This is a genomic window from Kitasatospora sp. NE20-6 (genome assembly GCF_045862635.1).
Genome location: NZ_BPRL01000022.1, coordinates 1 through 113,479, shown reverse-complemented (window position 1 = coordinate 113,479; position 113,479 = coordinate 1). Strand labels below are relative to the sequence as shown.

Annotated in this window: 105 protein-coding genes and 6 pseudogenes; 62 read left to right on the top strand and 49 right to left on the bottom strand. The window is 72.4% G+C overall.

Annotation, left to right across the window (positions count from 1 at the left end):
- Positions 1-150 precede the first annotated feature (150 nt).
- Both SNE206_RS19290 and SNE206_RS19285 read right to left on the bottom strand, forming a co-directional pair.
- A complete protein-coding gene (locus SNE206_RS19290) occupies positions 151-372 on the bottom strand; it encodes a helix-turn-helix domain-containing protein (protein ID WP_407914652.1) in 222 nt (73 codons plus the stop codon).
- Positions 372-863 carry a DUF2975 domain-containing protein gene (locus SNE206_RS19285; protein WP_407914651.1) on the bottom strand — a complete coding sequence of 164 codons (492 nt, stop codon included), beginning with the start codon at positions 861-863 and terminating at the stop codon, positions 372-374. The genes SNE206_RS19290 and SNE206_RS19285 overlap by 1 nt, the downstream gene beginning before the upstream one ends.
- Before the next feature lie 292 nt (positions 864-1,155).
- Between SNE206_RS19285 and SNE206_RS19280 the strand changes: the two are divergent.
- Positions 1,156-1,806, top strand: a pseudogene (locus tag SNE206_RS19280) (carbohydrate binding domain-containing protein); the annotation flags it as partial.
- 90 nt (positions 1,807-1,896) lie between these two features.
- Positions 1,897-3,000, top strand: a complete 1,104-nt coding sequence (locus SNE206_RS19275; RefSeq protein WP_407914684.1) for a chitinase — start codon at positions 1,897-1,899, stop codon at positions 2,998-3,000.
- 281 nt (positions 3,001-3,281) lie between these two features.
- On the opposite strand, the gene SNE206_RS19270 is transcribed toward SNE206_RS19275, so the two are convergent.
- Positions 3,282-4,115, bottom strand: a complete 834-nt coding sequence (locus tag SNE206_RS19270) for a PIG-L family deacetylase (RefSeq protein WP_407914650.1) — start codon at positions 4,113-4,115, stop codon at positions 3,282-3,284.
- A 169-nt stretch (positions 4,116-4,284) separates the two neighbouring features.
- Here SNE206_RS19270 and SNE206_RS19265 point away from each other — a divergent pair.
- The 4 genes and pseudogenes from SNE206_RS19265 to SNE206_RS19250 form a co-directional block, all read left to right on the top strand.
- Positions 4,285-4,830: pseudogene (locus tag SNE206_RS19265) on the top strand (hypothetical protein); the annotation flags it as partial.
- 100 nt (positions 4,831-4,930) lie between these two features.
- Positions 4,931-5,386: pseudogene (locus SNE206_RS19260) on the top strand (SRPBCC family protein); the annotation flags it as partial.
- 277 nt (positions 5,387-5,663) lie between these two features.
- A pseudogene (locus SNE206_RS19255) lies at positions 5,664-6,145 on the top strand (TIGR03557 family F420-dependent LLM class oxidoreductase); the annotation flags it as partial.
- Between the two features lie 874 nt (positions 6,146-7,019).
- On the top strand, positions 7,020-7,571 hold the full coding sequence (locus tag SNE206_RS19250; RefSeq protein WP_407914649.1) for a hypothetical protein: 552 nt from the start codon (positions 7,020-7,022) through the stop codon (positions 7,569-7,571).
- A 180-nt stretch (positions 7,572-7,751) separates the two neighbouring features.
- On the opposite strand, the pseudogene SNE206_RS19245 reads toward SNE206_RS19250, so the two are convergent.
- Together SNE206_RS19245 and sigJ are read right to left on the bottom strand one after the other, a co-directional pair.
- Positions 7,752-8,123 (bottom strand): annotated as a pseudogene (locus tag SNE206_RS19245) (nitroreductase family deazaflavin-dependent oxidoreductase); the annotation flags it as partial.
- Positions 8,124-8,321: 198 nt separating this feature from the next.
- A pseudogene (gene sigJ, locus SNE206_RS19240) lies at positions 8,322-9,254 on the bottom strand (RNA polymerase sigma factor SigJ); the annotation flags it as partial.
- Between the two features lie 150 nt (positions 9,255-9,404).
- Here sigJ and SNE206_RS19235 point away from each other — a divergent pair.
- The 3 genes from SNE206_RS19235 to SNE206_RS19225 all read left to right on the top strand — a co-directional run bounded on the left by SNE206_RS19235 (position 9,405) and on the right by SNE206_RS19225 (position 11,389).
- Positions 9,405-10,517, top strand: a complete 1,113-nt coding sequence (locus tag SNE206_RS19235) for an LUD domain-containing protein (RefSeq protein WP_407914648.1) — start codon at positions 9,405-9,407, stop codon at positions 10,515-10,517.
- A gap of 137 nt (positions 10,518-10,654) precedes the next feature.
- Complete coding sequence (locus SNE206_RS19230; protein WP_407914647.1) at positions 10,655-11,065, top strand: VOC family protein; 411 nt, start codon at positions 10,655-10,657, stop codon at positions 11,063-11,065.
- 117 nt (positions 11,066-11,182) lie between these two features.
- Complete coding sequence (locus SNE206_RS19225; RefSeq protein WP_407914646.1) at positions 11,183-11,389, top strand: hypothetical protein; 207 nt, start codon at positions 11,183-11,185, stop codon at positions 11,387-11,389.
- 72 nt (positions 11,390-11,461) lie between these two features.
- Here the strand turns inward: SNE206_RS19225 and SNE206_RS19220 are convergent, their stop codons facing one another.
- Both SNE206_RS19220 and SNE206_RS19215 read right to left on the bottom strand, forming a co-directional pair.
- Positions 11,462-11,761, bottom strand: coding sequence for a DUF4193 domain-containing protein (locus SNE206_RS19220; protein WP_407914645.1), 300 nt, complete (start codon positions 11,759-11,761; stop codon positions 11,462-11,464).
- 236 nt (positions 11,762-11,997) lie between these two features.
- Entirely contained in the window at positions 11,998-12,951 is a 954-nt protein-coding gene (locus SNE206_RS19215) for an NmrA/HSCARG family protein (RefSeq protein WP_407914644.1), read from the bottom strand.
- A 545-nt stretch (positions 12,952-13,496) separates the two neighbouring features.
- Here SNE206_RS19215 and SNE206_RS19210 point away from each other — a divergent pair.
- Together SNE206_RS19210 and SNE206_RS19205 are read left to right on the top strand one after the other, a co-directional pair.
- Positions 13,497-14,240 (top strand): MEDS domain-containing protein, encoded by a 744-nt coding sequence (locus SNE206_RS19210; protein ID WP_407914643.1) that lies wholly within the window; start codon positions 13,497-13,499, stop codon positions 14,238-14,240.
- Positions 14,237-15,205, top strand: coding sequence for an anti-sigma factor RsbA family regulatory protein (locus SNE206_RS19205; RefSeq protein ID WP_407914642.1), 969 nt, complete (start codon positions 14,237-14,239; stop codon positions 15,203-15,205). Before SNE206_RS19210 ends, SNE206_RS19205 begins: the two co-directional genes overlap by 4 nt.
- Positions 15,206-15,368: 163 nt before the next feature.
- Here the strand turns inward: SNE206_RS19205 and SNE206_RS19200 are convergent, their stop codons facing one another.
- The 3 genes from SNE206_RS19200 to SNE206_RS19190 form a co-directional block, all read right to left on the bottom strand.
- Complete coding sequence (locus SNE206_RS19200; protein ID WP_407914641.1) at positions 15,369-16,460, bottom strand: YihY/virulence factor BrkB family protein; 1,092 nt, start codon at positions 16,458-16,460, stop codon at positions 15,369-15,371.
- A 131-nt stretch (positions 16,461-16,591) separates the two neighbouring features.
- Entirely contained in the window at positions 16,592-17,773 is a 1,182-nt protein-coding gene (locus SNE206_RS19195; protein ID WP_407914640.1) for an AI-2E family transporter, read from the bottom strand.
- A 263-nt stretch (positions 17,774-18,036) separates the two neighbouring features.
- A complete protein-coding gene (locus SNE206_RS19190) occupies positions 18,037-18,207 on the bottom strand; it encodes a hydrophobic protein (RefSeq protein ID WP_407914639.1) in 171 nt (56 codons plus the stop codon).
- A 217-nt stretch (positions 18,208-18,424) separates the two neighbouring features.
- Here SNE206_RS19190 and SNE206_RS19185 point away from each other — a divergent pair, with 217 nt between their 5' ends.
- Together SNE206_RS19185 and SNE206_RS19180 are read left to right on the top strand one after the other, a co-directional pair.
- On the top strand, positions 18,425-18,760 hold the full coding sequence (locus SNE206_RS19185) for a PRC-barrel domain containing protein (RefSeq protein WP_407914638.1): 336 nt from the start codon (positions 18,425-18,427) through the stop codon (positions 18,758-18,760).
- A 540-nt stretch (positions 18,761-19,300) separates the two neighbouring features.
- Positions 19,301-19,441 (top strand): hypothetical protein, encoded by a 141-nt coding sequence (locus SNE206_RS19180; protein WP_407914637.1) that lies wholly within the window; start codon positions 19,301-19,303, stop codon positions 19,439-19,441.
- Between the two features lie 437 nt (positions 19,442-19,878).
- Here the strand turns inward: SNE206_RS19180 and SNE206_RS19175 are convergent, their stop codons facing one another.
- Positions 19,879-20,421, bottom strand: a complete 543-nt coding sequence (locus SNE206_RS19175; protein ID WP_407914636.1) for an EF-hand domain-containing protein — start codon at positions 20,419-20,421, stop codon at positions 19,879-19,881.
- 245 nt (positions 20,422-20,666) lie between these two features.
- On the opposite strand from SNE206_RS19175, the gene SNE206_RS19170 reads away from it, so the two are divergent.
- From SNE206_RS19170 to SNE206_RS19160, 3 genes are all read left to right on the top strand, one after another.
- Positions 20,667-20,843: a hypothetical protein gene (locus SNE206_RS19170; protein ID WP_407914635.1), complete on the top strand. Its 177-nt coding sequence runs from the start codon at positions 20,667-20,669 to the stop codon at positions 20,841-20,843.
- Positions 20,844-20,978: 135 nt separating this feature from the next.
- Complete coding sequence (locus tag SNE206_RS19165) at positions 20,979-21,623, top strand: HemK2/MTQ2 family protein methyltransferase (RefSeq protein WP_407914634.1); 645 nt, start codon at positions 20,979-20,981, stop codon at positions 21,621-21,623.
- The gene (locus SNE206_RS19160; protein ID WP_407914633.1) at positions 21,580-21,945 is read left to right on the top strand and encodes a CDGSH iron-sulfur domain-containing protein; all 366 of its coding nucleotides are present in this window, start codon (positions 21,580-21,582) and stop codon (positions 21,943-21,945) included. Before SNE206_RS19165 ends, SNE206_RS19160 begins: the two co-directional genes overlap by 44 nt.
- Here SNE206_RS19160 and SNE206_RS19155 read toward each other — a convergent pair.
- Positions 21,910-22,911 (bottom strand): iron-containing redox enzyme family protein, encoded by a 1,002-nt coding sequence (locus SNE206_RS19155; RefSeq protein ID WP_407914632.1) that lies wholly within the window; start codon positions 22,909-22,911, stop codon positions 21,910-21,912. The two genes, SNE206_RS19160 and SNE206_RS19155, sit on opposite strands and share 36 nt — an antisense overlap.
- 210 nt (positions 22,912-23,121) lie before the next feature.
- Between SNE206_RS19155 and SNE206_RS19150 the strand changes: the two genes are divergently transcribed.
- Both SNE206_RS19150 and SNE206_RS19145 read left to right on the top strand, forming a co-directional pair.
- Positions 23,122-23,397: a DUF4235 domain-containing protein gene (locus tag SNE206_RS19150; protein WP_407914631.1), complete on the top strand. Its 276-nt coding sequence runs from the start codon at positions 23,122-23,124 to the stop codon at positions 23,395-23,397.
- Positions 23,398-23,788: 391 nt separating this feature from the next.
- Positions 23,789-24,214, top strand: coding sequence for an ATP-binding protein (locus tag SNE206_RS19145; RefSeq protein WP_407914630.1), 426 nt, complete (start codon positions 23,789-23,791; stop codon positions 24,212-24,214).
- A 203-nt stretch (positions 24,215-24,417) separates the two neighbouring features.
- Here the strand turns inward: SNE206_RS19145 and SNE206_RS19140 are convergent, their stop codons facing one another.
- A complete protein-coding gene (locus SNE206_RS19140; RefSeq protein WP_407914629.1) occupies positions 24,418-24,573 on the bottom strand; it encodes a DUF6131 family protein in 156 nt (51 codons plus the stop codon).
- Between the two features lie 239 nt (positions 24,574-24,812).
- Here SNE206_RS19140 and SNE206_RS19135 point away from each other — a divergent pair, with 239 nt between their 5' ends.
- Positions 24,813-25,436, top strand: coding sequence for a histidine phosphatase family protein (locus SNE206_RS19135; protein WP_407914628.1), 624 nt, complete (start codon positions 24,813-24,815; stop codon positions 25,434-25,436).
- A 93-nt stretch (positions 25,437-25,529) separates the two neighbouring features.
- On the opposite strand, the gene SNE206_RS19130 is transcribed toward SNE206_RS19135, so the two are convergent.
- Entirely contained in the window at positions 25,530-26,699 is a 1,170-nt protein-coding gene (locus SNE206_RS19130; protein WP_407914627.1) for a glutamate--cysteine ligase, read from the bottom strand.
- 551 nt (positions 26,700-27,250) lie between these two features.
- On the opposite strand from SNE206_RS19130, the gene SNE206_RS19125 reads away from it, so the two are divergent.
- Both SNE206_RS19125 and SNE206_RS19120 read left to right on the top strand, forming a co-directional pair.
- Positions 27,251-27,808, top strand: a complete 558-nt coding sequence (locus SNE206_RS19125; protein ID WP_407914626.1) for a hypothetical protein — start codon at positions 27,251-27,253, stop codon at positions 27,806-27,808.
- Between the two features lie 236 nt (positions 27,809-28,044).
- Entirely contained in the window at positions 28,045-28,167 is a 123-nt protein-coding gene (locus SNE206_RS19120; RefSeq protein ID WP_407914625.1) for a hypothetical protein, read from the top strand.
- 46 nt (positions 28,168-28,213) lie between these two features.
- Here SNE206_RS19120 and SNE206_RS19115 read toward each other — a convergent pair whose 3' ends face one another.
- Positions 28,214-29,152 (bottom strand): GlxA family transcriptional regulator, encoded by a 939-nt coding sequence (locus SNE206_RS19115; RefSeq protein ID WP_407914624.1) that lies wholly within the window; start codon positions 29,150-29,152, stop codon positions 28,214-28,216.
- A 208-nt stretch (positions 29,153-29,360) separates the two neighbouring features.
- On the opposite strand from SNE206_RS19115, the gene SNE206_RS19110 reads away from it, so the two are divergent.
- Both SNE206_RS19110 and SNE206_RS19105 read left to right on the top strand, forming a co-directional pair.
- Positions 29,361-30,050 (top strand): DJ-1/PfpI family protein, encoded by a 690-nt coding sequence (locus SNE206_RS19110; protein ID WP_407914623.1) that lies wholly within the window; start codon positions 29,361-29,363, stop codon positions 30,048-30,050.
- 89 nt (positions 30,051-30,139) lie between these two features.
- The gene (locus SNE206_RS19105) at positions 30,140-30,457 is read left to right on the top strand and encodes a hypothetical protein (protein ID WP_407914622.1); all 318 of its coding nucleotides are present in this window, start codon (positions 30,140-30,142) and stop codon (positions 30,455-30,457) included.
- A gap of 90 nt (positions 30,458-30,547) precedes the next feature.
- On the opposite strand, the gene SNE206_RS19100 is transcribed toward SNE206_RS19105, so the two are convergent.
- Positions 30,548-31,054 (bottom strand): DUF5709 domain-containing protein, encoded by a 507-nt coding sequence (locus SNE206_RS19100; protein WP_407914621.1) that lies wholly within the window; start codon positions 31,052-31,054, stop codon positions 30,548-30,550.
- 191 nt (positions 31,055-31,245) lie between these two features.
- Here SNE206_RS19100 and SNE206_RS19095 point away from each other — a divergent pair, with 191 nt between their 5' ends.
- A complete protein-coding gene (locus SNE206_RS19095; RefSeq protein WP_407914620.1) occupies positions 31,246-31,704 on the top strand; it encodes a hypothetical protein in 459 nt (152 codons plus the stop codon).
- A 66-nt stretch (positions 31,705-31,770) separates the two neighbouring features.
- On the opposite strand, the gene SNE206_RS19090 is transcribed toward SNE206_RS19095, so the two are convergent.
- Positions 31,771-32,865 carry an SRPBCC family protein gene (locus tag SNE206_RS19090; protein WP_407914619.1) on the bottom strand — a complete coding sequence of 365 codons (1,095 nt, stop codon included), beginning with the start codon at positions 32,863-32,865 and terminating at the stop codon, positions 31,771-31,773.
- Positions 32,866-32,868: 3 nt separating this feature from the next.
- Positions 32,869-33,735, bottom strand: coding sequence for a histone protein (locus SNE206_RS19085; RefSeq protein WP_407914618.1), 867 nt, complete (start codon positions 33,733-33,735; stop codon positions 32,869-32,871).
- Between the two features lie 510 nt (positions 33,736-34,245).
- Between SNE206_RS19085 and SNE206_RS19080 the strand changes: the two genes are divergently transcribed.
- The 14 genes from SNE206_RS19080 (at position 34,246) to SNE206_RS19015 (ending at position 43,589) form a co-directional block, all read left to right on the top strand.
- Positions 34,246-34,608, top strand: coding sequence for a gas vesicle protein (locus SNE206_RS19080; RefSeq protein ID WP_407914617.1), 363 nt, complete (start codon positions 34,246-34,248; stop codon positions 34,606-34,608).
- Between the two features lie 89 nt (positions 34,609-34,697).
- Entirely contained in the window at positions 34,698-35,138 is a 441-nt protein-coding gene (locus tag SNE206_RS19075; RefSeq protein WP_407914616.1) for a gas vesicle structural protein GvpA, read from the top strand.
- Between the two features lies 1 nt (position 35,139).
- Entirely contained in the window at positions 35,140-35,853 is a 714-nt protein-coding gene (locus SNE206_RS19070) for a GvpL/GvpF family gas vesicle protein (protein ID WP_407914615.1), read from the top strand.
- Positions 35,854-35,867: 14 nt separating this feature from the next.
- Entirely contained in the window at positions 35,868-36,119 is a 252-nt protein-coding gene (locus SNE206_RS19065; RefSeq protein ID WP_407914614.1) for a gas vesicle protein GvpG, read from the top strand.
- A gap of 105 nt (positions 36,120-36,224) precedes the next feature.
- Positions 36,225-36,659 carry a gas vesicle protein GvpJ gene (gene gvpJ, locus SNE206_RS19060; protein ID WP_407914613.1) on the top strand — a complete coding sequence of 145 codons (435 nt, stop codon included), beginning with the start codon at positions 36,225-36,227 and terminating at the stop codon, positions 36,657-36,659.
- Positions 36,656-37,489, top strand: coding sequence for a GvpL/GvpF family gas vesicle protein (locus SNE206_RS19055; protein ID WP_407914612.1), 834 nt, complete (start codon positions 36,656-36,658; stop codon positions 37,487-37,489). Before gvpJ ends, SNE206_RS19055 begins: the two co-directional genes overlap by 4 nt.
- Complete coding sequence (locus SNE206_RS19050; RefSeq protein ID WP_407914611.1) at positions 37,486-37,737, top strand: gas vesicle protein; 252 nt, start codon at positions 37,486-37,488, stop codon at positions 37,735-37,737. Before SNE206_RS19055 ends, SNE206_RS19050 begins: the two co-directional genes overlap by 4 nt.
- On the top strand, positions 37,734-38,141 hold the full coding sequence (locus SNE206_RS19045) for a gas vesicle protein K (RefSeq protein ID WP_407914610.1): 408 nt from the start codon (positions 37,734-37,736) through the stop codon (positions 38,139-38,141). Before SNE206_RS19050 ends, SNE206_RS19045 begins: the two co-directional genes overlap by 4 nt.
- Positions 38,142-38,223: 82 nt before the next feature.
- Positions 38,224-38,775 carry an N-acetyltransferase family protein gene (locus tag SNE206_RS19040; RefSeq protein ID WP_407914609.1) on the top strand — a complete coding sequence of 184 codons (552 nt, stop codon included), beginning with the start codon at positions 38,224-38,226 and terminating at the stop codon, positions 38,773-38,775.
- Between the two features lie 215 nt (positions 38,776-38,990).
- Positions 38,991-39,794, top strand: a complete 804-nt coding sequence (locus tag SNE206_RS19035; RefSeq protein ID WP_407914608.1) for an alpha/beta fold hydrolase — start codon at positions 38,991-38,993, stop codon at positions 39,792-39,794.
- Entirely contained in the window at positions 39,794-41,167 is a 1,374-nt protein-coding gene (locus SNE206_RS19030) for a PP2C family protein-serine/threonine phosphatase (protein ID WP_407914607.1), read from the top strand. The genes SNE206_RS19035 and SNE206_RS19030 overlap by 1 nt, the downstream gene beginning before the upstream one ends.
- Complete coding sequence (locus SNE206_RS19025; RefSeq protein ID WP_407914606.1) at positions 41,164-41,520, top strand: STAS domain-containing protein; 357 nt, start codon at positions 41,164-41,166, stop codon at positions 41,518-41,520. Before SNE206_RS19030 ends, SNE206_RS19025 begins: the two co-directional genes overlap by 4 nt.
- A 318-nt stretch (positions 41,521-41,838) precedes the next feature.
- A complete protein-coding gene (locus tag SNE206_RS19020; RefSeq protein ID WP_407914605.1) occupies positions 41,839-42,960 on the top strand; it encodes a hypothetical protein in 1,122 nt (373 codons plus the stop codon).
- A gap of 197 nt (positions 42,961-43,157) precedes the next feature.
- On the top strand, positions 43,158-43,589 hold the full coding sequence (locus SNE206_RS19015; protein ID WP_407914604.1) for a response regulator: 432 nt from the start codon (positions 43,158-43,160) through the stop codon (positions 43,587-43,589).
- Positions 43,590-43,721: 132 nt separating this feature from the next.
- Here the strand turns inward: SNE206_RS19015 and SNE206_RS19010 are convergent, their stop codons facing one another.
- Genes SNE206_RS19010 through SNE206_RS19000 form a run of 3 tightly spaced genes read right to left on the bottom strand, consistent with a single transcriptional unit; the run spans position 43,722 to position 46,510 of the window.
- Positions 43,722-44,780, bottom strand: a complete 1,059-nt coding sequence (locus SNE206_RS19010) for an ABC transporter substrate-binding protein (protein ID WP_407914603.1) — start codon at positions 44,778-44,780, stop codon at positions 43,722-43,724.
- Positions 44,781-44,817: 37 nt separating this feature from the next.
- The gene (locus SNE206_RS19005) at positions 44,818-45,696 is read right to left on the bottom strand and encodes an ABC transporter permease (protein WP_407914602.1); all 879 of its coding nucleotides are present in this window, start codon (positions 45,694-45,696) and stop codon (positions 44,818-44,820) included.
- Positions 45,686-46,510 (bottom strand): ABC transporter ATP-binding protein, encoded by an 825-nt coding sequence (locus SNE206_RS19000; RefSeq protein ID WP_407914601.1) that lies wholly within the window; start codon positions 46,508-46,510, stop codon positions 45,686-45,688. Before SNE206_RS19000 ends, SNE206_RS19005 begins: the two co-directional genes overlap by 11 nt.
- A gap of 259 nt (positions 46,511-46,769) precedes the next feature.
- On the opposite strand from SNE206_RS19000, the gene SNE206_RS18995 reads away from it, so the two are divergent.
- Both SNE206_RS18995 and SNE206_RS18990 read left to right on the top strand, forming a co-directional pair.
- Positions 46,770-48,350, top strand: a complete 1,581-nt coding sequence (locus SNE206_RS18995; protein ID WP_407914600.1) for an ATP-binding protein — start codon at positions 46,770-46,772, stop codon at positions 48,348-48,350.
- The gene (locus SNE206_RS18990) at positions 48,347-49,036 is read left to right on the top strand and encodes a response regulator (protein WP_407914599.1); all 690 of its coding nucleotides are present in this window, start codon (positions 48,347-48,349) and stop codon (positions 49,034-49,036) included. The genes SNE206_RS18995 and SNE206_RS18990 overlap by 4 nt, the downstream gene beginning before the upstream one ends.
- 48 nt (positions 49,037-49,084) lie before the next feature.
- Here SNE206_RS18990 and SNE206_RS18985 read toward each other — a convergent pair whose 3' ends face one another.
- The 19 genes from SNE206_RS18985 to SNE206_RS18895 all read right to left on the bottom strand — a co-directional run bounded on the left by SNE206_RS18985 (position 49,085) and on the right by SNE206_RS18895 (position 69,393).
- The gene (locus tag SNE206_RS18985; protein ID WP_407914598.1) at positions 49,085-50,821 is read right to left on the bottom strand and encodes a glycoside hydrolase family 13 protein; all 1,737 of its coding nucleotides are present in this window, start codon (positions 50,819-50,821) and stop codon (positions 49,085-49,087) included.
- Between the two features lie 135 nt (positions 50,822-50,956).
- The gene (locus tag SNE206_RS18980; protein ID WP_407914683.1) at positions 50,957-51,706 is read right to left on the bottom strand and encodes a sulfite exporter TauE/SafE family protein; all 750 of its coding nucleotides are present in this window, start codon (positions 51,704-51,706) and stop codon (positions 50,957-50,959) included.
- 16 nt (positions 51,707-51,722) lie between these two features.
- The gene (locus tag SNE206_RS18975; RefSeq protein WP_407914597.1) at positions 51,723-52,262 is read right to left on the bottom strand and encodes a flavin reductase family protein; all 540 of its coding nucleotides are present in this window, start codon (positions 52,260-52,262) and stop codon (positions 51,723-51,725) included.
- Positions 52,259-53,320: a MupA/Atu3671 family FMN-dependent luciferase-like monooxygenase gene (locus tag SNE206_RS18970; protein WP_407914596.1), complete on the bottom strand. Its 1,062-nt coding sequence runs from the start codon at positions 53,318-53,320 to the stop codon at positions 52,259-52,261. The genes SNE206_RS18975 and SNE206_RS18970 overlap by 4 nt, the downstream gene beginning before the upstream one ends.
- Positions 53,321-53,337: 17 nt before the next feature.
- Positions 53,338-55,191 carry an asparagine synthase (glutamine-hydrolyzing) gene (gene asnB / locus SNE206_RS18965; RefSeq protein WP_407914595.1) on the bottom strand — a complete coding sequence of 618 codons (1,854 nt, stop codon included), beginning with the start codon at positions 55,189-55,191 and terminating at the stop codon, positions 53,338-53,340.
- Positions 55,192-55,232: 41 nt separating this feature from the next.
- Positions 55,233-55,481 (bottom strand): acyl carrier protein, encoded by a 249-nt coding sequence (locus tag SNE206_RS18960; protein WP_407914594.1) that lies wholly within the window; start codon positions 55,479-55,481, stop codon positions 55,233-55,235.
- 28 nt (positions 55,482-55,509) lie between these two features.
- Complete coding sequence (locus SNE206_RS18955) at positions 55,510-56,565, bottom strand: alpha/beta hydrolase family protein (protein ID WP_407914593.1); 1,056 nt, start codon at positions 56,563-56,565, stop codon at positions 55,510-55,512.
- Positions 56,566-56,578: 13 nt separating this feature from the next.
- Positions 56,579-57,592, bottom strand: a complete 1,014-nt coding sequence (locus SNE206_RS18950) for a 3-oxoacyl-ACP synthase III family protein (protein WP_407914592.1) — start codon at positions 57,590-57,592, stop codon at positions 56,579-56,581.
- Positions 57,589-58,983, bottom strand: coding sequence for an MATE family efflux transporter (locus SNE206_RS18945; RefSeq protein ID WP_407914591.1), 1,395 nt, complete (start codon positions 58,981-58,983; stop codon positions 57,589-57,591). Before SNE206_RS18945 ends, SNE206_RS18950 begins: the two co-directional genes overlap by 4 nt.
- Positions 58,980-60,071 carry a glycine oxidase ThiO gene (gene thiO, locus SNE206_RS18940; RefSeq protein ID WP_407914590.1) on the bottom strand — a complete coding sequence of 364 codons (1,092 nt, stop codon included), beginning with the start codon at positions 60,069-60,071 and terminating at the stop codon, positions 58,980-58,982. Before thiO ends, SNE206_RS18945 begins: the two co-directional genes overlap by 4 nt.
- The gene (aroF, locus tag SNE206_RS18935) at positions 60,068-61,111 is read right to left on the bottom strand and encodes a 3-deoxy-7-phosphoheptulonate synthase (RefSeq protein WP_407914589.1); all 1,044 of its coding nucleotides are present in this window, start codon (positions 61,109-61,111) and stop codon (positions 60,068-60,070) included. The genes thiO and aroF overlap by 4 nt, the downstream gene beginning before the upstream one ends.
- 48 nt (positions 61,112-61,159) lie before the next feature.
- The gene (locus SNE206_RS18930) at positions 61,160-61,852 is read right to left on the bottom strand and encodes an SDR family NAD(P)-dependent oxidoreductase (protein WP_407914588.1); all 693 of its coding nucleotides are present in this window, start codon (positions 61,850-61,852) and stop codon (positions 61,160-61,162) included.
- A complete protein-coding gene (locus tag SNE206_RS18925) occupies positions 61,849-63,183 on the bottom strand; it encodes an aldehyde dehydrogenase family protein (RefSeq protein ID WP_407914587.1) in 1,335 nt (444 codons plus the stop codon). The genes SNE206_RS18930 and SNE206_RS18925 overlap by 4 nt, the downstream gene beginning before the upstream one ends.
- Positions 63,183-64,238 (bottom strand): phenazine biosynthesis protein, encoded by a 1,056-nt coding sequence (locus SNE206_RS18920; RefSeq protein WP_407914586.1) that lies wholly within the window; start codon positions 64,236-64,238, stop codon positions 63,183-63,185. The genes SNE206_RS18925 and SNE206_RS18920 overlap by 1 nt, the downstream gene beginning before the upstream one ends.
- Positions 64,235-64,816 (bottom strand): anthranilate synthase component II, encoded by a 582-nt coding sequence (locus tag SNE206_RS18915; protein WP_407914585.1) that lies wholly within the window; start codon positions 64,814-64,816, stop codon positions 64,235-64,237. Before SNE206_RS18915 ends, SNE206_RS18920 begins: the two co-directional genes overlap by 4 nt.
- The gene (locus SNE206_RS18910; RefSeq protein WP_407914584.1) at positions 64,813-66,204 is read right to left on the bottom strand and encodes an anthranilate synthase component I family protein; all 1,392 of its coding nucleotides are present in this window, start codon (positions 66,202-66,204) and stop codon (positions 64,813-64,815) included. Before SNE206_RS18910 ends, SNE206_RS18915 begins: the two co-directional genes overlap by 4 nt.
- A gap of 1 nt (position 66,205) precedes the next feature.
- On the bottom strand, positions 66,206-66,898 hold the full coding sequence (locus tag SNE206_RS18905) for a cyclase family protein (protein ID WP_407914583.1): 693 nt from the start codon (positions 66,896-66,898) through the stop codon (positions 66,206-66,208).
- Between the two features lie 3 nt (positions 66,899-66,901).
- Positions 66,902-68,158 carry a biotin carboxylase gene (locus SNE206_RS18900; RefSeq protein ID WP_407914582.1) on the bottom strand — a complete coding sequence of 419 codons (1,257 nt, stop codon included), beginning with the start codon at positions 68,156-68,158 and terminating at the stop codon, positions 66,902-66,904.
- Positions 68,155-69,393 (bottom strand): acetyl-CoA carboxylase biotin carboxylase subunit family protein, encoded by a 1,239-nt coding sequence (locus SNE206_RS18895; RefSeq protein WP_407914581.1) that lies wholly within the window; start codon positions 69,391-69,393, stop codon positions 68,155-68,157. Before SNE206_RS18895 ends, SNE206_RS18900 begins: the two co-directional genes overlap by 4 nt.
- Positions 69,394-70,783: 1,390 nt before the next feature.
- Between SNE206_RS18895 and rph the strand changes: the two genes are divergently transcribed.
- Entirely contained in the window at positions 70,784-73,426 is a 2,643-nt protein-coding gene (gene rph, locus SNE206_RS18890) for a rifamycin-inactivating phosphotransferase (protein ID WP_407914580.1), read from the top strand.
- 106 nt (positions 73,427-73,532) lie between these two features.
- Here the strand turns inward: rph and SNE206_RS18885 are convergent, their stop codons facing one another.
- A complete protein-coding gene (locus SNE206_RS18885; RefSeq protein WP_407914579.1) occupies positions 73,533-74,156 on the bottom strand; it encodes a TetR/AcrR family transcriptional regulator in 624 nt (207 codons plus the stop codon).
- Positions 74,157-74,223: 67 nt separating this feature from the next.
- Between SNE206_RS18885 and SNE206_RS18880 the strand changes: the two genes are divergently transcribed.
- Complete coding sequence (locus SNE206_RS18880; RefSeq protein ID WP_407914578.1) at positions 74,224-74,760, top strand: SRPBCC family protein; 537 nt, start codon at positions 74,224-74,226, stop codon at positions 74,758-74,760.
- A gap of 172 nt (positions 74,761-74,932) precedes the next feature.
- Here SNE206_RS18880 and SNE206_RS18875 read toward each other — a convergent pair whose 3' ends face one another.
- Positions 74,933-76,975: a M36 family metallopeptidase gene (locus tag SNE206_RS18875; protein WP_407914577.1), complete on the bottom strand. Its 2,043-nt coding sequence runs from the start codon at positions 76,973-76,975 to the stop codon at positions 74,933-74,935.
- Positions 76,976-76,999: 24 nt separating this feature from the next.
- A complete protein-coding gene (locus SNE206_RS18870) occupies positions 77,000-78,925 on the bottom strand; it encodes a M28 family metallopeptidase (protein WP_407914576.1) in 1,926 nt (641 codons plus the stop codon).
- A gap of 920 nt (positions 78,926-79,845) precedes the next feature.
- On the opposite strand from SNE206_RS18870, the gene SNE206_RS18865 reads away from it, so the two are divergent.
- Together SNE206_RS18865 and SNE206_RS18860 are read left to right on the top strand one after the other, a co-directional pair.
- Complete coding sequence (locus SNE206_RS18865) at positions 79,846-80,508, top strand: hypothetical protein (protein ID WP_407914575.1); 663 nt, start codon at positions 79,846-79,848, stop codon at positions 80,506-80,508.
- Positions 80,505-81,419 carry a hypothetical protein gene (locus SNE206_RS18860; protein WP_407914574.1) on the top strand — a complete coding sequence of 305 codons (915 nt, stop codon included), beginning with the start codon at positions 80,505-80,507 and terminating at the stop codon, positions 81,417-81,419. The genes SNE206_RS18865 and SNE206_RS18860 overlap by 4 nt, the downstream gene beginning before the upstream one ends.
- Before the next feature lie 207 nt (positions 81,420-81,626).
- On the opposite strand, the gene SNE206_RS18855 is transcribed toward SNE206_RS18860, so the two are convergent.
- Both SNE206_RS18855 and SNE206_RS18850 read right to left on the bottom strand, forming a co-directional pair.
- Positions 81,627-82,718 carry an endonuclease/exonuclease/phosphatase family protein gene (locus SNE206_RS18855; RefSeq protein WP_407914573.1) on the bottom strand — a complete coding sequence of 364 codons (1,092 nt, stop codon included), beginning with the start codon at positions 82,716-82,718 and terminating at the stop codon, positions 81,627-81,629.
- 11 nt (positions 82,719-82,729) lie between these two features.
- Positions 82,730-84,268, bottom strand: a complete 1,539-nt coding sequence (locus tag SNE206_RS18850) for a PLP-dependent aminotransferase family protein (RefSeq protein ID WP_407914572.1) — start codon at positions 84,266-84,268, stop codon at positions 82,730-82,732.
- A 57-nt stretch (positions 84,269-84,325) separates the two neighbouring features.
- Here SNE206_RS18850 and SNE206_RS18845 point away from each other — a divergent pair, with 57 nt between their 5' ends.
- The 11 genes from SNE206_RS18845 to SNE206_RS18795 all read left to right on the top strand — a co-directional run bounded on the left by SNE206_RS18845 (position 84,326) and on the right by SNE206_RS18795 (position 97,634).
- Positions 84,326-85,378, top strand: a complete 1,053-nt coding sequence (locus SNE206_RS18845; protein ID WP_407914571.1) for a glycosyltransferase family 2 protein — start codon at positions 84,326-84,328, stop codon at positions 85,376-85,378.
- Positions 85,375-86,310 (top strand): lysylphosphatidylglycerol synthase domain-containing protein, encoded by a 936-nt coding sequence (locus SNE206_RS18840; protein ID WP_407914570.1) that lies wholly within the window; start codon positions 85,375-85,377, stop codon positions 86,308-86,310. Before SNE206_RS18845 ends, SNE206_RS18840 begins: the two co-directional genes overlap by 4 nt.
- Positions 86,288-87,703, top strand: a complete 1,416-nt coding sequence (locus tag SNE206_RS18835; protein WP_407914569.1) for an aspartate aminotransferase family protein — start codon at positions 86,288-86,290, stop codon at positions 87,701-87,703. Before SNE206_RS18840 ends, SNE206_RS18835 begins: the two co-directional genes overlap by 23 nt.
- A complete protein-coding gene (locus SNE206_RS18830) occupies positions 87,700-88,755 on the top strand; it encodes an NAD-dependent epimerase/dehydratase family protein (protein WP_407914568.1) in 1,056 nt (351 codons plus the stop codon). Before SNE206_RS18835 ends, SNE206_RS18830 begins: the two co-directional genes overlap by 4 nt.
- Positions 88,756-88,787: 32 nt before the next feature.
- Positions 88,788-89,819 carry a UbiA prenyltransferase family protein gene (locus SNE206_RS18825; protein WP_407914567.1) on the top strand — a complete coding sequence of 344 codons (1,032 nt, stop codon included), beginning with the start codon at positions 88,788-88,790 and terminating at the stop codon, positions 89,817-89,819.
- Positions 89,816-90,859: a glycosyltransferase family 2 protein gene (locus SNE206_RS18820; RefSeq protein ID WP_407914566.1), complete on the top strand. Its 1,044-nt coding sequence runs from the start codon at positions 89,816-89,818 to the stop codon at positions 90,857-90,859. Before SNE206_RS18825 ends, SNE206_RS18820 begins: the two co-directional genes overlap by 4 nt.
- Positions 90,859-91,899 carry a glycosyltransferase family 2 protein gene (locus tag SNE206_RS18815; protein ID WP_407914565.1) on the top strand — a complete coding sequence of 347 codons (1,041 nt, stop codon included), beginning with the start codon at positions 90,859-90,861 and terminating at the stop codon, positions 91,897-91,899. The genes SNE206_RS18820 and SNE206_RS18815 overlap by 1 nt, the downstream gene beginning before the upstream one ends.
- On the top strand, positions 91,896-92,978 hold the full coding sequence (locus SNE206_RS18810) for an endonuclease/exonuclease/phosphatase family protein (protein WP_407914564.1): 1,083 nt from the start codon (positions 91,896-91,898) through the stop codon (positions 92,976-92,978). The genes SNE206_RS18815 and SNE206_RS18810 overlap by 4 nt, the downstream gene beginning before the upstream one ends.
- Positions 92,975-93,952, top strand: coding sequence for an aldo/keto reductase (locus SNE206_RS18805; protein WP_407914563.1), 978 nt, complete (start codon positions 92,975-92,977; stop codon positions 93,950-93,952). The genes SNE206_RS18810 and SNE206_RS18805 overlap by 4 nt, the downstream gene beginning before the upstream one ends.
- 837 nt (positions 93,953-94,789) lie before the next feature.
- A complete protein-coding gene (locus SNE206_RS18800; RefSeq protein ID WP_407914562.1) occupies positions 94,790-97,027 on the top strand; it encodes an FhaA domain-containing protein in 2,238 nt (745 codons plus the stop codon).
- Between the two features lie 334 nt (positions 97,028-97,361).
- Entirely contained in the window at positions 97,362-97,634 is a 273-nt protein-coding gene (locus SNE206_RS18795; protein ID WP_407914561.1) for a hypothetical protein, read from the top strand.
- A 164-nt stretch (positions 97,635-97,798) separates the two neighbouring features.
- On the opposite strand, the gene SNE206_RS18790 is transcribed toward SNE206_RS18795, so the two are convergent.
- Positions 97,799-100,921, bottom strand: a complete 3,123-nt coding sequence (locus tag SNE206_RS18790; RefSeq protein WP_407914560.1) for a GH92 family glycosyl hydrolase — start codon at positions 100,919-100,921, stop codon at positions 97,799-97,801.
- Positions 100,922-101,213: 292 nt separating this feature from the next.
- Between SNE206_RS18790 and SNE206_RS18785 the strand changes: the two genes are divergently transcribed.
- From SNE206_RS18785 to SNE206_RS18755, 7 genes are all read left to right on the top strand, one after another.
- Complete coding sequence (locus SNE206_RS18785) at positions 101,214-102,086, top strand: ATP-binding cassette domain-containing protein (RefSeq protein ID WP_407914559.1); 873 nt, start codon at positions 101,214-101,216, stop codon at positions 102,084-102,086.
- On the top strand, positions 102,083-103,138 hold the full coding sequence (locus SNE206_RS18780; RefSeq protein ID WP_407914558.1) for an ABC transporter permease: 1,056 nt from the start codon (positions 102,083-102,085) through the stop codon (positions 103,136-103,138). The genes SNE206_RS18785 and SNE206_RS18780 overlap by 4 nt, the downstream gene beginning before the upstream one ends.
- Before the next feature lie 67 nt (positions 103,139-103,205).
- Positions 103,206-104,195, top strand: a complete 990-nt coding sequence (locus SNE206_RS18775) for an ABC transporter substrate-binding protein (protein ID WP_407914557.1) — start codon at positions 103,206-103,208, stop codon at positions 104,193-104,195.
- Positions 104,196-104,430: 235 nt separating this feature from the next.
- The gene (locus SNE206_RS18770; RefSeq protein WP_407914682.1) at positions 104,431-105,693 is read left to right on the top strand and encodes an ABC transporter substrate-binding protein; all 1,263 of its coding nucleotides are present in this window, start codon (positions 104,431-104,433) and stop codon (positions 105,691-105,693) included.
- On the top strand, positions 105,693-106,700 hold the full coding sequence (locus SNE206_RS18765; RefSeq protein WP_407914556.1) for a carbohydrate ABC transporter permease: 1,008 nt from the start codon (positions 105,693-105,695) through the stop codon (positions 106,698-106,700). Before SNE206_RS18770 ends, SNE206_RS18765 begins: the two co-directional genes overlap by 1 nt.
- Entirely contained in the window at positions 106,697-107,614 is a 918-nt protein-coding gene (locus SNE206_RS18760) for a carbohydrate ABC transporter permease (RefSeq protein WP_407914555.1), read from the top strand. Before SNE206_RS18765 ends, SNE206_RS18760 begins: the two co-directional genes overlap by 4 nt.
- Positions 107,615-107,865: 251 nt before the next feature.
- Positions 107,866-108,909 carry a LacI family DNA-binding transcriptional regulator gene (locus SNE206_RS18755; RefSeq protein WP_407914554.1) on the top strand — a complete coding sequence of 348 codons (1,044 nt, stop codon included), beginning with the start codon at positions 107,866-107,868 and terminating at the stop codon, positions 108,907-108,909.
- A 127-nt stretch (positions 108,910-109,036) separates the two neighbouring features.
- Here SNE206_RS18755 and SNE206_RS18750 read toward each other — a convergent pair whose 3' ends face one another.
- From SNE206_RS18750 to SNE206_RS18740, 3 genes are all read right to left on the bottom strand, one after another.
- A complete protein-coding gene (locus SNE206_RS18750; protein WP_407914553.1) occupies positions 109,037-110,167 on the bottom strand; it encodes a ricin-type beta-trefoil lectin domain protein in 1,131 nt (376 codons plus the stop codon).
- A gap of 214 nt (positions 110,168-110,381) precedes the next feature.
- Entirely contained in the window at positions 110,382-112,766 is a 2,385-nt protein-coding gene (locus SNE206_RS18745) for a ricin-type beta-trefoil lectin domain protein (RefSeq protein ID WP_407914552.1), read from the bottom strand.
- A 246-nt stretch (positions 112,767-113,012) separates the two neighbouring features.
- On the bottom strand, positions 113,013-113,479 hold a 467-nt coding region (locus tag SNE206_RS18740; RefSeq protein ID WP_407914551.1), incomplete at its 5' end, for a glycoside hydrolase family 76 protein.

The following is a 113,479-nucleotide window of genomic DNA, read 5'->3' as shown; positions in this document are numbered from 1 at the left end:
TGTCGGTCGCGTTCCCGGAACGGCGCTGCGGGTGATCGGCGGTCCACGTCCGTGCGGTCCGTGTGGTCCGTGCGGTCCACGTCCGTGTGGTCCGCGTGTCGTGTCACGGGCCGGTGGTGCCGGGCGTTTTCGCGTCCGCTCCGGGCGGTGTCATCCGTCCGCGGTGTCCTCGGCCTCCCAGCGCAGCAGGTCGCCCGGCTGGCACCCGAGCACCTCGCAGAGCGCGGCGAGCGTCGCGAAGCGCACCGCCTTGGCGCGGCCGTTCTTGAGTACCGCCAGGTTGGCGGGCGTGATTCCCACCCGGTCCGCGAGCTCGCCCACGGACATCTTCCGCCGGGCCAGCATCACGTCGATGTCGACGGCGATCGGCATCAGATCACCTCGTCCAACTCGGCCTGCATCTGCGTCGCTTCGACGTCGCGCGCGACGGCCTGGGTGAGCAGCATCCGCAGCACGAGCACCATGAGCGCGATCCCCAGGATGGCCACGCCGACCCCGCCCATGATGAGGGTGACGCCCGGGTCGTCCCGCTGGCCCGGCGCGTTGATGGCCGTGACCGCGAACCACACGAGGGCGGCCGACACGATCGCGCCGATCACGACATCCACGTACCGGAAGGCGGCGTGGGAGAACACCGTTCCGCGTCGCACCATCGCGAGCAGCCGCCATACGCAGACCAGGGCGACCTGGACCGACACCATGCCCAGGATCGTGACCACGCGCAGCGGGGTCAGCGGGAGCGACCCGTCCTCCGGGTCGTTCCCGCTGACCAGCGCCCACACCATCGATGCCTGTACGAACACGGTGCCGGCGAGCACCACCGCGAGCACGGCGCGCAGCGCGCGCACTGTCAGTTTTCCCATGATCCATCCTTCAATCGAGTTGCGATGGAAATCTATCGAACTTCGATAGGTCGGGCAAGGGTCGGGATGGGGCGGGTGATGCTGCGGTGCACCTCCGGTTCGGGCGGGTGGGGGGTGGTTCGGCGCTGCCGGCGGTGCGGGAGGGGCGGGGTGCGGTCGGGCGTGCCGACGTCCTGGCGGTGTCCGGCGGCGTCCGCCGGTGGTTCGACCGGGGCCCGTACGCTGGCGATTGGTCCAGACCTATTGACGGGCCTGGCGGCTCCTCCTACGATCCGGTCCGGCACAGCCTCACATGTCCCCACCTCACCCAGAGCCGGGCGTCACGCCCCCACGCGCCGGTCCTGTCCATGGCGCTCGGCGGGAGGAGCACAGCATGTTCCGTCGTAGGTCGCGCACTTCACGTCCGTCGGGCGATGTCCGCCCCTGTCCGGATCCCGGCCGCCTCGAAGGCGACCGGGCCGGGAACGAGCCGCTCCGAGCACCTCGCCCGCAGAGGGTGACGGTGGAACGCGCAGCGCGGGTGAACCGGGCCAGCCGTACCGGGCACGGACCGACCGTCCTGAGGCGCTCGCTCGCCGGGGTGAGCGCCGCCGCCGTCATCGGCGCCGGCATCGCCGTGGCCGGCACCGTCACGGCCGGGGCCGCCACCACCAACCTGGTGGCCAACTCCGGTTTCGAGAGCGGACTCTCCGGCTGGACCTGCTCCGGTGGTTCCGGCGCGGCCGTCAGCAGTCCGGTCCACTCCGGCGCCTCCGCGCTCAGGGCCGCACCGACCGGCCAGGACAACGCCCAGTGCACCCAGACCATCAGCGTGCAGCCCAACTCCCAGTACACGCTGAGCGCGTACGTCCAGGGCAGCTACGTCTACCTGGGCGCCACCGGCACCGGACTCACCAGCGCCCCGTCCACCTGGACGCCGAACAGCCCGTCGTACAGCCAGCTCAGCGTCAGCTTCACCACCGGGGCCAGCACCACCTCGGTGACCGTCTACGTGCACGGCTGGTACGGGCAGCCCACGTACTACGCGGACGACGTGTCGCTCACCGGCCCCGGCGGCAGCAGCCCCTCGCCGACCGCCAGCCCGTCGACGAGTGCGTCGCCGACCGCGAGCCCGTCGACCAGCACGTCGCCGAGCAGCAGCCCGTCGACCAGCGCTTCGCCGAGCACCAGCCCGTCGGGCGGCACCTGTGCCACGAAGCCCAAGCCGTCGGGCAAGGTCCTGCAGGGATACTGGGAGAACTGGGACGGCGCCTCGAACGGCGTCCACCCCGGCATGGGCTGGGTGCCCATCACGGACAGCCGGATCGCCGCGCACGGCTACAACGTCATCAACGCCGCCTTCCCGGTGATCCTCTCGGACGGCACCGTCCTGTGGCAGGACGGCATGGACGCCGGCGTCAAGGTCTCGACCCCCGCCGAGATGTGCCAGGCCAAGGCGGCCGGGGCGACGCTCCTGATGTCGATCGGCGGCGCCGCCGCGGGTATCGACCTGAGCTCCAGCACCGTTGCCGACAAGTTCGTGGCGACCGTCGTCCCGATCCTCAAGCAGTACAACTTCGACGGCATCGACATCGACATCGAGACCGGCCTGTCCGGGAGCGGCAACATCGCCACGCTGTCCGCCTCCCAGTCCAACCTGATCCGCATCATCGACGGCGTGCTCGCGCAGATGCCGGCGGGCTTCGGCCTCACCATGGCTCCCGAAACCGCGTACGTCACCGGTGGAAGCGTCACCTACGGGTCGATCTGGGGCGCCTACCTGCCGATCATCAAGAAGTACGCCGACAACGGCCGTCTGTGGTGGCTGAACATGCAGTACTACAACGGCAGCATGTACGGCTGCTCCGGCGACTCCTACTCCGCCGGCACCGTCCAGGGCTTCACCGCGCAGACCACGTGCCTGAACAACGGCCTGGTCATCCAGGGCACCACCATCAAGGTGCCGTACGACAAGCAGGTTCCCGGCCTGCCGGCCCAGTCCGGCGCGGGCGGCGGCTACATGGCGCCGAGCCTGGTCAGCCAGTCGTGGAACGCCTTCGGTGGTTCGCTGAAGGGGCTCATGACGTGGTCGATCAACTGGGACGGCTCCAAGGGCTGGACCTTCGGCGACAACGTCAAGTCGCTCCAGGGCCGTTGATGTCCCGCTGACGTCCCGCGCCCCGGTGCACCGTTTCCAGCCGGTGCCGGTGCCGGTCGCCGACCGGCACCGGGCCTGGGTCCGGGCCCGGGGCGCGCAGTTCCGCGGCGGTCGTTCCACCGTGCGGGCACGGTGGTCGCTGCCCACCCCCGCCGTGGGGGGGGGGGGGGGGGGGGGCCCGGGCCCCCCCCGCCCCCCCCACGACCGACGGCCCGGGCGGCCCGTCCTGTCGCCCGGCAGCCCGGCAGCCCGGCCGCCCTGGAGCCCTGGCGCCCTGCGATTCAGCGCAGTCCGGCGAAGAGGTCGTTCTCGGGCACGGTGGCGCCGGTGGTGTCCTGGACCCGTACGAAGGTCTCCACGCCCATCAGTTCGGTGAACTTCTCCTTGCCCATCTTCAGGAAGAAGATGTTCTCGCCCTGGCTGGCGTGCGCGGCGAGCGCGTCGAACTTCTGGCCGCCGAACTCGGTGGTGTCCACCCAGGTGCTGATCTCCTCGTCGGGGAGTCCGATCTCGGGCATCGCGGCGGCTTCCGCCGGATCCGGCTCCTCCCAGTCCGCGCCGAACTCCCGCATGACCTCGCCGAACCGCTGCATCATCGAGCGCGGTGCGGTCGTCCAGTACACCTTCGGGGTCAGCCCGGTCATGGCCAGCGCCGCCGTCGTGATGCGGTTCGCCTGGATGTGGTCGGGGTGGCCGTAGAACCCGTTCTCGTCGTAGGTCACGACCACGTCGGGCCGGTAGTGCCGCAGCAGGTCGGCGAGGCGGGCTGCGCCCTCCTCCACGGGCGTCCGCCAGAACGATCCGGGCGCGTCGTTGGCCGGCCAGCCCATCATTCCGGAGTCGGCGTACTCCAGCAGCTCCAGGTGACGGATGTTCAGCACCTCGCAGCTCGCCGTGAGTTCCTGACGGCGCATCGCGACGACAGCCGCCGGATCGTGCCCGGGCTCGCCCGGCTTGACACCTCCCGGTCCGTCACCGCACCTGCCGTCGGTACACGTGACGAGGACCGTGCGAATGCCCTCGGCCGCGTACCGCGCCAGGACACCTCCGGTTCCGGTGGCCTCGTCGTCGGGGTGGGCGTGCACTGCCATCAGCGTCAAGGGCCGTTCAACCATGAAAACCATCCTCCGGTGCGAAATGTGCTCCGGCCTCAGTCTGCGGCAGGCGGCGAGGCGATCGCTCGCAATATCGGGGTGATCGGGCACACGGTGGCCGAGGGAATACACGGGTGGTCCGGCGAATCCTGCGGAGTGGGGCGACCTGCCTCCTCCGCCTCCTCCTCCCCGCGCAGCTCGGACGGCGTGCCTGCGGCCCGCCCCGGGTTTCGGCGCGGGCGTGGCGAAGGCCCTGCTCGGCACCCGCCCGTCGTACGAGCTGATGCGGGACTGCGACACCCTGCTGGTGATCGGCTCCGGTTTCCCGTACTCGCAGTTCCTGCCGGAGTTCGGGCAGGCGCGTGCCGTGCAGGTCGACGCCGACCCGTCGATGGTGGGCCTCCGGTACCCGTTCGAGGTCGATGTCGTCGGTGATGCCGGGGAGACGCTGAAGCGGCTGATCCCGCTGCTGCACCGCAAGGACGACCGTGCCCGGCGGGACACGGTGGAGGAGAACACCGCCCGCTGGCGGCAGGCCCTGGCCTCCGACCGCCCGTACGTCGTCGACCTCCGCACCGACCCGGCCGTACCGCCGATCCCGCCGCACGCCTCGCCCGACCGGATCGCCGCGGCCGCCTCCGCCGTCGTGCACGGCGACAGCGACCGCGGCTCGATGCTGAAGCAGGGCTTCAAGGCGGAGATCCAGGAGTTCCTGCCCGGCGGGGGCGACGGGTGACAGCGGACGGGCCCGGCCGGGCCGGTTGGATGTCGCGCCCGGAGGGCAGACGCGCGGATGGCAACGACTGCAGGACCTGTCGACGCGGAAGGAGACCGTGGTGAGCAAGGTGAAGGAGTCCATCGATGTGGATGTCCCGCTGCACAACGTCTACGACCAGTGGACGCAGTTCGAGGACTTCCCGCGCTTCATGGACGGTGTGGAGGAGGTCCGCCAGACGGACGACCGGCACTGCCACTGGACGACGAAGGTCGCCGGTGCCCGCCGCGAGTTCGACACCGAGATCGTCGACCAGCTCCCCGACGAGCGGATCGCCTGGCGCACGGTGGGAGGAGACCTCCGGCAGATGGGTGTCGTGACGTTCCAGCGCCTGGACGACGACCACACCCGGGTGAGCCTGGCCATGGAATTCGAGCCGCACGGCCTGGCCGAGAAGGCCGGCAGCATGCTCGGCGTCCCCGACCGGCAGGTCAAGGGAGACCTCAGGCGGTTCAAGGGCTTCATCGAGGAGCGCGGCCGGTCGACCGGCGCGTGGCGCGGTCGGCTGACACCGGGCGGCGGCCCCGCCGACGGTGTCGGCGGCAGCCCCGCGGGCCCCGCGGGCGCGCCGGTGCGTGAGCAGCCGCAGGCCCGGATGACCGGGGAGGGGGCGCCGCCCCCGCCCGCGGACCCGGACGACATGCAGCACGGCTGATCCCGCCCGATCCCGTCCGGACGGCCGGGCGGGCGGCGCCGTAGGACGGGCGCCGCCCGCCGGGCCCCGGCCCGCTACCACCTGCCGGACCCGCCACCCCACCGACCCGCCCCCCCCATCGCCCGGGAGGGACACCGGCATGGCCGCGTTCGGCTACTTCTCTCCTGAGAGGAGTTCACCCCCGCCCAGCTGCTCGACCAGGCCCGGCGTGCCGCGGACGCCGGATTCACCCGCCTGGCGATCTCCGACCACTACCACCCCTGGAACGGCGCGCAGGGCAGCAGCCCCTTCGTCCGGTCGGTGATCGGCGCGCTGTCCCAGAGCGTCGACCTGCCCGTGACCACCCTCGTGACACGTCCGACCGTGCGGTTGCACCCGGCCGTCACCGCGCAGGCCGCCGCAACCTCCGGCGTGCTGCTGAACGGCCGCTTCACGCTGGGCGTCGGCACCGGCGAGGCCCTCAACGAGCATGTGCACGGCGATCGCTGGCCCTCCTCCGCCGAGCGGGCCGACATGCTGGAGGAGGCCGTGGAGGTGATACGTGACCTCTTCACGGGTGAAGAGGTCTCCCACCGCGGCCGCCACTGCACCGTGGACAACGCCCGCCTCTGCACGACGCCGACGACCTCACCGGCCTCCCCACGGTCCGGCCCATTGGGCGGAACCCGCCGGGGGCGTGTTCCCGGCCGTCGCGGACAGAAGCGGGAAGACCGGACACCACGACAGGGAGGCAGCACGGTGAAGGACACCGACCCGGAGTTCGACCGCGAGCGCGCCCACAGGAAGTCCCGCGACCTGTCGGACCTCAAGGACGAGACCGACGAGAAGAACGACGAACACATCGAGCGGGTGCGGCGTGACCAGGCCGGTGCCGGTGATCCCGACACCGACCGGCAGGGCGGCAGCCGGTCGCCGGAGTCGGAACCGGGACCGGAACCGGGACCGGAACCGGGACCGGGACCGGGACCGGATAACGACTGATCCGTCGGAGCGGGCTGCCACCCCGGGTCCGCCGGGCTCCTCGAACCCCCACGGGGTGACCACCTGCTGGGCCCGGCGCAGCCGGTCGGACGGGAACCGGGCCCACCCGCCCGGGCGCTGCCGGCCCGGCCCGGTCGGTGCCGGCGCTGGTGCCGGTGCCGTGCGCCGCTCCGGTGCAGGGCTGCCGCGGCGTCCGCACGCCAGGCCCGTACGCCCCCGGCCGGAGGCGGGTGTGCGAGGACAGCTCCCGCAGGGCGAGCGACAGCCTGAGGACGTCCTGGGCCATCCGGTCCAGCTGCTCCCGTGCCCGGAGCCGGGCCGACTCGCCCGTCTGTGGCATTTGTGTGACGCGTGACCGCCGCCCTCCCGGGTAGGCGCGTCCCGTCGGGCGCTCGCTCCCCGGCCGGGGAGCCCGGTGACCGCGTACGCCGTACGGGCCACGCGGTCGTGCGCCCGTGGCCCGTCCGATCACCCCGTCGCCGACGCGGCAGGCGCAGCCCACGGAGAACGCGTGATGTCTTCCCACACCCTGACCCAGCCCCTGAACATCTACCTCAACGACCACCTCACCGGCGCGTTCGGCGGCGCTGCTCTCGCCCGCCGCATGGCGGACACCCACGCCGACGACAGCCGCGCGGCCGAGTTGCGCACCCTGGCCCGGCAGGTGGAGGAGGACCGCGACGCCCTGGTGCGGATCATGAAGCGCCTCGCCGTGCCAGTGCACCGCTACCGCACCTGGATCGGCCTTGGCGCCGAGCGGATCGGGCGGCTCAAGCCCAACGGGACGCTCGTCCACCGCTCGCCCCTGTCCGACCTGGTCGAGCTGGAGGCGATGCGTACCGGGGTCGAGGGCAAGGCCGCGCTGTGGAGAGCCATGCGCGCCGTCGCCGAGCGGGATCCGCGCCTGGACATGGCGGAGCTGGACCGGCTGGCCCGGCGTGCCGACGACCAGGCACGCATCCTGACCGGCTGGCACCGTGAGGTCAGCGCCGAGGTGCTCACCCCGGACGGTGCGGGGTCCGGTGCGGGGTCCGGCCGCCGTGCCGACTCCGTGCCGGGCCGGTGACCGTCCGGCCGTCCCCGGGCGGGTGCTCGCCGGACCCGATCCGGTGGGCACCGCTCCCCCGGGGCCGCAGCGTCAGCAGGCGACGAGCCGGCCCGCAGCCCGCCGTAGCCCGTCCCGCGGCCGGTAGCCCGCCGCCGGTAGCCCGTGGGCCGGTAGCTCGCGGCCCGCGGAACGTTCTGGTCAGCGAGCGGTGGGCGTCAGTGCGACAACGGGGATGCGCCGTCCGGCCCGCTCCTGGAATCCGGCGAAGTAGGGCGTGTGCTCCAGCTGCCGGACCCACAGGCGTTCACGCTCCGCGCCCTCGACCTCGGCCGCCGTCACCCCGTACGTCTCGGTGCCCACCTCGACTCCGGCGGCCGGGTCGGCCAGCAGGTTGTGGTACCAGGCGGGGTGATTCTCCCTGCCGCCGTTGGCGGCGAAGACCACGAGCCGCTCTCCGTCCCGTAGGTAGGTCATGGGCATCGTTCGTGGTTGCCCGCTGCGGGCACCGGTGGTGGTCAGCAGCAGGAGGGGCACCTCCTCGAAGTCACCGCCGACGACTCCGCCGGCGGACCGGAACTCGTCGATCACCAGCTGATTGCGCTGCAGACGTTCCGACATGGCTGTCAGTCCCTTCTGGTCCCCGGGGTCTCGTCGCCCTGACGGTCGGGTGTGGTCGAAGTCCGGCGTGACGAACTGTCGGTCGCCGGGATTCTCTGCGACCGACCAAAGCCCGTCGGGGCCGGAGGTGTGTTGGATCGCTCCTCGGCCGATCCGCCAGGGCCGGAGCTTCTCGGGGTTTCGCACCGCCCAGATGGACCTGATCCGGTCGCCCGCGATCTCGAACGCGAACACGGTCACGATGCTGCCGTCCTGCCGCGCCGCCAAACCGGGCAGGCCGTTGACCGTGCACTCCAGGAACGTCGTGCGATCGCCCGCCACCCGCGCGATCTCGGCGTAGGCACGTGCGATCTGCTCACCGCCCACGATCGGGTGCAGGTGGGTGACGGCCAGCCCGCCGCCGTCGGCGGTCGCGGTGGCGTCGGGGTCGAGCAGGCCGATCAGGGCGTCGATGTCCTTCGCCTCCCACGCCGCTCTGAACCGCCTGACGATGCCGGCCTGCCCGGCACCCGGGCCAGCCGGGACCTGCGCCGTGCGGATGCGACGGCGGGCGGACGAGGCCAGTTGGCGGCACGCCGCCGGAGTGCGGCCGACGATCCCGGCGACCTCGCCGAAGGGGTAGCGGAAGACGTCGTGCAGCACGAACGCGACGCGCTCGGCCGGGGTCATCGAATCGAGGACGACCAGGAAGGCCATCGTCACCGACTCGTCGAGGGTGACCCGATCGGCAGGGTCGGTCACGCCGGCCCCGGAGCGTCCGGCGATCCACTCCGTGGGCTCGGGCAGCGGTTCCGGGATCCAGTCGCCCACGTACGTCTCCCGCCTGGCCCGTGCCGAGCCGAGCAGGTTCAGGCAGATGCGGCCGGCGACCGTCACCGACCAGGCGCCGGGTGACGCGATGGCCTGCTGCTCCCGTGCGGACATGGCGCACCAGCGGGCGCAGGTCTCCTGCACGACGTCCTCGGCGTCGGCGAGGGATCCCAGGAGCCGATAGGCGAGGTTGATCAGCATGCGCCGCTCACTCATGATCGCGCCGAGGCCCGGACCGCCCCGATCGTCACCGGGTTCGGCTCTGGTGGTCATGGTCCCCACGTCTCCCTCGCTCGCTTCCGTACCTCTACCCGGTACGACAGGACAGCGCACCGGAATGTGAGGCCGACGCGCCGCCTCACATTCCGGTGCGCTGCGTGGTCGTACCGGTGAGGACGACGACACGAGGGAGAGGGAACTCCGATGAACGACTTCCAGGCCATCGCGGACCGCGTGGAGATCGAGGCGCTGCGCGGCGAGTTCACCGACGCGGCGATGATGCGCGACCGGCCCCGGCTGGCGTCGCTGTTCACACCGGACGGTGTCCTGCGGATGCCGAACATCCCCGTCGAGCAGGTCGGCCGCGAGGAGATACGTGCCGGCGGCGAGCGGCTGCAGAGCCAGTGGGACTTCTTCGTCCAGACCACGCACCCCGGCACGATCCGGCTCGACGGCGACACCGCGACCGGCCGCGCCTACATCCAGGAACTCGCGCGCGCCCTCGACGGACGCCAGGGCCTGAACTACGCCGTCTACCACGACCGCTACCGGCGCACCGCGGAGGGCTGGAGGTTCGCCGAGCGGGTGTACGAGGTCAGGTACCTCGACACCTCCCCACTGACGGGCACGGCGCCCCGCACTGAGCAGGGCTCCGCGACAGGCCCGGCGGCTGTCACGGCGGTTGTCACGGCCACCACGGCTCCCGCCGCATCCTTCACCGCCCCGGCACCGGCCGAGCGGCTGGAGCGGACGGCCGCCGCACTGCGTGCCAACGGCTTCGCCACCGAGATCCTCGACGACGCCGCGGCCGCGCGCGCCCGCATCAGGGACCTGCTCCCCGAGGGCGCCTGCGTGCTCACCGGAGCCAGCGAGACCCTCCGCCTGTCCGGCATCGACGAGGACATCAACACCGGCGACCGGTACGACGCCGTCAGGCCGCGCGTCCTCGCCATCGACCGTGCCACCGGCGCCGACGAGATCCGACGGCTGCTCGCCGGCCCCGAGTACGTCGTCAACAGCGTCGCCGCGGTCACCGAGACCGGCACGCTCGTCCTCGCCTCGGGCAGCGGCAGCCAGCTCCCCGCCAACGCGGGCGGCGCCGCCCACGCGATCTGGATCGTCGGCGCCCAGAAGGTGGTGCCCGACCTGGAAACGGCACTGCGCCGCGTCGAGGAACACGCCCTCCCGCTGGAGAACATCCGCGCCCAGGCCGTGTACGGCAGGCCCAGCGCCGTCAACCGCCTGCTCGTCCTCAACGCCGAACCCCACCCGGGACGCGGCACCGTGCTGCTCCTCCGGGAGGCCGTCGGATACTGACGGCTCGCCTGGAGGGCTTGTTGGCAAGCGTGCTGACTGCAAGTCAGGGTCGAGTCGGTGGCCAGGGGATGTCAGTGCCGTGTGTGAGCATCTGCGCGACCGAAGCCGTCGTTCTCGTCGTGGAAGGAAGCGCCGCCATGGTCGCTTGGCCCGGAGCCATCCAAGCCGTCACCCTGTTCGTGGAGGATCTCGGGAAGGCGAGGGAGTTCTATCGGGACGTGTTCGAACTCCCCGTCCACTTCGAGGACGAGAACTCGGCCGTCTTCCTGTTCGGCGGGACCATGGTCAACCTGCTGGCGGTCACGTCCGCCCCCGGGCTCGTGGCTCCCGCCCCCGTCGCCTCCCCGGACCAGGGCGTGCGCGCGCAGTTCACGCTGGGGGTCGCGGACGTGGACCAGGTGTGCCGGCGCCTGGCCGACCGAGGCGTCGGTCTGCTCAACGGACCCGTGGACCGGCCCTGGGGAGTCCGCACGGCGAGCTTCCGCGATCCGGGCGGCCACATCTGGGAGATCGCCGCTCCCGACGCACCGGGCCGCGCCGACGCGTAGGACCGTCGGCGGGAGGGAGCGGGCCCCTCCGGGGCTGCGGTCCGCATGCCACCGGCGGAAACGGGCACACGCCCAGGGGGGGGCACAGCCCGCGACGCCGGCGGAAGCGGAGAGACGATGAGCGCCAGGCCCGAAATCGAACCGATGCTGCGCGGCATCACCGAAGCCGTCCACGACCACGACGACCACGTCCTGCGCCGTCTCCTGGGCCGCCTCGCCGAACAGGCCACCACCGACGACCTCTACGCCCTGCGCGACGCACTGCCCCGGCTGCGCCGGGCCACCGGGCCGTCCCCCTCGTGGCCCGACCGCGTCTCGAAGTGACGGGGCGGCCCGGCCCGTCGGCCCGCCCCCTCTTCCCGGGGTGCGGAGACGCCGTGATCGGCCACGGCCGTGTCAGGCGCAGTCGTGGCAGATCTGCCGCTTGTCGTCGGTGAGGGCGAGCCTGCTGCGGTGGTGGACGAGGTAGCAGGCGGTGCAGGCGAACTCGTCCTGCTGCTTGGGGAGCACCGCGACGGTGAGTTCCTCGCCGGTCAGGTCCGCGCCGGGCAGCTCCAGGGCGTTGTCGGCCTCAAGCTGGTCGACGACGTCGATGCTGGAGGCCTTCGTGGTGGTACGGGTGGCCTTCAGCGTGCGGAGGCCGTCGTCGAGCTGGTCGTCCTCGCTCGTACGCGGCGCGTCGAAATCGGTGGCCACTGGGGATCCCCTTGCTGAAGTTCGCGGTGGGTGCGGTGACCCGCAACGGGTGTCTTGTACCCGCTGCGGCGGATGTCACCTGCCCGATCAGAGCACAGCTGCGGACAGGGTGCCCGGCAGGCGCGACGGTCCGGAGCCCCGCGGCCGCGCCCCGGCCCGGATTCCCGCCGGTGAGGCGGGGCCGGAGCCGACGACCGCATCCTCCGGGACCGGCAGCCCGCACCGTCGCGGGGCGGTCACGCCCAGGTGGCCCGCAGCTCGTCCCGGTGGGCGGCGAGCCAGGTCGCGAAGGACTGCAGGGCGGGGTCGAGTTCGCGTACGGCGTCGAGGTCCCGGGCTGCGACGAACCCCTCCTCGCAGTCCGCGTAGTACTGGAACATGTTCCCGGCCTCGTCCGCGCCCGGGAAGCCGAGTGCGCGGAAGGCGTCCGGGGTCAGGGGGCGGTAGTGGACCGGGACACCGACGGCCTCGGTGAGGGCCGTCGCCATGTCGGCGAGCCGCAGGTGCTCGCCCGCGATGCTGACGGTGGCACCGATGAGATCGGTGCCGCGTTCCAGGACGGCCAGTGCCGTCCTGCCGATGTCGTCGACCGCGATGCCGGCCAGCCGGCTGTTCCCCATCGGGAAGCTGAGCTGGAGTGCGCCGTCCTCGCCGCGCTGGGGGCCGAAAGCCCCGAGCAGGTTCTCCCAGTAGAAGGTGGCCCGCAGGTAGGTGGTGGGGACGCCTGCGTCGGCGAAGTAGTGGTCGGCCTCCGCCTTCGCGTCGAAGTGCGGCACCTTGTAGGAGCCCTGCAGGGTGGGCATCCGGGGGTCGTCGAGCGGGATGCACGCGCGGGTGTCCTCCAGCGTGGACCAGACCGCGTGCTGCACGCCCGCATGGCCCGCGGCGTCCGCCAGGGCGCGGGCCTGGGCCTTCTCGCGTTCGGCGGACATGTGCTCCCAGAAGTTGGTCACCAGGAAGGCTCCGTACGCGCCGTCGAAAGCGGCTCCGAGACCTGCGGCGTCGTCCGCGTCGGCCCGGACCACCTGAGCGCCGAGCCGCTGGAGTTCGCGCGCACGGTCCGAATCGGGGTGGCGGGTGACGGCGCGGACGGCGAAGGGGCTGCTCCCGTCCGTGAGCACCGCCCGGGCCAGAGCACCGCCCTGCTGCCCGGTCGCCCCGAACACCGTGATGATCTTCTTGTCCTCCACAGGACCTCCTCTGCTCGGTACGGTCGCCTCCAGCGCACAGCAGGTCGGCGCTTCCGGCAAACCGGACGCCGCGACCGCGGCCGCACCGGGCGTCCCGGTTCCGGACCCGGCACGCGCCGGTCGGGCGCCCGGCCGACGCACGCGGGCGGAGCGGTGTCCGCCGGTCGCGCGGGGCACGCGCCGCCGGTCGCGGCCGGAACCCGGCCCCGGCGGATCGGAGGAGTTCGTGCAGGAGCCGGCCGACTGAGCCCGACCCGGCCGTCCCACCGAAGCCACCGACCCGTACGAGCCACCGCCCCGTACGCGCGCCTCGCCAGGTGTCCGGAGCAGGTCGCTCGGAGCAGGTCGCGCGGAGCAGGCCGCTCGCGACGAGCGCGCCGTGCGGGAGGCGTGGAGAGTCGTGGAGAGGCGGCTGCCTCCCAGCCGTTTCGCGCGCGGGCCCGCTCCTGCAGCGGTGGGTCAGCGGTGGGTTGTGGGAACGCAACCGGGATAGAGTGCTAGGCCGAGGGCGGGGCAGAGGAGCTGGGGTGAGGACAGCACACGGTGTGACAACACTCGATCCGGTCGATCTCGGTGACCACGTCTGTTGGATGGTCGAGCCGGGGGAGGACACGAGCGGCCCGGCGCGGTCCTTCGTGGCCGACGGCGAGCTGTTCGGTGACATGGTGCTGGTGCTCGGCGACACGGAGGGGGCGCATCGCGGCCCGGTGTCCTGGGAGTCGCTCCTCAGCGAGGTCAGCCGGGGTACCGAACGCGCTGACCGGGAGGGTTTCCGTGCCCTGCGCGTGCTGGCGGACATGTCCGGTCTGGCCGCCGCCGAGGTCCGCCCCGAGATTCTGGCCCGGCACGAGCTGAGGCTGGATGCCCTCGCTGCCGACCGCGGCGCGATCCTCGTATGCGTGTATGCCCGTGCGGCGCTGACATCGGAAGCCGTCGACCAGGCGGCCGGAGTACATCCGCACCATCTGGGCAGAGGACCGGTCGCTCCGGCGTTCCGGCTCTTCAGTTCGCCGCGGGACCGTTGGAGCGTCAGCGGTGTCGTCGACAGCGAGGGCGCCGAGTCCTTCCGTACCGCCCTCGGCGAGCTCCTGACGCTGGCGCCGGTGCTGCACCTGGAATGCGGAGAGCTGGAATTCATGGACAGTGCCGGGCTGACCGTCTTGGCGCGGGCCGCCAGGGGGTTGCCGAACCGCAGGATCGAGCTCCATCACGCCAACGCGACGCTCCGCCGCAGCTGGTCGCTGCTCGGGTTCGAAAGCCCCGAGATCCCCGTGGAGCTGAAGCAGTGAACCACCCCGACATCGCTTCCGCCCCCGCCCCCTCCGCTGAGACGGGACTGCGCCACGTTCTGTTCCCCTACGCGGACGAGGAGCACTTTCTGACCGGAGCGCTCTCGTTCGTGGAGCACGCCCTGGGCGCGGGCGAGACGGTCGTGGTCGCCGTCTCGGCCCCGCGGGAACAGCTGATGCGCGAGGCGCTGGCCGGCGCGGGCACCTCGGACCGCGTGTCGTTCCTCGGCACCGGCGGGCTGGGCGGCAACCCTGGCCGCCTCATCCCTGCGTGGCAGGCCTGGATCGGGAAGGTCGCCCAGGCGGGCCGGCCGGTCCGCGCCATCAGTGAGAACCGGTGGGCCGACCGCACCACGGCCGAGACCGCCGAGCTGCGCTACCACGAGTGGCTGCTCAACCGGGCGTTCGCCGAGTCCCCGGTCTGGTGGCTGCTCTGCCCCTTCGACACCGCTTCCGTACCGGACGGAACCCTGGAGGCGCTGGGACGCTGCCATCCTCTGGTGCTCGGGTCGGACGGTCCGGTACCAGCAGTCGACTACAGCGAGGAACCCTACGCCTTCGAGGTCCTCGGCGACCCCTGTGACCCGGACGAGGAACTGATCTTCTCGGCCGGGGCGCTCACCTCGGTCCGCGAGCGGGTCACCGCATGCGCCACGCGTCACGGTTTCACGGGCGACCGACTGCGGGACCTGCTGCTCGCCGTCACCGAGGTCGCCGGCAACAGCATCAAGTACGCGGGTGGCGGAACCCTGCGCACCTGGGCGGAGGAAGGCCGGATGGTCTGCGAGTTCCGTGACGGCGGGTACATCCAGGACCCGCTGGCCGGTCGGGTCAGGCCGACGATGGACCAGGTCGGCGGCCGGGGCCTCTGGCTCGTCCAGCAGATGTGCGACCTCGTCCAGATCCGTACCGACGTGAAGAGCGGCACCGTCGTCCGCCTCACGATGAGTGCTGACGGCGGCTGAGGTCGCACCGCCCCCGCCGAGTCCGGGTCCGGGTCCGGGTCCGCCCGGGCGTTCAGGCCTGCGGGAGGTCCCCCGCGAGGTCCCGGGAGGGCCGACCGGCCCACCGCGCAGCTGGGGCACCGGGCCCGATGCGCTGATCGCTTCCCGGTGACGACGGTCTCGTTCAGGGCGCCTCCGTGCGGTTCGGCGGGCGGGGCTCCGCCGGCGGCGCCGTGGCCCCCGGTTCGCCGGTGCCGTCCGGCTCGTCGTCGGGCCAGGTGCGGGTGTCCCTGGGCTGGACGTAGGGTTCCTCGCCCTCGGGGAGGCCGCCCCGGGTGGCGCGTTCGCGGGCGAGTTCGGCGTCGAACTCCAGGCCGAGGAGGATCGCCAGGTTGGAGATCCACAGCCAGACGAGGAAGACGACGACGCCGGCCAGGGTGCCGTAGGTCTTGTTGTAGGAGGCGAAGTTGGCGACGTACAGCGCGAAGCCGGCGGAGGCCGCCATCCACAGCAGGACCGCGAGCAGACTGCCCGGGGAGATCCACCGGAAGCCGCGGCCACGGACGTTGGGGGCCGCCCAGTAGAGCAGGGAGACCATCAGGGTGACGAGGACGACCAGGAGGGGCCACTTGACGACCGACCACACGGTGAGGCCGGTGTCCCCGATGCCCAGGGCGTGCCCGGCGCGGTCGGCGAGCGGGCCGGTGAAGACGACGATCAGTGCGCTCGCCGCCAGGAGCAGCAGGAGGAGCAGCGTCAGTCCCAGGCGCAGCGGTGTGACCTTCCAGACCGGGCGGCCCTCGCGGATGTCGTACACGGCGTTCGCGGAGCGGATGAACGCCGCGACGTAGCCGGAGGCGGACCACAGGGCTGCGGCCAGGCCGACGACCAGCAGGAGGGTGCTCGTGCCGCCGTTGTCCTGGAGCTGTTCGACGGCGTCGTGCAGGATGTCGCGGGCCGGGCCCGGGGTGAGCTCCTGCAGGTTGTTCAGGAGGGCGTCGGTCGCCGACCGGCCGGCGACACCGAGCACGGAGACCAGGACGAGCAGCGCGGGGAAGATCGCCAGCACGCCGTAGTAGGTCAGGGCGGCGGCGCGGTCGGTCAGTTCGTCGTCGAGGAACTCCTGGCCGGTGCGGCGCAGCACCGCCCACCAGGACCGGCGGGGCAGGTCGCTCGGGGCGTCCGGCGCGTTCTTCTCCACCTGCGGGCCGGGGCCGGGCGACGGCGTGTCGTGGTCGTCTCCGAGGGGGTGCTTGCGGGGGGATGGGGAGTTCATGACGGGCGTCTGCCCGTTCGGCCGGGCGAATCACCCGATGCCGGGACTCCGCGGTGCGCGGTCGGCGGGGGGTGCCGCGGGCCTGTGCGCCGCCGGTCCGCCGTGCAGGCCGGGACCGGCTGCCGACGGCCTCAGCGGGCGTCCAGCCGGGGGAAGACGAACTCGTCCAGGGCCAGGCCGACGGCCACCGCGACCGGTACCGCGACGAGGGCGCCGATGATGCCCAGGAGCACCCCGCCGACCAGGACGGCGAGGACCGTGACGAAGGGGTGCACGTCGACTGCGTACTGCATGGTGCGCGGCATGATCAGGTAGTCCTCCAGCACGCGGAACCCGATGTAGAACGCGGCGGTGGCGATGGCGACCGGCCACGAGACGGCCAGAGCCACCAGGCTGACGACGATCCCGGCGATGGTGGATCCGACGACGGGCACCAGGTCCATCAGAGCCACGAACACCCCCAGCGCGGCGGCGTACGGCACTCCGACCACCGCGCACCACACGAAGGTCGCCAGGCCGGCGACGGCCGACGTGAAGAGGTTGCCCAGCATGTAGCGGCCGGTCCGGGCCAGGATCTCCTCGGTGAGTTCCCGGGTCCGGTCCCGTCGGCTGCCGACGACGAACCGGTAGCAGAACTCCTCGGTCGCCGGCAGGCCGGCCATGAAGTACAGCGTCAGGGTGATCACGACGACCAGCGAGGTGACCGTGTCGAGCACGAGTCGGCCTGCGCCCAGCACGCCGCCGACGACGCCCCCGCCCGAGCCGAGCGCCTGCTTCGCCTTGTCGACCACGTGGTAGTGGTCCTCGATCCGTCCGAGGGCGGACTGGTGGTCGTGCACCTGCTGGAGCCAGACCGGCACCGCGTCCGCCAGTACGGTGATCTCCCGGCTCAGCGGTGGGATGACCAGGGCGAGGAAACCCCCGACCAGCGCGCAGAACATGCCGAGCACCACGGCCACCGCCCAGCCCCGGCGCAGTCGGCGACGCATCAGGATCCCCACCACGGGTTCCAGGCTGACCGCGATGAAGGCCGCCAGCACCGTCAGCGTCAGCACCTGCTCCAGCCTCACCAGTTGCCGGAACAGGAACCAGCCCAGCAGCGCACCCAGGGACAGTCGCAGTCCGGCCGAGAACCAGGGCACCACGCCCTCCCGGAGCCCCCGGCCGGGGCGGGCGCTCCGACCGCCCGTGGGGAGGGCCTCGGGCGCGGGCGTGGGCGCGGCAGCCGGAGCCAGGTCGTCCGGGACCAGGAAATAGCGCCTGGCTCCGTCGGACGCCAGGGTGCTCAGTATGCGCAACCTCGACGACTTCATGCCGGATACCGTCCTTCCTCCTCCGGGGCCGCTTCGAGCCGCTGTGCATTCGAGCCGCTGTGCATCTGCCCCGCTTCGGCGGCGGGACGCGGCGACGGTGCCGTGGAGCCGGTCCGGGCCCGGACGCAGGACGCCCCGCACGGTGCCCGGCGCTCTTCGGCGACGGGGGTGCGGGGCGGCGTGCCGGGGGCGCGGCCTGGTGCCGACACCGTGCGGTGCGGTGCGATGGGATGTGGCGCCGGGCGACGCGGTACGGGCTCAGGTCACCAGCGGTACCAGCGGTGACGGCTGCCGGAGGAGTGGGTGCCGCGGGCGACGAATCCGAGCAGCCAGACGGCCAGGACGATGACCGCCACCCACCACAGGGCCTTGAGGGCGAAGCCCGCGCCGAAGAGAACGAGGGCGAGGAGGAGAACGAGTATCAGCGGAAGCACGGTGGATCCCTTCGTCCGGCGACGGTGACGAGACGCCGTGTGCCCCGCCCCTGTGCACCCATGCGTATTCCGTACGGCGTTCCCGTAGGACCCGCGGCCGTTGTCCGTGCGGTGTTCCGGTGGGCCGGCCGGTCGTGGACGGGGACGCATGGAAGTGCAGGACCGGGAGAGTCGACGCATCAGACACCGACAGCGAGGAGGCAATGGTGAGCGGCATGTGGGATTACCGGAACGCAGTCGGCTACACCCCGGGTCTCGACCTGACCGTTACCGGGTCGAGGCCTCCGACGGCCACATCGGCAAGATCGACAAGCACACGGAGGACGTCGACTCCTCCCACGTGGTCGTCGACACCGGCCCGTGGATCTTCGGCAAGCACGTCCTGCTCCCCGCGGGCACGATCCTGCGGGTCGACACCCGCGAGGAGACGGTGTGGGTGAACCGCACCAAGGACGAGATCAAGAACGCCCCGGAGTTCGACCCCGACAAGCACACCGGCGACACCGGCTACCACGAGGAGCTCGGCGGCTACTACGGCGACCCCCGGCTCTGAGTCCGCGCCACCTGCGGGCCGTGACCTGCGGAGAATCGGCCCCGCACCCCTGCGATCTGCCCGGCGGGTGCGGGGCCGACCCGTGCAACGCGTCGGCCCGGTGACGATCACGGGCTCACCCGACGTACGGCGAGGGCCCCGGTCCCGGCGTACGCCTGTGCGTCCTTCGAGGTGTGCGCCGACCCGGGGCGCGGAACGCTCCCGGTTCGCTTCCGCCTCCGGCGGGCAACCGGAGCGCGAGGGCTCTGCCGGGAGCCGGACGGCCCGTTCCACGGTGAAATCCGAAGGTGCGGTGGCGCGTGCCCGACAGCCGGGCGGCTCCGGCCCGGAACGGGCACGCGACACTGCGAGGCAAGGGGACTGCGGCGGCCCCGTCCTGCCTACCCAGGCCCCGCGGAGCGAGCTGCCGCTCGCGGACTTCCGCTTCTCCCAGGACGAGAACCACGACGCGGTCCAGGAGGTCTCCGACGGGGCCGGCATCTCCTCCGACTGGGTGCCCACGCTCATGGACTACCTGTACATCTCGGTGACTACATATCGGTGACCGACTCCACCGCGTTCAGCCCGACCGACACCATGCCGCTGTCCACCCGGGCCAAGGTGCTGATGAGCATCGAGAGCATCGCCGCGCTCCTCACCTCGCTGCTGGTCATCGCCCGCGCCGTCAGCATCCTGCACTGACCCGCCACCCGGCTGCCCGGGGCAGGAACGCTGCGGCGCGGACCCGGTGCTCGTTCGAGGACGAAGCGAAGGGGCGGGCGCCGGATGTCCCGCCGGAAGGGAAGAGCCACGGACGACATCCCGCAGGGCGGCTCGGACGGAGTGCCGGGCCACCACCTCCTTCCCTTTCCCTGCGCCACCGCGAAGTTCACCTCCGCCGGGCTCTCCCGGGGCCTGCGGGCCGAACTCGCCGGCACCGGCGTCGGCGTGACCGCCGTCCTGCCCGACCTCATACGGACCGGCTCCCACACCGCCGCCCGGTTCCACGGCCGCCCGGGGCAGGCGGCCGGCGCTCCGTCGAGGTCCGGCGTGGAGGGTGCGCACCGCGGCACCGCTCGTGACCGCCATGCCGGCCCCTCCCGCGGGGAGCGCGTGCCTGGCGGGCCCGGCCCGGTCGGTCACTGGTGGGGGATCCTCCCGCACATCAGGTTTCCGGGCTCCGACGGGTCGTCGCTGATCCAGAACTGGCACCACAGCGTGGCGAATTCGGGTCGGCTGAGGTGGCCGTCGCCATCGAGGTCGAGGAGGTCGAAGACCCCGTCGGTGTCCACGTGCTGCCCGTGCCAGGTCTCGACGAGGCGGTGGTGCTCGGCGCGGGAGATGCGGCCGTCCCCGTTCCCGTCCACCGCGTCGAAGATGGTGTCGGCGGTCGCCGCGACGGCCTCGCGCATGCCGGGGAGCCGGTCGACGAGGGTGAGGAGCTCGCTCCGGCTGACCCTGCCGTCGTTGTTCGCGTCGGCGACCTCCAGCAGGCCGCTCCACCAGCCCATGAGGACCGTCTCGACACGGGCGCGCAACTCCGTGCCGTGCTCGACTCCCGGCAGACGGCTCCAGCGGTCCACGAGGGCCTCGAAGTCGTCCCTCCGCAGGTAGCCGTCGCCGTCGGCGTCGAACGCGGTGAACATGTTCTGGATCTTGAGCTGCTGAAACACGCTAGCCATGGAGGAGCTTCTCCCAACGCCGAACCCGCACGCCGTTACGCGTGGCCGTCGATCGGTCACGCTAGGTGATGCCTCGCCTCCGTCGACGGGTTCCCGGGAATTCCTGCCGCACCTCGGCGAGTGGGGTACCGTGCCGCGCCCACGGCCTGCGGCATTTCGTCGGACCGCCCGCGGCGGACAGGTGTCGCCTCGCGGACCCGGGGCAGGTGCGGTCTCGTATTCATCGGGAGAGGAAGGCGACCGACATGCTGGGAAAGAACCGCGACCTGTCCACGCTTGCCGACACCGTCGAACCGGTCGACCGGACCTCCGGCGGTGCGGCAGCCGCTCGGGCCCGGGCGGTGGTCGTCGCCCACGCGCGCGAGCGCGACGACTGCCGGCTGCTCCTCGACATGCTCGGGCTCCGCGAGCCCACGCACTGATCGGGGCGTCGGCGCGCGCGGCCCGCGTCCTCGGCCGGGGCAGCGTTCGGCGGTCGGCTCCTTCCGGCTGCGCAGCGGGCCTGACCTGCATGTTTGGTTCCGTGCCGTCGTGGGCACGCGCGGATCATGTGGCTGATGAGACCGCCCGGGGTGTACCCGGCGCAGGGCGACACGGCACTTCTGGTGGAGAGCCTGCTCGCCGAGCGGATCCGCGCCGGTGTGCGCTGTCTGGACCTCGGCACGGGAAGTGGGGCGGTCGCGCTGGCCGCGGCCCGCCTGGGGGCCGAGGTCACCGCGGTGGACGTGTCCCGGCTCGCCCTCGCGACGGCGTGGGTCAACGGACTGCTGGGTCGGCAGCGGCTCCACGTGCGGCACGGCGACCTCACCCGGCCCGTCCGGCGCCAGGAGTTCGATCTGGTGGTGAGCAACCCCCCGTACGTCCCGGCCGAACGTGCCGGGGCGCCGCGACACGGTCGGGGACGTGCCTGGGACGCCGGCCGGGACGGCCGGCTGCTGCTCGACCGGATCTGCCGGGAGGCGCCGAAGCTGCTGAGCCCCGGGGGCGTACTGCTGGTCGTGCAGTCCTCGCTGGCCGACGTCCGCGCCACCGTCGACGCGATGGAGGACGCCGGACTGCGGGCCGGGGTCGTGGCCCGGCGACGGCAGGTCTTCGGCCCGGTGATGACGGCACGCGCCGACTGGTTCGAGCGCCGCGGGCTGATCGGGCCGGGCGTGCGTGAGGAGGAGCTGGCGGTGGTGCGCGGTGTCCGCGGGCGCTGACCGCACCCCGCGCAGGGTGCAACCGGTGGCGCACGGCCCGGTGCTGGTGGAGGGCCCGGTCGAGATCGTCCTCCCTGACGGTACGACCGTGCGGTCCGACCGGCCGGTGGTGGCGCTGTGCGTGTGCCGGCGCAGCCGGCGGTACCCGTTCTGCGACACCAGCCACCGGCGGCACCGGCCGCCGCCGCCCGCGGACGGACCGGACGGACCGGACGGACCGGACGGACCGGACGGACCAGGCTGGCCGGGCGAGCCGGGGCCGGGAGGGCCGGGGGGCGCGGCGGGATCACCGCCCGGCAGTGAGGGCCCCACCGTGCAGTGAGCTCGCGCCGGAGTCCCACGCCTCGGTGAGAAGGCGGGCGAATCTGGTCTCGGTGAGGGTGCTCGCGGCGATGCCGAAGGCGATGTCGGCCGCCAGCTCCGGCTCCGCCTCCACCATCGGGGCGATGACCTGGTGGCGTACGACCTGCTCGTGAACGGCGTCCGCCTCCACGTGCTCGCGGTAGAACAGCGTGCCCGCCGGGCCCGCACCCAGCCGCTCGAAAGCCGCGGCCAGCCGGGCGGCCCCCGGTGGGGAGCCGATCTCGACGGCGGCGAACTGGCCGATCAGGGCGCCGCGCAGTGCGCGGTGCAGACCGAACATCGACATGAGGTTGACCACGGCGAAGGCCGGGCCGGCCGCCGCGTCCACGTAGTGCCCGTACGTCGGGTCGAGGCCGAAGTCCGCCATCATCTCGCCGAAGAGCCGGGCGTGCGCCCGCTCCGGGTGTCCTGCGCCGTACTCGTCGAACTGGACGGCCATCACCGCGGCACGGGGTGCACCGGTCAGGCGGGGGACGACCCACAGCTGCGGGTCCGCCTCCTTGAGGTGGTAGAGCGAGCGGTGCGCCAGGTACTCGCCCGCCTGCTGGCGGGTGCCGGTGGCGAGCAGCCGGTGCGAAGGGCCGTTCCCGGTCCGGGGCTCGGTGAGGAGGCCCTCCAGCAGGGTGTCGAGCGGCTGCACCAGGGCCTCGGCGCGCAACGCGTCCAGGAAGCGGCGCTCCAGCGCGCCGCGCAGGGACAGCAGCGGGGGCGCCCACTCCCAGCCGGGGTCGACGCCCGTGAAGCCGCGGTAGTGCAGCTCGTAGCAGACGTACAGGGCCAGGTGCAGATCCTCGTCCCACGGGTCCGCGCCGGGATCCGGCACGGGCAGCGGTAGCGCTGCCGGGCCGGGCGGTCCCGCGGTCAGCGAGGCGAGGAGGCCCGAGGAGAGGTCACCTCGGGGCGACGGCAGGACGGGCGTGGTCACGTGATCCTCCAGAGCCCGGCACGCGGCCGTGGGCCCGGCCTGGCCGATCGGGGACAGAAGGGCACGCCGCCCGCGGGCGGGGGTCCTTCGTGCGGCGTCTGCCCGGCTCCCCGCGGGCCCACACCACGACCCGGGCGGCCGGTGGTTCGGCGGCTCCCTCCCGGGTAGGCGCAGCCCGCGGACCGGCCGCCGAGCACCCTGGGGGTACCGATGCCGAACACCGCGAAGATCGTCTACAAGCCGGTCGGCCTCGCCACCGGCCTAGCCGGCGGGGCCCTGGCGAGCCTCGCCTTCCGGAAGCTCTGGGACCGCCTCGGCCCGGAGGGCGACGCCCCGCAGCCCCTGGAACGCGACCACACCTGGCGTGAGGTCCTGATCGCAGCCGCGATCCAGGGACTGATCCTTTCGGTCGTACGCGCCGCCGTGCAGCGCGGCGGCGCGGTGGCCTGGCGCAGGGCCACCGGGACCTGGCCCGGCGAGGACTGACGGTCCCAGGACGCCCGGGCGCGACGGACGATCAGCCGGACGGAGAGGTGTCCCAGACGATCCGCTGGACCACGGAGGCCGAGATCCACGTCTCGGCGGCTCCGTGACCGGTACGGACCCGCACCCACCGACCCGTCACGCGGACGTCCCCGCTGACGTGTGCCGCTGCCGTGTCGGCTCCCGCCACCTCCCCGGGGCGGCAGTGCACGACAGCAGGCATCCACCGGTTCTTGGCCATGGTCCCAGCGTCACCTTCCGTCGGCGCGGCCACCACCCGGCAGGGCCGGGCCGACCGGAGGGGGGAGTGACGGCAGGAGCGGTGGGCAGGCGCCGGGATGACGAACCGAAATGACGAACCGAACGTGCTGCGCGATCGCTCCAGGAGCTGTCCATGTGCCCTCTCACCTCATGTGCCGACCCAAGCCACCACCAGCGACTCCGCTTCGGGCGCACCGGCGGGGCGACCCCCGTCGCCGACGGCGTGGACGCCGTGCGCCGGGCCCTCGCCGACTGGCACCTCGACGTTTCCGGGGAGACGGTCGAGGATGCCGCACTCGTCGCCGCGGAACTCCTGGGAAATGCCGTCCGCCATGCGGGCGGGCCCCGGCGGCTCGACCTCGATCACCGGGGCGACCGCCTGACGATCGCGGTGACGGATTCGAGCCGGGCGCGACCGCAGGCACGCCCGCACGAGGCGGACCGGGTCGGGGGCCACGGGCTGTTCATCGTCGACCGGCTCGCCGTGCGCCGGGGGGACGAGCCGGCGGAGCACGGGAAGACGGTGTGGGCGGAGCTCCTGCTGGAGCCCGGTCACTGAACCGCCGGATGCCTCCCGGCGCCGGGTGACGACTCCACGGCAACACCACGGCGACGGCTCCACGGCGACACCACGGCGACGGCTCTACGGCGGCACCACGGCGACGGCTCTACGGCGGCACCGCGCCCGAACGGTGTCCGGGGCGGCGCGCGGCGTTCCGGCCGGCTTGCACGCCGCCGGCGCCGGGGATCACGGGGTCGGGATCACCAGTAGTGCCGACGTCCGCCGACCTCGTGGCCGAGGAGTCCGAGCACCCACAGGATCAGTCCGACCACGAGCAGGATCACACCGATGGTCCAGAGGAAGCCCAGCCCCGTGACGAGGCCGATGACGAGCAGGATCACTCCGAGGACGATCATGAGAGCTCTCCTTCGAACACCCCTGACCTGCTTCTGCCCGGACGTTCGCATGTCAACCGGCGGTCGGCCGCGGACGGCATCCGCGTCGACGCCGGGCGGGACCGGGTGCGGGTGAGACCCGGGGGCCGGGAGACGCGGCAGCCGGTGGCCGTCTCGGACGGCGGGGAACCAGGCCCCGGGAAGACGGCGTCATCCCGGGACCACGCAAGATCGGGATGAGCTTCGAAGGAGTCCGGCAGATGACGGGAACGGCCACCCGGTACCTCTACCTCGTGCGCCACGGCGAGGCGGTGCCGGACGAAACCGGGCTGTCGGAGAACGGCCGCCGACAGGCGACCCTGCTCGGCCGGCGCCTCCGCGACAGCCCCGTCTCGATCGTGCACCACGGCCCGCTCCCCAGGGCGGCCGAGACCGCACGCCTGATCGGCGAGCAGTTGGCCGGTGTTCCCCTGCAGGTCTCGGACGTCGCCGGGGACTACGTTCCGCACCTGCCGGAACGGGACGAACTGCCGTCCGACTGCGCCGATCACCTCCTGGGCTTCATGGAGCAGTTCACCGCCGAGGAACGCGAACGCGGCCCGGTGCTGGCGCGTCAGGCCCTGGAGCGGTTCACCGGCCCGGTGGCCGGCGAGGAGGAACGGCACGAGCTCGTCGTCACGCACAACTTCCTGGTCGGCTGGCTGGTGCGTCATGCCACGGGCGCCCCCGAGTGGCGCTGGCTCGGCCTCAACCACGGCAACGCCGCCCTGACCGTCATCCGCTACGCGCCCGGCCGGCCGTCATCGGTCCTCTTCTACAACGACATGCGGCATCTGCCTGCCGAACTGCGCTGGACCGGATTTCCTCCCGGACCGCAGGTGTGAGTCCGTCCGCCGCACCCGGCCACGCGGCCCCTTCCGGGCAGCAGGGCGTCTGGAGGAGCAGGACGGGAGACGGCCGGTGGGAGACGGCGGGAGTCAGCGGGAGACGGTCAGGTCGGTGACGAGCCGCAGGAGGCCGGTGAGGCCCGTGTCGGTGAACGCCCGGTGCTGGATCTGGGCGCCGTTGCCCTCACGGAGCAGCCGGTGGAGCGCCGCGGTCGCCTGCCGGGTGTCTCCCGCATCCTCCAGTGCTCGTCCCGTGTGGTCCACCAGCAGGCTGACGATGTCGCCGACCCGGCGGAGCCGTCCGGTGAAGGGGTCGTGGAGTTCGTCGGTGAGGCCGTACCGGGCGGCGTGCCAGGCGGCTCCGGCGAGGCTCTCGGGCTGTCGGTCGGGCATCGGGCGGCCCTCCGTCTCCTCCCGGACGGCGGTCGCGATCAGTGCGCGGACCAGGCCGGCGAGCATGACGGCGTCGTCGGCGCGCATCTGCACGTCCATGGCCCGGACCTCGATCGTCGGGTAGCGGGCGGACAGCCGGGCCTGCCAGTAGATCTGGCCCTCGTCGCGGATCATCCGGCTCTCCCGGAGGGCGAGGACGCGCCGGTCGTAGTCGTCCGGGTCGGCGAACTGCGGGGGGATGCCGGTGACCGGCCAGCGGTTGAACACCACCGTGCGCCAGCTGGCGAAGCCGGTCCCGTCCCCCTCCCACACCGGTGAGTTCGCGGCGAGTGCCACCAGGACGGGCAGCCAGGGGCGCAACCGGTTCAGCGCAGCCACCCGCAGCCGCCGGTCGGGCACGCCCACGTGGACGTGCATGCCGTTGACCAGCTGCTCGTCGGTGAGCCGGGGCGCGTCGGCGTGCATCGCGCGGTAGCGCGCGGAGGGGGTCACCGGTACGGGGACGCGGCCCGTCACCGGGGCGGCGCCGCCGGCCGCCAGCCGGCAGCCGGACGCCTCCGCGGCCTCCCCGAGTGCGTGCCGCATGCGCAGGAGGTGCCCCCCGACCTCCTCCAGCGTGCTGCACACCGGTGTCGCGATCTCGACCTGCGCCTGGAGGAGTTCGTGCTGGACCTCCCCGGGGTCCAGGGCGGACTGGAGCCGCGCCGCCCCGAGCACCTGCTCCGCGCGGGCGGCAGGCAGTCCGGTCAGCGGGTCGACGAGCAGGTACTCCTCCTCGACGCCGACGCTGAGCAGGGGGCCTCCCGACTGCCGGCGGCCGGGGGTGGTGACCGGCGCTCCGGCGCCCGGAGGTTCGTCTCGGCTCATGCCGCACGGTTACCCCTCCCGGTGCTCCCGAACCGAGGTCCGCGGCCGTTTCCGCGGGCTTGCCGATGCGGCCGGGTGCCGACCGCGGCGGGGGTGACCGTCGGTGCGGTCCGGGGCAACGCTCGGCGTCCGGTTGCACCCGGTTGCGCTCGATCACGTCCGGCCGCGTCCGGCTCGCTCGGTCACGTCCGGGGGCAGCCGGTTTCACCCCCGCCCGCCAGACCCGGTCTCCCCGTTCGGACGAACGCCGGTCCTCCTTCTCGACGGGGCACCTGCCCTGCTGCGACGCCGCCACGGCCGGCACCGGACCGGTGCCGCCACCGTCCCCGTCCTGTGCAGGGTGCGGCCTGTGCGCCCGTCGTCGGCCGCCAGGGGCCCGGGTCGGCCCTGGCCCGCGGATCCGCATCCCCGCGGCCGGGCGGGCCGCAACCTGCTCGGACCGGCGGCGGACCGATGCGTCCAAGTGGCCGTCACCGGGTGCGGTGCGGATGCTTGCAGCGTGTGGTCGATCGGCCACGAACCGGTTCCTGCTGTTCGAAGGAGTTCTGACTGTGGCCCGTCCCATGTCCACGGACCCGTCCCCACTACCGGACGCCTGCCCCTCACCCCCGGCTGTCACGGACGAGCGACCCGGCGGCCTGGCGGTGGTGGTCCTCGACGCGGCGGCCGCCAGCCGCCCCGCCCACGAGGTCGCGGAACTGCTGCACCTGCTGGCCGGCCACACCTTCCCCGGTGCGGACACCGCCGTGCGGGCCGCGGCGGTCCTGCGACCGGTCGCCGAGGTGGCGGAACTCGTCGCGGCACTGGACGCCGACGGCCCGGCCGTCGACCTGGTGACCACCGAGGCCGTGCTCCGGCGCCCGGTCGGCGAGGTGGTGCAGCTCGCCGGTCTGCTGGCCCGGAGCGCCCCGGATCCGTTGGGCCGCGCACTCGCCCGGGCGGCACTGCTGCGGCCCGTGGCGGAGGTCGCGGAGATGGCCCGTGCGCTTCCCTCCAACGGGCCGCGGCCGGAAACTGCACCGGTCGAGGCGCCCTTCCCCTCCGAGGCCGAGGCGAAGCCCTTCCTCGGCCGTGCGCTGCGCTGGTCGACCGCCGCCGCCAGGGGTTGACCGTGGCGGCCGGGCCACCAGGCCCGGCCGCCCGTCCTCGGCAGGCCCGCCCGCCCGGCCTGCCCGGGCCGCGCCGCCGTCCGGTCGAGGTCCCCGGGTCCGTGACGGCGGCCCGTACGGTCGGGAACACGCGGGCAGGCGACCGACACGACCGAAACGGCCGGCACCACGTCGCGGAGGCCGGGGTGAAGGAGCGCCGCGAGAACCGCTGACCGCCGCCGGCCGGTGCGGTCGAGGTGGCAGCCGGACTCGGCGGCACCGGCCACGGCGCCCTGGTGCACCGCATCACGCAGGTGACCGACGACATCGGCATCGGCATCGGCATCGGCGGGTACACCCTGCTGTCCCTCCCGGTGTGAGCCCTCCCGGTGTGAGTCCGCCCGGCGGGCCGGGGCAGCGGGCGGATCAGCTGAAGGAGCGCCGGTAGGCCTGGGGGCTGACACCGGTGGTGCGTCTGAAGCGGTCACGGAAGGCCGTGGGCGAGCCGAAGCCCACCTGGGCGCCGATGCGTTCGACGGAGTGCCGGGTGGATTCGAGGAGGTGCTGGGCCCGGCGGATGCGGGCGCGGTGCAGCCACTGGAGCGGGGTGGTGCCGGTCTGCTCACGGAACCGCCGGATCAGTGTCCGCGGGCTGACCCCGGCCCGGGCGGCGATGTCGGCGAGGGTGAGCTCGCGGCCCAGGTTGTCGCGGAGCCAGACGAGCAGGGGTTCGAGTTCGGAGCCCTTCGGGGTGGGCGTGTGGTCGTGGACGATGAACTGCGCCTGGCCGCCCTCGCGTTCGAGGGGCACGACGGACAGCCGTGCCGCGTCGGCGGCGACCGCGGAGCCGTAGTCGCGGCGGATCATGTGCAGGCACAGGTCCAGGCCGGCGGCGGCGCCCGCCGAGGTCAGGATCTGCCCGTTGTCGACGTAGAGGACGTCCGGGTCGACCTCGACGGCCGGACGGGCGGCGGCCAGGGCGTCGGCCGCGATCCAGTGCGTGGTGGCGCGCAGACCGTCGAGGAGGCCGGTGGCGGCCAGCGGGAAGGCACCGGAGCAGATGGAGGCGATCCGGGTGCCGTTCGCGGCGGCCGCGTGCAGCGCGTCGTGGACGGCCGTACCGAGCGGCGCCATGGGGTCGGCGGTGCCGGGCACGATGATCGTGTCGGCGCCGGCGAGGCCGTCCAGACCCCAGGGCGCGCGCAGGGTGAACGCGCCCGCGTCGATCTCCGGTCGCTCGGCGCACACGCGGAGCCGGTAGCCGGGGCGGCCGTCGGGGAGACGGGTGCGGGTGAAGACCTCGATCGGGGTGGACAGGTCGAAGGGGATCACCTGGTCGAGGGCGAGGACGGCGACGGTGTGCACGGCAGGAACATACCCGGCCGCGGGGGCGCAGGACCGCCGCCCGGGGGCCGGCGGCCTGCGCAGGCCCAGATCGGAGCCGGTGCCCGAGGGGGTGGCGATATTCCGTCGGAACCTGTCACCGACGCCACTGGGAGGGCGGCCGGCCGGCTCGTAACGTCGGGGGCGAACCGGCCCGAGCCGGAACCGCCGCACCCGGAGGAAGCCCCGCATGCACGCCCAGATCGTCCTCTTCGACGGATTCGATCCGCTCGACGTCATCGCCCCCTACGAGGTGCTGCACGCCGGCGGCGCCGCATCCGGCGGCGGGGTGAGTGTCGAGCTGGTGTCCGCCGAGGGGCCGCGGGAGGTGGTCGGCGGCACCGGCGGACTGGCGCTGCGGGCGACCGCCGCCCTGGACCCCCTGCGCGCGGGACTGGTCCTGGTGCCCGGCGCCTCGGGCCGTGTCGGAGACCCCGGCGGGACACCCGGCGCCGAGGCCGGACCCGGCGGAGGGACGCAGGACGAACTCGTCCCCGTGCTGCTGGGCCGCACCCTGGACACCGGGCTGCCCGCGCTGATGCGGACGGCGATGGACAACCCGGAGGTGACGGTCGGCACCGTGTGCGGGGGATCGCTCGTCCTGGCCATGGCCGGCCTGCTGGAGGGCCGCCATGCCACCACCCACCACCTGGGACTGGACGTGCTCGACGCCACCGGGGCCCACGCGGTCGCCGCGCGCGTCGTCGACGACGGCGACCTCGTCAGCGGCGCCGGAGTCACCTCCGGACTCGACCTGGCGCTGTACCTGCTGGAACGCGAGATCGGCCCCCGGATCGCGCACGCCGTCGAGGGGCTGTTCGCCCACGAGCGCCGCGGCACCGTCTGGCACGCCCGGGGCCCGCAGCCCGCCGCCTTCTGACCGCGGCACCCCACGAACACCCTTTCGACCCGCCCCGTCAACCGTGAACCATGAACCGTGAACCATGAACCGTGAGGAAGAGCATCAGCATGTCCGTCGAAGGCACCTGGGACCTGACCGTCGCGACACCCGTCGGCACGATCGCGGCGGTGGTCGAACTGCGCCGCCAGGACGGTGTCCTGACCGGGGCGGCGCACGGAGCGGGGGAGGAGGTGCCGCTCGCCGACGTCGCCCTCGACGGCGATCTGCTCAGCTGGAAGCAGGCCGTCACCCGGCCGATACGGCTCAACCTGACCTTCACCACGACGGTCGACGGCGACAGCCTGACCGGCACCTCCCGGGCGGGACGGCTGCCCGCCTCCAGGGTCACCGGCCGGCGCCGGACGCAGCCGGGCGAGGACCGCTGACCATGACGAAGATCCTGCCCTCCCCGCACGTCCTGGCCGCTGTCCTGACGACCACCCGCCCCGGCTCCACCGCGGGCGGGGAACGGCGGACTACGCGGACGGCAGGGCGCCGAGGTCCGCGCCGGTGTCCTCGGCGTCCGCGGTGTCCTCGGCGGGGATGACGTGGACGGCCGCCTCCTCCGCGCCGGCCGCCCCGGCGTCGATCCCCACGTCGGTGCCCCACAGCTCCTTCTCCGTGTCACCGTGGGCCCCCTCGTCGGGAGCCACCAGACGGCCCGCCCGCGCGTCCCCGACCTCGCGGTCGCGCGGCTCGCCGGCGCCGCCGGACAGGTCACCGATGCCGTCCCCGGCGTCCTCGCCGACGTCCGGCACCTCCTGGGCGAGCCGCTGGTCGAGCGTCTCACCCTCGTGCTGCTCCGCCGCGGTGGTCCCCGGCCGGTCGACCCCGAGCGGCCGCTCGGGTGGCGAGTGGCCCTCGTCCAGGACGTCGTCGTAGTCGCGTTCGTCCAGCGCGTTCTCCAGGTCGGGCGGGGTCGCGTCCGCGGGTTCCCCGCCGTCCGGCTGGTGGACGTCGTCCCCCGTGTCGCCGCTGCTCATGGTCCGTCCCTCCGTGCAGGTCCACACGGCCCGGAATCTCCGGACGGTACGCGCCTACCCGGTATCGGCCGTCGAACCGTCCGCCGTCGAACCGTCCGTCGCTCGCCGCCCGCGCGGCCCGGGCCGTCCGCCGACTGCCCGGTCCTGCGGATCCCGGCGTGCGATCCGTGGGGGCCGGTCGTTGACGGGGTGTGACTGATGCTGCGGACGAGGGGCCGATGCTGTGGGCGCTGGCGGTGCGGGAGACGGAGGACGGGGGCGTCGTCGCGGAGGTGATCGTCGAGGCCGGCGAGGGCCACTACGGGGCGCTGGCGGTGGACGCGTGGGAGAGCGGGTTCGTCGTGGCGGCGGGGGAGGTGCCGGTGACGACCGGAGCCGTCCAGGTCCGCAGGGGGAGGTTCGAGCGCCTGGTGCTGGTCGGCGGGAGACAGGTGTGGGAGCCGCAGCCCGCGCTCGCGGTGTCGCCGCGCTGGCTGTCGGCCGCCGAGAGAGGTGAGGTGCTGGTGACCATGGTGCTGCCCGGCACCTGGCCGCCGGACCTCGCGGAACTCCCGCCCGACCGGCGGGCAGAAGCCTTCGAGGACCGCCTGGAGATCGCACAGGAGAACGGGACGGTGCTGCAGGGCGTGGTCGGCGTCGATCTGGCATGACGGGCCTGTCTGCCGCGATGGGCGTAGGTCGCCCTCCTCGCGGAGGGGAGGCCCGCGTGCGTGTTCTCAGCGCCGGGTCCTGTCGTCGTCCTCCTCTTCGTCCTGCTCGTCCTCCTCGTCCTCGTACTCCTCCTCGTCCTCGGGCTCGAAGTCCTCCTCCTCGTCCTCGTACTCCTCGTCGCCGTCCTCGGGCTCCTGCCCCTCGTCGTCGTCCTCGTACTCCTGTTCCTCGTCGTCCCCGGGTTCCTCGTCGGCGTCCTCGTCGTCGCTCCCGGCGTCCTCGTAGTCGTCCTCGTAGCCGTCCTCTTCCTCGTCCTGGCCCTCCTGTTCCTGGGCGGCTTCCTCCTCCTCGACGGCTTCGTCATGGGTCTTGACGACCTCGCCGTCGCGGATCTCGCCGCGCCAGCCCTCGGCCTCGTCGTTGGTGAGGGTGACGTAGCGCTGGAAGTTCTTGAAGTCCAGGCGCAGGCGCCGGCCCTGGGCGCGCCAGATGTTGCCGGTCTTCTCGAAGAATCCCGCCGGGTAGTACTCGACGACGAGGACGATGCGGGTGAGGGTCGGAGTGAGTTCGTGGAAGCTCACCGCACCGCGGGTGCTGCCCTTGGCGCCTTCCGACGTCCACACGATGCGCTCGTCCGGGATCTGCTCCTGGACGGTCGCCTTGAAGCTGCGCTTGGACGGTCCGACCTTGACCTTCCAGTCGGTGGTGACCTCGTCGCCCTGGGAGACGCTCTGCACGCCCTTGGCGAAGCCGCTGAAGTCCTCGTACTTCGTCCAGTGGTCGTAGGCGGTGCGCAGGGGCACGCCGACGTCGAGCACCTCGATCATGTTCATCGGCTTCTTGCCGGACTTCCGCCCGGGCTTGCCACCGCCGCCGAACGCCCCCTTGACCTTGTCGACGACGTTGTCCTTGATGCTCTTCGCCTTCTCGCCGAGGAACGCCTTGGCCGGCGAGTCGCCCTGGAGCACGCGGGCGCCGACCTTCGGCAGCACGCCCCCGTTCTCGGCCACCTCTCCGAGCTGACCCGTCAGGTCGGACACCTTGTCGCCGGCCTTCTCGACCAGGTGCTCCATCTGGGCGCCCAGGTAGTGGACGGCTTCCTCACGCAGCTTGTCGAAACCCGAGGTGTCGGGCGACGACTGCTTCTCCTCCGTGGCCATGACCTACCTCCCGCGGGTGGAGCGCGTGGAGGGCTTGCCCGTCGTGGTCTTCTTGGCCGCGCTCTTCTTCGCTGCGGCCTTCTTCGCCGGTGCGGCCGCCTTCGGGCCCGTGGTCTTCTTGGCCGCGCTCTTCGCCGGGGTGTCACGGCTCGTCGAGCGTTTGGCGGGGGGAGCGGTCTTCGCCGGGGCCTTCTTGGCGGCGGTGGACGCCTTCTTGGCGGGGGCCGCGGCCTTCTTCGCCGGCTTGCGTCCGGGGGAGGGCTTGGTGGCGGACCGGGGAGCCGTCCGTGAGGTACGCCCGCCCGACCCTTCACCGCCTGCCGTGCTGCGGCGTCGCGGAGCGCGTTTCCGGCGCGGTTCCTCCTCCGGCTCCTCGTCGGTCTCCTCCTCCCCTTCCTCGGCCTCCTCCTCGGGTTCGCCGTCGTCCGCTTCCTCGCCCTCGCCCTCGCCCTCGCCCTCGTCCTCCGGCTCCTCCGGCTCCTCCTGGTCCTCCGGCTCCTCCCCGGACTCCTCCCACTCCTCCTCGTCCTCGTCCGCCTCCTCGGGCTCGGGCTTGGGCTTGCCGACGTTGAGGGTGCGCTCACGCAGGGAGTCGGCGAGCTCCCCGACGCGCCGGTTGGCCGCGGCGACCACCGCGCGTTTGCCCGCTTCCATCAACTCCCCCTTGACCTGCTCGTTGAGCTCCGCGACCTGGGGCACCTCACCGAGCTTCCGGAGCCCCTCGGTGGCGAGTTGACGCGGATCCAGCCCGAACCGCCGTCCGGCCAGGTAGGTCGCGACGGCGAAGGCGAGCCGTCCCTTCTTCGTGCGCCCGAGTACGTATCCGCCGGCGACCGCGGCCGCCAGGGCGACTTTGGCGGTGTCCTTCATGAGATAGGTCCCTTCGGCATGTGCCCCTTCTCGACGGACGGGCGCCGCACAGAGAGGCACGGGCGGTGCCGTGGCCTGGCCCGCGGAGCACCGGTGCGCCCCGCGTCGGGGAGGGCCCGCCGGGGCCGGGGGACGCAGCGTCACCCGCGCGGAGGGGCAACCCGGTACGTCGCGCCGCGCTCACGCCGTGACGCCTCGTCACGCTCACCCTGCGCGGGTGCTCACGGCGGGCCGGGCCACGGCGAACGAGCAAGACCGGCGGGGCACCGTACTGCGCGCCCGTACCACCAGTCTGGCAGTCAACCCGGCAAGCGCACGTGGGGCGCGGGATCGTGCACGGCAAGCCGGTTCGCGCAAGCAGGACACCTCCACGGCCCGGGCCCGCAGGCCGTGGAACGGCCCGGGACGCCCGGGTGCGCGGCCGATCCCCCGGGGGGAGGATGGGTGGGCAGCACGAAGCACAGTGCCCGTGGGTGCAACCCGCAACTTCTCCGAGCCCGGAGCAGGCAGATGGTCGCAGGCAGAGAGGGCGGCGCCGGACCACGCAGAGCTGCCCCGAAGCGTGCACCCGATGCGGACGGGGCCCCCCGCCGTCCGGCACCGCGCAGGCGACGCGTCTCGGCCCCGGACGCGATGCGCAACGCTGCCGAGCAGCTCGCCCAACTCCTCGGCCGGCAACCGGAGTCCGTGTCGGCGCTGAAGCCGACCGAGGAGGGCTGGCAGGCCGATGTCGAGGTGATGGAACTGGAACGGATACCGGATACGACGAGCGTGCTCGCCAGCTATCGCGTCACGCTCGACGAGGAGGGCGAACTCCTCGCCTACGAGCGGGTCCGCCGCTACAGCCGGGGGCAGATCGACCGTCCGACCTGACTCGTCCGGGTTCCCGGGGGCACGTGCCGTCCCGATGGGCCGGCTTCCCGGCTTCCCGGCGTCCCGGTGGGTCGGCGAAGGGAGGCACCATGACCGTGGTGCCGCAAGGCCAAGCCGGCGTCTCCCGCGGCGGGAGCACCGGAAGTCTCTACGACATCCTCGAACTGATCCTGGACCGCGGCCTGGTGATCGACGTCTTCATCCGGGTCTCCCTGGTCGGCATCGAGATCCTCAAGATCGACATCCGGATCGTCGTCGCCAGCGTCGACACCTACCTGCGGTTCGCCGAGGCATGCAACCGTCTCGACCTGGAAGCCGGTCGCAAGGCTCCGACACAGCTCACCGACATCGTCGGGGAGGTCACCGAGGGCGGGGCGCGGGGCAAGAGCAAGGGCGCGCTCTCGGGCGCCGTGGAAGCGGTGGCCGACACCCTCCACCTGGGCGACCACGGTGACGAGGAGGAGCAGAAGGAGCCCGCTCCCAAGCGCGAACGGCCGACCCGCAGGCCCACCCGGCGCCGGGAGGAATGACGTGCCCGTCTACGTGTACTCCGTCACCGCTGCCGACCACCCCCTGCGCCTGGACGGCCTCGACGGGGTGGGCGCGCCTCCCTCGCCCCTGCGCACCGTCCGCTCAGGGCCCCTGTGCGCGACGGTCAGCGACGCCCCGGCCGACCTGCGGCCCAAACGCCGCGACCTCGCCGCACACCAGGGCGTCCAGGAACGGCTCATGGCCGACGGCACCGTCCTGCCCCTGCAGTTCGGCCTCACCGCCCCCGACGACGACGCGGTGCGGGAGGCCCTCGACCAGCGCCGCGAGGAGTACCTGCAACGGCTCACCGCCCTGGAGGGCTGCGCGGAGTACCACCTGAAGGCGTCCGTCGAGGAGGACTCCCTCCTGCGGGAGATCCTGCGGGATTCCGCCGAGGCCCGGCGGCTCAACGACGACATCACCGGCGGCAACCGCAGCCCCGACCTGCCGCTGGCCCTCGGTGAGATCGTCGCCCAGGAGGTCGGGGCCCGCCACTACGCGCTCGCCACCGGCATCACCGAGGCCCTTCGGCCCCACGCCCGCCAGGACGTGGTCTCCGAGCCGACCGGCCAGGACTTCCTGAACGTCTCCTTCCTCGTCGACCACGAGCACCGGGAGCTCTTCCTCGCCGCGGAGAAGGGCCTCGCCGCCGAACTCGGCGACGACTTCGACCTCCGGCTGCACGGCCCCCTGCCCGCCTACAGCTTCGTGTGAGAGAGGAGGAAGCCGTGGGCCTGCTCACCCAGATCCTCACCCTCCCGCTGGCTCCGGTGCGCGGCACCGTCTGGGTGCTGGAACGCGTCGTGGAGACCGCGGAGAACGAGTACTACGACCCCGGACCCGTCGAACGGGAACTCGCGGCGCTGGAGAAGGCGCTGCTGGCCGGCGAGATCGACGACGAGACGTTCGACCGGCGGGAGGACGAACTCCTCGACCGGCTCGACGAGATCAGGGCCTACCGGCAGCAGTCCGGCACCTGACCGCACGCACCGCAGCACCCGGCTGACCGCACACCGCACGCACCGCACGCATCGCACGCATCGCACGCACCGCAGCACCCGGCCCCGGAAGGAGGCGACGACGCCGTGACCGAACCCGTCGCCGGCCGGCTCGGCTCCTTCCCCTCCCGCTCCGCACCACCGACGGGCCAGTCGTCGGCAAGCCTTGCCGACATCCTCGAACGCGTGCTCGACAAGGGCATCGTCATCGCCGGGGACATCCAGATCAACCTCCTCGACATCGAACTGCTCACCATCAAGCTGCGCCTGCTGATCGCCTCCGTCGACAAGGCCAAGGAGATGGGCATCGACTGGTGGGAGCACGATCCGTCACTCTCCTCCCGGGCGGGGAGCAGCCCGGCGCTGGAGGAGGAGAACCGGCGCCTCCGCGAACAGATCGAAGAACTGCGCGCCGGAGCCGCCCTGCCACCTGCCGAGGACACCGCCGATCCGGTCGAACGGCCTGCCCGGACGAAGCGCACGCCGCCCCGCGCCCGCCCCACCGATCGGGACCGGCCGTGACGGCCCCGCGCCTCGTCTACGCCTACGCCGTGGCGCGGCACACCGACGCGCTGCAGCAGGCCGTCGCCCCGCTCGTCGGGGTGGCCGCCGCACCCGTGGGGCTCGTACGGCCCACCCGCGGCCGCGACCCGGTGGCGGTCACGGGCCCGGTGCCCGCCGGCGACTTCGGCGAGGACGCCCTCCGTGCCCACCTCGAAGAGCTCCCGTGGCTGGAGACGCTCGCCCGCACCCACCACGCGGTGGTCGAAGCGGTCGCCCGGCACACCACCGTCCTGCCGCTGCGCCTGGCCACGGTGTACCTCGACGATGCGCGGGTGCGTTCCGTGCTCGACGACCGCCAGGACACGTTCCTCGCCCGCCTCGCCGAGCTGGCCGGCCGGGTGGAGTGGGGCGTGAAGCTCTACGTCGACGACGCGGCCCTCCAGGCACCGTCCACCCCGGACGACATCAGTCCCGGCCGTGCCTACCTCCTCCGCCGCCGCGCCGAGCAGCACCATCGGCAGGACGCCTACGAGGCGGCCCGGACGGCTGTCGGGCGGGTCGACGCCGCTGCCGGACCGCACGCCGTCGACCGTGTCCGCCACCGCGTGCAGCAGGGGGAGCTCGCCGCGGGGCCCGGCACCAACGTCGCCAACGACGCCTACCTGGTGCCCGAGGAACACGCCGAGGCCTTCCGGGCCGACGTCCTGCGGTCCGCCGAGGGCCTGCCCGGCGTGCGGATCGTCATCACCGGGCCCTGGGCCCCCTACTCCTTCGCCGGGCTTGAGCAGGGCGCGGCGCAGCCGAACGAACAGCACGGCGTGCGCCCGGCCGAGGGGCCCGCGTCATGAGGGCGGCCGACGGTCTCCCGGCCGGCCCCGACGACGGGCCTCTGCCGCAGCGGCAGGTCGCCCTCGTCGACCTGCTGGACCGCCTGCTCGGCAGCGGCGTCGTCCTGACCGGGGACGTCGTCCTGTCCATCGCCGACATCGACCTCGTCCGTGTCTCCCTGCGAGCGCTCGTCGTCTCCGTCACCGAGCAGAACCCCGTCCCCTGGGCGACGGCCGCCGGGCCCGGGCGCGAACCCGGACCGCCATGACCGGCGACGCCCGCCACCCGGACCGCTTCGGCGAGATCGCCGAGGCGGCCGGCCGCGCCTTCCACCTGCTGCCGGCCACCTCAGGGGACACCCGTTCGTCCGCTCTCCCCGCATCCGGGCATCCGCCGCGCAGGATCACCACCTCCCCGGACACCGTCGAACGTGACCTCATGAAGCTGGTCCTCACCGTCGTGGAGCTCCTGCGGCAGCTCATGGAACGGCAGGCGGTCCGCCGGGTCGAGTCCGGCGGCCTCACCGAGGAGCAGGAGGAGAACCTGGGGGTCACCCTCATGACGCTCCACGACCGCATGACCGAACTCTGCACCCGCTACGGCCTGACCCCCCAGGACCTCAACCTCGACCTCGGACCGCTCGGACCACTGCTGCCGCCACCGCCCGACTGACCGGCGGCAGTTCGGGGCGGCGCCCCGTCCGGGCGACGTAGCATGACTGCTGTCCCGGCCGCAGCATGAAGTGAGGCATCCCGTGCACACCGATCCGACGTCCGGGACGGCCCTGCCCGGTGCCTCCGTGCGGCTTCGTCCCGCGACGGGGCGGGACGCCGATTTCCTGGCGGACGTCCTGCTGGAGGCGTTCAACTGGAACGGGGGGCGGTTCACTTCGGCGGAGATGCTGCGGATGCCGCACATCGCGCACTACGTCACCGGCTGGCCCCGGGCGGGCGACTTCGGCGTGGTCGCCGAGGACGACGCGGGCCGGCCGATCGGCGCCGGCTGGGCGCGGACCTTCCCGGCCGACGATCCGGGCTACGGCCACGTCGCCCCCGACGTACCGGAGTTGACTCTCGGTGTGCTCCCCGGGCACCGCGGGCGCGGTGTCGGGAGTGCCCTGCTGGACGCGCTGGTGGAGCTGGCGGCCCGGTCCTCCGTCGGCCTCCTGAGCCTCAGCGTGGAGGACGGCAACCCGGCCGTCCGCCTCTACGCCGCCCGCGGCTTCACCGTGGTCGGACGCGAGGGGGAGTCGGACACGATGCTGCTGCGGCTCGCCGGGGCGCCCTCGGGGCGCCTGGAAGCCTGAGCGGAACCCGTCCTCCCTGTTCTCCCTGTCCGGCCTGTCCGCCCTGTCCTCCCCGAGCGGTTCGACGTCCCGCTCCCGCCTGCCGGGCCCGCCGCTCCCGCCTGCCGTGCCTCCGCCGTGCCTCCGCCGTGCCCCCGCCGTGCCTCCGCCGGTCCGGGAGGCCGTGCCCGAGCATCCTTTCGACAACTCGTCCGCCCTGCGTGGAGACTGTGTGCATGGATGCGTGGAGCAGGCACCGTGTGAGGGTCGCGGGTCGGGGCGAGGGGCCGGTGCTGGTGCTGGCGCACGGGTTCGGGTGTGATCAGAACATGTGGCGGCTGGTGCTGCCGGCGCTGGCGGAGCGGTTCAGGGTGGTGCTGTTCGACCACGTCGGTGCGGGCGGGGGGCAGGCCCCGGGGTGGAGCGAGGAGCGGTACTCCTCGCTCGACGGCTACGTGGACGACGTCCTGGAGATCCTGGCGGAGGAGGACCTGCGGGACGTGGTGTTCGTCGGGCATTCGGTCAGCGCCTCCGTGGGGGTGCTGGCGGCGGTGCGGGAGCCGGAGCGCTTCGCGAAGCTGGTGCTGCTCAACCCCTCCCCGCGGTTCGTCGACGAGGACGGCTACCGCGGCGGGTTCAGCCAGGACGACATCGAGGAGCTGCTGGAGTCGCTGGAGAGCAACTACCTGGGCTGGTCGGCGGCGATGGCCCCGGTCATCATGGGCAACGAGGACCGCCCCGAGCTGGGCCGGGAGCTGACCGGCAGTTTCTGCCGGATGGACCCGAAGATCGCCCGGGTGTTCGCCCGGGCCACGTTCCTGTCCGACAACCGCGCCGACCTGGCGCGCGTCACGGTGCCCACCCTGGTGCTGGACTGTGCGCACGACGCCATCGCGCCGCCCGAGGTCGGCGCGTTCGTCCACGCGCAGATCCCCGGCAGCCGCCGCGTGACGCTGGACGCCACCGGGCACTGCCCCCAGCTCAGCGCGCCCGGGGCCACCGCGGCCGCCATCCGCGCGTTCGCCGGTGAACCGCTGTGATGGTCCGCATCGAGGAGCCGTCGGAGGGCGGCCCCGGCGCGGACGGCCCCGGCGGGACGGCGGCGTTCACGGCGCTGCTGGAGGACAGCGCCGACGACCTGTACGAGAACGCGCCGTGCGGCTACCTGTCCACCCTCATGGACGGCACGCTCGCCAAGATCAACACCACCCTGCTGGACTGGCTCGGCCACACCCGCGAGGACCTGGTCGGGCGCCGCCGCTTCTCCGACCTGCTCACCGTCGGCGGCAGGCTCTACCACGAGACGCACTTCGCGCCCCTGCTCGCGATGCAGGGCGAGATCGGCGGGGTGGCCCTGGAACTGAAGGCCGCCGACGGCACACGCCTGCCCGTCCTGGTCACCTCCACCGTCAAGAAGGCGGACGACGGGCAGCCGCTGCTGATCCGCACCACCCTCTTCGACGCCCGCGACCGCCGTGCCTACGAGACGGAACTCCTGCGCGCCCGGCAGGAGGCCGACACGCTGCGCGAGGCCGCCGAGCAGGCCCGCCGGGAGGCGGAGGAACTCCACCGCGAGGCCGAGCAGGCCCGCGACGAGGCCCAGGCCGCGGCCCGGCTGGTGGAGGTGGAACGCGACCGCCTGCGCGTCCTCACGACGACCCTGCAGCGCACCCTGCTGCCCCCGGCGCTTCCCGCCGTCGCCGGTCTGCAGGTGGCGGCCCGCTACCACGTGGCCTCCGCCGACGAGGTGGGCGGTGACTTCTACGACCTCTTCCCCCTCGCGGACGGCCGGTGGGCGTTCTTCCTCGGCGACGTGTGCGGCAAGGGCGCACTCGCCGCTGCCGTCACCTCCCTGGTGCGCTACACCCTGCGCGCCGCCGCCGTCCACGACAGCGACCCCGCCGCGGTCCTGGGCAGCCTCAACACCCTCATGCAGAACACCTACCACGGCCTGGACGCCCGGTTCTGCACCGTCGTCTACGGCCTCCTCACCCCCGACCCGCACCGCGCCGCCACCCACCGCGGCGGTGGCTTCACGCTGACGCTCGCCAGCGGCGGCCACCCGCCTGCACTGCTCCTGCGCGCGGACGGCACCGCCACGTACGAGACGACCCCCGGCGGCCAGCTGATCGGTGTCGTCCCCGACGTCCACATCGCGACCACCACCTTCCGCCTCGGCCCCGGCGACACGCTCCTGCTCTACACCGACGGCCTCACCGAGGCCCATACGGCGGACGGCGCCCGCTACAGCGACGACGCCCTCCTGGAGCACGCCGCCCACCTCGCCCCCACCACCGCACCCGCACTCCTCGATTCCCTCACCGAGCTGCTCTCCGGCTTCGGCGCCGGTGTCGACGACGACACGGCGCTCGTCGCGCTGGGCGTCCCGATCAGCAGCGAAGGCCTCCGATGACCGATCTCAGCATCGCCGTCGGCACCACCGGATGCGGGGCGGTCATGACGATCGGCGGCGACCTCGACTTCCACAGCGCCCCCCGCGTCCGCGACGCCCTGGCCGTCCTCCACCTCGAACCGGGACAGCTGCTCGTCCTCGACCTCACCGGCCTCACCTTCTGCGACTCCTCCGGCATCAGCATCCTCGTGAGCGCCCGCAACCACACCCACGGCCTCCGCGCCGACACCGTGCTCGCCGCCGTCCCCGCCCACGTCAGCCGCATCCTGCAGACCGTCGGACTGGACCGGATCCTCTCCCAGTACCCCGACGTCCCGGCAGCCACGGCCTCCTGGACCGCACCCGGCACCTGACGGCCCCCACCGGCACCGGCCCCCAGCAGCACCGGCCCCCAGCAGCACCGGCCCTCCCACCGCCGGCACCGGCGCCCGTCGGCGACCGCGCCCGCGGGCGGAAAACAACGGAACCCGGGCGGCGCGACCGGCTACCATCCTGGTGTGGCCGTCGTAGCGATCTCTCGCCGATTTACCGGCCCCCCGGCCCCCGAAGGGCGCCGCAGGGGTCGGATCTCGCCACGTCTCCGGAGCTGAGCCGGCCGATCCCACCGTGCGGCCAGGCCCAGGGGCTGGGGGGTTCTCGAACCCGTCACCGCTCCTGGCCAGGAGGCCGACATGCCTGCCCACCTCTCCACCGAACAGCTCGCCCGTGACCTGTCCGTCCGGGACCTCACCGACCCTGCCGCCGGACCGCACGCCCTGCAGCTCGTCCTCGACCGCGCCGTCGACGCGCTGGCGGAGCGCTGGGGCTGCGAAGTCCGCCTGTACCGCGGTGAGCGCACCGTCACCGTCGAGGACAACTACGACAACCTCGGCTACCCCGCGGACGACGTCACGCGCGAGGCCCGCTACACGCGCTACGTCGACGACCGCAACATGCTGCGCAGCCACTCCAGCGCGCTGGTCCCGGCCGCGCTGCGTGCGCTGGCCGCGGACCCGGTCGACGACGTGCTCCTGGTCTGCCCCGGCCTGGTCCACCGTCGCGACAGCATCGACCGCCTGCACACCGGCACCCCTCACCAGCTCGACCTGTGGCGCATCACCCGCCGCCCGGCCCCGACGACCACCACGGACCTGGACGAGATGGTCACGACACTCGTCGACGGCCTCCTTCCCGGCGCGAGGCACCGCCACGAGGACCGCGTCCACCCGTACACCCTCGCCGGCCGCCAGGTGGACGTCGATCGTGACGGTGACTGGATCGAAGTGGCGGAGTGCGGCCTGGCGCACCCGCAGGTGCTCGGGCGGGCCGGCCTCGACGCCTCGTGGAGCGGCCTCGCGCTCGGCATGGGGCTCGACCGGATGCTGATGCTGCTCAAGGGCATCCCGGACATCCGCATCCTGCGCTCGGCCGAACCCTCCGTCGCCGCCCAGATGACCGACCTGGCTCCCTACCGGCCCGTGTCCGCCATGCCCCCCGTCCGCCGGGACCTCTCCGTGGCCGTCGACCGGGACGACGTGGCCGAGGACCTCGGCGACCGGGTCCGCGACGCCCTCGGGCCGGACGCCGACTGCGTGGAGACCGTCGGGATCCTCGCCGAGACGCCGTGCACCGAACTCCCGCCGCAGGCACTGGAACGGCTCGGAGCCCGCCCGGAGCAGAAGAACGTCCTCCTCACGGTGGTCCTGCGGCACCTGGACCGCACCCTCACCGACCACGACGCCAACCTGCTGCGCGACCGCATCTACGCCGCCGTCCACCAGGGCAGCGCCCACCAGTGGGCCACGGACGGCTGACGGGAACGGGCCGACCCGGTGCGGTGCGGTGCGCCCGGTGCACCGCACCGCACGCGGCGCCGCCGCCCCGGACGGTTCTGCCGGTCGCCTATGATGCGCGCATGCCGGGTACCGCCGCCGTCGCCGCACGGCGGACAGCGGGGCACGGGAAGCACCTCCCGCCTGCGACCGCCCGCGACCGACTCCAGGAGTTCACCATGATCACGCTTGCCCCCGGGCGCCCCTACCGCGTGCTGCTCGTCGAGGACGACGCCGCCGACGCGATGCTCATCGAGGAGGCACTGGAGGAGAAGGCGCAGCGCGACATCGTGCGGGTCGACAACGGCGAGGCCGCCCTGGAGTACCTGCGCGCGGAGGGAGCCCTGATGCCGGACCTCATCGTGCTGGACCTCAACATGCCCCGCATGAACGGCCAGGAGCTGCTGGACATCATCAAGATCGACGAGAGTCTCAAGTCGATCCCCGTGGTCGTGCTCACCACCTCGGCGGCGCCCGACGACGTGAGCGGTGCGTACCGCCGGCACGCCAACGCCTACGTGACCAAGCCCGTCCAGCTCGACGACTTCACCCGGGCCGTCCAGAGCATCGACTCCTTCTACCTGGACACCGCCCTGACCCCGAACGACTGACGGCCCGTCAGGGGCCGTTCCCCGCCGGCGGGGAACGAGCCGGAACGGCTGCGGCGGCTGTACGGCTGCGGCGGCCGGCCCGCCCGCTGTCCGGGAGGGGCCGGCCGCCGCCGGGTCCGGGGCGGGGGGGCGTCAGCCGGTCGCCCTGGTGACGAACTCGGTGGTGTAGGTCTTCGCGAGGTCGATGGTCGATTCCTTGCCCTTCACGTCCGGGTGGAAGGCGCCGAGGACGGCGAGGACGGTCTTCGGGCCGTCCGCGGGCATGACGCCGTCGGTGGTGAACATCGGCAGGGTGGCCTTGATCGACGCCGCGTACAGCTCCGCGCCGCCCTGGGCGTAGTCGGCGGGCATCTTCGCGGCGATCTCCTCGGGGGTGTGGGTGTTCATCCACCCGAGGGTCCTGACGAAGGCGTCGGCGAGCTTCTGGACGGTCTCCTTGTTGCCGTTCACCCAGGAGGTGTTCATGTACAGGGAGGACGACGGGTAGAGGCCGCCGAGTGCCGCCCTGGAGCCTTCGGGGGTGCGCATGTCGTACAGGACGGTGCCGAGGTTCTTCGCCAGGATGTTGGCGACGGTGGGGTCGGTGGTCATGCCGGCGTCGATGGAGCCCTGCTGCATCGCGGCGATGAAGGTCTGCCCCGCGCCGACCGCGACCGGGCTGAACTCGCTGACGTCGACGCCGTTCTTGACGGCCAGGTACTTCGTCAGGAAGTCGGTGGAGGAGCCGATGCTCGTCACGCCGAGCTTCTTGCCCTTGAAGTCGGCCCCGGTCCTGATCGCACCGGCCTGCTCGGCCGACACCACCTCGACCTCGCCGGGCGCCTGCGAGAACTGCACGACGGACTCGACGCTCTTGCCCTTGGCCTGGAGGTCGATGGTGTGGTCGTAGAAGCCGACCGCGCCCTGGACGTCCCCGGCGAGGAGTGCGGTGGTGGCGTTGACGCCGGCCGGCTCGCTCATCAGCTCGACGTTGACGCCGGCCTCGGCGAAGAAGCCGAGGCGCTGGGTCAGCATGGCCGGCATGTAGATGACCTTGTCGAGGCCGCCGACCATGATCTTGACCTTGGGGCCGTCGACCGCAGGGCCGGCCGGGGCGGCGCCGGTGCGGGAGGAGGACGCGGCGTCGTCGGCACAGGCGGCGAGGGGGAGGAGCAGTACGGCGGTGACGGCGGCTGCGGCGGTTCTGCGCATGGGGGATCCTCTTTCGGACAGCAGGGGGTGAGGGGGTTCAGCGGCCGTCGCCGGAGTCGGCGGGCTTCCAGCGGAAGAGCCGTTTCTCGGCGAAGGTGAGCAGCCCCTCGGTGAGGAGGGCGACGACGGCGAGGATGGTCATGGCGGCGTACACGCCCGCGGCGTTGAAGGTGCCCTGGGCGGCGGCGACCATCAGACCGAGGCCCTTGGTGGCGCCGATGTACTCGCCGACGATGGCGCCGATCAGGGCGAAGCCGAAGCTGACGTGCAGGCTGGTGAAGATCCAGGTGGTGGCGGCGGGGATGACGACCTGGAGGGTGACCCTGCGGTTGTCGGCGCCGAGGATCCGGGCGTTGGCGACGAGGTTGCGGTCGACCTCGCGGGCGCCCTGGAAGGCGTTGAAGAACACCGGGAAGAAGACGAGGACGACGGCGGAGGCGACCTTGGAGGCGGGGCCGAGGCCGAACCAGATCAGGAAGATCGGCGCGAGGACGATCCGCGGGATCGCGTTGAGCACCTTGATGTACGGGCCGAGCACGTCGGCGAGGAAGCGGATCCGGCCGAGCGCGATGCCGAGCAGCACGCCGCCGACGACGCCGATCACCCAGCCGGTCAGCGCCTCGTAGAGGGTGTAGCCGATCTGCTCGCCGAGCGAGCCCTGGGCGGTGCCGTGGGCGATCCACTGCCAGATCTGCGCCCAGATCCTCGACGGCTGCGAGAAGTTGAAGGGGTCGACGACGCCGGTGCGGGCGCAGACCTCCCAGAGCCCCAGGAAGGCGACGAGCACGCCGGCCCGGGCCGCGTGGACGGTCGTCCTCCGCCGGCGGGCAGCGCGTTCACGGACCTCGGTGCGGGTGGTGGCAGGCGCTGCGGCAGCCGTGGACGCGGTGGACGCGGCGGTGGTCTCAAGCGGCACGACCCGCTCCTCTCTCACGGGTGATGCGGACCTCTTCGCCGAGCGAGGCCCAGATCTCGCGGTACAGCTCGACGAAGCGCGGCTCCAGACGGACGGCCTCGACGGTGCGCGGACGGGGCAGGTCGACGGTGAAGACCTCCTTGACGGTCGCCGGGCCCGCGGTCATCACCACGACCCGGTCGGCCAGCGCGACGGCCTCGTCGAGGTCGTGGGTGACGAAGACGACGGACGACCCGGTGCCCGCCCACAGCTCCAGCAGCTGGTCGGACATGAGCGCGCGGGTCTGCACGTCGAGCGCGGAGAACGGCTCGTCCATCAGCAGGATCTTCGGGTCGTTGACGAAGGTCTGGGCGAGCGCGACGCGCTTGCGCATGCCGCCGGACAACTGGTGCGGGTAGCGGTCCTCGAAGGCGGAGAGACCGACCCGGCCCAGCCAGTCGCGGGCCCGCTCACGGGCCTCGTCGGCGGGAGCCCCGCGGAACCGCGGGCCCGCCATGACGTTCGACAGCACGGTGCGCCACGGGAAGACGGCATCCTGCTGGAAGACGAAGCCGACGTGCGGGTTGATGCCGTCGACGGATTCACCGTGCACCCGCACGATGCCCTCCGTGGGCTCCTCCAGGCCGCTGACCAGCGTCAGCGTGGTGGACTTGCCGCAGCCGGTCGGGCCCACCACGGCCACGAACTCGCCGGGCGCGACGGTGAGGTCGAGATCCCGTACGGCGGTGTGCAGGTCGCCGGACGGCGTCCGGAATCGTTTGGTCGCGCCGGTCAACTCGATCGCCGGGGCGGTGCGGGCCTTCTCCAGGCTCACGGGAACCACCTACTTCCTCGGCCGGCGTCGTCGCCGGCTCGGTGCTGTGGTCCGGGACGCTACGAGCCGGACGCGGCACGGCGGCAGCCTTGCGGGCGTATCGCGGCTTTGCCGCGTTGAGGGGTGTTCTGCTCGTTTTGCTTCCGCTACAACAGCGGAGCGGGGCTGACAGAAACACGCAGGAAACATAGGGTGACCGTCCACCCCGGACCGCGCCCCCACCCCGGACCGCGCCGGCCTGCGCAGAGAGGAGACCGCCGTGAGACGACCGCACTGGCCGCGCCGGGTCTTCGCGCAGCTGCTGCTGAGCCAGACCGTCATCACCGTCGGCGTGACGGCGGTCACCGCCGGACTGTTCCTCGCACCCGTCAGCCGCGAACTGGACCGCGACGCCATGGACCGCGCCCTGGCCATCGCCCGGGTCACCGCCACGGACGAGACCCTCGCCCGGGCCGCCGCGGCCCGCGACGCGGAGACCGTGCAGCGCAACGCCGAGCAGATCCGGATCGCCACCCGGGCCAGCTTCGTGGTGATCACCGACACCCGCGGCATCCGGCTCTCCCACACCGACCCCGCGCGGATCGGCCAGCGGGTCTCCACCGACCCGGAACCCGCACTGCGCGGAGAGAGCGTCACCGCCATCCAGGACGGCACCCTGGGCCGGACCGCCCGCGGCAAGGTACCGCTGCGCACCGCGGACGGGCGGATCGTCGGCGAAGTCTCGGTCGGCATCAGCGACGGCTCGATCCGCCGCCGCCTGCTGTCGATGGCCGGCGGCATCCTGCTGTGCGCGGGCGCCGGCCTGGCCGCCGGCCTCACCGCGACCCTGCTGCTGGCCCGCCGCCTCAAGCGCCGCACGCACAACATCGCCGTCGCCGACATCGCCGGGCTGCTCGTCGAACGGGAGGCGATGCTGCACGGCATCCGCGAGGGCGTGGTCGCCCTCGACGGGTCGGGCCGCGTGCGGCTCGCCAACGACGAGGCGCTGCGGCTGCTGGCCCTGCCCGAGGACTGCCGCGGCCGGACGGTCGACGATCTCCTGCCGCCGGGCCGGCTCGCCGACGTGCTCTCCGGGCGGATCGAGGGCCCCGACCTGCCGGCCGTGCGCGACGACCGGGTGCTGGTGGTCAACCGGATGGCCACCGCCGACGGCGGCGCGGTCACCACCCTGCGCGACCGCACCGAGCTGGAGTCCCTCGTCCGCGAACTCGACAACACCCGCAGCCTCACCGAGGCGCTGCGCGCCCAGGACCACGAGCACGCCAACCGGATGCACACCCTGCTGGGCATGCTCGAACTCGGGTGGACGGACCAGGCGGCCGCCTTCATCTGCGACCGGTCCGGCTCGCACGCCGCCCTGGCCGCACGGATCGGCGAGCAGGTCCAGGACCCGCACGTGGCGGCGCTCCTCGTGGGCAAGGCCGCCGTCGCGGCGGAGCGCGGCATCCGGCTCGCCGTCACCGCGGACAGCCACCTGCCGGACGCCGCGGTCGACGCCCGCGCCCTGGTCACCGTCGTCGGGAACCTCGTCGACAACGCACTGGACGCGCTGGACGGCGGAACGGTCGAGATCCGGCTGCGTCCCGTCGGGGCGACCCTGCTCGTCGAGGTCGCGGACAGCGGCCCGGGCGTGCCCCCGGACCTCCGCGAGCTGATCTTCGAGGAGGGCTGGACCAGCAAGGACGCCCCCGCCCACCGCCCTCGCGGGCTCGGCCTCGCGATGGTCCGCCGCCTGGTCGAGCGCTCGGGCGGACGGCTGGCCGTCGGCACCGGCCCGCTCGGCGGCGCACGCTTCACCGTGGAACTTCCCGAAGCCCTGATCGGCGTGGAGACGGCATGATCGACGTACTCGTGGTGGACGACGACTTCCGGGTCGCGGACGTGCACGCCGCCTACGTGGCGAAGATCCCCGGCTTCCGGGTCACCGCGACGGCGCACAGCGCCGGCCAGGCCCTCGCCGCGCTGGAACGCGCCCCCGTCGACCTGGTGCTCCTCGACCACCACCTGCCGGACGAGAACGGGCTCGCCCTGGTGCGGCGGCTGCGGGAGGCCGGGATCGGCTGCGACGTGATGATGGTGACGGCCGCCCGCGACGTCTCCACCGTGCACGCGGCCATGCAGCACGGCGCACTGCAGTACCTGGTGAAGCCGTTCAGCTTCGCCGGGCTGCGCGACAAGCTCACCGCCTACGCGGACCTGCGGCACGCGCTGGCCGGCCCCGCGGCGCGCGAGGCCGGCCAGGACGAGGTGGACCGGATGTTCGCCGCCCTGCGCACCCGGCCCTCCCCGCGGGCCCCGCTGCCGAAGGGCCACTCCGCCCCCACCGCGGACCTGGTGCTCGGCGCCCTGCGCGGGGCCGACCGGGCGCTGTCCGCCCAGGAGGTCGCCGACGCCACCGGCCTCTCCCGCTCCACCGCGCAGCGCTACCTGAAGCAGCTCGCCCGGGACAACCGCCTGCGGCTCTCCCTGCGGTACGGCGACACCGGACGCCCCGAGCACCGGTACCTGCTGCCGGCCCGCGTCTGACGCCCGGCCGGTGCGGCCGGTGCGGTCGGTCTCACGAGGCGGCCGGTCTCATCGGGCGGTCGCCCCTTCGGTCCGGCGGAGCACGCGCGCCTCCCAGGGCGCCAGGACGGTGGCGCTCCCCGGTTCCGCCGGGTCGGTGCCGGGCACGTTCCCCAGGATCCGTCCGGCCTGCCACCACTGCGGCGGCAGGTCGAGCCGCACGCTCCCGCCGGTGAAGTTCCCGAGGACCAGCAGCGTCGTGCCCCGGTGGCTGCGGGTGAACGCGTAGACCCGCTCGTCCTGCGGCAGCAGCAGGGTGAAGTCCCCGTGGACGACCGCCGGCTCGCTGTGGCGCAGGGCGATCAGCCGCCGGTAGTGGTGGTAGACCGAGTGCGGGTCGCTCCGGGCGGCGGCGGCGTTGACGGTGGTGTGGTCGGGGTTGACCGGGATCCACGGGATCCCGGTGGTGAACCCGGCGCCCGGCGAGGCGTCCCACTGCATCGGGGTCCGGGCGTTGTCGCGGCCCATCGCCCGCAGGCCGCGCAGCACCCGCTCCGGGTCCTCGCCCGCCGCGAGGGCCTGCGCGTGGTGGTTGAGCGACTCGATGTCCCGGAAGTCCCCGATCGAGGCGAACGGGGCGTTGGCCATGCCCAGCTCCTCGCCCTGGTAGACGAAGGGCGTGCCGCGGTGCAGGTGCAGGACGGTGGCGAGCATGGTGGCCGACCGGACCCGGTGGAGGGGGCCGTCGTCGCCGAACCGGGAGACGATCCGCGGCTGGTCGTGGTTGCTCCAGTACAGGCTGTTCCAGCCGGTGGCGGCCAGCCCTTCCTGCCAGCGCGCCAGGGACGCCTTCAGGTCCGTCAGCCGCAGCGGGCGCGGGTCGAACTTGCCGCCCGGGCCGTGGTCGAGGCTCACGTGCTCGAACTGGAAGACCATGTCCACCTCGGCCCGCGCCGGATCGGTGAACAGCCGCGCCTGTTCGACCGTCACCCCCGGCATCTCACCCACGGTCAGCAGCCGGCCCGGATGGTGCGCGAACACCTCGCGGTGCATCTCCTGCAGGTGGTCGTGCACGCGCGGCCCGCAGACGTAGGACGGCGAGCCGTCGCCCTGCGGGCCGTCCCCGCGCAGCGGACCGTCCGGCAGGGCCGGGTCCTTGGAGATCAGGTTGACGACGTCCATCCGGAAGCCGTCCACCCCCCGCTCCAGCCACCAGCGCATCATCGCGTACACGGCGTGCCGCATGGCCGGCTCCTCCCAGTTGAGGTCCGGCTGCCGGGAGGAGAACAGGTGCAGGTAGTACGCGCCGCCGGCCTCGTCGTACGTCCAGGCCGGGCCGGAGAAGAACGAGCCCCAGTTGTTCGGCGCGCCGCCGCCCGCCCCGGCGCCCCCGCGCGGCGGCCGCCACCAGTACCACGAGCGCTTGGGGCTCGCCGGGTCGCGGGACTCCTGGAACCACGGGTGCCGGTCCGAGGTGTGGTTCACCACCAGGTCCATCACCAGCCGCATGCCGCGCCCGTGCACGGCCGCGAGCAGCCGGTCGAACGCGGCCAGATCGCCGAAGAGCGGGTCGATGTCCTGGTAGTCGCTGATGTCGTACCCGTTGTCGGCCTGCGGCGACGGGTAGACCGGCGAGAGCCACAGCACGTCGACGCCCAGCTCCGCGAGGTGGTCGAGCCGCCCCGTGATGCCGTCCAGGTCGCCGATCCCGTCACCGTCGGAGTCGGCGAAACTGCGGGGATAGACCTGGTACACGACGGCGGACCGCCACCACGCACCGTCCTCGGAGGACACGCTCCCGGTCATCGGGTCCATGGGACCGCCTCTCTCGTTCTCGTCGGACCGGCCTCGCCTCCCTCCTGCCCCGGCGGCGCCGGGCCCACCCGGCCGGAGACCCGCCGCCCGTCGGCGCCGCCGGTGCTGCCGGTCGGCCCGTGCCCCTCACCGGGATCCGAGGATCAGATCCGCCATGGCGAGCAGCCCGATCGCGGCGATCGCGCACCGCAGGGCCGTCGGCGGCAGCAGCCGGCCGTACCGGGAGCCGAGCAGACCCCCGACCGTCGACCCGGCCGCGACGAGCACGGCAACGCGCCAGTCGACGCTGGTGAAGGCGGTGAAGACGATCGCGGCCACCAGGTTCACCGTCAGCGCCAGGGCGTTCTTCACGGCGTTCAGGCGCTGCAGGTGTTCGGTCGTCGACGCGCCGAGCAGCCCGATGAGGACGACGCCCTGCGCGGCGCCGAAGTAGCCGCCGTAGATGCCGGTGGCGAACACGCCGAACGGGAGCCACGCACCGCCGCGCCGTCGGCCGGCGGCCGGCCGGCGGGCCAGGACCGGCTGCACGAGCACCAGCACGCAGGCCGCACCGATCAGCACGGGCACGACCGTCCGGAACCAGGCGGACGGCAGGCGGAGCAGCAGGAGGCTGCCGATCAGCGCACCGCCGCCGGCGGCCGCCGCGAGCCGCCGGAGGAGCGGGCCCTGGCCGGTGAGCTCCCGGCGGTAGCCGTACACCGCACCGCCCATTCCGGGGACGAGTCCGACGTTGTTGGACACGGTCGCCAGGACGGGCGGGTAGCCCATCGCGATCAGCGCGGGGAACGTGATCAGCGAACCCGAGCCGACCACCGCGTTGACGGCGCCCGCTCCTGCGGCGGCGAGCGTCAGCCATCCGAGATCCCATCCGTGCACGGTCACTCCGGACTCCTCATGGCTGCCGGAGATCCGGTTCCGCACCGAGGCGGCTGCGGCTGAACAGCAGGGCGGGTTCCTCCGACAGCAGGCCGAACGCCTGCACGGCGCCGACGAGGATGGTGTGGTCGCCGGCCGGGTGGGTGGATTCGACGACGCAGTCGAAGTAGGCGATCCCGCCGAGCAGCACCGGCGAGCCGGTGCGCCGGGCGGGTGCGTGGGCGACGGCGGAGAACGCGGTGCCGTCCCGGGCCCGGGACGGGTCCGCGAACGACCGTGCCGTCTGCTCCTGGAGGGAGCTCAGCACGGTCACCGCGAACCCGTCGCCGGACAGCACCTGACCGGTCGTCCGGGAGTCGGTCCGGAGAACCGCCAGGACCAGCAGCGGGTCGAGCGACACGGTGGTGAACGCGTTCACCGTCATGCCGTGCGGCTCGCCGTCCCGCCGGCAGGTCAGCACGGTCACCCCGGTGGGGAACCGGGCGGCCGAATGCCGGAACTCACCGGGCGGGTTCTCCGGCAGCCGCACGCGGTCCGCGCTGTCGGTGCGGGTCATCGGCCGTCTTTCGAGGTGGCCGCCCGCAGCGAGCCGAGGAGGTCGAAACCCGCCACGACCCTGTCCCGGTCCACCCCGAAATCGACGAGGCAGGCGATCTCGTCGACATCGGCCTTCCGGACCCGCTCGACGACGTCGACGGCCTTGTCGACGGTGCCGAGCAGACCGCCCTCGTCGAAGTACCGCTCGAAGGAGCGCTCGACCATGGCATCGAGGTGCCGGGGGCTGAGCGCTGCGGGGTCGATCCGCCGACCCTTCGGACCGGAGCTCATGGTGAGGCCGGCGAAGCTGCGGAGGTAGGCGGACAACGGTGCCCGGACCGTCTCCCTGGCGACGGCCTCGTCCTCGTGCAGGTACGCGTGGAGCATGAGGACGACGTGCCCGCGGTCCTGGTCCGAGCCGGACCGGGCCGCGTACTCCTCGCGGTAGAGCGCGACCTTGCCGGACAGTTCGTCCAGGTCCTGCCCGACGAGGTGGGTGAGGAGTCCGGCCCGCGCGCGGCCCGCCGCCCGGAACGTCTCGGGGCCGCCCGAACTCGTGATCCAGACCGGGAGTTCGGCCTGCACGGGACGCGGGTAGGACCGCACGTGCTGCGTCCCGCCCTCGCCGTCGACGACGGCGAGGGAGCCGCCGCGCCACAGTTCGCGCACGTCGTCGACGGTGCTCTGCAGCTTCGCCTTGCGGTCCGCGAAGTTCTCCGGCCGCAGCGCGAAGTCCTGCGGGTGCCAGCCGGAGGCGAACGAGACGCCGGCCCGGCCGCCGGAGAGGTTGTCGACCACCGCCCACTCCTCGGCGATGCGCACCGGGTGGTGCAGCGGTGCCACCACGCTCCCCGCGCGGATGCCGACCCGCTCGGTGACGGCCGCGACGGCCGCCCCCAGCACGGACGGGTTCGGGTAGATGCCGCCGAACTCGTGGAAGTGCCGTTCCGGTGTCCACACCGCGGTGAAGCCGTGGGTGTCGGCGAACTTCGCCCCTTCGAGCAGCAGACCGTACCGGTCGGTCGAACCGGCGTCCGCCTCTTGATCGTTGGCGAAGTAGAACAGGCTGAAGTCCATCGTCTTGCCGTCCTCCGTCAGATGTCGAGGGTCACGTCGTACGCCGACAGCCAGCGGTTGAGCCACAGCGCCATCTCCAGGCCGCCGCGGCTGTACGGCAGGCTCGTCGCGCTCAGCGACCGGTCGAGGACCTTGTCGACCCTGGCCCGGTCCAGCAGCGGGTGCACCGGCGCGTTCGGGTCGGCGAGCACCACGGCCATCTCGGCCCGCAGCGCGGCCTCGTAGCCCGGATCCTGGGTCGCCGGGTACGGCGTCTTCTTCCGCTCCAGGATCGACGCCGGCAGCAGGTCACGGGCCGCCGCGCGCAGCAGGCTCTTCTCCTGGCCGTCGAACGTCTTCATCTCCCACGGCGCGTTGAACACGTACTCGACCAGGCGGTGGTCGCAGAACGGCACGCGGACCTCCAGGCCGACCGCCATGCTCATGCGGTCCTTGCGGTCGAGGAGGGTCTGCACGAACCGCGTCAGGTTGAGGTACGACACCTTGCGCATCCGCCGGTCGACCTCGCTCTCCCCGGCCAGCACGGGCACCTCGGCCACGGCGTCGGCGTACCGGTCGGCCCGGTAGCCGGCTATGTCGAGCTTCTCCCGCAGGCCGCCGTCGAGCAGCGAGGTGCCGCCGAAGTACCGGGCCGATCCGGAGGTGAGCCACGGGAACGTGGTCGCGTCGATCGCCTCCGGCCGGTGGAACCAGAGGTAGCCGCCGAAGAGTTCGTCGGCGGACTCGCCCGACAGCGCCACCGTCGAGTGCCGCCGGACCGCCTGGAAGAGGAGGTAGAGCGAGGGCCACATGTCGCCCCAGAACGCCGGCGGCACGTCGGTGGCCCGGAGCACGGCCGCCCGGACCGCCGGCTCCGACAGCTCGCTGCTGTCCAGCAGGATCTCCTGGTGGACGGTGCCGACGTGCGCGGCCAGGTCACGGACGAACGGCGCGTCGGGCGCGCCCCGCACCGCGTCGGGCTGGAAGCTGTCGGGCGCGCCCTTGAAGTCCACCGAGAACGAGTTCACACGGCCGCGGCCTTCACGCTCCAGGACCCCCGCGGCGATCGCCGTGATCGTCGAGGAGTCCAGGCCGCCGGAGAGCAGGGTGCACACCGGCACGTCCGAGATCAGCTGCCGGGCGACGATGTCCTCCAGCAGGTCGCGGACGTGTCCGACGGTCTGCTCGCGGGTGTCGGTGTGCGGGGCCGCCTCCAGCGTCCAGTACCGGGTCTTCCTGAGGCCCGTCGCGTCGACCCGGACGATCTCGCCCGGAACGACCTCGTGCATGCCGCTGAACACCGCGGCCCCGGGCGTCTTCACCATGTCCAGCGCCTCGCACAGGCCCGCCCGGTCGACGGTCCGGCGCGCCTGCGGGTTCGCCAGGATCGCCTTGGGCTCCGAACCGAACAGGACCCCGCCCGGCGTCGGGTAGTAGAAGAGCGGCTTCACGCCCATCCGGTCCCGGACGAGGACGAGCTCCTGGCGCACCGCGTCCCAGATGCCGATGGCGAACATGCCGTTGAGGCGGCGGGCGAAGTCCGTGCCCCACTGCAGGTAGGCCCGCAGGACGACCTCGGTGTCGCTGTTCGTCCGGAACGCGTGGCCGTGCCCGATCAGCTCCGCGCGGAGCTCACGGTAGTTGTAGACCTCGCCGCAGAAGGTGAGGGCCGCGAGCGTGCGATCGCCGTCGTGGTCGGCGACCATCGGCTGCTTGCCGCCTTCGAGGTCGATGATCGAAAGCCGCCGGTGCCCCAGCGCGATCGGACCGGAGATCCACATCCCCTCCTCGTCCGGTCCGCGGCAGTCCATGGTCCGGGTCATCAGCCGTACGAGCTCGTGATCGCGTTCGAGCCCGCGGTCACGGTCGAACCAACCGGTAATTCCGCACACGTCGTGTTCTCCGTTCTTCGGTCGTCGCTGGTCGCTGGTCGCTAGGCGAGGAGGGCGTCGACGAGCGCGAGGAGCTCGCGCGGCGTCTTCGCGTCGGAGGTGACGGACGCGGGGAGCTCGATGCCGTACCGGCGCTCCAGCTGCGAGATCGCGTTGAGCAGCGTCAGCGAGTCGTATCCGAGCGCGTCGAACGCCACGTCGAGCACGTCCGGCGTCGGCTCGACCGGGTCCTCGTAGTCGTTGCACTCGTTGAGCAGCTCGATCAGTGCGTCGAGGGTGAGCTTCTCCATCGGGAGGCCTTTCGTCGGGATGGCTGGTTCAGAGGGATCGGCCGGGGCGGAGCACCGCGTCGACCGAGGCGACGAGGGTCCGCAGGAAATCCGGGTCGAACGGCCCGTACGTGCGCCGGCCGTCGGCCGAGCGGGGCGACATCAGGTGCCCGAGCCGCGGATGGACCGTCAGCTGCGAGCGGAGACCGTGCGCCAGTGCCGCGTGGTGCAGGAGGTGGGCGTGCCGGGGCGGTGTCGTCCAGTCCTCGGCGCCCACGTGGATCGTCATCCGGCCGGACAACCCGGCCAGCCGGCGGTACGGAGCGGGCTGCGCGAACCAGTCGCGCCAGAACGAGGCGGGCGCCGACTCCTCGCCGTGCGCCAGCGCCTGCTCCTCCCAGGTGTCGTACGCGAACGCGAGCTCGGCGCGGAGCAGTTCGAGGTCGGCCTTCGACCCGAAACGGTCGACCAGGTCGAAGTCCTCCCACCACCCGCTGCGCCCGGCGGCGTCGGCCTGCGCCGCGGCGAGGTCGACGGTGCCGTCCGCACCGGCGAATCCGCCTGCGACCAGCCATTCCAGGTGCCGGTCCAGGCCCATCCACCGCTGGAACACCGGGCGTGCCTCGGCGCTCGGGGCGACGACCGCCAGGTGGCTCTCGCCCCCGAGGCGCCCGGCCGCGGCCACCGCCACCTCGGCGCCCATCGAGACGCCCAGCAGCAGTACGCGGCCGTCGTCCACGTCGGGGTGGGCCCGTACCTGTTCGACCACCCGGACGGCGTCGTCGACGAGGCCGGTGAAGGTGAAGCGGGGCGATCCCGCGCCGTCGCGGCGGTCCTCGGTCAGGAAGCGGGTGTCGAACGCGGCCGCGGCGATCCCGGCCCGGACCAGGGCGCCGCCGAGGTCGTCGAACAGGCGGACCGGGCCGGTGCCGGAGGCCTCGGCGGGAAGGAAGGCGTCGCGGTCCCAGGCGCCGAACGGGTGCAGCATCACGACGGCCGGGACGGTCCGGCCGGGCGGGACCGCGTTCGGCAGCCGCAGTACCGCGGTGCGGTCGCCGTCGAACGGCAGGTCGTCGGTGCGGTCGAAGGCAGTGTCGTCGGTCATGTCCGTCACCGTCTCAGACCCGTACGAGGCTGCAGAACCACTGCATGCCCCCGGACAGGCCGGCGAGCGCCACGAGGTCACCGGGGGCCAGCTCGTCCCGCTCGTCGTAGATGCTCAGGCAGAGCAGTTGGTCGGCGCAGCCGACGTGGCTCAACTCGGCGGCGAGCGCCGCGTTCGTCCGCTCCAGCGGGATGCCGGTCGCCCTGGCGACACCGGCCAGCGAGTGCTGGTTGTCGTTCAGGTAGATCAGGCGCCGGATCTCCGACATCGACACGCCGGCCCGCCGGCAGGCGCGCTCCACGACGGCGGTCACCTGGTGGTCGACGTCCTTGACGAACTGGGCGAGCTGCTCGGGTTCGCGGCGGAAGTGCTGGTGGACGAGGGCCAGTTGGTCCACTTCGAGGTTTCCGCCGGTGGGCGCGGCGCTGCCGCCGTACTCGACCCGGAAGAAGTCCACGTAGCGCGGGTCGACGATCTGATCGGTCGCCAGCCACTGCAGCCGGCCGTGGCCGCGCTGGAGCACCGCGGCGGCGGCGCCGTCGCTGCCGAGGCACGTGTTGTTGCGCATGCGGTTGATGTGCGCCTCGCTGACCCGGTGCACGGCGACCAGCAGGACGCGCTGGATGTCGTCCCGGACGGCCATGAGCCCGGCGATCTGCTGGAGGGCGGTCACCGCGGACGCGCAGCCCTGGGTGGCGAGCAGGGTCGGTGTCGTCCCCAGTTCGAGCTCGCGGGCGACGGCGGCGGAGGCGTCCCAGTTGAGGTACTCCGGCACCCCGCTGTCCGCGACCACCAGGTAGTCGATGTCCGACGCCGTGAGACCGGCGGCTTCGAGCGCCCGGCGGGCGGCGTCCGCGGCCATGCGGGTCTGGCCGACGCCCGGGGCGGCCCGGTGGTAGGTGCGGTACCCCCAGCGGATCACCCGGTCGGGGTCGTCGACGTAGGAGCCGGCCGTCCCGGCGACGTCGTGGGGCTCGCCCAGGACGTGGGCGAGGGAGGCGATTCCGAGCGTCACGGGCGGGTTCATGCCGTAACCTCCTTGGCTTTGAGGATCTGACGGGCCGACAGCACGAGGAGGACCGTCGTCTGCGTCCCGGCGTTGACGATCATGGCGATCCATGCCCCCGTCAGCCCCAGCGGCGTGAGTGCGAGCAGTGGTGCCAGACAGAGCTGCAGGGCTGCACCGGCCGTGGTGGAGGTGGCCAGCGCACGGCCGTGGCCGCCGCCCAGGAAGATGCCGCTCAGGGTGACGTTGCAGAGCAGCAGGGTGATGTAGACCGCGAGCCACGGGATCTGGCCGTGGGCCGCGCTGCGGATCGCCGCCTCGTCCGTGACCGCGTCCACCGCGAGCCCGCCGAGGGTCAGCACCGCCAGGCCGCCGAGGAGGGACCAGGCGACGCCGAGCCGCACCGACGACGAGCGGCTCGCCGCGAGCAGCACGTCGTCGCCGGCGCCCTTGGCCCGGGCCGCGATGATGGTCGCGGCCTGCCGCATCGCGTACGCCGCCATGGTGAGGAACAGGAGCGTCCGCGTGACGGTGCCGTACGCGGCGACCTCGTCCGTCCCGAAGCGGGCCACCACTCCGACGATCAGCATGCCGGCGGTCATCCGTACCAGGAAGTCCACGCCCAGCGGCAGGCCGGCCCGCAGGATCTCGCGGACCGGGCCCGGCCCGGGGGCTGCCGGAGCCTCCGGAGCGGCGTTCATCTCGCGCAGCAGCGGAGACCGCCGGTAGAGCCTCCAGGTCACCGCCAGCGTGACCGCCCGCGACGCGACCAGGGCCAGCGCCGAGCCGGTGACGCCGAGCCGCGGGGCGCCCAGCCACCCGTAGATGAGGACGGGGTCGGCGACGACGAGGATCACGTTCGACAGGACGGCCATGCGCATCGGCGTGCGCGTATCCCCGTTGGCCTTGAACGTGCTGTCCAGGAGGTACTGGCCGTAGAACACCGCGATGCCCGGCACCGCGACGGTGAGGTAGTCGACCGACAGTTGGACCGCCGCCGCCTCGTCGGAGCCGAGCACCAGTCCCGCCAGCGGCTCCCGCAGCGCGAAAAGTACCACACAGATCACCGCGGTGACGGCGGCGGTGAGACGGAACGCGGCGCGCAGCACCGGCCGCAGCTGCGCGTGTTCGTCCGCGCCGACGGCGCGCGACAGCAGGATCGTCGTGCCGCCGCTGACGGCCAGGATGACGCTCATGAGCACGTTCTCAAGGGTGCTGGCCATGGTGACGGTGGCCAGCGCGGGCCCCCCGAGCCGCGCGATCCAGACGACCGAGATGATGCCGGCGATGACGCCCGACATGAGCTCGATGTACACCGGCCAGGCGACGGGCAGCAGACGCGCGGGGTCCAGCCATCCCGTCACCGGCCGGCGTCCCGTCGGCGGTGGGGTGAGCACAGGTGGAGCTGTCATCGCGACGCGGTTTCCTTCGCTGATCGGAACCGTTGAGGGGTGAATGCCGCCGGGATCCCGTCGTCGCCGGTGACCAGCAGCGCGGTCATCAGGTCCGCCGCGACCGGCGCGAGCAGGACGCCGTGCCGGTAGTGCCCGGTGCAGACGTACGCGCCCGGGCGGCCCGGGACGCGTCCCATGACGGGCAGGTGGTCGGGGGTGTCGGGCCGCAGGCCCACCCTGGTCGCCGTCACCTCGTGGCCGGCCAGCGCCGGCACCAGGGCGACCGCCTTGCGCAGCAGCGATTCGGTGGCCTGCGCCGAGGGCCGCACGTCGAAGCCCGTGTGGTCCAGGGTGGCGGCGACGATCGTCTCGTGGCCGTCCCGGCCGGCCAGGTAGACGGGCTCGCCCCCCACCACGCCGCGGATGCCGTGCCGGATCCCGGGGCCGCCGGACGGATCCCGCAGCAGCACCACCTGGCCCCGCACCGGCGTGACCGGCGACGCGTACAGCGAGGGCGACCACGCCCCGGCGGCGACGAGCACCGCGCCCGCCGGGACCTCGTCGAGCGACTGCACCCGGCGGGTGACGTGGCGGACCCCGAGCGCCTGCCCGGCGGCGCGCAACGCCGCCCGGACCCGCTGCGCGTCGACGTGGTGGTCCTCGGTGGCGAAACCGCCGCCGCGGCACCCGGCCGAGAGCAGCGGCTCCCGGGCCCGTAGTCCGTCGGCGTCCAGAGGGGTGCACGGGACGTCGTAGCCGTCACGGAAGCCGTACATCGCGGCCAGCCGCGTGCGGTCATCGACGCCGTGGGCGACCAGCAGCAGGCCGTCGGTCGCGTACCCGAGGTCGATCCCGCTCGCGGCGGTGAGCTCCGCGGCGAACGCGGGCCAGCCGCGACGGGCCTCGTGGGCGAACTCCAGCAGGGCGGGATCGGGGAAGTCCGCCTCGCTCACCGGCGCGAGCATGCCGGGCGCGACCGCGGAGGCCGTGCCGGGAATCTCGTCGTGGTAGACGTGCACGTCGAGCCCGCGCTGGGCGCAGCGCCACGCGACCGCCAGGCCGACGACCCCGCCGCCGATCACGGCGAGGTCCGGACGCCGCGTCACCGGGCCCGCCCGGCCGGTTCCGGCTCACCCGGCGTCAGGCCCCGGCCCAGGCCGGTGAGGACGCCGCGCAGCGCGTCGGCGAGGTCGAACCAGAGGTCCCGGTCGAGCGCCTGGTCGCCGTCGCACAGGGCGGACGGCGGGTCGGGGTGGATGTCGACGAGCAGCCCGTCGGCTCCGACCGCCGCGGCGGCCAGCGCGAGCGGCTTGACCAGATGGCGGTGGCCGGTTCCGTGGCTGGGGTCGACGATGACGGGCAGATGGCTCCTGTGCTTGACCACCGCGACCGCGCTCAGGTCCAGCGTGAACCGGGTCGCCGGCTCGAAGCTCCGGATCCCGCGTTCGCACAGCACGACGTCGGGGTTGCCGGCGGCGAGCACGTACTCGGCCGCCTGCAGCCACTCGCTCACGGTGCAGCCGAACCCGCGCTTGAGCAGGACCGGCCGCCCGGCCCGGCCGACGGCCCTGAGCAGGGTGAAGTTCTGTGCGTTGCGGGTGCCGATCTGGAGCACGTCGGCGTGTTCGGCGACCAGGTCGACCGTCTCCGCGTCGACGACCTCGGTCACGACGGGCAGGCCGGACTCCGCCCTGATCTTGGCCATGATCCGCAGGCCCTCGTCGCCCAGGCCCTGGAAGCTGTAGGGCGAGCTCCGCGGCTTGTAGGCGCCGCCGCGCAGCGCGACGGCGCCGCCGGCCCTGGCCATCGCCACCGAGGCGGACATCTGCTCGTGGCTCTCGACCGCGCAGGGGCCCGCGATCAACGCGAAGTCGGCACCGCCGACCGTCGCCGACCCGCCGAGGCTGACGACGGATCCGGGCGGAACGGCCTCCCGGTCGGTCAACGGCGCGTCCGAGGGGTCGGCCACCGTCCGCTGCACCAGCCCGGACTCGTGGAGCACGTCGGCCGCGAGCCGATCGCCCGGCACGTGCACCAGTAGCTGATCACCGATTCGGCACATGGTGGTGCCGTGCGGGGTGGGGACGCGGGCGTGTATCCGCTCGCGCACCGCATCCTCGTCGACAGCCCTGCAGACAAGCAGCACCGGAGCTCCTTCTGGACGTGGGAAAACTGACAGGTGGACGAATGAAGATCAGTGCAGGAACCGGCCGCCGTCGACGACCAGGGTCTGTCCGGTGACGCCGGTGGCCGCGGCGATCCCGAACACCGCGTCGGCGACCTCGTCCGGCGTCACCACCCGCCGCAGCGCCGTGGCGGCCAGCAGGCCGGCGACGACGTCGTCGGGGAGCGCGTCGGTCATCGCCGACGCGACCGGCCCGGGTGCGACGCAGTTGACCCGGATCCCCTGCTCGCCGAGTTCGCGGGCGGCCGACCTGGTCAGGCCGACCACGGCGGCCTTGCCGGCGGCGTAGTGGGGGCCGAACGCGCCGCCGGTGAAGGCCGCGACGCTCGACAGGTTCACGACGGCACCGGCCGCCGCGGCCAGCGGGCCGACGAGCTCCCGCGTCACCGCGAACGGCACCTCGACGTTCAGCTGCATGCACTCCCGCCACGCCGCGGTGCTCAGGTCGGCGTACCGCGTGGGCCTTGCCCCGCCGATGCAGTTGACCAGCAGGTCCACGCGGTCCCACGGCAGTGCCGCGACGAGTTCGGCGGGCCCGTCGTCGCGGGTCAGATCCACCCGGACCGGGGTGACCGACGGGTGGGGAACGGCCGGAGGCCGCGTGTGGAACTGGGCGAGGACCTCCGCTCCCGAGGCCACCGCGCGGGCCACGACGGCGGTGCCGAGGTCTCCGGACGCTCCGGTGACCACCACGTGCTTCATCGGGTGAGCTCCTCGTCCGAGAGCAGGGCCTTGGGCTCCAGCAGGAAGTTGGTCAGGCTGCCGTCGTGCGGCAGTTCCGGCCCGCTCGTCCAGGGCGCCGTCCCGCCGACGACGACGCGTCGGATCTGCGGTTCCGCCAGGGCGGCCAGGGGGAGGGCGGCGTCGTCGCTGAAGACCGACAGGGCGAGGGTCCGGCCGAACGACTCCAGGTCGTCGGCGGTCGACCACGGCGTGACGACGACGAAGGGGAACGGCAGTTCGGTGCCGATGGACGGATGCCGCGGGTCGGCGGTGCTGAGCACGACCGGGCGCGTGGCGTACGAGCCGTCCGGCAGCGGAACCGGGCCGCCGTCGGCCGAGTGGCGCCGGAAGCCGGCCTCCTCCAGCCCGGCGACCGTACGGCGCAGTTGTGCGGCCTGGTCCGCGGAGACCGCCGGGAGCATCGCGTCGTGGTGCGCCGCCGGGAGGGTCGGCAGGGAGTCCAGGCGGGCCGCCAGGACGTCGGCCACCTCCGCCGGATCCCCGCTGGTGCGGATCACCGACGTGTTGGTGCACCGCACGCCGGCGTCCGCGGCGACGGAACGGGCCAGCGCCTCGACGATGTCCGCCGACAACGGCCGGTCCAGCAGCGCGGCGCTCCGGCCCGGTCCCCGCGTCAGCACCCGGGGGTGGTCCGCCCAGCGGCTCACGGCGGACGGTCCGCCGTACACGATGCCCAGGTCGGACTCGGCGAGGAGCCGCTCACCCAGGTGGTGATCACCGGGGAGGACGCTCAGGCAGTGCGGCGGCAGCCCGGCCGCCAGCAGGGCGGCCGCGAGGCGGAACGGCGTGAACGGGTCGCGCGTCCCCGGCCGCACGATCACGCCGTACCCGAGCGACAGCGCCCGGGCCCACGTCAGATGCGGGTCGACGTGGTTCGACGGGGTCACGATCCCGAGGGTCCGTCCGCGGGGCACCCACCGGACACCGGCCGCCGGGGCCGGCAGCTGGCGGGCGGTGCTCTCCTCCAGCCGGGCGAGCCCGTCCCGGACGCTGTGCAGACCGTCGGTCACGACCCGGTGCGGCAGGCCCGTCGCGGCCACCACGCGGCGGCGGTACTCGTCGGCCGACTCGCCGGCCAGTTCGGCCCCGGCGAAGAGCGTGCCGGCCCGGCTGAACACCGCCGGCGGCACGGCCGCGCCGCGCAGGCGCCGCAGTGCCAGCCGGAGCAGGAGCACCGGGGACGCGCCGACGCGGGCCACCGGCGCACCGCCGACGCCGGGCACGTCGGTGGTCTCGTCGCAGGTGAAGGCCTCGCCGCCGACCAGCGGTTGCAGGATCGGAAGGCTCATCAGTACACGCCCTCGATCACGCGTGCGCCGGATGCCGGGCGGAAGGGCTGGACGTCGGCGAGGTCGTCGCCGGGGCCCGGCCGGTCCGGGGCGATCCGGACCGCGGTGTCGCGTTCCAGCACGTTGGGCAGGAACAGGTCCTTCGTCAGCAGGTGCACGAGGACGCGGCCGCGTTCGCCGGGCGCCACGCGTTCTCCCGTGTCCGGGTCCACCACCTCGACGACCGATCGGGGCCGGAAGGTCCGGAACACGCACGGATGCGTGTCGCCGGGCTCGGGCGACCGCTGCGGTGCGATGCCCATGAGGCTGTTGCCGTAGATCCCGCGCACCTCGGCGCGCGGGAAGAACTCCGTCCGGAGCAGCCGCAGCGAGGTGCTGCTGATGCTGGTTCCGCTCCAGATGATGCCGGTGACGCGGTCGGCCAGCATGCGGTAGAGCTTCTCGCGTCCGCACAGCGCTTCCAGCACGGGCGGCGTGATGAACAGGACCCGTACGTCCTGCGACTCGGCGATGGTCTCGACCTGGTCGAGGACGTGCTGGACGTACTCGTCGGCCAGGGGCCGCCGGTCGGTCCGGATCAGCAGCTTCACCCACCGCGGGTCGAAGTCCACGGTGAAGAACATGGCCCGGCGCAGCTCCGCCAGCCGGCGCACGGAGCGGCCGACGATGTGCGGCCCGGTCGGTCCGACGTGCAGCCAGTGGCCGCCTCCGCCGAACGAGGGCAGCACGGTCTCGACCCAGTCCACGCCCTCCATCCGGGAGCGGTGCTCGACGATGCGCTTCGGCGCGCCGAGCGTGCCGCCCGACTCGTACACCTCGAACGGGCTGTCGGCCGAGCCGGACGGCCGCAGGAGGTCGACCGGGACGGTGCGCAGTTCGTCGCTCACGTCGGGGAACTTCCGCAGGTCGGCGAACTCGTGGACGTCGCGGAGGGGGTCGAAGCCGAGGCTCTCCTTGCGCTTCAGCCAGAACGGCGACCCGGTCCCGGGGTCGAAATGCCACCGGAGGGTGTCCTGGAGGTGCTGCGTCATGTCGTCGTCTCCGTAGCCGCTCATGCGGTCACCCGCTCGGCCGCCTTCAGCGCGTTCGCCACCATGTCGAGGCCCTTCTCGGTGAACAGGGATTCCGGATGGAACTGCACGCCCTCGATCGGCAGGTCGCGGTGGCGCAGCCCCATGACTTCGCCGGTGTCGGTCCAGGCCGTCACGGTGAGCTCGTCCGGCAGGGACGCCGGGTCGACGGTCAGCGAGTGGTACCGCGTCACCTGGAGCGGGCTGGGCAGCCCGGTGAAGGCACCGGTGTCCCGGTGGAACACGGGGCTGAGCTTGCCGTGCATCGGCACTGCCGCCCGGACCACGCGCGCGCCGAACGCCTCCGCGATGCACTGGTGCCCGAGGCACACGCCGAGGATCGGCACGCGGTGGCCGCGGTCGCGGACGAGGTCCAGCGAGATGCCCGCGTCCTGCGGCCCGCCCGGGCCGGGCGAGATGAGGATCAGGCTCGGGTTCAGTGCGGCGATCTCGTCGACGGTCAGGGCGTTGTTCCGCACGACCCGGCACTCGTGCCCGAGCCGGCCGGCGTACTGGGCGAGGTTGTAGACGAAGGAGTCGTAGTTGTCGATGATGACGATCACGCTTGAACCTCCGGTCCGAGGCTGACGGCGGCGGCGCGGGCGGCGGCCCGGAGCTTCGCCACGCACTCCTCCCGTTCGGCGACGGGATCGGAGTCGTAGACGATGCCGCTGCCGGCCTGCAGGTGCAGCTCGCCGTCGTGCACGACGAGCGCGCGAATGGTCAGGTAGAGGTCGGCGTGGCTCACGCCGAACGATCCGATCGCGCCCGAGTAGAGGCCGCGGCCGACCGGTTCGAGTTCGTCGATGATCTCGATCGCCCGCACCTTCGGAGCGCCGGTCATGGTGCCGGCGGGGAAGCTCGCGCGGATGAGATCGTCGGTGCGGCAGTCGGGGCGGAGCAGTCCGTGAACATCCGATGTCAGATGCATGACATGCGAATAGCGCTCGACCTCCATCAGGCGCGGCACGCGTACGGTCCCGGGGACGCAGACGCGCCCGAGGTCGTTGCGGGCCAGGTCGACGAGCATCCGGTGCTCGGCCAGTTCCTTCTCCGACGAGACGAGGTCCTGCTCGGCCGCGCGGTCCGCGGCGGGATCGGCGCCCCGGGGACGGGTGCCGGCCAGCGGCCGGATGAGGACGTCGCGGTCGGCGAGGGTGACGCACGGCTCCGGCGACGCACCGACCACCTCGAACGCACCGCTGCGGTACCAGAAGTGGTAGGGCGAGCGGTTGAACTCCGCCAGCCGCCGGTACACCGTCAGACCGTCCGCGTCACCGGGCGCCGAGTACCGGATCGACAGCACGACCTGGAAGATGTCGCCGGCGAGGATGTAGTCCTTCGCCCTCCGCACGGCCTCCAGGTACTCGTCCACCCCGTGGCCGAAGGCGCCGGCGCCGACCCGTGCCGACACCTCCGGGAACTCCCCGGCCCGCCGGAGCACGCGCTCGACGCGCTCGGCGGCGTTCCGGGCCGCCTGCGCCGTGGCGCCCCGGCCGACCACCGCGGTCCCGGTCCGGTCGAAGCGGACCAGCACCTCCGGCAGGAACATGTCGTAGGCCGGCAGACCCGTCGACTGCAGCGACAGCCGCTCGAAGTCGGTGACCGCGTCGAACCCCACGCATCCGTACCAGCTGCGTTCGTCGGGTGCCGCGCCGGCCGCGAACTCCAGGCCGGCCAGGAAGTCGATCGCCGCCGTGACCGGGCGGGGTGCCGACAGGTCGTGCTGCGGCCCCGTCCGGCGGACGGTGGCGAGCTCGCCGACCGCGAGCAGCACGACCGGCTCCGGCTCCGAAGCCCGACAGCTCAGCATGATCCGGTCGGAGCCGCGCAGCGCGGCCGCCGCGACGACCGCGTCGACGTCGGGCCCGCGCAGCTCGTACCGGTGCACCACGTCACCGGCGCGCAGCCCGCTGCGCAGGAAGGCGGGCGAATTCACGGTGGTGGTCACGTCAGCCACCGGTCGTGGGAACGGCCGCGTCGCCGTACTCCACCGCCACCACGCGGGCCGGCGCGGCCTCCACGCCGGCCACCTTGATCGGCAGGGCGAACAGCTGCACCACCGGCTGCTGCAGCTCGTGCAGGTTGGTCACGTATTCCAGGATCGGGATGCCGGCCGCCAGGAGGGCGTGGTGCACCGGCGATTCGGCGTCACCGGGACGTTCGGTCAGGCAGTCGAACCCGACGAGGACGGCGCCGTTGTCGATGGCCCACTGCGCGGCCGACGGCGTCATGTACGGCGGGCGGTCCCAGTAGTCCTCGGCGCCCCAGTTGCGGTGCAGGTAGTCGGTGCGGACGAGGAGGCGGTCCCCGGGCGTCCACCGGTCGCCCACCGCCTTGTCCAGGTCCTCGGCCGTCACCGGCTCCAGGTCCCCCTTGTGCGACAGGTCCGCCACGCACGCCCGGCCGATGAGGGTTTCGAGCGGGACGTCCTCGATGCCCTCGGCCCCCGGGTAGAAGTGCTGCTTGTACTCCACGTGCGTGCCGTTGTGCGGGAAGATGTGCAGCGTGGAGAACGTGCGGTTCGTGCCGTACGGATCCGTCTCCGGCGTCATCGCGCGGTCGAAGGTGAAGCGCGGGAACCAGTCGGCCGGATAGGACGGCATTCCCTCGTAGAATCCGTGGGTAAGGTCGACAATGCGCATTGGTCAGCCGTTCTGCTGGTGGTGATCTACGTCGTAGAAGCCGGTCCCGTCGAGATACCTGATGGTGTTCAGATCCCGTTGCAGGACTCCGTCGGACTCGTGGTGCAGCGTGACGGTGAGCGGATAGGTCAGGTCGTTCACGGTGGGCTGGATGGCACTTCCCGGCGCGACGAAGGTCCGCAGCCCGCGGAGGCTCTGCAGGGCCTCGATCTGCTCGATCCCCCGGTAGGAGACGAGCGTCCCGCGGTACGGCGATGCCAGCGCCGACCAGGCGAAGTACCGCTTGAGCCGGTACGGCGTACCGCAGCGCGCGTCGAAGCGTTCCGGCCGGACGTAGCAGTCGACGGTCCAGTCGAGCTGTGATTCGCCGATCGCCTCGGCCGCGAAATAGGGCAGTTCGCCGCCCGAGATGCGCGCACCGATCTCCACCAGGCAAGGGCCGTCCGGTGTCATCTTGATTTCCAGATGGGCCGGACCGAACCGGATTCCGAGGGCGTCCAGCACGGCGAACGCGTACGCGGTCAATTCGGCGAGGCCGGGCGCGTCCGGCTCCAGCAGGACGCTCTCCACCAGCAGGTCGGTGATTCCGTTCACCGACAGCCGGCCGGATCCCCAGCTGTCGGTGACATGGTGCCGCCCGGCACGGCTCACCGTGTTGACGATGTACTCCGCGCCCACGAGGTACTCCTGCGCCACCGCACCGGAGTTCGGCAGCGAGAAGATGTTCTCCCGCCCCATGATCGCCGCGAGTGCCGCAGCGGACCGGTCGGGAGTGTCGCAGAACGTCACACCGTCGCCGGCGGCACTGCGCAGCGGCTTGACCACGATCCGGCCACCGACCTCCCGGTGCCACGCGCGTAGTTCGGCCTCGTCGGTCACGTGTACCTGGCGCGGCGTGCGCAGCCCGGCGGCCGCGACCTGTTCGATCATCTGGAACTTGTCGCGCCTGGTCGCGCTCAGCTTGGTGCCGTTGGTGTCCAGGCCAAGCAACTCACTTATTTCATCGGCCAGTTCAACGCCCAGTTCGCTGCCGGTGAGGACGGCTGCCGGCTGGTACGCGGACAACTGCCGGACGGTGTCCTCGATGTCGCCCCGGTGCACCACGTTCGCGACGTAGCCGTCGAGATCCAGCGGACCGCGGTACACCGCCGGGACCTCCGCGGTGCTCTGCAGGCGGACGCAGGGATACCCGGCCTCCAGGAACGCGGGCGGCAGTCCCCGGGCCGGTGCGTACGGATCGACCAGCACGACATGCTTCATGCGACGTCTCCCACCGGTTCGGCGCTGATGCGGAAGTCGGCGGCGGCGACCTGGATGGCTTCCTCGACCGTCCGGCTCGTGGTGCCCCGGAACCGGAACCGGCCGCCCACGTGCTCGTAATAGGCGTCGGCCAGCGGCAGCACCTCGCCGCGGCCCAGCAGTGCTTCGGCGTACAGGCCGGGGACCTGCCCGCTCAGCGGGGTGACCTCGGTGATGCGGCACGGCCGCCGCGCCGGCGACGGCACCAGCAGCCAGCCGGCGACCTCGCCGTTCGTCAGCACCGGCGAATCCAGCGGTTCGCCCAGTTGCAGCCTGAGCGCCGCCGCCATCAGGTCGTACCCGTGGACCTCCCGCCACAGGAACGGGATCTCGCTGCCTCCCACCCGGGCCCCGACCTCCAGGAACGTGCACTCGGGCTCGCCCGTGCCGACTGCCGGTGCGACGAACAGCTCCAGGTGGAACACCAGCGGATCGGTGTCGAAGGCGGCGACGAAGCGCTCCGCGGCGGCGCCGACCGCGGACACGATCGCCGGGCTGTCCTCCTCGACCGATCCCAGGTAGTCGCCGGTCCGGAAGGCGAGGCAGGTGTTGACGTACCGGGAAGCGCGGAAGGCGGCGAGGCGTCCGTCCAGGTACACGCCGTCCACGTGGTAGATCGGGTGCGGGTTGTAGACCTGGGCGAGCATCGGCCGCCCGGTGAAGTCGATCCCGTCCGCGTCGGACGGCCCCTCCAGCCGTGCGACACCGTCGCTGGAGCTGCCGATCCGTGGCTTCACGATGACGGGCCAGCCGTGCTTCCCGGCGAAGGCGCGGACCTCGTCGGCGCTGTCGACCGCCGCGAGCGGAGGCACCGCAAGGCCGCGGGCACCGACGACGTCGGCCATCACGAGCTTGTCGAGGAACCGCAGCGCCTCGTCGGGCCGGGTTCCCTCGCAGTCCCACTCGGCCCGGAGCGCCGCCGCCGTCAGCAGGTCGTCCTCCTTCAGCGCGACGATCCGCCGCGGCGGTCCGTGCCGCTCCGCGAGGGCCGAGACCGCCCGGCGCACCGCCGCGAGGTCGTCGGTGTTCGCGACGATCTCGACGCCGGCGGCCAGGTCGGGAACCCGGGCCCGGCCGACCTCGGTCGTGACGTAGCTGACGCGGTGGACGGTGTGATCGAGCACGGCCGCGTAGTCGACGTACTCCGCCCGCCACCGGTGGATGACCACCACGTGGTCCTGGACCGACGCACTCATCGCGAATCCTTCATCGTCGTTGGGGGATTGACCGGCCGATCACCGGCAGGTGGGCACGCGGGCAGGCCGCATCACGCCGGCCACGTGCGAAGGCAACGGCAGGCGTTGCGGTGGACGGACCACGCGTGCGATCTCGAAAGGCAAGGCGAGGATCTCTGCCGCAGCGCTGAAGTCGCGCGCGTCCTCTGGAAACGTCGGCCGGCCGTTCGCCCGGTCACGGCGGCGTCGGGCCGATCCCGACACCTGCGGCGCACCGGCGGCAGCCGGATGATGCGGCTAGCGCCGCCGGCCACACCTACAACAAGTGAGCAGCCCGACGGAACCGTCCGGGCAACTCACACCATCAGACCTTCTGTCCATGAATGAAACCCCCGTTTGATCATGTCAGCGTCAGGAGCCTACGGCGGGGTTGATCCATCACGCAACCCCTGAGGCTCCAGAGGATCGACTTGTTGCTTTCGGTTCGTCGGTCCGTCGACTTGAGCGGGTGTTTCCGTGGGTCAACAAGTCTTTCTTGCAGTGGAGTTCGGCTATATCCGACTCATCTGATCAGCTGTCGGCGGTATGTGCCGTCGGCTCGGGGCGGGTTCGGCCGGCCGCAGTGGGATCCGACGTGTCGTGCGAGCAGGTGGGTGTTCGCGAGCCGACCGTGTCCGCCGGCGCCGCATCGGAGGCGGCGGCACCGCCGGCCGCTCGTGGGGTCGGCTCGTCCGCCGGACACTGCGGAGAGGCTTCGGCGGATGCGGTGATGGTCCACGCCGTCCGCGCGGCGGGGAACGCCGCGTACCGGTCCGTCCTGCCCGTGCCTTCCCTGTCAACTCGCCTACCTGACAGGGGTGTTGCGGAGCGATGCCGGGCCGGGAGCGGTGATCGTCGACCTGCGGTCGCTGCGGGCGGCCGGGACCGCCGGTGCCGTGCACCCGTACGCTGCGTGCCACCGCTGCGCGAGACGCTTGCCGGTTCGTCGGTTCGTCGGACGGCGCGAGGCAAAGGCAAAGGCAAGGAGAGCCCGCTCCTTGCCACTCTCAACATATAGCGTGCCGGGGGGCTTGCCGCAAGGCCCGGGTCACGGCGCAGAATCGTCGGCCGATGCCACTGCCGGCGGCAACGGGGGCGCGACGTGCGTGTGTCGTTGTCGACGTACGGGGGGTGCGGTGACGTCGAATCAGTGGGGGACCGGCCGTGCAGGCGCGCCCGCCCGCCCGTCCGGGTGGAACGGCCGGGTGGAACGGCCGGGCGGCTCGGCAGAGGGAAGGCGACGGGGAATGACGACGTGCCCGACAAGCGGTTCGGCAAGAGGATCGACAAGAGGTTCGGCAGAGGTGGAGGCACCGGTGGGGCGAACGGCCGTGGCAGGGCAACGGAGCACGACGGCCCCGGAGGTGTCGCAGTGATCGAGCCGTACGTGTGGGACCTTCACGAGGTCGACGGGACGCAGGTCGCGCTCGTCGGCGGCAAGGGTGCGTCCCTGGGCCGGCTGGCGCGGATCGACGGCATCCGCGTGCCTGGCGGCTTCTGTGTGACGACGGACGCCTTCCGGCGGATCATGGCGGAAGCCCCGTCGATCGACGACCGACTCGATCGGTTGTCGCGCGTGGACCCGGACGACCGGGAGGCGATCCGCACGCTCAGCGCGCAGATCCGCCGGACCGTCGAAGGGATCGCCGTCCCGGACGATCTCGCGGCGGCGATCACCCGCGCGCTCGCCCGGTCCGGCGAGCAGGCCGCCTACGCCGTCCGATCCAGCGCGACGGCGGAGGACCTGCCGACGGCCTCCTTCGCCGGCCAGCAGGACACGTACCTGAACGTCGTGGGGCCGGCGGAGATCCTCCGGCACGTCAGCCGGTGCTGGGCCTCGCTGTTCACCGAGCGGGCCGTGACCTACCGCCGGCGGAACGGCATCGACCACCGTACGGTCCACATGGCCGTGGTCGTGCAGCAGATGGTCTTCCCGCAGGCGGCCGGCATCCTGTTCACGGCCGACCCCGTCACGGGCAACCGGAAGACCGCCACCGTGGACGCCGGCTTCGGCCTCGGCGAGGCCATGGTCTCCGGCCTGGTGAACCCGGACGTCTTCACGGTACGGGACGGCGAGGTGACCGCCAGGACGATCGCCGCCAAACAGCGTGCCGTTCACGCCCTGCCGGCCGGCGGCACGCAGGAAGTGGCGATCGACGCGCAGCGGCAGGAGGAGCCGGCGCTGACGGATGCGCAGGTCGTGCGGCTCGTACAGCTCGGGCGGCGGATCGAGGCGGACTTCGGCCGCCCGCAGGACATCGAATGGTGCCTGGTCGACGACGGCTTCCGGATCGTTCAGAGCCGCCCGATCACGACGCTGTTCCCCGTTCCCGAGGCCGGCGACCAGGAGAACCACGTCTACGTCTCCGTCGGCCACCAGCAGATGATGACCGACCCGATGAAGCCCCTCGGGCTCTCCATGTGGCAGCTGACGGCCATGGCGCCGATGCAGGTGGCCGGCGGGTGGCTGTTCGTCGACGCCACCCGGCGCCTTGCCTCGCCCGCGAGCCGTGCCGCCCTGCTGGACCTCATGGGGAGGGGGGATCCGCTGGTCAGGGACGCTCTGGAGACCGTCCTCGACCGCGACGACTTCGTCCTGCCGCTCCCGGACGCGGCTCCCGGCGGGCCGCCGGCCGGCGGTGCGCCCGCCCCGCTCGGGACCGATCCGGCCGTCGTCGCCGAACTGGTCGAGCGCAGCCGGCTGTCCGTCGCGGCGCTGGAGCGCGACATCCGCACGAAGACCGGACCGGCGCTGTTCGACTTCCTGCTGGAGGCCTTCGAGGAGCACCGGCGGGTCCTCGGCGATCCGCTGAGCATGCAGGTGATCATGGCGGGGATGGAGGCCACCTGGTGGCTCAACGACAAGCTGCAGGAGTGGCTGGGTGAGAAGAATGCGGCCGACACGCTGACGCTGTCCGCCCCCGGCAACATCACGTCGGAGATGGGACTGGCACTGCTCGACGTCGCGGACGTGATCCGCCCGTGGCCGGAGGTGGTGGCGTTCCTGCAGAGCGTCCAGGACGAGAGCGTTCAGGGCGGGGGTGCCCTGGGTGAGGACGTTCAGGGCGAGGGCTTCCTGGACGGGCTGGCGAAGCTCGCGGGCGGGACCGAGGCGCGCGACGCCGTCGAGGCCTACCTCGACCGGTACGGCATGCGCTGCGTCGGCGAGATCGACATCACGAGGCCGCGGTGGCACGAGCGCCCCACCACCCTCGTGCCGGTGATCCTCGACAACGTCAGGCTCTTCGAGCCGGGTGCCGCCGGGCGGCGCTTCGAGCAGGGGCGGCAGAAGGCGGAGGCGAAGGCACGGGACGTGCTCTCACGCCTGCGGGCCCTGCCGGACGGGGACCGGAAGGCCGACGAGGCCGAGCGGATGATCGACCGGGTCAGGACGTTCATCGGGTACCGGGAGTACCCGAAGTACGGCATCATCAGCCGCTACTCCGTCTACAAGCAGGCCCTGATGGAGGAGGCCGGGCGCCTCGTGCAGGCCGGCGTGCTTCCCGAGCGGGAGGACATCTTCTACCTCACGTTCCAGGAACTCCACGCCACCGTGCGCTCGCAGCAGGCGGACCACCGGCTCGTCCGGCAGCGCAAGGACGCGTTCCGTTCGTACCACGCGCTCACACCGCCCCGGGTGCTCACCTCGGACGGCGAGGCCGTCAACGGGGCCTACCGGCGCGACGACGTGCCGGCCGGCGCCCTGACCGGTCTCCCGGTCTCCACCGGGACCGTCGAGGGACGGGCCCGCGTCATCCTCGACATGGCGCAGGCCGACCTCGAAGCGGGCGACATCCTGGTCACGACCTTCACGGACCCCAGCTGGTCGCCGCTGTTCGTCGGGATCGCGGGCCTGGTGACGGAGGTGGGCGGCCTGATGACCCATGGCGCAGTGATCGCCCGGGAGTACGGCCTGCCGGCCGTCGTGGGCGTCGGGCAGGCCACCCGGCTGATCCGGGACGGGCAGCGGATCCGCGTGCACGGAACCGACGGGTACGTCGAGGTCCTGCCCTGACCGGTCGCACGCCGGAAGCCCCGTCCGCGGCTTCCGGCGTGCGCCCCGCGGATCCCGCGCCGCCTCCTCGCCGCGCCCCGGGCGGCCCGTACACCGGAAGTCCGGGCTACCCCCTGGCGGCAGGGGGCGGGCCGGCGAGGGGCGCCGGGGGAGCGGGGGCGTCGTGCAGCAGCAGGTCGAGCAGCGAGTCGACGTAGTCGGCCAGCTGCCCGGCGCTGTTCAGCGGCAGCGAACCCGGCAGCCGCGCGGCCAGCTGGTCGTGTCCGACGTGCGCCGTGTAGCCCAGCGTCGCGCGCTGGCGCGCGACCGCCGGCGGGAAGCCGATCTCCTCGAAGAGGCCGACCAGGTAGTCGATCCGTCGTTGCACCACCCGGCGCACCACGGGCGCGACGAGCTCGTGGTCGGCCGAGGCGAGCACGTTGACGGCCACCGCGTTCTGTTCGGCGAAACCGCTCACGCGCGTGAACAGCGCACGCAGCCGGGCCACAGGGTCCGGCTCGGCGGCCAGTGCCGCGATGGTCGCCTCGGTGAACCGCTGCTCCCAGAGCGAGAGCGCCGCCACGACGACCGCGTCCCGGTTGGCGAAATGCCAGTAGAAACTGCCTTTGGTGGTGCCGAGCTTCGCGGCGAGCGGCTCGACGGCCACTGCGGCAAGCCCGCCCTCGCCGAACACGGTGAGCGCGGCCTGCGCCCAGTCGTCCGCGGTCAGCCGGCGTCGCTCTTGTCCCATGTCCGTACGCTAGCGTACGGTCGATCCATACGCTGCCGTATGGTCGGCGGTGTGCGAGGGGGACACCGTGCAGAACATCCAGCGCCGCACCATCGACGCACCCGCCGCCGACGTCGGCGCCCTTCTGGACCGGCTGGGCACCCCGCAGGACCAGATCTGGCCGAGCCCCGCCTGGTCCGCGCTGCACCTCGACGCCGGCCTCGCCGTCGGCTCGCGCGGCGGACACGGCAGGATCCGGTACGCGGTGACCGAGTACGAGCCCGGCCACCGGGTGCGCTTCGCGTTCGCCCCCGGCCTCGGCATCACCGGCCATCACGAATTCGCCGTCGTGCCCGACGGGCCGATGCGCTGTCAGATCGTCCACACCGCGGTCGGATCCACCGAGGGCCGGATGCGCCTCATGTGGCCGCTGGTGATCCGCCGGCTGCACGAGGCCCTCCTCCAGGACGCCTTCGACAACGTCCAGCGCGCGGCCACCGGCCGAGCCCCCCGGCCCGCGCGCCGGTCTCCGTGGGTCCGCCTGCTGCGCCTCGCCCTTGCCCCGCGACAGTACACACCGGACGTGCCGGCCGACGACGACGGCACCGTGCGACCCGGCCGGTGACGACGGCACCCACGACGGCCCCGCGCTCGAATCGCGGGGGCCGTCGTGGGTGCCGGGCTGTCAGGTCCGGAGACGATCCGGGCGGCGGACGCACCGGCCGTGGCCGCCCCTGCCGTTCTCCTGCCGTTCCCCTGCCGTGGTGGCGGCCTCCGGTGTCGGTCCTCCGGGGGTGTCAGTCCTCCGAGCCGGCCGGGGGCAGGGCGTTGCCGCTTCGACAGCCGACGAAGGACGCGTTGGGACAGGTGGCGTCGAAGCCCATGCCGTACGTGGCGAACGCCGTCCAGGCGGCCGTGCGGACGGCCGGGTACTCCACCGCGGTGATCCCGGAGCCGCGGAGGTCCTTGAAAGCCCGCATGATCGCGTCGCGCGCGGTGAGGAAGGAGGGGTTCTTCGGTGTGAGCTTCAGCCCGTCGACGACGGCCTGCCAGGTCACCCGGTACCCGCGGCGGCGGTCGCCGAGCGCGTCACCGACCTTGCGGGTGACCTCCATCAGCGCCGCACACCAGATCTCACCGACGTCGTGCACCTCGCGGTAGCTCAGGTCGGGGTGGCCGGCGACCTGTCCGCTCCTCCTGCCGATGTCGCCGAACCTGCCCGGGTAGCCGGAGTTGTACGGCCGCTGGCGGATGCCGGCCGGGTCGTCGACGACCCAGTTCCCGACGACCTCGCGGTCCACGGTGTTCAGGGAGTTGCGGATGCTCAGGGCGAAGTAGTCGCTCCAGCCCTCGCCCATCGAGACGGACTGGTCCTCCTCCAGGCCCTCCGCGTCGAACAGCCCCCCGACCAGCCGGTTGCTCACACCGTGGGTGAACTCGTGGCCGACGACGTCCCAGTCGCGGGCGGTGTGCCGGTGCGTACTCGTGACGAGGCCCATCACCATCATGCCCGCCAGGCCGTCCGCCCGGGTGGCCATGGTGGCCGTCCCGGGCACCTGCCGCGGGTCGGCGACGGCGATGACCGGGTCTCCGCCGAGGCCCTGCCCGCTCGGGTTGACGGTCTGGAAGTTCCCGTGCGCCTCGTCGAAACCGAGGACCTGGAAGAAGTCACGGGCGTAGTTGCAGAAGAAGAAGATGTTGGTGACGAGTTGCTTCGGGCTGTCGGCCGGGTCGTCGAACACGCCGTTGCCGGAGGCGTCCAGCGGGATCGTCACCGGTTGCCGGCTCACTCCGTCCAGGGCCCGCACGTTGTTCCCGACGGTGGCGGCGGTGCCGTTGGTGACCTCCACCCAGGTGCTCGGGATGCCGGCCGGCGGCGGGAGCGAACCACCGTTGGTCTCCACGTTCGGGTAGTCGGCCGCGGGCAGCGGGAACGGCGCCAGGTCGAAGGCGCTCTCGGCCGGGTTGCGGCGGAAGACCCGCCCGGCGAGCGCCCGGTGCGCCCGGTCCTGGAAGTACAGGATCTCCGGTTCCTCCGGGTTCGCGGTACGGCCGTCGGCCTCCACCAGCGCCTGGTACTGCGTCGTCCAGTTGTCGCGGGAGAGGACGAACCGCCAGCAGAGCCGGACGTCACCGCCCATGTACAGGTACATCAGCCGGGTGGGCACGGCCTCGTCGAACGGGCCCTGCGAGAAGGTCATCGGCTGGTCGTTGCCGGACTGCGCCGCCAGCCGCCGGAACCCGCCGGAGACGTCCAGCCGGGGCAGCTCGCTGGTGCCGAACGGACCGGTGAGCTCCCGGGACGCGGCCGCCTTCGCGGCAGCGACGCGCAGCGCGGTCTCGGCCGGGACGGTCGGGCGCACCGGCAGGTCGGGCGGCAGGCTCACGGTGTCGCCGACCAGCCGCTCCACCGTTCTGTCGCCGCGCAGCCACACCTTGGGCGCCATGCCCCACACGTCGATGCCGTTGCTGGTCTGCTGGAGGCTCACCACCCGCAGGCCCTCGCTGGTGGTGGCCACCGCGGGGTCCGCCACGAACTCCACCGGCTCGTCCGCCGCGAAGCCGATCGCCGGGGCGACCGAGGCGAGGTACTCCTTGGCCCGGGCGATGAGGGCGGCGTCGGAGGCGGGTGTCGCTCCGGACGCACCGTTCCCGGCGGTGCCGCTCTCGAAGGCCGGCGCAAGGTCCACCCGGAGCTCGGTCAGGTGTCCGGTGAAGCGGTTGACCTTCTCGGGCGCGCCGGAGAGCGTCTCGGTGACGTCGGAGAGGAAGGCATCGGCCCCGTCCACGGTGTCCAGGTGGTCGTAGCTCATGTCCCGTTGGTCGATGATGTCGGTCATGGTGCGGTCCTAGGTGTCGGCGGGTCACAGGCCCGCGAGGGTGAGGGCGGCGGTCGCGACCGTCCGGGCGACGGCCGCCGAGTAGGCGGTGTCGTGGTCGGGGTCGGCCAGGGTGTCCCCCGGGCGGTGGTACTGACGGGTGCCGGTCTCGGGGAGGGTGTCCGGGAAGAAGTTCTCGCAGACCGCGACCGCCGGCCAGCCGCGTTCGTGGAAGCTGGCGTGGTCGCTGCGGCCCGCCGCCGGGTCGGCAGGGCCGGACAGCCGCTGGCACACCAGGTCCGGGGCGATGCTGGCGGCCGCCCGCTCGACCGCGGCGCCGAGCGCGTCCGAGGCCGGCCCGACCGGTCCGGCCACGGCCGAACCGGCATGGATCTCGAAGGTGCGAGGCCCCTCGCGGCGGCCCGCGATCATGTCCATCTGCAGCACGGCGGAGATCCGGTCACCCGTCGCGGCCGCCGCCCGCGCGTACGACTTGCTGCCGACCAGCCCCTGCTCCTCGGCGTTGAACAGCACGAACCGCACCGAGCGGGCGGGCGTCAGGCCGGCGGCCAGCATGTCGGTCAGGCACTCGGCGGTGGCCAGCACCGCCGCGACCCCGCTGCCGTCGTCGTCCGCGCCGGGCGCGGGATCCACCGCCGGGTCGTACCGGCGGGGCCGGCCCGCCCGGTCGAAGAACGTGCCCTCCAGCGCGGTGGAGTCCAGGTGCGCGGTGACCAGGACGGCCGAGTCCGCACCGGCGACCCGGTGCTCGGCCTCCACGTTCGCCAGCCGGTGGCCCCGCCACACGAACTCCTGACGACGGGTCTCCAGTCCGAGGCCGGCGAGCCGGTCCAGCAGGGCCTGCACCACCCGGGGGTTGTCCTCGTTCTCCGCGTTCCGGCTGCGGACGGGCGGCCGCAGGTCGCCGTCCACCAGCGGCGCCGCGCCGGAAACCCTGGCCACGTGCTCGTGGACCACCGCGGCCGTGACGGTCGACCGGACGGCCTCCACGGTCCGTTCGGAGGGTGCGGCGTCGAGGGCGCCGCCGACCGGACCGGCGGAGACCAGCCCGGAGGCCGCGGCCTCCCCGGGACGGCTCAGCAGCGCGGGGTCGGCCAGCAGCCGTTCGGTATGTCCGGGCCGCGCGGCCGGCAGGTGCAGCTCCTCCACCCGGAGCGCGGCGGCCGCCGCCAGGTAGGTGCCGCCGGGGGCCGGTCCGAGGTCCACCGGGCCGGCGGTGTCCGAGCCTGCCCGCGCCGCGGTCCCGGTCCCGGTTCCGGTCCCGGCCCCGGCCGCTCCGGCCGCCTCGGGCAGGGCCGCCTCCGGCGGGAACGGCGGGTGGTCGCCGCGGACCAGGAAGGCCGCGGTGTCCTCCACCGTCGCCCGGAGGTCCACCGTGAAGCCGGCCTGCTCCAGCACCGCCGCACCCTCCGCGGTGGCCATCGCCAGCACCAGACGGTCGGAGGCGACGTGGAGGGGCACCACCTCGGCCGTGTTCGCCACCGCCTCCAGTGCCGGCAGGCCGAGGCCCTCCGGCAGCCCGATCCGGACGAACCGCACCGGCCTGCCCTGGGCGGCGGCCCGGGTGAAGACCGGGTGGGCGGCCGTCGCCATCCCGGCCTCCCGGGCCTGGGCGCGTTCGCCGGGGTCCTCCCCGACGAACACGCAGTCGGCGGAAGACACCCCGGACGCGGCAACGGCCCGGTCGAAGATCTCCGGGGAGTCCTTGCTCCCCCAGAGCAGCAGGGTGTGGTCGGGGAACCGGCCGGGGAACGCCGTCTCCAGGGCCGCCGCCGCGCGCTGCCGGGCCGCCTCGCCCGGGCCGGGATCGGAGACGACCCCGCGGCGGCTGTCCGCGAGGCCGTCGAGCACCTCATGGACCCGCCGCCGCGGGCTGAGCACCAGCACGCCGTCGGCGCCGACGGCGGCGTCGGCGAGCGTCGCGCCGATGTCGAAGAAGAACACGGTCATCGCGGCCTCCACGGCTGGCACGGAGCGGTCGGGCACCGTGCTGCGGGATCCAACGCGGCCCATGCTAGGTCGCCCGCCGCATCCCCGGAACGGTGGAACTGCCCAGCCCTTCCGGGGTCGGACGGCGTGGTCAACCAGGCTGTGGAGCAGGCGGGTTGGGGATGGTGTGGGTAGTTCCACCGGTGCCCCGCCGCGTGCCGTCCGGTGCGCCGCGCCCGGTGTCCGGCCCGACCCTGCGCGGCGGGTGAACCACGGCGGGTGAACCACGGCGGGTGAACGGCGGCAGGCCGGTCGGTCGTCCGGGGCCGGGCTTCCTCCAGCGGCCCGGGCGGCCGGAGAATCCGTCGGCGGACCGCCGGCCCGTGACAATCCGTCACGGGTGTCGAAAAAGGACCGGCGCCGGGTTCCGTGCATCCGTCAGGGGAACTTGATTGTCAATCATCGGAGGAGGAGAGTGGGAGAAGGGGGAGGCAGGAATCGGAGCGCCTGAGGAGAACGCATGAAGAGACCGGCCTGAAGGGAACGGGAGTCAGGCGCTCAAGAACATGCGGAAGACGACGGCGAGGAGTTGAGAGCTCAACAAGAATCGGAAATGCGCGTGCCGGGGACGGATCTCCTCGCCCCGGCGGAGGCATTTCGGCGAAGGCATTTCAGAGTGATGAAGCGTGTCGGTCTGCGCGTCCACGGCGAGGGCTGCAGGATCCCGGTCCTGGTCCCGCCGGTGGCTCCCTGACCGGGGGGCCGGTCTGCCCGTGGGAGCGGCCTGCCCGTGGGACCGGTCTGCGCAGGCGATCGCAGCGCCGCTGCCGAATCGGCAGCGGCCGTGTTCCGGAAACCGTGACTCCGGGCGGATGCGGCCGAGGCGGCTGATGAAAATCCCTGCCGTCGGTCGGGCCGCACGCCCGTGAAGAGGGATAACCATGTCCGACGATTTCAGTCTTCCTCCGCCAGAACTTCTGCGCGTCGAAGTGGTGGATCTGGGCCCTGTCATCGACCCCCCGTTCACCGACGCCAGGAGCTGGCGCGAATACCTGCCGAAGGTGCGCACTGCGCCGGTCGACTTCGAGCCGATGGAGCCCACCCTCACCGACGACGGAGTGCAGCGCGCGATCGAGTTGGCACTCGCGTCCGAAGAGGTCGGGCGAGAGCTGACCGGCAAGCGTTGCGACGTCCTGAGCGTCGGAACGGCGGCGACCGATCGGGGCAGCGAACACCCGCTGGTGACCATCTTCAACTACACCGACGGCATCGTCGTCGAGGCGCTGGTCGACCTCGACTCCGGGACGGTCCTGGACGCGGGAACGGCGGACCGCCAACCGCCGCTGTCGGACTCGGAGCGCATCCAGGCCCTGGAGCTGCTGCGCGGGGAGGATGCACTGGCCGGTGCCGGTGTCGACTTCGAAACCGGGATGGGGCTGATCGTCGAGGAGGTCGACTTCCGGAACCCGCGGTACGGGCATCGCCTCGTCGACCTGCGGTTCGGCCCCCGGGACAGGCGCCTGCCGACCGCCTTCGCCGTCGTCGATCTCACCGACCAGGACGTCGTCGCGGCCGGTCGGGTACCTCAGGAGGTGTCGTCATGACGTCCAGCGGGACCATGCAGCCGTTGTCCGGTACTTCCCTCACGTCGTCCGGCCTCATGTCGTCCGGCGGGCTGGTGCAATGGCCGCCGGAAGCCCCGGTGTGGAGCTTCCAGTGGCAGATGGTCGACGGGGACAGCGAAGCGATCTCCTTCACCGGCGTGCACTACAAAGGGCAGAAAGTCCTGCACAAGGCGAGCCTGCCCATGATCCGCGTCCAGTACGACGGCCCCGCGGGCCCGTACAAGGATGCCCTGAGCAGCGGAAACATGCAGGGGCCGGTCAAGGTTTACGAAGGAACCAACCCGGCATACCGATTTCTTGTGGTGGAGAGCTACCACACCATCGGCGCCTACCGGTTGACCAACCGATGGATCTTCCGAAGTGACGGCATCATCCTGCCGCAGCTCTACAGCGCAGGACTTCAGGCACCGTACAACCATCGTCACCACGCGTACTGGCGGTTCGACTTCGACATCGTCGGCGCCGCCGACAATCTCGCGCTGGAGCACCTCCCGGTCGGCACGGACTGGGGCTACGGTGCCGGCTGGCTGCCGTACACCACCGAGTCGGTCGTCGCCCGCTCGCCCCGGAGCACCTACGCGGTGCTGAACAAGGCGAACCCGCTGGGAAGGACGACGGGGTACCTGATCGCCCCGGGCCCGTTCGACGGTGTCGCCGACGGGTTCGGACGGCTCGATGCGGCGGTGCTCACCTATCGCGCGGCCGAAGACCTGCGAGGGCGCCTGGGGACGTCGCAGGACGACCAGATCCTGACGCAGGCCACCGGTGAGAGCATCAACGGCCAGGACCTCGTGCTCTGGTGGTGCGCCCACCTCGGGCACCACGCCAGCGAAGGCGGCAACGAGTGGCACGTGTGCGGGCCGATACTGCAGCCGTTCGGCTACCCGTGACGGCTCCGAATCCCATGAGCCGGCTGTCCGGCGGGAGGTCGCAGATGCGTCTCCGGCCGGACAGCCGCCTCCGATCCGACATCCCCGATCCGACATCCCGGTCCTCCGACGTCCCCGATCCGACATGCCGACCCGACGTCCCCGGGCCGGAACCCCGGACGGACGTGCTGCCCGTACAGGACTGGGAGCGCTCTCGTGAGACGGGCCTCAGGCCCCGAGGTCCAGGGTCACCAGTTGGGCCTTGTGGGTGGAGAACCCGGCCGGGTCGCGCAGCTGGTACCTGCTGACGCGGACGTCCGCCGAGGTGTAGGTCGCGTCGAGCCGCCACAGCCAGGCCCCCCGCAGGGCGAACGACACCGGGTACACCGAGGTGCTGGCTGCCACCGCGTCGCGCAGCGGCGCGAGGTGGCGTAGTTCGCCCATGTTGGGAAGGGAGTTGAGGGTGCCGGAGACCACCACGGGGTGGGGGTTGTCCCGGAGGTCGGCGCCGAGCACCTTCCACTGCGCCGAGCGGTACGCGGCCAGTTGGTGCACCGAGGTGTAGAAGTGGCCGGTCAGCGGGGACTGCCCGAGGTCGAAGGGGTCCGCGATGTGGACGTTGTAGACGCTCGTCCGCCGTCCTGCGACCAGTACGTCGGTGCGCAGCACGCGCGCGTCCCAGTAGTCGGCCCATCGCGACAGCGGTTCCATCGGACGCGCCGTCAGGACCTTCTCGCCGACGACCGGCAGCCGGCTCAGGGTGAGCAGTTCACCGCGGCTCACCAGGGTGTACCCGGGGAACTCGGTGCGCAGCCGTGCGGTGTCGTCCAGCGGATCGGGCCCGTCGTCGCCCTGGACCATGTACTCCTGGAGCAGGTAGACGTCCGCGTCCAGCGATCTCAGGTAGGCGTAGAAGCGGTCGGGGTCCTCGTTCTCGTGCCAGAACAGCGTGTCCCAGGAGGCGATGCGGACCGATCCGGCAGCGGGTGTCCGGGGGTCGTCCGTCAGCGCGGCGAGGTTCAGCCCCGAGCCCTGCGCGCCCAGGGCGAGCGCGGCGACCGCGCAGGCCAGCGCGGTGCGGGTGGCCCAGCCGACGGACGGCCGGCGCACCGCGTACGCGACACCCCAGGCCGCCAGGATCAGCAGGGGCGCGAGGACGTACACCGGGGGTGGCAGCAGATCGGGCAACACCCACCACCAGGCCCGGCCGCTGAGCAGCAGGTGCGCGAGCGTGAAGGCCAGCCAGCCGGCGGCGCAGGCCACCCAGACGACCAGCGCCGCACGCTGCCGGCGCCCTCCGGCGGGTGTGTCTCCTGTCATAGCGAACGAACCTACGTGCGGGGCCGCTCGGTCGGCAGACCAATTCGGTGCCGGATCGGCAGACCAATGCGCACCACCGCGGCGATCCGCTCGACCGCACCCTCCACGGCCGCGTCGGGCAGGTTGCCGTAGCCGATGACCAGGCCGGGCGCTTGCGGGTCGGGCCAGGTGCGGTAGGTGTCCAGGTCGGAGATCCTGACGCCGTCGCGGCTGAGGCTGCGGACGACCTCCGCCGACTTGATGCGCGCCGGCAGGTGGGCGACCAGGTGCAGGCCGGCGTCGGCCCCGCCGATCCGGGCTTCGGGCAGGGACGCGGCGAGGTGCCGGACGAGTTCGGTGCGGCGGACCCGGTAGCGGTTGCGGGTGGTGAGCAGGTGCCGGTCGTACGCGCCCGTCTCCAGGAAGCGGGCCAGCGTCGCCTGGATCAGCCCGGACGGCGGGGGGAAGCAGGCGGCGGTGAACTGCGTGGCCCACGCGCGCGGGCAGAGGAGCCAGCCGATCCCGATGGCGGGGGCGAGGGTGGTGCTGGTCGAGCCGAACAGCAGGACCCGGTCGGGATCGAGGCTCTGCAGCGTACGGGCGGGGCGCCCGCCGTAGCGGAAGGGTGCGTAGGAGTCGTCCTCCAGCACGATGCCGTCCGCCGCGTGCGCCCAGGACAGCAGCGCGGCCCGGCGGGCGGACGACATGGCCGCCCCGGTGGGGAGTTGGTGGGCCGGGGTGACGAGGACGGCGCGCAGACCCGGATGCCGGGCGAGGTGATCCACCCGGAGCCCCTCGTCGTCGACGGGGATGCCGACCACCTCCAGCCCCTGTGCGGCCGCGACCTTCCGCAGCTGCGGCCGGCCGGGGTCCTCGACCGCCAGGGCGGTGACGCCGGAGTTGCGCAGGGCCCAGCAGGCGTGGGCCACACCGCCGGTCACACCGTTGGTGATCACCACGTCGGCCGCTCCGGCGTGGGCGCCGCGGCTTCGGCGCAGGTAGTCGGCGATCAGTTCGCGCAGGGTGGGGTTGCCCCCGATCTGGGGGTACGCGAGATCGGTGAGCGCACCGGTCACCATGGTGCTGCGAAGGGCTTCGAGCCAGCGCCGGTTCGGGAAGGCGCGCAGGTCGGGCCGGCCCGGGGTCAGGTCGTAGCGGACCGGGGCGGGCGCCGGGGTGCTGGACTCGGTGGTCTGCGGGGCGGGGGCGCAGACCCGGGTCGCGGACCCCTGCCGCGCCTCCAGGTGTCCCTCGACGACCAGTTGGTTGTAGGCCTCGGTGACCGCCCAGCGCGAGCAGCGCAGTTCGACGGCGAGGTTGCGGCTGGGAGGCAGGACGGCTCCGGGGGCGAGCCGTCCGGCGCGGATCGCGGCGCGCAGTGCTGCCGTGAGCCGTTCCCGGAGGCTGCCGTGCGGCTGGGCGTCGAGGTCGAGAAAGACGTCCCACGCCAGATTGGATCGTTCGTTTGGCCGGTGATTGGACCGGGGGGGCTGCGAACGCGGTGGATATAAAAGATCCGGTGCCACGGGGGTCACCGCGAACGAACGAGTCTGCTGTGGAAGCGCTCCCATGGGGAGTGAGGATAGCGACCCGGGCAAGCCTCACCCCCGCCATGGAGGGGAGGAACCATGCCGCCGACGGTCTCGGTGGTCGTACCGTGCTTCAACGCCGCTCGCACGCTGCCCGCCTGTCTCGCGGCCATCGCCGCACAGACGGTCACGCCCGGTGAGGTCGTCGTCGTCGACGACGCAAGTACGGACACCAGTAAGGCTGTTGCCGCGGCAGCTGGGGTACGGGTGATCGATCAGCCCCACAACCGGGGGGTCTCGGCGGCCCGCAACCGCGGCGCGGCGGAGACCACGGGAGCGGTGCTGTTCTACGTGGACGCCGACGTGGCGCTGGCACCGGACGCGCTCGCGGAGGCCCTCGCGGTCCTCGACGCCGAGCCGGAGGTCGGCTGCGTCCACGGCATCTACGAGACCACGCCGCTGATCGACGACGGGCCGCTGGAGCACTACAAGATCCTCAGCAATCACTACTGGCGCCGGCGCAGCGTGGGACGGGTCGGCACGGCCCTGTTCGCCCTGGGGGCGATCCGCCGCGAGGTCCTGGAGCGGGCGGGTGGCTTCGACGAGACCCTGCGTGACGGTGAGGACGTCGAGTTGAGCATCCGGCTGCGGCCGCTGTGCGCGATCCGGCTGACCGACGGGGTCGCCGGCCGCCACGACGACGCGGACCGGTGGCGCGCCGTGCTGGGGGAGCAGTTCCGGCGCAGCCGGTTGCTGGTGCCGATGGCGCGGGCCGAGCGCCGCCCGGGCCGGGCGGAGCCGCCCGAGGCGGAGGCGCCGACGCTGACCGGTCAGCGGCCGGTCGCCGTGGCGGCCACCGCGGCGGCCCTGGGCGCGCTGGCCCTCATGCCCCTCGCGGCGTTGGTCACCGGCGGGTGGCCGGTGTTCGGGGCGGTGGCCGCGGCCGCGCTCCTCTGCGCGCTGCTGGCCGATCCCGGGCTGCTGGCCTTCGTCCGCCGTGAGCGCGGCTGGCCGTACCTGGGGTACTTCCTCGTCGCCCAGGCGGCCGTGCTGACCGTCCTGGTCGCCGGTGCGGTGACGGGTGCGCTGCCGGTCGGGCGGGGGCGCCGCCCGGGCACGCCGCGGCGGCCGAAGGCCGCGGTGCCGCGATGAGCAAGCGTGCACTGCGGCGCTGCCTCGCCGTCGGCTACGGGGTCTGTGCCGCGGCCGGCATCGCCTTCGCGTTGCACGGGGCGCAGTGGAGCGGGGCCCGCGAACTGCTGACCCCGCACGCGATGCCCTGGCTGGTCGCCGCCCTGCTGGTCAACGTGGCCGGCATCGGCCTGGGCATGGTGGCCTGGCGCGAGCTGCTGACCGGGCTGGCCGGGCCGGTGCCGGCCCGGCCGGCGAGCCGGCTGTACTTCGTCAGTTTCCTCGGCAAGTACATCCCCGGCCGGGTGTGGACCCTGCTCGCCCAGATGCGCCTGGCCGACAGCGTGGGCGTGCGACCGGCCGCGATGACCGCCACCTTCGGCCTGAGCCTCGCCGTGGTGACCGTGACCGGCCTCGTCGTCGCCACGCTGATCGCGCCGAGTCTGGGTGTGGGCGCCGGATGGCTGGCCCTGCCGGCCAGCGTGCTCGTGGCGGGGCTGGCCTGGCCGCGGTGGATCGCCGCGCCGATGGTCTGGGCGTCCCGGCTGGTCCGGCGGCCGTTGACCATCCCCACGGACGTCGACCGGCGGCTGCGTACGGCGGTGACCGTGCAACTCGTCTGCTGGGCGGTCTCGGGGCTGCACCTGTGGCTGCTGGCGGTGGTGCTGGGTGCCGACCCGCTGCGCGCCCTGCCCGCAGCGGTCGGCGGTTTCGCCCTCGCGATGGTGGTCGGCTCCTACGCGGTGTTCGTCCCCGACGGCGCCGGGGTGCGAGAGGTGCTGCTCGCCCTGGTCCTCGCACCCGTGCTGCCCGCCACCGCCATCGGCGTCGCCGTGCTCGCCAGTCGCCTGATCTGTCTGGTCACCGAGGTGGCGACCGCCCTGGTCGTCTGCTTCGGCGACATCGTCCGCACCAGAATCGAGGTATCGCATGTCGACATTGATGTCCATTGAGGATGCGGAGGCACTGGACGTCGGCGAGGTCCACCGCCTGTACCGGCGCTACGTCAACAAGAGCCAGGTCGGCCTGATGACCTCGTTCGGCTTCGGCCGGGAGCTCGTCGAACGGGCCGAGGGCGCCCACATCTACCAGCGTGACGGCCGCCGGATCCTGGACTTCACCGGAGGCGTCGGGGTACTCAGCCACGGGCACAACCACCCGCGCATCCTCGCCGCACGGCAGCGCTTCGCCGAGCAGCAGCGCATGGAGGTGCACAAGACGTACTTCTCGCCCTACCTGGCGGCGCTCAGCCACAACCTGGCGACGGTCCTGCCCGGCGACCTCAACATGTCGTTCCTGCCGAACTCCGGCGCCGAGGCCGTCGAGGGCGCGGTCAAGCTGGCCTTCAAGTACCACGGGGGCAAGCGGAAGACGGTGCTGCGGGCCGACATCAGCTTCCACGGCAAGCTCCTCGGCTCCGGCGGGCTCACCGCGGGCGCGCAGAACCACTTCGAGTTCCCGACCATCCCCGGCATCGACACCTTCGTCTACGACGACCTCGACAGCGTCGCCGCACTCGTCGAGCGGCACAAGGGCGACGTGTACGCGCTGCTCATCGAGCCGTTCAGCGCCTCGACCCTGCGCTGGTGCTCGGAGGAGTTCCTGCGCGGGGTGCGCGAGTTGTGCACCCGTCACGACATCGTGCTGATCTTCGACGAGATCTACACGGGCTGGGGCAAGACCGGATCCCTGTTCTACTTCATGCGCTACGACGGGCTCGTCCCCGACGTGCTGACGACCTCCAAGTCGTTCGGCGGCGGCAAGAGTTCGGTGTCCGCGTACGTGGCCAGGGATCCGATCTTCCGCAAGGCGTACGACAACATGCACGACGCGCTGCTGCAGTCGACGTCCACGACGTACTACGGCTTCGGCGAGGAGTGCGCCACGGCGATCGAGGCCATCAACGTGGCCGTCGAGGACGACTTCCCGGCCCGCGCCCGGGCGATCGAGGCCCAGCTGGAGCCGGGGCTGCGCCGCATCGCCGCCCAGTACCCGCAGGCGATCCGCGAGGTCGCCGGCGCCGGCGCGCTGTGGGGGATCTTCATCGACGGCGGCCCCAAGGTGCTCGACCTGATCGCCCGCATGGCCCCCGGCGGCCTCGCCAAGGACCCCCGCTTCCGGGCGAAGCTGGTCACCTCCGCCGTGGTCAACGCCCTCTACCGGGACCACGACGTCTACGCGTACTACACCCTCAACGGGCTCAACCCCCTGGTCTTCGGACCACCCCTGGTGGCCTCCTCCGAGGACGTCGAGCACGCGCTGGCCGCGCTGGACGCCGTCCTCGCGCAGGGCCTGACCAAGCTGGTCACCCGTCTGCTGGCGGAGAAGGTGAGCACCCTGTGGTGAACGGCGGATCCCCCCGCACCATCGCCGTCACCGGCGCCGCCGGCATGCTGGGCAGCCACCTCACGGCCCGGCTGCTGGCCGACGGCCACCACGTGCACGGCCTCGACATCCGGGAGTACGGCTCCGACCCGCACGAGCGCCTGGAGTGGAGCGTCGCCGACATCAGGGACGAAGCCGCCATCGGTGCCGCGCTGGGCAGGACCAAGCCCGACGTCGTGATCCACACCGCGGCGGCGCTGCCCAGCTACCCGCGGGAGCAGATCCGCTCGATCATCGTGGACGGCGCCCGGGGGGTGTTCGAGGCGGCGGCCGCCCTCGGCACCGAGCGGATCGTGCACGTCAGCTCGACCGCCGTCTACGGACTGCCGTCGGTCGTGCCGACCACGGAGGAGTACCCGCGCGAACCCACCGACGACTACAGCCACGCCAAGGCGGACGCCGAGGTCGTCGCCGAGGAGTTCCGGGCCAAGGGGCACTGCGTCAGCATCCTGCGACCCAAGACCTTCCTCGGACCGGGCCGCATGGGCCTGTTCGCCATGCTCTTCGAATGGGCCGAGGAGGGCCGCAACTTCCCCGTGCTGGGCAGCGGCAACGTCCTCACGCAGATGCTCGCCGTCGAGGACCTCGTGGACGGCGTCCTCGCGGCCGTCCACGCCGAACCCGAAGCCGCCAACGACACCTACAACCTCGCCGCCACGCAATTCGGCACCGTCCGCGAGCAGTTCCAGGCGATCCTGGACGCCGCCGGGCACGGCCGCCGTGTCGTCTCCGTCCCCGCCGCACCGGCCGTCGCCCTGCTGGGCGCACTCCAGCGCGCCGGCCTGTCCCCCGTCTACGGACGCCTGCTCCACAAACTGCGCGGCGACTCCTACGTCAGCGTCGAACGCGCCGCCACCGGGCTCGGCTTCAGCCCCCGCCACTCCACGACGGATGCGCTGCTGCGGTCCTACGAGTGGTGGCGCGGCACGGACACGAAGTCGGCCACCAGCGGCAACACCAGCCAGCAACCGTGGCGGCAGGGCGTGCTCGCCGCCGCGAAGGTCTTCTTCTGAACGCGTTCGACCTTTCCCCGAGGAGGTTCGTCGTGATACCCAACCCACTGGTCAGCGCATCCACCAGTCCCCCCGCACCGTCACCCCTGCCCGTGCCGCCCCCGGCCCGGTCCGAGCTTCCCCCGCCCCCGTCCGAGCCGGACACCTCGTCCCGCAGCCCCCACCCCCGCGACGTCATCGCGCTGCTGCGCCCCGGCCAGTGGGCCAAGAACGTCTACAGCATGGCACTGGTCGGCGCCACGGCGAGTGTGTGGACGGTGCACGCGGCCTGGCAACTGCTGTGGATCACCGTCGTGTTCGTGATCGCGTCGGGCGCCGTGTACATCGGCAACGACGTCGCGGACCGCGACAACGACCGCAGACACCCGGTCAAGCGCCACCGTCCGCTCGCCTCCGGGCGGGTCGGCATGCCCACCGCGATCGCACTGCTCGCCGTCTGCCTCGGTGTCCTCACCATCCTCCTCGCGACGAGCCCGCCCACCCGCTGGTGGCCGGTCGTGGCCTACCTCGGGCTCAACATCGGGTACAGCGCCGGCCTCAAGCACGTACCGCTCGTCGACGCGTTCATCGTCGCCATCGGCTTCCAGTTACGCCTGGCCGCCGGCTACCTCGCCGTCGGCGAGAACCCCTCGCAGTGGCTGCTGACCGCCGTCCTCGCCGTCTGCCTCGTCCTGGTCCTCGGCAAGCGCCGCCACGAACTGATCACCGACGGCCGGGAGAGCCGGCCCGCCCTGCGCGGCTACACCGCACAACTCATCGACCAGATGCTCGTCATCTGCATGGTCGTCACGATCCTGTCCACCCTGCTGTACCTCTGGCACGACGCCCCGCTGGGCCAGTTCTCCACCCACGCGGTCCTCATCTCCGCGCCCTTCACCCTGTTCGGCCTCTTCCGCTACCTGCAGGTCCTCGTCGTCGAGCGCGGCGGGGCCGACCCGGTCCGGATACTCCTGCGCGACCGCACGCTGCTCATCTGCATGGCAGCCTTCGCGCTCGCCTTCCTGACGGCGCTCTACGCCGCCCACCACTCCCTGCCCGCCTCGACCGCCACGAGTCTGACATGACGACGAAAACCGACCCGATCACGCCACCTCTGGTGTCGGTGATCATCCCCAACTACAACTACGCCCGTACGCTGCGCCTGTGCCTCGAATCGGTGCGCGCGCAGAGCTACCCGAACATCGAGCTGATCGTGGTCGACGACCGCAGCACCGACGACTCGGTGCAGATCGCCCACGAGTACGGCGCCGACGTCACCGTCACCCCGACCAACATCGGCGCGCCCGCGGCACGCAACCTCGGTGCCCAGGGAGCCCGCGGGGAGGTGCTGTTCTTCCTCGACTCGGATGTCGCGCTCGCACCGGACGCGGTCGCCAACGCGGTCGGACTCCTCTCCGGCGACCCGGCCGTCGGCGGGGTCTGCGGCACCTACGACGCCGAACCGCTCATCCGCGACAGCCTCGTCGAGGAGGTGCGCAGCCTCCAGCTCTACGCCTGGATCCACGGCGGACAGGGCGACATCTCGACCGTCTACACCGCCCTCTTCGCGGTACGCAAGGACGTCTGGGCCGAGGTCGGGCCGTTCGACCCCGCCCTGCGCCACAGCGAGAACGCCGACTACGGGCACCGGCTGTCCAGCCGCTACCGGATCGTGCTGAGCGAGACGGTCCACGGCCGCCACGACCACGACGACACGCTGCGCGTGCTGCTCACCAAGATGTTCCACCGGGCCCGCATGCACATACCGCTCTACCTGCGACGGCCCGACTTCTCCGGCGGCCCGACCAACGGCCTGCGCGGCTGGGCCACCCTGGCCGCGCTGGCCGCCGTGCTCACCGCACCCCTGGCGGTCCTGGCCGGCCCCCTGGCCATCGCGCTCCCCGTGCTCCTCCTCGTCGTCTCGGTCGTCTTCGACGCCGGGATGTACAGGCTGGTGGTACGGCACAAGGGCCTCTGGTTCGGGCTGTACTTCACCGCCGTGTGGTTCCTGGTGAACGTCACGGTCGCCCTCGCCGTCTTCGCCGGCCTGGGGCAGTGGGCACTGTCGGCGCACTTCCGGCAGACGTACGACGCCCCGCTCGCCGCAACCCCGAGGAGCGCGTGATGAGCGACCCGCTGAACACCGGCACCGCGGACCGGCCGCTCGTCTCGGTCATCGTGCCGAACTACAACTACGCGGCCTCGCTCGGGCTGTGCCTGCGCGCGATCCTCGACCAGACCTACGACCGGATCGAACTGATCGTGGTCGACGACGGCAGCACCGACAACTCCGTGGAGATCGCCCGCTCGCTCGGCGTCACCGTGCTCCACACCCCCCGCAACCTCGGCGTGGCGGGCGCCCGCAACCTCGGCATCGCCCGCTCCAACGGCGAGATCTGCTTCTTCGTCGACTCCGACGTCGCCCTCGCACCCGATGCGGTCGCCCACGCCGTACGCCTCCTCCAGGACGACCCCGGACTCGGCGGCGTGTGCGGCATCCACGACCCCGAACCGCTGATCCGCGACAGCCTGGTCGAGGAGTACCGCGGACTCCAGTACCACTACTGGTCGGCCAGCTCGGCCGGGTTCATCTCCTTCCTCTTCCCGGCCTCGTGCGCGATCCGCCGCACCGTCCTCGACGAGGTCGGGCCGTTCAACGAGCGGCTGCGCCACACCGAGGAGGTCGACTACGGCAACCGCCTGACCCAGCGTCACCGGCTGCTGCTCACACCGCTGATCCGGTCGCGGCACGACCACGACGCCGTACTCGTCCCGCTGCTGCGCAAGCTCTTCCGGCGCGCGCACGCGCGGGTGCCGCTGTACGTCGGCCGCCGGAAGTTCGCGCGGGGCTTCGAGACCTCGTCGCGGGCGGGCGGCAGCCTGGCCGCGCTGGCCTCGCTGGCACTCCTGCCCGTGGCCCTCCTCAGCGGATACGCGCTGATCGCCGTCGTGCTGGCGCTGGGTGTGTCGCTGGGCACCGACGCGGGGATGTACCGCTTCGTGGCACAGCGACGCGGATGGATCTTCGCGGCCTACTTCACGGCCGTGCACTGGGTGGTCAACGTGACCATCGCGGCGGGAGCGCTCGCCGGCGCCGCACACTGGCTGGGTTCCCCGCGGTTCCGCCGCCTCTACGACGCGCCCGTGCCGGAGGCCGTCGGATGAGAAGGCGTGCGGTGCGGGTCGGGGCGGTCCTCTCCTTCGTCTGGCTCGCCTGCGTCGTCCTGCACACCGTCCTGTCCGGGCGCTGGTGGCCGATGCTGCTGCCCGACCTGGCCCCGCCGCTGCTGCTGGTGGCGGTGCCGGTGCTGCTCGGCGTCCCGGCCGTCCTCGGCGTGGTGGGGGCGCACCGCAACCCGCGGCGATGGGCTCCCGTCGCCGCGGGCGTGGCGTCCCTCGCCCTGGGCGCCGGGCAGTCCGGACTGAACCTCGACGCCTTCGGCCGGAATCCGGCACCCGTGCCGGCCGGGGCGCTGCACGTCGTCGCCTGGAACACCCAGTACTGGGACCAGGACGAGGACCCCGGCGCGTTCTACGCCTACCTGCACGCGTTCGACGCCGACGTCTACCTGCTCCAGGAGTACCTGAACTGGAACGACGACACACCGGTACGCCTCGACGACACCGCCCGGCTGCACGCCGAGTTCCCCGGCTACACGATCGCGACGGACGGGGAACTGCTGACGCTCTCCCGGCTGCCGATCACGGCCAGCAGGGCCCTGGACAACACCCGCTGGTACGCATCGACACCGGCCGGTTCGGACTTCCCCGAGTTCTGGCGCGCCAAGACGCTCCGGACGGACATCCGGGCCGGGGACCAGGTCGTCTCCCTGTACAACGCCCACATCCCGGTGCAACTCGACACCTCGTCCGGCGTGTTCACCCCGGCGTTCCTCGGGGCCGTGCGGACCCAGGCCAAACGGCGCTCCGCCGCCTGGGCCGCGCTCACGGACGACCTGGCCGGCAACCCGGCGCCGCGACTGGTGGCCGGGGACTTCAACACCACCCCCGCGATGGGTGAACTCTCCCATCTCGACAGGATCCTGCTGCGCGGCCAGCCCACCGACGGCGAGCTCTACCCGACCTCCTGGGACGCCCGCAGTCTGGGACTGTGGCGGCTGGACTTCACGTACCACGACCCGGCGATGCACATCGCCCAGTACCGGTTCCGGGACAGCCGGGGTCTCTCCGACCACGATGCCCAGGAACTCTGGATCAGCACAGCGAAGGGAAGCACGACATGACACGCACACTCGGTCGCAGCGGCATCGAGGTGAGCGCGGTGGGAGTGGGCTGCTGGGCGATCGGCGGCCCGTTGCACGCCGGCACCGAACAGTTCGGCTGGGGGACGGCCGACGACACCGAGTCGGTCGCCGCGCTCCGGCGGGCCCACGAACTCGGCGCCACCTTCTTCGACACCGCGAGCAACTACGGCGCCGGCCACAGCGAGGTGGTCCTCGGCCGGGCACTCGCCGGCCACCGCGACGAGGTCGTGATCGCCACGAAGTGGGGTTACACGTTCGACGAGACCACCCGCGAGGCCGGGCCCGAGGACGCCAGCCCCGAATACCTGCGTTCCTGCCTCGACGACAGTCTGCGCCGGCTGGGCACCGACTACGTCGACCTCTACCAGTTCCACCTGGGCGGTGCGCCCCTGCCGGTCGCGCTCGACCTCGTCCCCGTGCTCGACGAGCTCGTCACGGCGGGCAAGATCCGGGCCTACGGCTGGAGCACGGACGACGCCGAGCGCGCCGAGGCGTTCGCCAAGGCCGGGGCGGGCTGCACCGCGATCCAGCACGATCACTCCGCACTGCGCGACTCCGCCGAGGTCATCGCGGTCTGCGAGGCGCTCGACCAGGCGAGCATCGCCCGCGGTCCGCTCGCGATGGGACTGCTCTCCGGCAAGTACCACGACGGACGGTCCGTCGGCGCGCAGGACGTGCGCGGTCAGGGCTACGAGTGGATGACCTACTTCACCGACGGTGCCGGCAGCAAGGAGTGGCTGGCCCGGATCGACGCGGTGCGCGACGTCCTCACGTCCGGCGGCCGCACCCTGGCCCAGGGGGCGCTCTCCTGGCTGCTGGCCCGCAGCCCCGCCACGATCCCCATCCCGGGCTGCCGCACGGTCGCCCAGGTGGAGGAGAACCTCGGCACCCTCGGGTTCGGGCCGCTGACCGAGCAGGAGTTCCAGCAGGTGGAGGCGATTCTGCGCGGTTAGCCTCCTGAGCGGCACCCGGCCTGCCGGGACCGGTGCCGCCGAGGGCCGGGGCCCCCGCGGGCCCCCCCCCCGGGCCCCCCCCCCCGCCCCCCCCCGCGGCCCGGCGGCCCCGCCCGCCCGGGCCGGGGTCCCGGCCGCCGCCCCCCCCCCCCCCGCGCCCCCGGCCCGCCCCGCCCCCCCCCCCCCCCCCCCCCGCGCCGCCCCCCCGACCCCGTCACGCCCCGTCGGCCTGTCGGCCCGTCCGGACGGTGCCGGGGTGAACCCCGTGACTCCTCCTCCGTCCGTCCGTTCCCTGCGCCCCGGCCGCGGACGTCCGCCGGCCCGCGTCCGTCCCGGGTCCGTCCCGGGTCCGTCCCGGCAGGAGCCCTGTCGTACCGGGTGGCCGGGCCCCGCCGGCCCCTGATCCTGTCGACGGCGCGCTCGACGGCGCTGCGGTCCCGGTCCTGCTCCCGGTCCCGGTCCGCGGCCCTGCCGGACCGGGAGCCGTGCCCGGTGCTCCGTACTCCATCCGGCCCTCCGCGGCCGGGACGCTCCCGCCGGTGCAGGTGGCGCCGGGAGGCTTTCCCCCCATCTGTTTCCACACCCCGGGTGGGTGCCGCCACCTGCATCGTTCGTGCAGTGGTCGCCCGGCGATGCCGTGGTCCTGCCGGGCGCCCCGGACCCGTTTGCACCAGGCCGTGCACTCCGGTGGCGTCCCCGGGGTTCTGTGATCGATGTGGTGAATCGGCAGAGACACGCGCCGCCACGCCGAGGCCGCTCCCGCCGTGGACCTATCCCTTGTAGTCATGTCCGCTCATATGGCCACACAGCAGCGTGAACGACTCCGGAGGACTGCCTGTGACCCCCCTGAACAGGATCGAGCAACGCCTGGAATCGCTCGTCAACGGCGCTTTCGCACGGGTTTTCAAGTCGCAGGTGCAGCCGGTGGAGATCATCGGCGCCTTACGGCGTGAGTGCGACGTCAATGCCAGGATCTGGGACCGGGACAGCACGGTCGTGCCCAACGGGTTCATCGTCGAACTCAGCCCGACCGACCACGAACTGCACCACTCGTATCTCGGTGTGCTCGGCCGGGAACTGGTCGGCAAGGTCCGCGAGTACGCCCGGTCCCAGCGCTACTCGTTCGTCGGACCGCTGCGGATCCAGGTGCAACGCGCCGACGACCTCGACACCGGGAACTACCGGGTCCGCAGCCGGATCGAGGTGCCGCCCGAGGTCCAGCAGGCCATGGAGACCGCCCAGCGCGCGGGGCACGACTTCCCCGCGCACCTGCTCCACGGCAGCTGGCGCACCGGGGCCGGGCCGACGGGGACCGGCCGCCAGGGCACCAAACAGCTGCTGACCGACCGCCAGTTCCACGCCCTGGGACTGGCGATCAGCGACAACGGGATGCTGGTCGCCGCCGAACGCCGAACGTCCTCGCCGCCGGCCCGACGGGCCGCGGGCCTCTCACCGGAACCCGTGCACCACCGCGCCCCGCCCCAGGACGCCGGGCCTGCGGAGAGTGCCGCCGAGCACGGAGCGGCACCGCCCGACGCCGCGCCCCGATCCCAGTCCCTGCCGGCACGCCACACCAACGGATCTTCAGCTCTCTGGAAGGGACCGCAGTCCATGACACAGGAACATGACCACCACGCCGACGCCCCGGCAGCGGCCGAGCCGTACTCCGACCACCTGTCGCAGGACCGGCCCGCGCCGGCAGCTTCCCAACAAGCAGCCCCCCGACCACACGCCGCGCCGCCGGCCCCGCCGTACGCACCGGCAGCCCCCTCGTACGCGCCCGCGGCCGACCGGTACACGCCGGAAACCCACCAGCCCGCCGCACACCACCCCCGGACGTCCCGGCCCGCAGACACCTACGACCCCGCCGCGATGGGCCGGCCGCTGGACCAGGTGCTGGCCGCCCACGGCTCCTACGCACCCGCCGCGCCGTCCGAAACCCGGTCCCACAGCCGGCCGGCGCCCACCTCCGACTCCTACGCCGCGAACCAGCGCAAGCCCTACGCCTCCACCTCCCACTCGCTGCACCCACGCCCGGCCACCACCGCCCACGGCGGCGCGCCGTGGGCACAGCAGGAGCGGACGGGCCATGGCGGACTCGGGTACGGAACGGCGGAGCTGTCGTCCGACAACCTGCTGCGCGCCCGTCCCGAGGACCGGCGGGGCCTGAACTGGCTGAAGGTCGGCGGGCGGGCGGCCGAACGGGAACGCCTGCGCAAGACGGCCCTGATCCGCACCCCGGTGGTGAACTGCTACAGGATCGCCGTGATCAGTCTCAAGGGCGGGGTGGGGAAGACCACCACCACGGTCGCCCTCGGTGCGACCCTTGCCTCCGAGCGCCAGGACCGCGTGATCGCGGTCGACGCGAACCCGGACGCCGGCACGCTCGCCCGGCGGGTCCGCCGCGAGAGCGCCGCCACCATCCGCGACCTGGCGGGCGAGATCCCCAACATCACCAACTACATGGCCGTGCGCCGCTACACCTCCCAGGCGCCGTCCGGCCTGGAGATCCTCGCCAACGACGTCGACCCGGCCTTCTCCACGGCCTTCAGCGACGACGACTACCGCCGCGTGATCGGCTGCCTCGGGCAGCATTACCCGATCATCCTCACCGACTCCGGCACCGGCCTGCTCCACAGCACCATGAGCGGCGTCCTCGACCTCGTGGACCAGCTCATCGTCGTCGCCACCCCCAGCGTCGACGGCGCGAGCAGTGCCAGCACCACCATCGACTGGCTCATGGCCCACGGCTACGGCGAGCTCGTCCAGCGCAGCATCACCGTCGTCTCCGAGGCCCGCAGGCCCAGCAAGGCCGTCAAGGTCGAGGACATCGTCGCGCACTTCCGCGCCCGCTGCCGCGCCGTCCTGACCGTGCCCTACGACGACCACCTGGCCGCGGGCGCCGAGGTCGACCTCGCGAAGATGAAGTCCTCCACCCGCGACTCCTTCTTCCACCTCGCATCCCTCGTCGCCGCCGACTTCTCCCGCACCCAGCCCGAACCCACCGGGTGGCACCCGGCCCCCCACACCGGGTACAACCCGGCCAACCTCTTCTCCACACCGGCGTGGAACTGATAGCCACCGGCACGAGCCAGGACCGGCCGGGCCCACCGGCACTGCACGACACACCGGATACGACGCAGGTGCGGGCAGATCCATCCGATCCGCCCGCACCGCGTCCGTCCGCACCGCACCTGACCGCACCGCATCCGACCGGACCGCGTCCGCCTGCACCGCACCCGGCCACGCCCGACGCGCCGTCGTCCGGACCGGTGCCCCGGCGTGCCCCGCACCGGGGGCCTGCCGCGCCCGCCTGCCGCGCCCGCCCGGCCCCGTCCAGGTGCGGTACCGGCGTCCGACCGGCCGAGCCCCGGTGGCGTGGGCGCGGGCAACCGCCAGGATCGTACCCATGACGACAGCACCGGACCGCAGCGGCCGTGACCAACTCGCCGCGACCGTCGACTGCATGGCACGGGCACCGGCCACGGGCGTGCGCGGCGTACGGGTCGACGACTCCCTCGTCGAAGCCACCGTGGCACTCCTGGACCATCTCCGGCAGACCCACCCCGGTGAACCGATCGCCAGGGCCGCGCGCGTCGTGGCCGACCGGCTCCAACTGTGCGTACCGATGACGGCGGTCCTGGCAGCGAAGCCGGACACCGACCGGACGGGACCGGGATGACGATCCGCCCCGCCCCGGCAGCCGACACGGGCCCACGGCCGGGAACCCCGGAGCGCGGGCCGCCGGCCCGGTGCACCGACCGGTCCCGGAGCCGGGCACGCCGGTCCGCCCGGACGGCGGTGCCACCCGCCCGGGGAAGGACGGGTGGCACCGGACGGCCGCTCCTACACGGAGGTGGTCAGGTTCCACTTCTGGTTGGCGCCGTTGTCGCAGTCCCAGATGTCGAGCTGGACGCCGTTGGTGGTGTCGAACCCGGGGACGTCGAGGCAGCGGCCGGTGGCGGGGTTGACCAGGGTGCCGTTGACGGCCTGCCACTGCTGGTTGGCGCCGCCGGTGCAGTCCCACAGATCGACCAGGGTGCCGTTGGCGGTGCCGCCCGCGGTGATGTCCAGGCACTTGCCGTTGACCCGGAGGGTGCCGCCGGTCTGCGTCCACTGCTGGGCGCCGGATCCGTTGCAGTCCCACACGACGATCTTGGTGCCGTTGGCGTTCGAGGAGGTGTAGTCGTCCATGCACTTGGCCGTGTTGAGCCCCGAGGTGATCGGCGCGGCCTGGGCGTCCGGTGCGGCGGGCCCGGAGTTGTACGCCTCCAGTTCGTAGATCCGGGTGGCGGTGTTGCCCGCGGTGTTGGTGGCGGCCGTGACCACCACCCGGACGTAGCGGGCGGTGCGGGCTGCGAACGGGGTGTAGGTGCGGCTGGAGCGTGAACCGGTGACGGTGGCCGCGGTGGACCAGTTCGTGCCGTCCGTGCTGGTCTGCACCTGGAACCCGCCGGTGTTCCAGCCGGTGCTCTCGCCGCCGAGTCCGGCGTGCTTGAGGACCACGGACGCGACCGTCTGCGCCGATCCCAGGTCGACCTGGAGCGTCGCACCGGCTGCCTGCGAGCACCACTTGCTGTTGTTCTTCAGGGTGGCGTCGACCGCCTTGTCGCCCGCTTCCGCCGTGGCGCACGCGGCCGACGAGCTGGTGGTCCGGCCCTGGGCGAGGTTGGTGCCGAGCTCCGGCGCGGTGGGTACGGCCGTTGCGCCGTCCTGGAAGGAGGGCGGCACGTCCGAGGCGCCGGTGCCCCAACTCGCGCTGGGCGCACCGCCCATGGTGAAGTCCAGGGTGGCGCCGCCCGCGACGTCGGGGTAGCGCAGGTAGTTGTGGTTGGTGGCGGTCCCGTTGACCTTCAGCTCCTGGACGTAGGAGCCGGTGCCCGCCGAGTTGATGGTGATGTTGCCGCCCGGGCGCTGGAGCAGGACGGACGGGAAGGACGGGCCGTGCACGGCCAGGGTGTCCGCACCGGGCGTCGAGGGGTAGAGGCCGAGGGCGGCCCAGACGTACCAGGCCGAGGTCGCGCCCAGGTCGTCGTTGCCCGGCAGCCCGCCGGCACCGGTGGTGAAGGACTCGGTCATCACCTTGCGGACCGCCGCGGATGCGCCGGCGGGGTTGCGGGCGTAGTTGTACGCCCACGGCACGCCGTGCTCGGGCTCGTTGCCGATGTAGTAGTACGGCAGGCTCTGGCCGGCGTTGACCTGGGTGAAGTGGTGGTCGAGCCGCTGCACGGCGGTCTGCCGGCCGCCCATCCCGTTGATCAGGTCGGCGAAGTCGTAGGGCACCATCCAGGTGTACTGGGCGGCGTTGCCCTCGGTGAAGTTGGACTGAGAGGCGGGGTTCAGCGGCCAGGTCCAGGTGCCGTCCGAGTTGCGCGGCTGGGTGTAGCCCGACTCGGGGCTGTAGGTGTTGCGCCACCACTGCGCCCGGGTCATGTAGGTGGCGTGGTCCGCGGTGTTGCCGAGGGCCTTGGCGAACTGCGCGACGGCGAAGTCGGAGGCCGAGTACTCCATCGAGTCGGAGGGGGCGCCGGGCAGGTAGTGCAGGCTGGTGTACGTCGACTGGCGGCCGCGGATCGGCGAGCCCTGGGTGGTGCCGCCCTCGGAGGACTTCTTCATCAGGGACAGGGCGGCGGCGGTGTCGAAGCCGCGCGTCCCGAAGGCGTACATGCTGCCGATGATGATGGGCCCGGGGTCGCCGGTCATCACGAAGTCCTCGTTGGTCTGCTGCGACCACTTGGGCAGCAGGCCGCCCTGCTGGCCGTCCAGCACCATGGACTTGGCGATGTCGGACGCCTCGGTCGGTGCGATCAGTGCGATCAGCGCGGCCCAGGAGCGGTAGATGTCCCAGCCGGAGTAGTTCTGGTAGACCGGTCGTGACGAGTTGTGGACCGCGCCGTCGAAGCCCCGGTAGTCGCCGTTGACGTCGCTGGCGATGTTGGGACTCTGGAAGACGTGGTACAGCGAGGTGTAGAACTTCTTCAGGTCGGTGCTGGAGCCGCCGGTGACGCGGGCCCGGTCGAGGATCTGGTTCCAGGCGGTGCCGGCCGCGGAACGGACGGCGCCGAAGTCCCAGCCGTTGTTCTCGGCGACGAGGTCGGCCTGGGCGTTGGCGATGCTCACGTAGCTCAGGGCCACCTTGAACTGCACGGCCTGGGAGCCGGTGGTGTCGAAGGTGACGTAGGCGCCGGTGTTCGTGCCCGAGGTGCTCGCCGAGCCGGCGTTCACCGTGCTGCCCGACCAGGTGCCGAAGCCGCTCGGGGCGCGGTCGAAGCGGATGTCGAAGTAGATCTGGTAGGTCTTCGAGGAGCCGCAGAAGCCGCCTGCGGTGACGCTGCCGGTCACCTCCGAACCGTTCACCTTCACCGAGCCGCTGCGGTTGCCGGTGGCGCTGCGACTGGTGTTGATCAGCAGCTGCGAGGTCGTCGACGACGGGTAGGTCAGCCTGCCCATGCCGGTGCGGGTGGTCGCGGTCAGCTCCACCGAGGTGGCGTACCTGTCGAGGCGGTTCTTGTAGAAGCCGGGCGACGCGGACTCGTTGGACTTGGTGTAACCCGAGGCGTAGCCGGTCCAGTTGGTGCCGGGCGAGGAGCCGAGGGCACCGGTCACCGGTAACAGTGGCAGGTCCTCGTTGTTCTGGCAGCCGGCCCCGTCGAAGTGGGTGAGGCTGAAGTCCTCGATCGTGGTGTCGGAGTTGCGGTAGCCGGACGGCGAGGCCGTCGGCGTGTCGGGGCTGAACTGCACGCCGCCGAAGGGCACCACGGCGCCCGGGTACGTCGATCCGCCCGCACCGCCGCCGACGGGGTTCGGCGCGTTGCTGTCATCGGTGCCGATGAACGGGTCGACGTACTGCGTGAGGTCGGCCGCTGCGGCGTGAGCCGGGGTCGTGGCGAATCCGCCGACGCCCAGGGCGGCCAGCAGGACGCTGCCGGCCACCGCGGCGACGCGGAACCTGAGGAGGGGTGAGAGCACGGGGGACCACCTTCGGCTGGAGACGGGTCGCGGCGGGGGAGCGGCGGCGAGCGGTCTCGGGAGGGGGGTGCGGTCATGGCTCCGGGCCATGTGAACGTTACCAAGCAGAACGCATTGTTGATGCGCCGCCGATTGTGCGTCAAGCCTCTGATCCAACATCAAATATGGCTTGTGGCAAAGAACTTGCGAGATGCATCGGTTGTCCGCACGACTATTGACAGGCAGTCGGCCGCGCCCGCAGACTCCGGTCACTTGCGTGAACGTTACCAAGGAGCGTCCGGAGGACATCCTGATGACAGAACCCCTTTTGGAAGCCCGGAAGGTGAGCAAGCGTTACGGCCAGGTCCATGCCCTCCAGGGCGCCGACTTCACCGCCTACCCCGGCGAGGTGGTCGCGCTGATCGGAGACAACGGCGCAGGCAAGAGCACCCTGGTCAAGACGCTGTCCGGCACCATCCGGCCCGACGGCGGGCAGATCCTGGTGGACGGCGCGCCGGTCGAGCTCACCAGCCCGCTCGATGCCAGGCGTTACGGGGTCGAGACCGTCTACCAGGACCTTGCGCTCGCCCAGGACCTCGACGCGGCGGCCAACCTGCACCTGGGCCGCGAGATCCACCGCCCCGGACTGCTCGGCCGGCTCGGTGTCCTCGACCACGCCGCCATGCGCCGCTCGGCCGTCACCGCGTTCGCCGAACTCGGCGTCGACCTGCGGGACGTGGACGTTCCCGTGGCGTCCCTGTCCGGCGGCCAGCGGCAGTCCGTCGCGGTGGCGCGCGCGGTCGCCTTCGCCAACCGCATCATCTTCATGGACGAACCGACCGCCGCACTCGGCGTGGTCCAGCGCGGCCGGGTGCTGGAGACCATCAGACGGGTCCGCGACCGGGGCATATCCGTGGTGCTGATCAGCCACAACATGCCCGAGGTGCTCTCGGTGGCCGACCGGGTCGAAGTCCTGCGGCTGGGACGGCGGGTGGCGTCCTTCGACGCCGCGACCACCTCGGTGGAGGAACTCGTCGGCGCGATGACCGGCGCCCTGGACCCGGTGCCCGGGCCTGCAGAGCCCTCCTCCGCCCGACACCCTTCCGCGGGGCACGCGTCCGTGCGTCCGGTGCCCCCGGCGCAGGCCCCCGCGGAACCCACCCCCGGAAAGGACGGTGCCGCGTGAGCACCCAGGTACCGGGCGAGGCGGACACGACCACCGCACCGCCGAAGCCCCGGACGGGACTCGCCGTGCCCGGCTGGGCGCGCCGTCTCGCCGCGGTGAACGAGGCCTGGACCTTCGGCGTCCTGGCCCTGCTCGTCGCGTTCTTCACCGCCGCCCGGCCCGACACCTTCCTGACGCGCTACGACATCACCCAGATCGCCACCAACGCGGCCATCTACCTGGTGCTCGGCGTCGGCATGACCTACGTGATCATCGTCGCCGGCATCGACCTCTCCGTGGGCTCGGTCCTGGTGCTGTCCGCCGTGCTGTCCGCGGAGTACACCATCCATCACGGCGGCGCGGAGTCCGGCTGGGGCACCATCGGGGTGGCCACCGTGATCGCACTGGTCACCGGAGTGCTCTGGGGCGCCCTGCAGGGCTGGCTGGTGGCGAAGGCCAAGGTACCGCCGCTGATCGTCACCCTCGGAGGCTTCGGAGCCGCCCTCGGCATCGCCCAGATCATCACCGGCGGCCAGGACCCGACCGGCGCCGTCTCCGCCGAACTCCAGCACAGCGTCGGCTTCGGCAAGCTCTTCGGCCAGGTCCCCTGGCTCGTCGTCATCGCCTTCGCCACCACCGTCGTCTTCGGTCTGATCCTCGCCTTCACCCGGTTCGGCCGGTACACCTACGCCATCGGCTCCAACCCGGAGGCCGCCCGCAGGGTCGGCATCGACGTCGACCGGCACCTGGTCAAGATCTACGCACTGACCGGCCTGCTCTCCGGGCTCGGCAGCGTGATGTGGCTGGCGTACTTCGGCACCACGTCGATCGCCGGGCACTCCACGGACAACCTGAAGGTCATCACCGCCGTCGTGCTCGGCGGGGCGAGCCTGTTCGGCGGACGCGGCAGCGTGCTCGGCACGGTCATCGGCGTCTTCATCCCCGCGGTGCTCACCACCGGGCTGATCATCATGGACGTCCAGCAGTACTGGCAGGACGTCGCCATCGGCGTCGTCCTCGTCGCGGCGGTCTACCTGGACCAGTTCCGCAGGCGCGGCCGCGAACGAGGCTGACGCCGCCGCACCACCGCCACGGCTCTCCTCTACTTGCCAAGGTCCCTCCCCTGGAAGGAAGTTCACCATGCTCGGACCCAGCAGACCCGGAACGATCGCCCGCTCCTGCGCCGTCCTCGCCCTGGTCGTGGCCGGCACCGCCGCCTGCGGCAGCGACAGCGGCCAGGCCGGCTCCAAGGGCACCACGCTGAAGCTCATCACCGGCGTCAAGAGCGACCCGTTCTACATCACCATGGCGTGCGCCGCCCAGGAGCAGGCCGAGAAGCGGGGGGTGAAACTCACCGTGGACGGTTCGGCGCAGTGGGACGTCGCCGTGCAGCGGCCGATCGTCGACTCGGTCGCCGCGTCCCGCCCCGACGGCCTCCTGATCTCCCCGGTGGACACGACGGCCCTCACGCCGTCGCTGTCGCAGCTGCAGAACGCCGGCACCAAGGTCGTCCTGGTCGACACCACGGTCAGCGACACGTCCATCGGCGTCTCCCGGATCTCCTCCGACAACGAGGCCGGTGGCCGCACCGCCGCCAAGGCCCTGGCCGAGCTGATGGGCGACAAGGGCTCCGCCATCGTGATCAGCGTCAAGCCCGGCGTGTCCACCACGGACGCCCGGATCAAGGGCTTCTCCGAGGAGATGAAGGCCAACCACCCCGCCATCACGCTGCTCCCGGTCCTCTACGACAACGACCTGCCCGCCACGGCCGCCTCCCAGATCCAGGCCACCCTGGCCGCGCACCCCGACCTCGGCGGGGTCTTCGCCGGCAACACCAACACCGCGCAGGGCGTCTCCACCGGCCTGCAGGCCGCGGGCAGGCAGGGCAAGGTCAAGGTCGCCGCGTTCGACGCGGAGCCCGACGAGATCACCGCCCTGAAGAACGGCACCCTGGACATCCTGGTCGCCCAGGACCCGGCCGGCATCGGCGTCCAGGGGGTCGACCAGGCGCTCGCCGCCATCGAGAAGAAGGAGGTGACCGCGCAGGTCGGCACCACCATGGTGGCCATCACCAAGGCGAACATGGACGACCCCGCGGTCAGCAAGTACATCTACAAGGCCGCCTGCTGAGCCCGACGGGCCTGATCGTACGGCGCCCGCACGCGCGTACCGCTGAAGCGGAGACGGGGGTCGCAGCCTTCGGGCCGGCCCCCGCCCACCGGCCTGCCCGCCGGCTCCCGGGCACCCCACACACCACGGAGGCACCATGTCCGACGTCGACCCGATCCACGGCAACGGCGTCAGTCCGGCGCCGTCACGCCGGGCGCTGCTCAGGAACGCGGTCGGCGCGGCCGGGCTCGCGGCGATGTCCGGGGGCCTGCTGACGGCCTGCGGCAGCGACGCGGAGCCCGCTTCGTCCGGCGGTGCGGCACCGGGCTCCACCACGGTCGGCGGCACGGTCACCTTCGGGTCCAACTACTCGGACCCGTCCGCGAAGTCGGCCTTCGCGGCACTCACCACCGCGGCGTCCGCCGCCGTCGGCGCGGTGGACATCAGGATCAACACGGTCGACCACAACACCTTCCAGCAGAACATCACCAGCTACCTCCAGGGCACCCCGGACGACCTGTTCACCTGGTTCGCCGGGTACCGCATGCAGTACTTCGCCGCGCAGGGCCTCGCCCAGCCGCTGGACGACGTGTGGGAGAAGATCGGCGGCAACTTCGGCGAAGCCGCCAAGAAGCTCTCCACCGGGCTCGACGGCCACCAGTACCTGGTGCCGCTGTACAACTACCCGTGGGTCGTCTTCTACAGCAAGAGCCTGTTCGCCAAGCACGGCTACACCGTGCCCACCACCTGGGACGCGTACGTGGCCCTGGTGAAGAGGATGAAGTCCGACGGCCTGATACCGATCGCCTTCGGCGACAAGGACGGCTGGCCGGCGCTCGGCACCTTCGACATCCTCAACATGCGGATCAACGGCTACGACTACCACATCAAGTTGCTGAAGCACGAGATCCCGTGGACCGACCAGGGGGTGTACACCGTCTTCCAGCACTGGGCCGAGCTCATGCCGTACGTGCAGAGCGGCGCCAACGGGCGGATCTGGCAGGACGCGGTGAAGAGCCTGGAGAGCGGCGCGGCCGGCATGATGTTCCAGGGCAGCAACCAGGTCGCCGCGCAGTACGTCACGGACAAGGCCGACCTGGCCGACCTCGACTTCTTCCCCTTCCCCGCGGTCGATCCGAAGTGGGGCCAGGACTACATGGACGCCCCCACCGACGGGTTCATGCTCAGCCGCAAGGCCAGGAACCCGGCCGCCGCCAAGGCCGTCCTGGAGTACATCGGCAGCGGCCGGGCCGAGGCCGAGTACCTGAAGACCGACCAGTGGGACGTCGGCCTCGCCAAGGGCCTGCAGGTGCCGACGTACAACGCCGTCCAGCAGAAGTCGGTCGCCGCGATATCCAGTTGCAAGGCCGTGGCCCAGTTCATGGACCGCGACGCCGACCCGGCGATGGCCACCGCGATGATCTCGGTCATCCAGAAGTTCATCGACGACCCGAGCACCGGGAACATCGCCGCGCTGCAGAAGAGCGCGGAGACCCAGGCGAAGGCGATCTACACCTGATGAACTCCCCTTCCCAGGCACCCGGCCGGGCGTCGGCGGCGACCGGGGCGCCGGCCCCGGCCCGCCGCCGACGGGGCGTCCGGACACTGACGCCCCGCGACCGCATCGTCGCCGCCGTCCTGCTGGGCATCCCGCTCCTGCTCGACCTCGCCCTCGTGTGGTTCCCGGCGGCCGGCACCACCCTGCTCTCCTTCACCCGGTGGAACGGCGTCGGATCCCTGCACGCCGACCCGTGCGACCCGAAGCTGCCGTCGGTGCTCAACAACGGCTGCCTGTACGGCATCCAGAACTACCACCAGGCCGCCACCGTCAGTCCGGAGTTCTGGCCCGCCGTCCGGCACAACCTGATCTGGCTGGCCGTCTTCGTGGTGATCGCCACCCCGCTCGGCATGCTCTTCGCCGTGCTCCTCGACCGCGGCCTCCGCGGCAGCCGGATGTACCAGAGCATCCTGTTCCTGCCGGTCATGCTGTCGCTCGCCCTGGTCGGCATCATCTGGGAGTTCATGTACTCCCAGAACTACGGGCTGATCAACGTGGTCCTCGGGCGCACCGGAGACGGCAACGCCATCGACTGGCTCGGCGATCCGCACCTCAACCTGTGGGCGGTGCTGACCGAGGCGACCTGGCGGCAGTCCGGGTACGTGATGGTGCTCTACCTGGCCGGCCTCAAGGCCGTCGACCCGACGCTGCGCGAGGCCGCCATGATCGACGGCGCCAGCGCCTGGCAGACCTTCCGACGGGTGGTCTTCCCGGTGATGCGGCCGGTCAACATCGTCATCATGGTGGTCACCGTCATCGAGTCGCTGCGCGCCTTCGACCTGGTGTACATCACCAACAAGGGCATCAACGGCCTCGAACTGCTCTCGGTGCTGGTCACCTCGAACATCGTCGGCGAGACCCAGCGCGTCGGCTTCGGCTCCGCACTCGGAGTGGTGCTGCTGGCGATCTCGCTGGTACCCATCAGCGTCTTCCTCCACCAGACCTTCCGCCGGGAGGACACGCCGTGAGCACCGACACCCCTGCCCGGACCCCCGCCACCTCCACGACAGCGGGGGGCCGTCCGCCGAAACGCCCGCCCGCCCGGGTCGCCGCGCAGCTGTTCCTGGTCACCGCCTCGGTGCTGTGGCTGCTGCCGATCGCCTTCACCCTCTACGTGGCCGTCCGCCCGTACTCCGACACCCGCAGGTACGGTTACGTCTCGCTGCCGCGGCACCTGACGCTCCGCAACTTCACCGACGCCTGGTCGCAGTCGGACATGCCGCACTTCTTCCGGAACTCCGCGCTGATCACCGTGCCCGCGGTGATCGTCGTGCTGGCCCTCGCGTCGGGGGCGGCCTTCGTCCTCACCCGGCTGAGGCTCAGGGTCAACGTGGCCCTGCTCATCCTCTTCACGGCCGGCAACCTGCTGCCGCAACAGGTCGTCATCACCCCGCTGTACCGGATGTACCTGAAGATCCACGTGCCGACGGCCCTGGCCGACAGCGGGCTCATGTACAACTCGGCCCTCGGCCTGATCGCCATCAACGTGGCGTTCCAGCTGGGCTTCTGCGTGTTCGTGCTGAGCAACTACATGAAGTCGATCCCCGGCGAGATGTACGAGGCCGCGCTCGTCGACGGGGCCGGCCTGTGGACCCGCTTCTGGCGGCTCACCGTGCCGCTCTGCCGGCCCGCCCTGGCCGCCCTCGCCACCCTGCTGACCACCTGGATCTACAACGACTTCTTCTGGGCCGTCACCCTGATGTCCTCCGGTGACAAACGCCCGGTGACCTCCGCCCTCGCCAACCTGCAGGGACAGTTCGTCAGCAACCAGAACCTCATCGCGGCGGGGGCCGTGATCGCCGCGATCCCGACGCTGGTCGTCTACCTGCTGCTCCAGCGGCAGTTCATCGCCGGGCTCGCGCTCGGATCGAGCAAGGGCTGAGTCCGCGGCGGTCCGCTGCGCCCTTATGGGCCATCGCAGGCGCTTGCCGCCGTACACCTTTCAGGAAAAGGTTGGTGACGGACGATCAGCCGACGGGGGACCGCGTCATCCGGCCGGCACCCGCGCGGGTCGGGTGGCACTCCGCCGTAACCGGTGCCCCGCCGTGCCCGGGACGCCGAGCACCGTAGGATGCACTCCGGCGCTTGGGCAGACCGGCAGGCGATCCGGGAAGCGTGCCGAGGAGGAGGCCTGTGAAGCGCCCGACGATGAAGGACGTGGCCCAGGCGGCGGGGGTCAGTCTCATGACGGTCTCCCGGGTGATCTCCAGCGAACCGGGAGTGTCGCCCGACACCGCCGCCCGGGTCGAGCAGGCGGTGCGCAGACTCGGCTACCAGCGCAACGACAACGCGCGCAACCTGCGGCAGAAGAACCTCGGGACCTCCACGATCGGCCTGGTCGTCGACGACCTCGCCAACCCCTTCTACGCCCTGATGGCCCGCTCGGTCGAGGACGAGGCGCACCGCCGCGGCTACGTCGTCCTGGTCGGCAGCACCAACGACGAGCCGCGCCGGGAACGCGAGGTCATCGCCGCGTTCACCGCCCGCCAGGTGGACGGCCTGATCATCGTGCCCACCATCGGCAGCCACGGCTTCCTCAAACCGCCCATGGATGCGGGCACCCAGGTCGTCTGCGCGGACCGCCCCGCCAAGGGCCTCGACGTGGACACCGTCACCGTCGACAACCGGGACGGTGCGAAGGGCGCCGTCGCCCACCTGCTGGGCCACGGGCACACCCGGATCGCCTACCTCGGCGACCGCTACGAGATCTGGACCCAGCGGGAGCGCTACGCCGGATACCTGGACGCCCTCGCCGCCCACGGACTGCACGCCGACCCCGACCTCGTACGGCACGGGCTGCGCTCCCACCGGGAGGCGCGGGCCGCCCTGGCCGGGCTGCAGGCCCTGGCCGATCCGCCGACCGCCCTGTTCAGCAGCAACGACCTCATCACCCTCGGCGTGCTCGACGGCCTGGACCACCCCGCCCCGATGGCGGTCGTCGGATTCGACGACCTGCCGCTCGCCAAGCAGATGGAACCGCCGCTGACCGTCGTCAGCCAGGACCCGGCCACGGTCGGCAGCACCGCGGCCAACCTGCTGTTCTCCCGGATAGCCGGCGATCGTTCCGCCCCGCGGAAGGTCGTCCTGCTGACCCGCCTCGTCGTGCGCAGCTCGGGGGAGCACCCCGCCCGGCGAACGGCCGCAGGGGCACCGGTCCCGCTGCGGGCATCCGACTGACCCGCGGCCGCATGCCCCGGAACGCCCGGAGGTCCCGGGACCGGCCCCGGAGGAGATCCGGAGGCCGGGCCCGGGACGGTGCCCGGGGTGCGAGCCCGGGGCCGGGAGCCCCGGCGGGCGGGTGGTCCTAGCCGGGCTGCAGCGCCGTCCAGCGCTGGTTGACGTTGCCGTTGCAGTCCCACAGCACCAGTCGCGTGCCGTCCGTCGCCGAGGCGGCCGGATCGTCGAGGCAGCGCCCGGACACCGGGTTGCGGTACCCCCCGTTGTACGCCTGCCAGACCTGGTTGGCACCGCCGTTGCAGTCCCAGATCTCCATCCTGGTGTTGTTGGCGGTGCCGTTGGCCTCCGCGTCCAGGCACTTGCCCATCGATCGCAGGGTGCCGTCGGCGTACGCGTTCCACCACTGCGCCTGGGTGCCGTTGCAGGACCAGATCTGCACGGCGGTGCCGTTGGCGGTGCTGCCGGTGTTGACGTCCAGGCACTTGCCGGCGATGCCGGACTGCACCTGGCCCCCGAGGGCGACGGGCGCCTTGATCCAGCCGGCGGCGTCGGCAGCCTGGACACCGGAGTTGAAGGCGGTGGCCATCTTCTCGAAGCCGTTGTCGTTCGGGTGCAGGGAGTCGGACAGGTCGGCGGCGGTCAGGGCGCCCATGTCGACGAGGCGGACGTGCTTGCCGGCGGACTGCTTCGCCTGGACGATGCCGGGCAGCTTCTGGTTGAAGGCGGGCCGGTTCGCCTCCTCGGTCGCGCTGGTGGAGACGATCAGGGAGCCGACCAGGACGGTGGCGTCCGGGGCGCCCCGGGTGATCTGGTCGATCAGGGCGCTGAGACGGTCGGCGGCGGTGGGCACCTGGTAGTTCTGGTTCAGGTCGTTGGTGCCGATCTCCAGCAGCACCACGTTGGGCCGGTAACGGGCCACGGTCGCGTCGGTGATGGCGGCGATCTGGTCGATCCGCCAGCCCGAGTGGCCCTCGTTGTCCGGGTCGGCCATCGGTCCGTTGCGGACGGAGCCCACGAAGTCCAGCGCGTGGCCCTCCGCGGTCAGCTGGTTGGCGAGAAAGCCCCGGTAGCTGTTGCCGCTGGGGCTTCCGATGCCCCAGGTGATCGAGTTGCCGAGCGGCAGCACCCGTAACGCCGCGGGCGCGGCGGCAACTGCCGGGGCGTCCGCGGCCGTGGCGGTCGTCGCCGGCAGCAGGGCGGTGAGGCCGGAGACGACGGTCAGGGCGGCGAGCAGGCCTGCTGTGGATCGTTCGGTCACGGTTCCTCTTCGAAGTCGGCGGATCGGCAGGGGTGGTGAGGTTCTTTGAGGTCTCTGACCGGTGCGGCTCGGGGAGCCGCACCGGCACGGCTGACGGGGGCCGGCCGTCCGGGCGCGCGACGGCCGGACCCCGCCGCTTCGGGCCCGTGGGCCCACGGGCCCACGGCGCCCGGGCGGACGGTGTGACAGGTGTCCGCCCGGACGCTGCGGTCGGTCAGGAGGCCACGGGCACGTTCCACTTCTGGTTCGCGCCGCCGTTGCAGTCCCAGATGTCGAGCTGGACGCCGTTGGTGGTGTCGAACCCGGGGACGTCGAGGCAGCGGCCGGAGACCGGGTTGACCAGGCTGCCGTTGGTCGGCTCCCAGCGCTGGTTGGCGCCGCCGTTGCAGTCCCACAGCTCGACCGGGGTGCCGTTGGCGGTGGCCGCCCCGGTGACGTCCAGGCACTTGCCGTTGACCTGGAGGGTGCCGCCGGTCTGCGTCCACTGCTGGGCACCGGAGCCGTTGCAGTCCCACACGACGATCTTGGTGCCGTTGACGTTCGAGGCGGTGTAGTCGTCCAGGCACTTCGCGGCGTTCAGACCCGAGGTGATCGGGCCGACCGGGGGCTGTGCGCTCCCGCTGCCGGCGACGATCGACAGGTTGTCGAACTGGTCGGTGCGGTAGCCCTGGATGCCGAGGCCCGCCTGGCCGGACAGGAACGACGAGTCGGTGACCGTCCCGATCTGGTTGCCGTCGACCTTGGCGGTGAGCCGCGTGCCCTGGAAGACGAACGACAGGTTGTGCCAGGTGCCGGTGCCCAGCGCGGTGGTCGTGCCGCTGGCCAGCGTGTGGTTCGAGCCGTCGGTGTACATCTTCTCGATCCACCACTGCCCGGTGTCACGGATGCGCAGGTAGTACGCGTTCATGTGCGACTGCGGGCGCTGCTGGGTGTTGGCGCGGCCGATCAGCTCGGTGGTGCCCGCACCGCGCAGGAAGACGTCGGCGCTGACGGTGTAGTTGGACCAGGTCGTGTCGCCGATCAGCGAGTACGAGTCCGAGTCGTCCTGCCACTCGATCGGCTTGACCGGCGCCATCTGCTGCAGGCACCGGCCCGAACGGCCGCCCGCGCACGTCTGGACCTCGTAGGAACCCTGCATGTCGGAGAGGTACGTGGCCTCGTCGTTGATGGCAACGTTGTCGAAGTTGTCGGCGTAGGGCAGCGCGAGCGGGTGTGCGGCCGGCGCGGTCGCCGTGCCCTTGTCCTGGCCGGTCGTCGTGCTGACCGTGTAGACGTACCCGGGCTGCATCGTCAGCGAGTAGGAGCCGTTGCTCGGGGTGATGTCCTGGGTGTGGACGAAGGACGTCGCCGGGCTCGGCGAGTTCACCTTGGTGGCCCACACGTGCACGGTGCCGGTCGACAGGCCGCCCTGGACGTGGAAGTTGGCGGTCTGCGTCCCGGTGGAGGTGGTGGTCTCCAGGATGGTGGAGTAGTCGGAGTTGGTGTTCGACCTGATCGTCACGTACGTGCCGTTGGACTCCGTGCCGCCGAGGTAGCCGGAGGCGGAGTCGATGAACTTCCAGCCCGGCCGGGTGAACTGGGTGACCTGGGCGGTGGCCCAGGTGCTGGCGCCGATGGTGTAGTTGCCCGACCAGGGGGAGTTGGCGGTGGCCAGGCCGACGGTGTTGTACGGCAGGTTGGGGTAGATCGCGGCGATGAGCGGCCAGTTGAAGTAGCTGACCATCTTCGCGTCGATGTAGCCCCGGGTGATGGCGCGGATCAGCGCCGGAGCGCCGGTGTTCATGTCCTGCGAGCCGTTCTCGCTGTCCCACAGCGGCTTGCCGTTGTTCTTCGCCGCGGTGCTGCTGGAGCAGGAGTTGGCGTTTCCGCCGTCGCCGCCCTCGCAGGAGTAGTGCGCGCCGATGATCGCGACCGCGTCGTTGAACGCCTTGTTCGTGGCCATGTCGTCGGCGACGCCCCAGCCGCTGTCGTCGGCGACGAGCTTCACACCGGAGTACCCGGCGTTGTTGAGCGCCGAACGCAGTTGGACGAACCAGTTGGCGTCGTGGCCGCGCTCGTTCCAGCCGCCGAGGTAGCTGATGGTCAGACCGTGCTGCTTGGCACAACCGAGCCACGAGATAAGGTAGTTGATGGTGTCGGTGGACCAGAAGCCACCGTTGATCCATCCGGGCGCGGTCCACGCCAGCCCGTACAGGCCGATGGCGGGGTTGCGGGCCCTGGCCTGCTCGGCCAGCCGGAACTCGTAGCCGGCGTTGCAGTTGATCACGCCGCGGCTGTGCTCGATCGACGGCTCCGAACCGTCGGTGGAGTTGGCGTCACCGCCGATCTCCACCTTCAGCAACTGCAGGCTCGCGCCGTATCCGGGCTTGAACAGGTAGTCCAGGATCTGCGCCTGCTGGGCCGCCGGATAGTCCTTCAGCAGACGGGAGTTGCCGCCTCCGCCGCTGATCGCGCCGATGCCGTCGAACGTACGGCCGCCCTGGCTACCGTCGACGGTGATCGTGGTCGTGGCGGCCTGGGACGGAGTGGCTCCGACCGCGAGCATCGCGGCGATCAGCCCCAACAACCATAACGGGAGGAGTTTTCGGGTGTACTTCACCTGAAGGCCTTTCGGCTCGGGAGTCGCGCACGGCATGTGGTGGCGTGCGCTCTTCGGTGGACATGCGGCTCCGTGGCGCTGCGGGCACTGCGGTCGGCGTGCAGTGCGCGGTGGACGGAGCCGGGCTTCGTACGGGTGCGACAGTCGCCCCGGCAGCCGACCGGCCGCGGGCGGGCCGGGCGGGCCGGGCGGGTCGGGACCGGGCGGTCGGTCGGGCGGTCGGGGTGGCGGCGGGGCCGCAGGCGGTCAGCCGGCGGCGTTGAGCAGGTCCAGGGCGCTCTGCTGGCAGCCGTAGTCGGTGCTGCCGGTGCCGTCGGCCCAGTGCGGTCCGTACTGGTCGAGCGGGTTGCGGTCCCTGGTGTAGGCGGAGTTCGCCCAGGAGTTGAGGGTCGGGGCGTACGGGTGGTCGGCGAGCTGGGTGTTGAGCCGGCCGAGCCCGCGGACGTAGGCGCCCTTGAAGGACGGGCCGTCGCCGGTGCAGCCGTCGCCCTCGCCGGGCTCGCGCAGCACCCCGCCGCTCTGGAGCCGGGTGGTGGAGGCGTCGGCGAGGGTGCGTGCGGTGGTCAGCAGGCTCGCGTCACCGGTGGCCCGGTACAGCTCGGTCAGGCCGCCGAGCACCACGCCCTGGTTGTACGTCCAGGTGGGCTGCCCGTTGTTGGCGCAGGCGTCGGTCAGCCCGTCGTTGATCATGTGGTCGGAGTTGATCATCTTGC

Bases quoted from the DNA above. Each gene is read 5' to 3' on its own strand.
- SNE206_RS19290 (WP_407914652.1), bottom strand. From the start codon at position 372: ATGCCGATCGCCGTCGACATCGACGTGATGCTGGCCCGGCGGAAGATG.
- SNE206_RS19285 (WP_407914651.1), bottom strand. From the start codon at position 863: ATGGGAAAACTGACAGTGCGCGCGCTGCGCGCCGTGCTCGCGGTGGTG.
- SNE206_RS19270 (WP_407914650.1), bottom strand. From the start codon at position 4,115: ATGGTTGAACGGCCCTTGACGCTGATGGCAGTGCACGCCCACCCCGAC.
- SNE206_RS19250 (WP_407914649.1), top strand. From the start codon at position 7,020: ATGTCTTCCCACACCCTGACCCAGCCCCTGAACATCTACCTCAACGAC.
- SNE206_RS19235 (WP_407914648.1), top strand. From the start codon at position 9,405: ATGAACGACTTCCAGGCCATCGCGGACCGCGTGGAGATCGAGGCGCTG.
- SNE206_RS19230 (WP_407914647.1), top strand. From the start codon at position 10,655: ATGGTCGCTTGGCCCGGAGCCATCCAAGCCGTCACCCTGTTCGTGGAG.
- SNE206_RS19225 (WP_407914646.1), top strand. From the start codon at position 11,183: ATGAGCGCCAGGCCCGAAATCGAACCGATGCTGCGCGGCATCACCGAA.
- SNE206_RS19200 (WP_407914641.1), bottom strand. From the start codon at position 16,460: ATGAACTCCCCATCCCCCCGCAAGCACCCCCTCGGAGACGACCACGAC.
- SNE206_RS19195 (WP_407914640.1), bottom strand. From the start codon at position 17,773: ATGAAGTCGTCGAGGTTGCGCATACTGAGCACCCTGGCGTCCGACGGA.
- SNE206_RS19175 (WP_407914636.1), bottom strand. From the start codon at position 20,421: ATGGCTAGCGTGTTTCAGCAGCTCAAGATCCAGAACATGTTCACCGCG.
- SNE206_RS19170 (WP_407914635.1), top strand. From the start codon at position 20,667: ATGCTGGGAAAGAACCGCGACCTGTCCACGCTTGCCGACACCGTCGAA.
- SNE206_RS19165 (WP_407914634.1), top strand. From the start codon at position 20,979: ATGAGACCGCCCGGGGTGTACCCGGCGCAGGGCGACACGGCACTTCTG.
- SNE206_RS19150 (WP_407914631.1), top strand. From the start codon at position 23,122: ATGCCGAACACCGCGAAGATCGTCTACAAGCCGGTCGGCCTCGCCACC.
- SNE206_RS19145 (WP_407914630.1), top strand. From the start codon at position 23,789: ATGTGCCCTCTCACCTCATGTGCCGACCCAAGCCACCACCAGCGACTC.
- SNE206_RS19140 (WP_407914629.1), bottom strand. From the start codon at position 24,573: ATGATCGTCCTCGGAGTGATCCTGCTCGTCATCGGCCTCGTCACGGGG.
- SNE206_RS19135 (WP_407914628.1), top strand. From the start codon at position 24,813: ATGACGGGAACGGCCACCCGGTACCTCTACCTCGTGCGCCACGGCGAG.
- SNE206_RS19130 (WP_407914627.1), bottom strand. From the start codon at position 26,699: ATGAGCCGAGACGAACCTCCGGGCGCCGGAGCGCCGGTCACCACCCCC.
- SNE206_RS19110 (WP_407914623.1), top strand. From the start codon at position 29,361: ATGCACGCCCAGATCGTCCTCTTCGACGGATTCGATCCGCTCGACGTC.
- SNE206_RS19105 (WP_407914622.1), top strand. From the start codon at position 30,140: ATGTCCGTCGAAGGCACCTGGGACCTGACCGTCGCGACACCCGTCGGC.
- SNE206_RS19100 (WP_407914621.1), bottom strand. From the start codon at position 31,054: ATGAGCAGCGGCGACACGGGGGACGACGTCCACCAGCCGGACGGCGGG.
- SNE206_RS19090 (WP_407914619.1), bottom strand. From the start codon at position 32,865: ATGGCCACGGAGGAGAAGCAGTCGTCGCCCGACACCTCGGGTTTCGAC.
- SNE206_RS19085 (WP_407914618.1), bottom strand. From the start codon at position 33,735: ATGAAGGACACCGCCAAAGTCGCCCTGGCGGCCGCGGTCGCCGGCGGA.
- SNE206_RS19080 (WP_407914617.1), top strand. From the start codon at position 34,246: ATGGTCGCAGGCAGAGAGGGCGGCGCCGGACCACGCAGAGCTGCCCCG.
- SNE206_RS19075 (WP_407914616.1), top strand. From the start codon at position 34,698: ATGACCGTGGTGCCGCAAGGCCAAGCCGGCGTCTCCCGCGGCGGGAGC.
- SNE206_RS19050 (WP_407914611.1), top strand. From the start codon at position 37,486: ATGAGGGCGGCCGACGGTCTCCCGGCCGGCCCCGACGACGGGCCTCTG.
- SNE206_RS19045 (WP_407914610.1), top strand. From the start codon at position 37,734: ATGACCGGCGACGCCCGCCACCCGGACCGCTTCGGCGAGATCGCCGAG.
- SNE206_RS19035 (WP_407914608.1), top strand. From the start codon at position 38,991: ATGGATGCGTGGAGCAGGCACCGTGTGAGGGTCGCGGGTCGGGGCGAG.
- SNE206_RS19030 (WP_407914607.1), top strand. From the start codon at position 39,794: ATGGTCCGCATCGAGGAGCCGTCGGAGGGCGGCCCCGGCGCGGACGGC.
- SNE206_RS19025 (WP_407914606.1), top strand. From the start codon at position 41,164: ATGACCGATCTCAGCATCGCCGTCGGCACCACCGGATGCGGGGCGGTC.
- SNE206_RS19020 (WP_407914605.1), top strand. From the start codon at position 41,839: ATGCCTGCCCACCTCTCCACCGAACAGCTCGCCCGTGACCTGTCCGTC.
- SNE206_RS19015 (WP_407914604.1), top strand. From the start codon at position 43,158: ATGATCACGCTTGCCCCCGGGCGCCCCTACCGCGTGCTGCTCGTCGAG.
- SNE206_RS19010 (WP_407914603.1), bottom strand. From the start codon at position 44,780: ATGCGCAGAACCGCCGCAGCCGCCGTCACCGCCGTACTGCTCCTCCCC.
- SNE206_RS18990 (WP_407914599.1), top strand. From the start codon at position 48,347: ATGATCGACGTACTCGTGGTGGACGACGACTTCCGGGTCGCGGACGTG.
- SNE206_RS18985 (WP_407914598.1), bottom strand. From the start codon at position 50,821: ATGACCGGGAGCGTGTCCTCCGAGGACGGTGCGTGGTGGCGGTCCGCC.
- SNE206_RS18975 (WP_407914597.1), bottom strand. From the start codon at position 52,262: ATGACCCGCACCGACAGCGCGGACCGCGTGCGGCTGCCGGAGAACCCG.
- SNE206_RS18970 (WP_407914596.1), bottom strand. From the start codon at position 53,320: ATGGACTTCAGCCTGTTCTACTTCGCCAACGATCAAGAGGCGGACGCC.
- SNE206_RS18960 (WP_407914594.1), bottom strand. From the start codon at position 55,481: ATGGAGAAGCTCACCCTCGACGCACTGATCGAGCTGCTCAACGAGTGC.
- SNE206_RS18955 (WP_407914593.1), bottom strand. From the start codon at position 56,565: ATGACCGACGACACTGCCTTCGACCGCACCGACGACCTGCCGTTCGAC.
- SNE206_RS18950 (WP_407914592.1), bottom strand. From the start codon at position 57,592: ATGAACCCGCCCGTGACGCTCGGAATCGCCTCCCTCGCCCACGTCCTG.
- SNE206_RS18945 (WP_407914591.1), bottom strand. From the start codon at position 58,983: ATGACAGCTCCACCTGTGCTCACCCCACCGCCGACGGGACGCCGGCCG.
- SNE206_RS18930 (WP_407914588.1), bottom strand. From the start codon at position 61,852: ATGAAGCACGTGGTGGTCACCGGAGCGTCCGGAGACCTCGGCACCGCC.
- SNE206_RS18925 (WP_407914587.1), bottom strand. From the start codon at position 63,183: ATGAGCCTTCCGATCCTGCAACCGCTGGTCGGCGGCGAGGCCTTCACC.
- SNE206_RS18920 (WP_407914586.1), bottom strand. From the start codon at position 64,238: ATGAGCGGCTACGGAGACGACGACATGACGCAGCACCTCCAGGACACC.
- SNE206_RS18905 (WP_407914583.1), bottom strand. From the start codon at position 66,898: ATGCGCATTGTCGACCTTACCCACGGATTCTACGAGGGAATGCCGTCC.
- SNE206_RS18900 (WP_407914582.1), bottom strand. From the start codon at position 68,158: ATGAAGCATGTCGTGCTGGTCGATCCGTACGCACCGGCCCGGGGACTG.
- SNE206_RS18895 (WP_407914581.1), bottom strand. From the start codon at position 69,393: ATGAGTGCGTCGGTCCAGGACCACGTGGTGGTCATCCACCGGTGGCGG.
- SNE206_RS18885 (WP_407914579.1), bottom strand. From the start codon at position 74,156: ATGGGACAAGAGCGACGCCGGCTGACCGCGGACGACTGGGCGCAGGCC.
- SNE206_RS18875 (WP_407914577.1), bottom strand. From the start codon at position 76,975: ATGACCGACATCATCGACCAACGGGACATGAGCTACGACCACCTGGAC.
- SNE206_RS18870 (WP_407914576.1), bottom strand. From the start codon at position 78,925: ATGACCGTGTTCTTCTTCGACATCGGCGCGACGCTCGCCGACGCCGCC.
- SNE206_RS18865 (WP_407914575.1), top strand. From the start codon at position 79,846: ATGTCCGACGATTTCAGTCTTCCTCCGCCAGAACTTCTGCGCGTCGAA.
- SNE206_RS18860 (WP_407914574.1), top strand. From the start codon at position 80,505: ATGACGTCCAGCGGGACCATGCAGCCGTTGTCCGGTACTTCCCTCACG.
- SNE206_RS18855 (WP_407914573.1), bottom strand. From the start codon at position 82,718: ATGACAGGAGACACACCCGCCGGAGGGCGCCGGCAGCGTGCGGCGCTG.
- SNE206_RS18850 (WP_407914572.1), bottom strand. From the start codon at position 84,268: ATGGGAGCGCTTCCACAGCAGACTCGTTCGTTCGCGGTGACCCCCGTG.
- SNE206_RS18845 (WP_407914571.1), top strand. From the start codon at position 84,326: ATGCCGCCGACGGTCTCGGTGGTCGTACCGTGCTTCAACGCCGCTCGC.
- SNE206_RS18840 (WP_407914570.1), top strand. From the start codon at position 85,375: ATGAGCAAGCGTGCACTGCGGCGCTGCCTCGCCGTCGGCTACGGGGTC.
- SNE206_RS18835 (WP_407914569.1), top strand. From the start codon at position 86,288: ATGTCGACATTGATGTCCATTGAGGATGCGGAGGCACTGGACGTCGGC.
- SNE206_RS18820 (WP_407914566.1), top strand. From the start codon at position 89,816: ATGACGACGAAAACCGACCCGATCACGCCACCTCTGGTGTCGGTGATC.
- SNE206_RS18815 (WP_407914565.1), top strand. From the start codon at position 90,859: ATGAGCGACCCGCTGAACACCGGCACCGCGGACCGGCCGCTCGTCTCG.
- SNE206_RS18810 (WP_407914564.1), top strand. From the start codon at position 91,896: ATGAGAAGGCGTGCGGTGCGGGTCGGGGCGGTCCTCTCCTTCGTCTGG.
- SNE206_RS18805 (WP_407914563.1), top strand. From the start codon at position 92,975: ATGACACGCACACTCGGTCGCAGCGGCATCGAGGTGAGCGCGGTGGGA.
- SNE206_RS18795 (WP_407914561.1), top strand. From the start codon at position 97,362: ATGACGACAGCACCGGACCGCAGCGGCCGTGACCAACTCGCCGCGACC.
- SNE206_RS18785 (WP_407914559.1), top strand. From the start codon at position 101,214: ATGACAGAACCCCTTTTGGAAGCCCGGAAGGTGAGCAAGCGTTACGGC.
- SNE206_RS18775 (WP_407914557.1), top strand. From the start codon at position 103,206: ATGCTCGGACCCAGCAGACCCGGAACGATCGCCCGCTCCTGCGCCGTC.
- SNE206_RS18770 (WP_407914682.1), top strand. From the start codon at position 104,431: ATGTCCGGGGGCCTGCTGACGGCCTGCGGCAGCGACGCGGAGCCCGCT.
- SNE206_RS18765 (WP_407914556.1), top strand. From the start codon at position 105,693: ATGAACTCCCCTTCCCAGGCACCCGGCCGGGCGTCGGCGGCGACCGGG.